We start from the raw sequence: 115,343 nt of genomic DNA on the forward strand, positions 1-115,343 counted from the left end.
GTTTCCATAGCGCGCAGGAAGCTCTCCACTGGCTATTGTGGTGTCACCATCCACCACCTCTACATATACCCCAGAGACTACCGCCACAGCAGGGAAAGAATCGAAGACATTAAAATCAGTTTCCTCAGATTTCGACCTAACTCGCGCAACCGCCTGCTCATAAGCCGGCCACGTTAGCTCTGCTATCGTTCCTGCATGCAGCGCTGTCACCAGGAGCTCGTCAGCGTTGTGGGAAAAGAGCTTTTCCACTCGTTCACCATAAACATTGTACGCTTTTGGCACCGCCAGAAAAGACCAATTATCAATAATCTCATTATTATTGACAATATCTCCTGATTTATTCGCCAGTTCATCTATTTTTTTACCTAGTATTATTCGCGCACCTTCATGGGAAAGGAAAACATCAAGATGTTCTTCAACTTCGAAGCTATAGATCCCCTCAATAAAATATTGATAAATATCTTTATCGCGTGCTGCATGCAGTAGAGGTCGGCGATTTTCAGCATGCTCATCCTCCAACCAATAGACCCAATCTACTTCCTCGTTGGCAATATCAACGCCTTTGGCATCCCATGCGACACCGTATTCACACAGCAAGTCAATAACATTAAGCGGCATCCACATAACTTCCTTGCGTACACGCAATCCACGAAGCGCATCACCACAATAGGCAAGCTCCCCCTCAAGCACCGCACTATAGTCACTTATTCCATCATCACCACTGTAGGAGTTAATAAAATCCACCAGCCACTGCGCGTAGCGCGCACGGTCGGTGTGCATAAACTCTAGTAGCCCCGCAGCATGCCATAAGCGGAGAAACTGCAGCGGCTTTGTTTTCCGAGGCTTCACGTCCCACAGTACCTCAAGTGCCTCTGGATACTGCTTCAACGTTTCGGCAAGCATCACGAACAGCTTGGTTGATGCCTTTTTGAACACAGGAAGCTTCAGCAGTCCGTTGACCAGCACGTCATCAACTTCAGTGGGGTCCATGCCAGCGTAACCCCCCAACTGCCGCAGCGCCGCAACCACGTCAGTTGATGGGCACACCCCAGCCCTAGCCTGCGCATGTACCAACCCCAACGCGTACGTAAATCCCTGTCGTACATCGCCACCACGATTACCGACCGCTCGACACTCCATCGCCAGTTCCGTTGCACTCACAACACCAGCGTGGGCAAACTCGACGAACGCAGCTTCGTGTCGCCCTACATCAATCGCAACGCCATGCGCACGTTCCACGGTTCTGGCTTTTCCAAAATACTGTTGCGCAGCCCGGCGGTTATCCGCGCCCACAAAGATCCGGGCCACTTCCTCCAAGAATGTGGGCATGAAATGCGGTGCGGAGGCTGCCAGCTGTGCAGTCACGGCGTCGATACGCGTTCTAGCCCGTCGAAGGCTGGGGCGGCGACGAATCTGTTCCAGCTCGGCGACCAGGTTTAATGCGTGGTGAGCGTTGTCTGGGTCGGTCATGATTGGCCAGGCGGGAAAGCCAACAGCGTGTTGGGTACTCTCACCTACTACCCGCTGCGCATCAGGGTGCAGGCCGAACAACCCCAGCATGGTTGTTTCGGCGGGAATAATGGGTTCAGAAACCAAGCGGACCACAGGCAATGGGTGGGCTGGTCCGCTGAAGCTCATTGCGATGAGGGGGTGTGTGCTTTCCATAATGGTGTAGTAGGTGAGATACTGTTGATTCCTTGGTTGAGGAAACCACACATCCATCCAGATAGCAAACAAGCAGCATAGCTTGACCAGGGGCAAGTCTTCCTACAGCGTAGTATCATGCACCTACCCCCAACTCACCCCCAGATGACAATGTTAGCCCTGACCGTCCTCAGCGTCACTGGCAGCATCACCCTCAGCGACAGCATCAGAAAAATACATGGATAGGTGCATCATGTAGGACTCTGCACTGTGATCGACGGCTTCCTGAAAATCTTCTGTCGCCTCAGGGTCGTTTTCAGTGCTGTGAAATTTGAAAATCGGCTGGTAGTCGGACTCGACATGGTTGGCTAGCAGTTCGAAGGGCCGAAGGATTTCCTCCACAAGATACCCCTGGTTTCCAGCCGGAGTGTAGCTTTCAGCGGGGCTACCCATGGAGACGGCAAGGCCCACCTTTTTGCCTTTGAAGGCTTCACCCCCTGATCCATACGCCCAGCCGTAGAGTAGTACTTCATCAAGCCATTGTTTCAACAATGGTGGACAGTTAAACCAGTACACCGGGAATTGGAAAACCACATTATCATGTGATTCTACGAGTTTCTGCTCGCGCTCAACATCAATTACTGCGTCTGGGTAAGTTGAATACAGGTGATGAACAGTAAAACGGTCCGGCTGTGTTTCTAGTTCCTCGACCCACCGCTTATTGATTTTTGAATCTTGATAGTTTGGATGGGTCACAATCACCAGAGTCTTAGTCATCTACTAAACTCCTCGCCATAGTGTCATGAGACGTGCAGTTCCGGCACTCGGAGCTACGCTGTACAGCGTATCACGGGTGTGACCTTAGCCCCGCACGGACGAACATACCATTTTATTTCCGCACGTCAACCGTGCCAAGATCCACAGACTGTCGGATCCAGCACTGTTGACACGACACCAAAAACGGGCATTCATTCCTCTCGAAACCCCCAGAATCAGATACCAATGTTGATAGCTGCTATCACCTTCTCACCGTCATAGTGCGCCTGCATCAACCCTTCATCGGAGTAAATTGTATCGGTCTTGTTGTAAGTATCACGCCCGGTGTGTTCGTTATAGGGAGAAACTTCCGCGTTGATAGTGTCATTCAGTGTGTCATCGAAAAACAGCTGCGTCGTTAAAACGGTATCGCGACTGATATGAACCTTGACATGAATATGCACTGTCCGTGATACATACCATCCCGGGTAAATTGACGTGAACCGCACAATTCCTTCCTACGGATCATCCAAGACGCGCAATGCCCACTTGGAGAACCGGAAGTTTAAGCAACAGAAAGTGTGTCTGGAAACCTGCAAGCTGTGCAGATCAACCAGTAGGAATAGGCCAACAATAAGTTCTCAACTCTTATTTCTATAGGTAATCCGTTAAACACCCACGCTTCCGTGGCAACTGATGTGCTACACGGTTTTGACGGTTAATTTTCCCAGCGACTATCAACTATCCACGATACGCACTGTGCACGGTGCTCATGAAAAACACAACAACTGCCGGTGACACGCCAGCGGACACATTTTTGCTACTTAGCCCGGAACATCAGTGCCCCAACCCTGCAGCAGCGTATTCAGTTCACACAATGACCACCGAGGCAGCCTCACGCAGTAAAAAATACATGTTAATACAGCTACACAGGAATACAAGTATCCCCTACTTTCAGACTTTGTGAAAGTAGGGGATACTTTTTAATTACGCCTGGCTCTTATTGCCCAGTAAGAGGTTGTAGAAATTGCGACAATACCAGTAAACACTACCAGTATAGTAACATTTTCATCCAACGCCACACCGAGCACCAGGGAAAGAACTACGGCAGCCCATGCGGCAATTATCGAAAATATCGCCAATCTCCTACTTGACATTTACAGACCTTTCCATTAGCAGAAGGTAGCAGCGCCAACAGCACCACCACTGACAGCTCCACCAATAGCGGTTCCGATGGTCCAGCCAGCAACCGTGCCTACCCCCGGGAACGCGCTACCAATGGTAGCCCCTGCAGCCCCGCCAGCGATCGCCCCAGTGCCCGCGCCGCCGCCGGTGCCCAGAGCACACTTAGCATTATCATCAAGCTCGTCAGTGACAGGTTCGCCAGGGGTCTGGCGTCCAGAATTCGTTGAAGCAGCAGCATCGATGACATTAATAGTCACGACACCATCTTCTTCTGCATACTTCAGATTGACTGCATTACCGTTCTTGTCGGTAGCTTCAGACGGAAGCTCCTGCTTGGTTCCATCACTAGAGATGAGTGCTGAACCGTCATCTGCCAGCCTGTCCCCATCGCTAAGCCTGAAAGCAAGGTTGGAGTCATCAACCTTTTTGATGTTCTTCTGGACTTTAGAGACCTGATCAAGCTTCTTCTTGTTGTTCAGATCTTTAGAGCCCCGATCATCTTTTGCCTGAGTCCGCTCCTGTGTAGAGGACGGTGAGGTCGTGTTTGCGAAGGCAGGCGAGCCAATGCCCCCTGCAAGCCCCAGGGCTAGAGTTGCTCCAACGAAGAAGGTAGCGGCCTTCTTAGAGATGCTCATAGTATCCATCATTGTTGCGTCCTTTCGTCCTACCAGAGTGGTAGTGATTGGTTGCTTACGATGCTTCCGTAAACTGACCCTACAAAGACGATCCAGTGAACGCAAGCATTGTTATGGTTCTGTTATCAGAATCTGCTAGATTTATTGAAAATTGATATAATAGTTACTGATTTGTGGCTAGCGCTTGCGCCAGGTTTTGGGGTACTCGGGGTCGGTCTTCCAGCGTTGGGTGGGCTGAAGGTTACCCAAGGTGATCACGTCCGCTGTACTTACTTTTCCGACTGCTCCAGGTCCCTACTCGCTTTGGTTTGCTGCTTGTGAGGCGTCTTCAAAGACTGAGTAGATACCGCTGACGCCGCATTTTCTACGAGTTTTCGGAGGACCCAGTCAAGCCCCCTAACATCCTGGCAGATGTGTGCCATGTCTGTTTGTCGACGTCGCAACGGTTTTAGTTACGGTGTTGTGTCCAGGTTGTTGTAGGTGGGCGCCTCACTGCTGCGATAGCGTTCCCAGGCATCAGTGAAGAGTTAGCGGTAAAGCGGATCATGGGGACTTCCGTCGATGACGGGTTGCTGTGCAATCTTCTTAACACAACCCCCTACCCCACATGTAGCGGATCTACTTGCACCCGTAGTGGCAGGTTGTCGCGTTGGAGGTAGAGTTTCACCAGCCCGGCGCGTAGTGCTTTGCCCAGTGCGTAGCGTCGGCTTTCAGCGAGCGGTACGCGTATGAGGTAGCGCTGGGGTGGTCCGTAGCGGCGTTCGTCGTATTCGCCGGGTAGTGTCACCCCGGGGGGCAGATCCACGGGGCCTAGTATTTCCGCGTTGGGTGGTAGTTCTACGAGTCCCAGGTATTTTTCTAGGGATGCGGCCGCCCCGTCGAGTGCCGCCATGTGCACGGTTGGTGGGAAGTCTACTTCGGCGCGTTGGTCGAGTTCTATGGCGGCGGCGCGTACCATGTCCCAGCGGATCAGGGCTTGGACGGGCATGAGTCCGGAGGGGGCGACAACCACTACTTCCCCTCCTTTGTGGTGTGGTGCCACCAGGCTGGAGGCGGCGGCCCATTTGTGCAAGGCGTCTTCGGTGGCCCGCAGGTCGGGTCGTCGAAGTAGTGCCCAGGTGTCTAGCAGGAGGAGTGCTCCGTAGCTGCCGTCTGTGACGGTGGGTTCCGCGCCGGGTGTGGCCACGATGATGCGGGCACCGTCGCTGACGGTGTCGAGTATTTTGTTGCCTCCGGAGAGTTCGATAGGCACTTTCGGGAAGGCACGTCCGAATTCTTCGGCGGTTCGGTCGGTTCCGAGGACGATGGCGCGGAGTTTGGTGGAGCCGCATTCGTTGCAGCGGTGTCGGGGGTCGGGGCGTCCGCACCAGCGGCAGGTTGGTACGGCGGCTTCGTCGGCGCTGCCTGCGGTGGGCAGGCCCAGGGGGCCGTTGCAGTGTCGGCATCGCGCAACGGCGACGCAGTTTCCGCAGGCCAGGACTGGTACGTATCCTTTGCGTGGTACTTGGATGAGTACGGGTTTGTCGGCGTCGAGGGCGCGTCGCACGGCTTCGAAGGCTATTTTTGGCAGGCGTGCGGTGCGGGCGTGGGGGTCGCGTTCCAGGGCGGTGTCGGTGTCGGCGACGGCGTGGATGCGGGGCATGCGCATGCGGATGGTATCGCGGGATCCAACTAGGTCATGCGCCCAGCCTTGTTGCACCATCAGCTGTACTTCGGGGGTGCGGGTGTGTCCCGCCATGATGAGAGAGCAGCCTTCGATGACGCTGCGGGTGGTCAGTACCTCCCGCGCGTGCACGTAGGGGGCTCGGGGGTCGACGAGGCTGTCGTCGCCGTCGTTGAGAATCACCGCAAGTTTCAGGTTGTTCATCGGCGCGAACGCGGCGCTTCGAGTGCCGATTACCAGCCGTCCCTGCCCGTGCAGCACTGACAGGAACCGCCGGTAACGCGCCTGCGGGCCGAGTGACGCGGTGAGCACAGTGATCTGTTTGGCTGACACGAGTTTCCGTAATGCCGCTTCCAGCTTGTCGACGTCCCGTTGGTCAGGCACCACGATCAGCGCACCGCCGTCACCCATTACTGTTTTCACAGCTAGGGCAGCCAGGGCGTCCGCCCAGGAGTCACCGGGGAGTATTTGCCACGCCGCTCGCGCGGTTGTGCCGCCAAGGACTGCATCGACAAAGGACTCTCCGTGCTGGTAGGCGGACCATGCAGACAGGTCGGGTTCCTCCACGTCCCCGAGTTCGTCCCAGGGTGTGGTGGTGTCTGATTCTTCGGCGCGGGCGTGCCTGCTGGGGATGGCGGCGCGGATGATGTCGCTGCGGATTCCTGCGTACCGGTCGCACAGGGCGTCGGTAAGCCGTCGCATCTGCGGGGGGTAGACCACTTCTGGTGAGATGACGTTTTTGATCCAGGCCAGTTCCCCGGGGTAGTCGGTGGTGTCGCCGCGGGCGATGATCAGGGCGTCGGTAAGCCTGCCGCTGAAGTAGACGCGGATGCGGGTGCCGGGTTGCGCTGCGTCGTCTTGGGTGGCGTCAACTTTGTAGTCGAAAAGCCGGTCGAGTGGGGAAAGCCCCAGTAATGGCAACACCCGCGCCACGGGCCTGGTGGGCGCTGGGACGCGGGCGGTGCTGGCTGACATGGCACTACATATTACAGGCCAGCCGCTGCTCGTAGTTCCTGCACGCGGTTGGTGTGCTCCCATGGGAGGTCCAGGTCGGTGCGCCCGAAATGCCCGTAGGCGGCGGTTTGGGCGTAGATGGGCCGCAGCAGGTCTAGGTCGCGGATAATGGCGGCGGGACGAAGGTCAAACACCTCGGACACGGCTGCCTGAATGGCCTCGTCGGTTAGTCCCTCGGCGGCGGTGCCGAAGGTTTCCACGTACAGCCCCACAGGCTTTGCCCGGCCGATGGCGTAAGCCACCTGCACTTCCACCCGATCAGCAAGTCCTGCCGCAACTACGTTTTTGGCCACCCAGCGCATGGCGTAGGCGGCGGAGCGGTCGACTTTGCTGGGGTCTTTACCGGAGAACGCGCCACCACCGTGGCGGGCCATGCCACCGTAAGTGTCCACGATGATTTTGCGGCCGGTCAGCCCGGCATCGCCCATGGGCCCTCCGAGGGTGAAGGAGCCGGAAGGATTGACCAGCAGAGTAAGCTCGTCGGTCACAAGGTCTTCCAGCTCGGCGTCAGCGATCACAGGCTGGAGCACGTGCGTGCGCAGCTGCTGCTCCAGCCATTCCTGAGTGACGTCGGGGTCATGCTGCGTGGAGATGACCACGGTATCCAGGTAGACGGGCTTGTTGTTCTCGTCGTAGGCGAAGGTCACCTGGGTTTTACCATCGGGGCGTATGTTCGGCACAATGCCTTTTTTCCGCACCTCAGTCAACCGTCGTGCCAGGCGGTGCGCCAGTGAAATGGGCAGCGGCATGTATTCGGGAGTTTCGTTGGTGGCGTAGCCGAACATCAGACCCTGGTCGCCGGCACCGTTGCGGTCGTTGTCTTCTACTTCCTGGCCAGAGCGCATCTCATGGGAGTTTTCCACACCGGCGCTGATTTCGTGGCTCTGCTCACCGATGGCGACGGTCACGCCGCAGGTAGTGCCGTCGAAACCTACCTCGGAGGAGGTGAAACCAATGTCGCGGAGGCGGTCACGCACCAGTTGCGGAATTTCGACGTAGCCAGAGCAGCGTACCTCCCCCACCACATGAACAAGCCCGGTAGTCACCACGGTTTCCACGGCAACGTGCGAGTGGGGGTCTTTGGCGAGCATGGCGTCCAGGATGGTGTCAGAGATGGCGTCGCAGATTTTATCTGGGTGGCCTTCCGTGACGGATTCGCTGGTGAAAAGGCGGAGCTGGCGGTGTGACGCCTCGGCCTGTGTCATTATGTGGGTCCTTATGCTGTTAAAGAGAAGGGTAAAGCATTAATCCCTACCAATATAGACTAAGCTGTCTAACTGGACAAGGGCGGCATTAGTTCCACAACCTCGTCCATGATCTGGGCTGCAACTTCCAGCTTGGAGCCGGGCAGCACATCCACCATCCGGCCGTCAGGAAACACTATCCACCCGGAGTTTGTGTCCTGGCCGAACACTTTGCCTGCACCTACCTCGTTGCACATGAGCAGATCGCAACCCTTGCGCTGAAGTTTCGCCACCGCATGGTCCAGGGGTGTTGCACCGTCGTCGCCGGTTTCCGCAGCAAACCCCACAATCACTGGGTTTTTCTCCCAAATCCCGGTGGACCGAATCTCGGTCAGGCCCGCCAGAATATCGGGGTTTTCCACCAATTCCAGCTGCCCCAGAGCCTGCGAATCGGCACCTTTTTTCAGCTTGACAGCAGCCTGATGAGCTGGCCGCACATCCGCCACGGCCGCGGCCATGATGATCACGTCCTGCTCCCCCGCAATCTCACCAACCTTGTCCGCCATATCCCTGGCAGAGAGCACACGGTGCACCACTGTTTCACCCGCGGGGTTCGGCAAATCATCCGTGTTCGCCGCCACCACCGTCACCTCCGCACCTCGGTGCGCCGCTATTTCCGCCAAGGCAAAGCCCTGCCGCCCTGATGAGCGGTTGCCAATAAACCGCACCGGGTCCAGGTTTTCTTGGGTACCACCGGCGGTGATCAGTACTTTCCTACCTTCAAGATCGCGGGGTATCTGTGCCCCCGCATACACCGCCAGTGCCGCCTCGCCGATCTGCCCTGGTTCCAGTAGCCTGCCTGGGCCGGAATCGGTACCGGTCAGCCTGCCGTGAGCGGGTTCGAGGACGGTGATTGCGCGGCGTCGTAACGTAGCCACGTTGTCCTGCGTGGCGGGGTTCCACCACATTTCTGTGTGCATCGCCGGTGCCACCACCACCGGGCAGGTAGCCACCAGACACGTGGCGGTGAGTAGGTCATCAGCGCGACCCGCAGCCATGCGAGCCATCAGGTCAGCCGTTGCCGGAGCAATCACTACAAGGTCAGCTGCCTGCCCCACCCGGACATGCTGCACCTGATCTACAGCATCAAACACTGACGTGGACACAGGGTTACCCGAGAGCGCCTCAAACGTCGCCGCCCCCACAAATTTCAACGCCGACTCCGTGGGAACCACCGTCACCGAATGACCCCGCTCGGTGAAAAACCGCACCAGGTGGCAAGCTTTATAGGCTGCAATGCCGCCAGCAACCCCCACTACAATATTCAACCCAGTCACATCAACATCCTTGAGATAAAAGAAAATCCCTGCACGCCCACAGTGTAAGCGCGCAGGGAAACACGATTATGGCAACAGGCCACTAGCCTTCTTCGTGATCCAACATTCCCTTGTTGATTTCACGCAGCGCGATGGACAGCGGCTTTTCCTGATTCTCCGGCTCAATAAGAGGACCGACGAACTCGAAAACACCCTCATCAGCCTGCTGGAAGTAGCTATTAATCTGGCGGGCGCGTTTCGCAGCGAAAATCACCAGAGCATACTTGGAGGACACTTTATCCAGCAGCTCATCAATGGGCGGGGCGGTGATACCAATGGGATCATCGAACACCGCTTCGGTGATGGCAATATCGTTGCTCACGCTGTTGACGTTGGTCACGTTGGTCACAAGCACCTTTTCGAAAGTTACGATAAATGATCAACCCAGGATTGTACCTGAGCACTCCCTGCGAAACATAACCAGCGCGCAGCTAGTCACGTCCCAACAGGATCTCAGTGATTTCAGCCACCGCACGATCAATGTCATCGTTGACAACGACCACATCGAATTCATCTTTGGCGGCGAGTTCAGCTTTTGCGGTTTTAAGACGCCTATCAATGACGTCTTGCGGCTCTGTGCCACGACCAACAAGACGGTCCACCAGGACCTCCCAGGACGGCGGGGCCAGAAACACCGTGTTCGCCTCGGGCATCATACGTGCCACGTTCCGGGCACCCACAATGTCAACCTCCACCAACACCGGTCGCCCCTCAGACAATGCATCACGCACAGGCCCAGCGGGAGTTCCGGATCGTTGCAGGCCACCATGAATGTCAGCCCATTCCAACATTTCCCCAGCGTCAATCTTCTCTTGGAATTCTTCGCGCGTGACGTAGAAATAGTCACGGCCGTCCACTTCACCGGGACGAGGATCCCTGGTCGTCATAGAGACGCTGAAATACAGTTGGGGAATTTCTTCACGAAGGCGATGAACCACCGTGGATTTTCCAACGGCAGACGGGCCAAGCAAAACCACTAAACGACCTTGGCCCTGTTCATTTTTAGGTTTATCGCCGGTCACGCTGATGTAGTCCTTAAGTTCCTAGTCCTCATCAGCGAAGCCGAAGCGCTCCAGCAGAGCGCGACGCTGACGGTCACCCAGGCCACGCAGGCGGCGAGTCTGAGCAATCTCCAGCTCATCCATGATTTCCTTCGCCTTCACCTTGCCCACCTTCGGCATTGCTTCCAAAATTGCGGAAACCTTGGTCTTGCCGATGGTCTCGTTGGACTCAGCCTGGTCCAAAACTTCCTTGAGGTTGGTGCCACCGCGCTTGAGCTTCTCTTTGAGCTCTGCACGCGCCTTGCGAGCCTCAGCAGCCTTTGCGAGGGCTTCCTTGCGCTGCTCATCAGTCAACTTGGGAAGTGCCACGGGGTTCCTCCGTAATTCAGATAAAGGGATGATTGCTATGTGGTATCGGTTGTACCATTTTTCGCCCGCAACATCGCGCAAATTTAACAAAAATTTCATCGATGTCGGCCGAGGGCTTCCGCTAGTCTAGCACTCTTACCGGAAAATCCAAGGTGGCTACTCCAAAAAGCCATGTCGCGGCCCTCCTGATTGCCGCGATCAGCCCGATACTTTCTCGCCGCTCACCTGGGAAAACCCGGATAGTCGGCCGCCGCCGCAGAAACCGCCTGAGAAAGTTCAAAAACCCCAGGTCCGTGTCGCAGAATGCCACGTGAGATATTCGGAAACACCCACGCACTCATTTTTTCCGCCAACGTATCGACGTCCGCCGCACTCGCGCCCTGCGCGCCCACACCGGGCATCAACACTGGACCATTCAGGTCCGTGAGGTCGGGCACGCTGTCAAGGGTTGCGCCAACAACAACCCCCACATCACCGAATTCACCCGCTTTTCTCCATGACGAGTTTTCCGCAGCCGCAGCGTCCACCATGAGCTGGTCCAGGCGCACGCCATCAGTATTGACGCAGTCTTGTACCTGGCGACCTTCCGGGTTAGAGGTGGCAGCCAGCACAAACACTCCCCTGCCGTGAGTGTGAGCCAGGTCCAACTCGGGGCGCAATGCCTCAAACCCCAGGTACGGGGAAACTGTCACAGCATCAGCACACAGCGGCGAGGAATCACTGAGCCACGCTTCAGCGTAGGCGGCCATGGTCGAGCCAATATCTCCACGTTTCGCATCCGCCACGACCAAGGCACCCTGTTCGCGCAGGTCACGGATAGTCTCTTCCAACACGGCGTAGCCCTGGGAACCAAACGCCTCATAGAAAGCAACCTGGGGTTTCACCAATGCCACTGATGGTCCGAACGCTTCCACACAGATCCTGGAAAACCGCCTAAGGCCGTCCGCAGTCACGCCTAGTCCCCACTGCTCCAGTAGCGCCGGATGGGGGTCTATTCCCACGCAGAGCCGCCCGCGCTCAAGCGAGACAGTCTGGAGTTTTTCACCGAAACTGCGCATCAGTCCTCCGTGTAGTCGAGTTCTTGCAGCGCACGCACCGAGAGCTCCCCGGCGCGGAGCGCTTCAATGCCTTGCACGGCGGCGGTCACGCCCTGGACCGTGGTGACCAGTGGGATTCCCACGTTAACGGCGGCGGCACGGATGTCGTAGCCGTCGTGGCGGGCACCTGCGGAGCCTGCCGGGGTGTTCAAAATCAGGTCAACCTCCCCGTTTTTGATGCGGTCCACGATGGAGACGCCGTCGGTTCCGGCTTTGATGTCGGAGTGTTTGAGCACGGTTTCGCAGGGGATGCCGTTGCGGCGGAGCATACCTGCGGTGCCTGCGGTGGCGAGCATGGTAAAGCCCAGGGAGGCCAGGCGTTGGATGGGGAAAATGAGTGTGCGTTTGTCGCGGTTGGCCACGGAGACGAACACGGTGCCGCTGGTGGGTAGTTCCCCGAACGCTCCTGCCTCGGCTTTCGCGTAGGCCGCGCCGAAGTTATCGGCCAAGCCCATCACTTCGCCGGTGGATTTCATCTCTGGGCTGAGCAGGGAGTCAAGCATGGAACCGTCGGGGCGTCGGAACCTGGTGAAGGGCAGGACGGCTTCTTTGACGGCGATGGGTGCGTCAAGGGGCAACGATCCACCGTCGTGGCTGGTGGGGATAATGCCTTCTTCTTGAAGTTCGGCAATGGTAGCACCGAGCATGATGCGGGAGGCGGCTTTGGCCAGCGGTACGCCAGTTGCCTTGGAGACAAAAGGCACGGTTCGGGAGGCGCGCGGGTTGGCTTCAATGACGTAGAGGATGTCATCTTTGAGGGCGAATTGGACGTTGATGAGTCCTCTGACACCGATGCCGTGCGCAAGCGCGGCGGTGGATTCCCGAACTTTGTTGATGTCTTCCGTGCCGAGCGTCATGGGCGGCAGCGCGCAGGCGGAGTCGCCGGAGTGGATGCCTGCTTCTTCGATGTGTTCCATCACGCCGGCGAGGTAGACGTCGGTGCCGTCGCAGAGGGCGTCAACGTCGATTTCGATGGCGTTGTCGAGGAAGCGGTCGACCAGGACGGGATGGTCGCTGGTGATTTCGGTGGCGCGTTCGATGTAGTTGCGGAGGGAGCGCTCGTCGTAGACGATTTCCATGCCGCGCCCGCCGAGCACGTAGGAGGGGCGAACCAGGACGGGGTAGCCGATTTTTTCTGCCACGTCGCGGGCCTGCTCGAACGAGGTCGCGGTGCCAAACGCCGGTGCGGGCAGTCCTGCCGTACGGAGTACTTCGCCGAATTCGCCGCGGTCTTCAGCCAGGTTGATGGCTTCGGGTGTGGTGCCCACAACGGGCACGCCTGCGTTGCGGAGCTTTTCTGCAAGTCCCAGCGGGGTTTGTCCGCCAAGTTGGACAATCACGCCTGCGACTGTGCCGGATTGGCTTTCGGCGTGGTAGACCTCCATGACGTCTTCAAAGGTAAGGGGTTCAAAGTAGAGGCGGTCGGCGGTGTCGTAATCGGTGGAGACGGTTTCAGGGTTGCAGTTGACCATCACCGTTTCGTAGCCGACGCGGGAGAGCTCCAGGGCGGCGTGGACGCAGGAGTAATCGAATTCGATGCCCTGCCCGATGCGGTTAGGTCCGGAACCGAGAATGATTACTTTTTCGCGTTCGGTTTGGCGCGTCACCTCTGATTCTGCGGCGGGGTCCAATTCGTAGGCCGAGTAGTGGTACGGGGTTTGTGCCTCAAACTCGGCGGCACAGGTGTCCACGGTTTTGAATACGGGGCGAATACCCAAGGACCAGCGCAGACGGCGTACGCCTTCCTCACCGGCAAATTCCGGGCGAAGTGCAGCGATTTGCCGGTCGGAAAGCCCGTTGTATTTGGCGGTGCGCAGGAGTTCCTCGGTGAGCACCGGGGCGTCGACAAGCTCGGCGCGGAAGTCCACCAGGGCTTTAAGCTCGGCGAGGAACCAGGGGTCAATGCCAGAGGCGGCGTATACCTCGTCCACAGTGGCGCCGAGCCGCAGTGCGAGTTCGGCGTCGTAGATGCGGCCCTCGGTGGGGCGTTTAAGATCCGCAAGCACGGCGCTCACGTCGGTGGCGCGGTCGCCCGCAAATGTCTCGTCGGGGACAGTCCAGAACCCTGCTTGTTTGTTTTCCAGGGACCGCATGACTTTGCCCAGCGCAGCAATGTAGTTGCGGCCGAGCGCCATGGCTTCACCAACGGATTTCATGGTGGTGGTGAGGGTGTCATCGGCACCGGTGAATTTTTCAAAGGCGAAGCGCGGGGCTTTGACCACCACATAATCCAACGTGGGTTCGAAGGCAGCTGGTGTAACGCCGGTGATGTCGTTGGTGATTTCGTCGAGAGTGTAGCCGATGGCGAGCTTCGCGGCGATTTTGGCGATGGGGAATCCCGTCGCCTTGGATGCCAACGCCGAGGACCTGGACACACGGGGGTTCATCTCGATGGTGATCAGGCGGCCGTCTCGGGGGTTGACGGCGAATTGGATGTTGCAGCCACCGGTGTCCACACCCACTTCACGCAGAATGGCGAAGCCTTGGTTGCGCATGATCTGGAACTCGCGGTCGGTCAGCGTCATGGCGGGTGCCACGGTCACGGAATCACCGGTGTGCACACCCAACGCATCCACATTTTCGATGGAACACACCACCACGCAGTTGTCGTTGGCATCGCGCATGAGTTCCAGCTCGTATTCTTTCCAGCCGAGAATGGACTCTTCGATGAGCACATTGGCTTCGGGTGATGCCGCAAGTCCGCCACCGGCGATGCGTTCCACATCTTCGTTGGTAAAGGCCAGGCCGGACCCCAGCCCCCCCATGGTGAACGACGGCCGAACCACAACGGGAAGACCCAGTTCAGTCACGGTTTCCCGGACTTCATCCATGGTGTGGCACACCCGGGAACGCGCGGATTCACCGCCGATTTTCGCCACAATGTCTTTGAATTTTTGGCGGTCTTCGCCTCGTTCAATGGCATCAATGTCGGCGCCGATGAGTTCGACGTTGTATTTGTCCAACGAGCCACGACGGTCCAGGGCGATGGCCGCGTTCAGCGCGGTCTGCCCTCCGAGAGTGGCCAGCACCGCATCGATGGGATGCCCTGCAGCGATTTCGGCTTCGAAGATTTTTTCAATGTACTCCGGCTGAATGGGTTCCACATAGGTGTGGTCAGCGAACTCCGGGTCGGTCATGATGGTGGCCGGGTTGGAGTTGATCAGGGTGACGCGTAGTCCTTCTTCTTTGAGCACGCGGCAGGCTTGGGTGCCGGAGTAGTCGAATTCGCAGGCCTGGCCGATGACGATGGGTCCGGAACCAATGACCAGCACATGGTTGATGTCGGTGCGCTGTGGCATTTACTTGTTACCTTCCTGGCGTGCTTCAAGGAGTTCGATGAACTGGTCAAACAGGGGGTTCGCATCGTGTGGGCCTGCGGCTGCTTCCGGGTGATATTGCACCGAGTAGGCAGTGCCGTCTAGCAGCGCCACGCCTTCCACTACGCCGTCGTTCAAGCAGGTGTGGGTGACTTTTGCCGGGCCGAACGGGGTGTCGAACACCTCGCCAGCTGTGCCTTCCAGGGCAAAACCGTGGTTTTGGGCTGTGATGTCGATGGTGCCGGTTTCGTGGTTAATCACGGGCACGTTGATGCCGCGGTGCCCGAACTTCAGTTTGTAGGTGTTCATTCCCAGTGCCCGGCCGAAGATTTGATTGCCGAAGCAGATGCCAAAGAACGGGATTTTGTTGGCCAGCACTTCGCGCACCACGGCGACCATCTCGTCGGCGGTGGCGGGGTCACCAGGACCGTTGGATACAAAAACCCCGTCTGGATTGTGGCGCATGATGTCTTCGTAGGAGGTGTTGGCGGGCACCACGATCGTGCGGATACCGCGTTGCACAAAGTTGCGGGGCGTGTTGGTTTTAATGCCCATGTCGTAGGCGACCACGGTAAAGCGCTGCTCCCCTTCCGGCTCCACCACATAGGTGTCGTCGGTGGAGACGTCGCCTGCCAAGTCCGACCCGGCCATACTAGGCTGCGCTTTTACTATTGCCAGCAGCTCCGCCTCCGGGCGCTGCGCATCTTCGCCGGAAAACAGGCCCGCCGCAATGGACCCATGGTTGCGCACGTGCCGCACCAGCGCCCGCGTATCGACGCCCCGGATTCCCACAATCCCCTGCGCCGTCATCTCGTCTTCCAAGCTGCGGGCGGCACGCCAGTTGGATGCTTGATGCGCCAGGTCACGGATCACTAAACCGGCTACCCAGATTTTGTCACCGTGGGATTCCCCGTCTTCATCGTTCCAACCAGTGTTGCCGATTTGCGGGGCCGTGGCCACCACAATCTGCCGGTGATAGGAAGGGTCGGTCATGGTTTCCTGGTAGCCGGTCATGGCGGTGGTAAAAACCGCTTCGCCCAGGGTGGTGCCGGTGGCTCCGAAACCGACACCGCGGAAGACGCGGCCGTCGGCAAGCACGAGTATTGCCGGAGGGGTGGAAGTCACAAGGATGCCTTTCGGTGTTATTTGTTGCTGTACTCTATGCCTGCGTATGTGGCTCGGCTGCGACGCCATCATTGCAGGTCACGCGCCCGCGCAGGATTGTATGTGTTACTTTCGTGTGGAATTCCATGCCCTCATAGGGGGTGTTGTCCGCTTTGGATGCCATATCCTCACCGTGCGCCACCCAGTGACAGTCAGGGTCAACAATGGTCAGGTTGGCGGGCTCCCCCACCGCAATAGGGCGGCCGTGGCCGGGTAGGCGCACAATTTCAGCAGGCTTTTCGCTCATGACCCGCGCCACCCAGCGCCAATCAGCCGCGCCGGTACGCACAAAGGTGTCCGCGATGATGGGCAACGAGGTCTCCAGCCCCAACATGCCGGGGCGGGCGTGCTCAAATTCGCAGCACTTGTCCTCGGAGCCGTGGGGTGCGTGATCAGTGGATACGCAGTCGATGATCCCGTCCAGAAGTGCTTGCCGCAGCGCCAGCGTGTCATGGTTTTCGCGCAGCGGCGGGTTGACCCGGTTTACTCCGTCGTAGGTGTCCAGGCGCTCGTCTGTGAGAATCAGGTGGTGCGGGGTGACTTCGGCAGTCAGCGGGATCCCCTTCTCCTTTGCCCAAGTCAACAGCTCCACAGTCCCCACTGTAGAGGCGTGGCAAATATGCACCCGGCCGCCATAATCCCTGGCCAGCAGCGCGTCACGGGCGACAATAGATTCCTCAGCTGCGCGGGGCCAGCCGCGCAAACCTAGACGGGCGGCATTCGGCCCTTCATGGGCTACCGCGCCTTCCGTCAGGCGTGGTTCCTCGCAGTGCTGGGCGAGAAGCACGTCCTGGCCACGTGAATACTCAATGGCACGGCGCATGATCAGGGGGTTGTCCACGCACTTGCCATCGTCAGAGAACATGCGGACCTTGGCGGCGGAGTGAGCCATCATGCCGAACTCGGTGAGTTCTTTACCTTCAAGGCCCTTGGTAATGGACCCCACCGGGTGCACATCGCACAGACCAATAGACTGACCTTTAAACCACACCGACTCCGCAATCACCGGCTGATCCATGACAGGCATGGTGTTGGCCATGGTGAACACGGCGGTAAAACCACCCTTGGCGGCAGCGGCCGAACCCGTGGCAATGGTTTCCGTATCCTCCCTGCCGGGTTCCCGCAGGTGAACGTGCAGGTCCACCAAACCAGGCAGCAAGACCGTGCCTTTCGCATCAATCACAGTGTCAGCATTGGCATCATCTGCAGCATCCATGTCGGCGATCAGACCATCTTCGATCAGGATGTTCACGGGTTCGCCTTCGCCATAAGGGCGGACGTTGCGGATCAGGACACTGCCACGCTCTACGGGGCCGAGGTCACCGGTTGCCGGATAGTTATTCTGAGACATCACATTCCCCTACTTTTAAGCGTTATCGGTTCCAACAAGCAGCGTGAACAACACCGCCATGCGCACGTGCACACCATTACTTACCTGCTGCAACACGGCGGTTTGCGGGGCGTCCGCAACCTCATAGTTAATTTCCATGCCGCGCAGCATCGGCCCTGGGTGCATCACTATCGCGTGTTCGGGGATGCGCGCTAACCGCTCCTTGGACATGCCGTACAGGGTTGCGTACTCCCGTTGCGTGGGGAAAAAGCCGCCGTGCATGCGTTCTTGTTGCACGCGCAGCATCATCACGGCGTCGGCATCCGCAATCTCGGAATCCATGGTGTAGGAAGTACGCACCGGCCAGTTCTCCACACCCGTGGGAAGCAACGTTGGCGGAGCGACCAGCACAACCTCGGCCCCCAGGGTGCTCAGCAGATCCACATTGGAGCGCACCACGCGGGAATGCAGGCAGTCCCCCACGATCACCACCTTGCGGCCCTCAATGGTGCCGAGGCGCTGGCGCATGGTCACGGCGTCGAGAAGCGCCTGCGTAGGGTGCTGATGCGCGCCGTCACCAGCATTAATCACGCTTGGGCCGTCCAGCCACCCAGCCACCTGCGCGGCGGCACCCGACGAGGGGTGACGCATGATAATCGCATCCGCCCCGATGGCCGTCAGAGTGGCGGCGGTGTCCTTCAGCGACTCCCCCTTCTTCACGCTTGACCCTGACGACGACACGTTAATCACATCGGCGCTCATCCACTTGCCGGCCGTTTCAAACGACGCCCGTGTGCGCGTGGAATTTTCATAAAACATGGTGAAAATCGTGCGACCACGCAGGGTAGGAAGCTTCTTCACCTCACGATCCAGTAGCGCCTCGCGGAAGCGGTCAGCCTCATCCATCAGGCCAACAATCTCATCTCGGCTTAAGTCAGCAATAGACAGCAAATGCTTCATGGTGGCGCTACTCCTCGCCCTGGGTGGTGGTATCGGTGATGGTGCGTGTCAGCGTCACCGCATCGCGGCCGTCGATCTCCGCAAACAGTACAGTGACGTCCTCGGCGCGAGACGTCGGCAAATTTTTACCCACATAATCAGCGCGAATGGGCAGCTGCCTGTGCCCACGGTCCACAAACACCGCCAACTGCACCTGCTCCGGGCGGCCAATATCGCGCAATGCATCCAGCGCAGCCCTGATGGTTCGGCCCGAATAGAGGACGTCATCAACGAGGATTACCGTGGCACCATCAATGCCAGACGTAGGAATAGTGGTGGGCAGAAGCGCACGATGAGGCTTACCCCGCAAATCGTCCCGATACAGCGTCACATCCAAAGCACCCGTCGGAACATCTGCCCCCGAAAATTCCTTGATGCTCGCCGCTAAACGCTCCGCCAGTGGCACCCCGCCCGAAGGAATACCAAGTAAAAGAATCTCTTGACCAGCAGTTTTCTCAATAATCTGGTGCGCGATGCGCGCGACAGTCCGATTCACATCATCCGCAGACAGCAATTCCGTGACATCGGCAGTGCCATTATCGCCCATCGTGACCTCCTTTCCCGCCTCACAGTGCGGTCCGTTAAAGGATGCCTTTTAGCCTTTGACTGCGTATCACCATAGCACCGGCATGTTCACGGGTGCCATGTGAGGGGTAAGCACGGGTGGAAGCAAAACCACTGCACAACAAGGTGGTTCTGCTTACTGCTTATCGACGTCGCGCGAGTCGCGTGGGTTGTAGCTGTAACTGTTCCCTCTTGCCCAAGCCTATCCCGAACTAGTAGATTTGAGGTATGGGAGACTGACACACCGCACAAAATCCGTATTACGTTCTCACTAGGATGCAGTGTGTCTATTATTTCTTTTTCCCACGTCACTTTTTCTTATCCCACCACCGATGTCCTCACAAATGTCTCATTCACATGCGGAACCGATGAACGCTTATGCGTTGTAGGACCAAACGGCTCAGGGAAAACAACCCTCCTCAAACTCGCCCTCGGCGAGCTCACACCACTTCGCGGGCATGTGGACACACCACTTTCATGGGACAACCATGCCCCACCCACAACTGTCGGCGACGTAATTGATGCTGCATGCCACCAGGTACTCAAGCTACGACACGAGTTTGACATGCTCAGCCACAAGCTTGCCTTTGATGTTTCAGCAGAAACTGCCCGCCGCTTTGATGAACTACTTGCCCGCATTACAGCCATGAATGGATGGGAGTTAGATACACAACTGGACAAGACTCTACGTAGCCTGGGGCTGGGTAACATTGCACGAGACCGCCCGCTGGATTCACTCTCACCTGGGCAAAAAGAACGATTACACCTCGCCGCCGTCCTGCTGCGGGGTTCTCCCGCGTTGGTGGTTGATGAACCAACCAATCACCTTGATACGACAGCCCGAGAATTTGTGATACAAACCCTGACAGGCTGGAACGGACCAGTGCTGTTTGCCAGCCACGATCGTGACTTTATTGACCGTGCCGCAACCGGCATCCTCGACTTAGACACCACATCATGGCACGCCATAGCCACCGCAGCAGGACAACCAACAACAAACGGCATATACCGCTGCAACGGAACCTATTCCGATTACGTGCAAGAAAAAGACACGGCCCGCAGCCGTCACTTACAGATACATGCCCACCAGCAACACGACAAACAGCAGTTGTTGCAGCACCGTTTTTCCTCTGAGACCATAGGTCACCGGAACGCCACCCCACGCAGCGAAGTACGCGCCTCGAAAAAGTACTATGCAGATCGAGCACAAACAGTATCAACCCGGCGGATCAATGATGATTCCCGCCGCCTGGACAGGCTTACAGAAGTCGAGGTTCGTAAACCCCGGTATGACGCAATCACTATTACTTTTCTAGATCCGACTGTGGTGTCTACAGGCATTGCGTGTTCAGTAAGAAACGTGCATATTCCTGGTCGGCTGGATCCTGTTAGTTTCGAGCTTGCTGGTGGTGAGCACATGATGATCACCGGGGTAAACGGTGCCGGGAAATCAACCCTACTGCGCTGGATTCATACCAGACAATGCCTGGCAGCAGAAGCCAGCGGCACCATAAGTGCTGCCGATTCGGTGTTTGTTCCGCAGGAACTCCCACGCAACAAAGACGAACTCATACCACCAGAGATATGGCATAACGGGATTGGTGACCTGGGTAAAGGCTTTCTTCACCCTAGACTATGGGCAACGCCACTAGAACAGTTATCAGATGGAAACAAACGTCGCGTTCAACTAGCCCTCGCGCTGGCACAGCAGCCGGAGTTTCTGATTATTGACGAGCCAACAAACTACCTTGATATCGATACCATCGAATCTCTTGAAGCGGCCATAATGAGCTGGCACGGAACACTAATCATTGCCACCCATGATCAATGGCTGATTGATGCATGGAATCAGACACCCGCCGATGGTGAATCGCACCGGCAGCACATCACTCTGACCACTAACGTCGCATCCAGTCAGTAAAATCACGCACTGCCTGCACATATCCCCCGCTATAGTCTTGGTCCAAAAGCCTGCGTTCTTTCCTCAAAAGCCATTGAACTATGGTGCCAATCTGATTGGGTTCCACTGTGATGCGCAACAGATCTAAAGGCATATTTACTTCGACTGGTGGTTCTGACGATTTGCTATCCCAATCCAAGTAAAGTCCGTTGCCGTGAGCTGCCATGGTCGTTGTTGATCGCAGGGTTGACACCACCGCTACCGGGCCGAACTGCAGCGTTGTCCACGAATGTTCGATCATGGAACTACCAGCGAACTCATCATCGATCATCCACGCGTTAAAGTCGTCCACGGCCTGCCTCCGGCCTCCTGGATAGCTTTCATCAACAACCTCACCCGCATATTTGCTGAAAATCAGTGAGGAAAGCTCGATGATGGTCTCTTGTGGCATGTGTTTTTTGAGATGCTGAAGCGGCTGCGTTAATGCAGAACCTTCTGTATAGCTAGTAAACGCAGGATCATAGACGTTGACGCTGGTTTCTACGACCCCAGGACGCCTAGTGGGATGACTTGGCTCAAGAATCACTCGGCCATATTGTAGGGCAGTCAGCCGGTAGGCAATCATGTGACCATCATAATCTTGTTTTGGTTTTCATCACGCATCTGGCTGAGCTATTGCTGTACCACAAAGACCATGATGACAACCATGTATGATGGCCACGGCATTTATTACCACACGCCTGGATTTTCCAATTACCGAGTTTGAACCAAAAAGTATTTACGGGAAAGTCCAAAAAAGAATTTCGGCAATATATTAATTACTGTTATTATGCTGTCGGCACAGTCGACAGCCGCGATTTAAAATCTGCCTACGTTTCAAATATAAAGTAGATTACCCTATCACATGCCGGACTTGTCTAACATGGTTGTTGTGATTCTTTTCCCACTATTGCACTTGATCAAGGTGACACACCCTGATCCGGTATACCCTTTATCGGTTGGGCGCTATCTGGAGTGATGATATCGGAGCAATCCTGAAGCTCTAAGCGCGGTGAGATCGCGTGTAATTCCTGGTGAAGCACTGTTGAGATAGAAGCAATTTCATGGTTGATGACCACTTGAATCATCGACGCGTACGCGAAAAATCTTACTTCACTTTTGCCCTTGATGAGGCTTGCACTGGCTAAAGTAGCGTCGACATCTCCCCAGTACCTAAATCAAGCTCCTTAATCTCATACTTGTGATATACGAACTTAATATCAAATTTTCATGCAGCCACAAAAGTAAAAATTCAGCGCTTAAAATTTTATAGGTTACCCCACGTGATGAAAGATTTACTTAAATTACCATTGTGCGACAAAAATATATTTTCAAACCTATACTCTATTCCCATTTGATCAATTTCTCTTACGTATCCAAATATTGCCCATTTTTCGAACGCCTTAGAGGCAAAATTTAAAGCAGATTCGTCTGTGACATTTGGATAAAATATACTTTTATATTCCTCGAGGATATCTTTAGGAATCTCTTCTTTCGCTATGACCAGTAGGCCTGACGGACAAGCCTCAATTTCAGGGTAGTATATAGAAAATAGTTTAGCAGGAGATATTGGGAAAGAAATTCTTATGACTGCAGAAGTTTTTGCAGGTTCCTCCCTAAAGGGAAGCAAATCATCAAGGAAACTAAAGTTTGATGGCGGTTGCTTAATTGTCTGTGACCAAATTACTTCAACTGAGTTATCTTTATCCCAAATTTTTAGCGCAGAATCAGGGCAGCCGTCAGCAAAAATGTAGCATTCTAGTTCGGGATTTTTGATGATATAATTAACTATGCAGCTGAAGGGGGTTAGTCTTTCCTCCTCAGAGGCGTCAACCTTAAATATGTCAAAATTTGTTTCGTTATTTTTTTCTTTGTATTTCAAAGTATATCCTCTGGTCTAGTGGTTATATTATCGGCGCACATCAAAGTATAGCTGTGTACATCATACCAGCAACATCATTACCGCATCCTATCAGCGGATTAGCATCTCCAATATTTCCAACTGTCTCCATCATTTCTTTAATAGAGTTATATAAGTCGGTGCATGCTTTAAGATATTTTCAAGGTGTTCATGAGGATGCCAGCCCGTCGGGCCGCTTTGAATATCTGCTCTTTTATTCTAGTAGTGACTTGAATAGGAATTTTATTGATTGGCTAGAGCTACAAAGTTCAAGTCATATAAAATTTCAAGAAGTGTTGATTTAATTTTTGTAATTAAGTCACTTATTAAAAATCTTTACACTGCTACCACTATTAGGGTGCATTGGTCGTGTAAGCCATCAAAGCCTGACACCAAAACTCACCTATCCTAGAACCATGACGTTCACCACCAGCCACATCTTGCCATTTGACCAAAAACTCGTGTGGGACTGGCATACCCGCCCAGGCGCGGTGAAGCGCCTAACCCCACCGTTTGTGCCCATGTCGGTAGAAGAGGAAGCAACCAGCCTCGCCGACGGCACAACCACGTTCCTACTTCCAGGAAAACTTCAGTGGGTGGCGCAACACCAGTCTTCTGGCTACATTCCCGAACGGCGCTTCACTGATGTCTGCGTGTCGCCAGTAGTAAAACGAGCCGGAGGGTGGCGTCACACGCACACTTTCGCTGACACCCCAGAGGGCACCACACTCATTACCGACTATGTAGATTCCCGCATCCCAATCTCACACAAAAAGCTCTGCAGCGTTTTTGCCTATCGGCAACACCAGCTCTACCACGATCTCGCGTTTTCATCGTCGCTAGCTCTTACTAGCCCATCTACCAAACCACTTACCATCGCGGTCACCGGAGCGTCGGGCCTTGTGGGCCGCGCCCTGACAGCACAGTTGACCACACTCGGCCACGCGGTCATTCCACTTGTACGCAAAGCCTCTCATCTCGCCTCCACCACCAAACATGCAGCACACCCCCACTCCCATCTTCCTCGTTTCTGGGACCCCGTTAACCCAGCGCCTGACCTTCTTGACGGCGTTGATGTGCTGGTTCATCTGGCTGGCGAGCCCATCCTTGGGCGGTTTAGCCAGAAGCATCAATCTCAGATCAGGGACTCACGCGTTATTCCCACGCTTGCCCTCGCCAAGCTTGTCAGCCAGTCATCATCGTGTTCGACCATGGTGTGTGCGTCGGCAATTGGCTTTTATGGTTTCACCACGATGAAACACAACACCACTCACGGTCTCACTGAAACTAGTACCCAAGGCGATGGTTTCCTTGCCGATGTTGTCGCCGAGTGGGAGTCCGCCTGCGCCTCGGCTCATCCAAAACGCGTTGTCAACGTGAGAACAGGCATCGTGCTCAGTGCACAAGGCGGTGTTCTCCCGCCGATGGCTGCTTTGTTTTTCGCTGGTTTGGGCGGTCGTCTTGGTTCTGGGAAGCAGTGGATGTCGTGGATCGCGCTAGACGATCTCACTGACATATATGTTCGCGCCATCGTTGATCCCACTCTCAACGGACCCATCAACGCCACCTCCCCAACACCGGTCCGCAACAGTGAGTTCACTACCACACTGGCACAACTTCTACACCGACCCTCCCTTATTCCCACTCCGGCATGGGCGCCTGGTTTGCTTGTGGGTAAGCAGGGCACGCAGGAACTGGTTCTTGCTGATCAGAAGGTTCTTCCCACCAAGATAACCAATCATGATCACACCTTCCGCTACCCCACTCTTCGGTCTGCTCTCGCGCACGAACTCGGCAAAGAATCCCTGTTCTAACCCAGTGCTCGGCGGCTGTTCCACAGCAAGCCGCTCAGACATGTCTATGCTGGAATAACAACACGTGTCCAGCCAGATGGGATTGTCAATGAGCTTTACCGCCAGCCATGTCCTACCGTTCGATCGGGAGTTTGTGTGGGATTGGCATACCCGCAAAGGAGCGGCTGCACGGCTGATCCCACCGTTTTTCCCCATGCACCCGGTCAAGGAGGCGAAACGGCTGTCGGATGGCACCACCACCTATTCCCTTCCGGCTGGTCTGCGCTGGGTCTCGCGTCACGACCTTTCAGCGTATCGTCGTGGCCACCGCTTTTCAGAGGTCTGCGTGTCGTCGCCGATTCGCTCCATTGCCGATTGGCGTCACACCCACAGTTTCGCTGACGTGGAGGGCGGCACCCTCATCACCGACGATATTCACACCCGCGCCCCCAGCGGCCCACTCAAAAGTTTTCTGGCTTACCGTCAACATCAGCTGCTGGGCGATTTATCGTTCCTGTCCCGCATAGCAGCGCTTGTCGACGCCCCGCCCCTCACCGTTGGTGTCACCGGTTCCCGAAGTCTGATTGGTCGCGCCGTGACAGCCCAGCTACGTACTGCGGGACACACGGTAGTACAGATCGTGCGGGAGAAAATGCGCCCTGGTAGGCGTTTGTGGGAGCCTTTTCATCCAGCACAAGACCTGTTGGACGGCATCGATGTGGTGGTGCATTTGGCGGGCGAGCCGATGCTCGGCAGGTTCAACGACGACCACAAGAAAGCCATCCGCGATTCCCGCATCGTTCCGACCCGTAAACTTGCGGAACTCGCGGCGTCATCACCGCAGTGCACGGCATTCATCTGCGCTTCAGCCATTGGGTTGTACGGCCCGCACACGGGCGAGGCGGCGGTGACCGAGGCGTCGGAACCCGGCGAGGGTTTCCTGGCGGAGGTTACCCAGGAGTGGGAGTCGGCCTGTGCCCCGGCCGTTGAGGCTGGCAAGCGTGTGGTGAACATTCGGACGGGCGTGGTACTCAGCGGGCGCGGCGGTGTGCTTCCGATCAAGCGCGTGCTGTTTTCTACTGGTCTGGGCGGAAATGTTGGCGGCGGAAGCCAGTGGGTGTCGTGGATTTCACTTGACGATCTCAGTGACATTTATGTTCGCGCAGTCGTTGACCCCACGCTATCTGGTCCGATCAACGCTGTTGCCCCCAATCCGGTGCAGAACCGCGACATCACAAAGGCGCTGTCGAAACAACTTAACCGCCCAGCTCTCATGCCTATTCCATCGTTGGGACCGAAGCTGTTGCGCGGTAAAGAAGGTGCAGCCGAGATTTCCCTTGCTGACCAACGCGTCTCCCCCGCTGTACTATCAAGCAAAGAACATGTGTTTCGTTTCCCCACGGTTGAGGAGGCGCTGGCGCATGAACTCGGCGGCGATGACTTGTTGCCCGACCCAACCAAGCACTAAGGAGCCTGGCCATTCCTGACACAGTGACCCCACTTACCATTGATCGTGTTGCCGAGATTTTCACCAACGAAGATTTGCAATATCGCATCGGCGACGAACCAAACATCCTGCTCAGCGGTTTCCCCAACACCGCCGTTGCCCTCATTATTGACGGCGACACTCTCAAATTTGAGGGCCGATGGCGTGGAGAACCCCCATCCACTGACGCCCCAACCATTTTGGCCGTGGTCAACGAATGGAACCTGACGCAGATCATGCCGGCACTTCACTTTGTGGAAACCACCCCTGGGACGTTGGCACTCATTGTGCACCGTGAACTGCTGACAGAAGGCGGCGTTTCCCACAACCAGCTCGGTGCCTTCATCACCTCCTCAATTCACAACACCCTGGCGTGCTTCAACTGGCTGGAAGAGCAATTCCCCACACTTGTCACCTGGGAGACCCCCGCAACAGAAGCAACCGAGACTGAAGGAGCAGCCGACGATGAGTGAACAAGTCACATCGGTCACCTTTGATGACGTTGTCAATGTTATGGGCGAGTTTGGGATTACCCTCACCCTCGCCGACGATGAACCCATCGGAAGCGCAAACCTCAACGGATATAACGTGACGTTCGCGCTGGTCAACAACACGGCAGTGATCGTGCGGGCAGACAAAACCACTGAGGAAAAAGTTGCCGATGGCAACCCCACCTTCTTCCTGGCCTGCAATCATTTCAATGCATATGTGCACAGCACCAAGGCGGCCGCCGTCAACCGCACAGAAATGGTGATCATTCGCACGGAATGCGAGTTCATTGTGGCCGCTGGCCTCACCCACGAGCAACTGAAGACATACCTGAAGAGTTCCGTGGACAATGTGCTGGCTGCGCAGGAGAACGTGGCGCAACTTGCCGCATCGTTGCAGGGCAACGGCAACACAGAATCGGAAGCAAAAGACACCGATAACTAAGCTGCGGTGAGCGTTGTTGGCCGGTGAATGTCGTGCTCTACCTGTAGCAGCGTGATAGAGCGCGGCAACAAAATGACCATTGAACAACGTTAGTGCAAACTTTGCATAAAAGTATGCTTATCTTCAAGCTTGAAAACAGGGAATTTTTGTACCTGAGTATAAGCACACTTGACGATGTAATGCCCTAGCGAACCTTAGGGCAGCCACCGCAGCCGCGCAACACGCGGTGCCTCCGCCTCGTCGTCACCCAACCCCGAACCCTCTTCAGCAGAGTCAAGCACCACAACGCTATCCGCGAGTTGTATGGCGGTGTTTTCGGCGCGGAGGTCGTCCACGGCACCCGCGATAGCATCAAGTGCTGCATTGATGTACGGCGCTGCCGCATCGGTGGAATATTCGCTGGCCAGTTCCACGCCCTCAACCACGGCAGTTTTAACGGGAACATCTGGGTTGAACAGTAGCTCCCAGGTGGCCACCCGCAGGATGGCACGGTCAACGGCAGGAAGACGTTCCAGCATCCAGTTGTCCAGGAGGTAACGCGAAATAACCTCGTCAACACGGTCAAGTTCCACGGCGACCCCGCCCACGATCTCTTGGGTGTAGGAGGCAACTGGTTTCACCGGCGGATCGGGCTGCTGGGATAACTCGATGCGATCGTCGACGATGGCCACGGGGTCAATGTCGCGCGCCTCGGCTTCGAAAATAATATCCACGGCGCGCCGACGGGCGCGGTAGCGCGACCCGTGGCGCCGGGACTTGTCTTGACGGGTGTTACTCACGGTCACCTTGTGGTTGAAACTTAGTTGTTGACGCGGGAGATGTAGGATCCGTCGCGGGTGTCCACTTTGAGCACGTTGCCGGTTTCAATGAACAGCGGAACCTGAATTTCAGCACCGGTTTCCAAAGTGGCGGGCTTGGTGCCGCCGGTGGAGCGATCGCCCTGCAAGCCGGGGTCGGTGTGTTCAACGCGCAGTTCTACGGATACGGGAAGTTCCACGAATAGTGGCTCTTCTTCGTGGAAGGAAACCTGCACAACACTGCCGTCGAGTAGGAACTTCGCACCCTCACCAACCAAGTGCGGTTCGAGTTCGAGTTGTTCATAGGTTTTAGCATCCATGAACACGTAGTTCGTGCCGTCGTTATACAGGTAGGTCATGTCACGGCGGTCAACGGTTGCGGTTTCTACTTTCACACCAGCGTTGAAGGTTTTGTCCACCACTTTGCCGGACACAACGTCCTTCAGCTTGGTGCGCACGAAAGCTGGGCCTTTACCCGGCTTGACGTGCTGGAACTCAATGATTTGCTGCAGTTTGTTATCAACCTTCAGCACAAGACCATTTTTGAAATCGGCGGTAGTTGCCACGCGTTTTCTCCCTTGAGTTTTATACGACTAGCTGTTTTAGCCTACACCACACGTAGTTCTTTACTTACTTTGGTGATGATTTCCGGCTCACCAGAGGTGACGATGAGCGTATCTTCAATGCGAACTCCGCCTTTACCTGGCACGTAGATGCCCGGCTCAATGGTCAGAGTCATGCCTTCGGCAAGTTCACCACTTCCGGTGGTGGCAGCGTAGGGCAGTTCGTGCACGTCCAAACCGATTCCGTGGCCTGTGGAGTGTACAAAATAGTCGCCGTATCCGGCTGCCTTGATGATGTCGCGGCAAGCACGGTCCACGTCGCGTAACGACGTCCCGGGAGTCGCCGCCTTCACACCCGCCAGCTGTGCCTGCAACACCGTGTCATAGACTTCTTTGGTGAAGTCGGTGGTGTGCTCCATGATGAGGGTGCGGGTCATGTCGGAGTTAAATCCGTTGGCGTAGGCACCGAAGTCGATGGTCACCAAGTCACCGGCTTTGATGACGCGATCGCCGGCACCGTGGTGCGGCTTGGCGGAGTTCGGCCCAGAGGCAACGATGGTGTCAAAGCTGGGGCGTTCAGCACCGAGTTTTCGCATGCGATATTCCAGGTCTGCGGCAATATCGCGCTCAGTACGACCCACGGCCACTTCCCCAGCGGCCAGCATGTCTTCAAACGCCTGAGAGGCAAGCGTGGCGATACTACGTAGGCCGTCCAGCTCTCCTGGATCTTTCACCAGCCGAGATTTTTCGATGATGCCCCGCACCGGCACCAGTTCAACGCCCTCGCCGCATGCTTGTTGCAAGCGCTCATACTCGGCAACGGTAAGGTAGTCAGCTTCGTAACCCACTCTGCGCGGACCAATAATCTCCTTCAGTACTGTATCCGCGCAGGGTCGTCCGAGGATGCAGTCAATATCGGGAACTTCCTCCGCGATTTGGGTGGTGTAGCGTCCGTCAGTGCTGATCCGCGCCGAATGGTCTTTGTTCAGTAACAGCGCCGCGTTCGAACCGGAAAACCCGGACAGGTATCGCACGTGGGTGAGGTGAGTTACCAGTACGGAGTCAACGTTCTGCGCGGCCAGTTCGGCAGCAACGGCGCGTCGCCGGTCGGGGTACTGAGTATCAGCCGTAGCCATGATGTGTCGTTCTTTCTTTTTGGTTTGATGTTCTTCTATCTAGATGAGCGAACCCCAGACAGGTCCAGCGAAATACTCCAAGGCCAGTTCGTAGCCTTTCACCCCAAGGCCCGCAATCACACCAATTGCAATGGGCGAGAGATAACTATGGTGCCGAAATTCTTCACGGGCGTGCACGTTGGAAATGTGCACCTCAATGAACCCTGCGCCATCGGCAATCTCCGCCAGCGCGTCCCGCAAGGCAACAGAGGTGTGGGTGAGCCCACCGGGGTTGATGATCACAGCCGCGCGGCGATCAGCAGCATCATGGACCCAGTCAATCAGTTCGGCTTCGGAATTGGACTGCTTAAAGTCCAGGTCAATTCCATAGTCTTTGGCGCGTTTCCGCAGCGTAGCCTCCACGTCGGCAAGTGTAGTTGTGCCGTACACGTCGGGTTGACGTTTACCCAAGCGGTTCAGGTTTGGCCCGTTCAGCACCACCACTGCTGTGTTATTCATGATTTCCCCTCTCACGGTTCAGAAATCGCCTGGTAGGCCGCCCGTAGTTCATCGTCACTGGTGTCTTCCAGTCGGGTGGTTTCCCCCACACCAGTCAATGCGACAAAACGGATATGCCCATCACGGTTCTTCTTATCCCGCCGCATGCCGGCGATGAGCTCATCGAAATGACCACCCTCATAGCTGGTTGGCAGGCCAACAGATGCCAGGATGCTGCGGTGACGCTGCACCAACGCGGCGTCGATAAGCCCCTTAAGGCGTGCTAGCTCGGCGACAAACATCATGCCCACAGCCACAGCGTTGCCGTGACGCCAGGTGAAATGCTCCCGCAGTTCCACGGCGTGACCAAACGTGTGACCATAGTTGAGGATTTCCCGTAGCCCCGCCTCCTGCAGATCTTCTGACACCACTCGCGCTTTCACCGCAACGGACCGGGCAACCAGCTCCGGCAAATGACCATCCACACGAAGGCACGCAGCCGAGTCGGATTCGTACAGGTCCAAAATCGCGGGGTCGGCAATAAACCCAGTCTTAATAATCTCCGCAGAGCCCGCCACCAGCTCATCCTCTGGCAGCGACCGCAACCGATCCAGATCAACAAACACGGCATACGGCTCGTGGAACGCCCCCACCAAGTTCTTCCCCGCCGCAGTGTTAATACCCGTCTTACCCCCCACAGCGGCATCCACCATGGCCAGCAACGTGGTGGGAACCTGAATAACCTTGATACCGCGCATCCAGGCCGCAGCGACAAAACCTGCAAGATCCGTGGCGGCGCCGCCACCAAGACCAATGACCACATCGCGGCGGCCAAAGTTCTTCTCCCCCAGCACATCCCAACAACGGCCTGCCACCTGCAAAGTCTTGCCATTTTCAGCGTCGGGCAGCTCAATCAGGGTCGTCTCCAGGCCCGCAGCAGAGACGGCATTGGCGAGGGAGGTCGCAGCGTCGATAAGTGCTGGCTGGTAGATAAGCGCAACCTGTGTCGCGCCGGGAGCTGCGGCGGCGGTGCGGGCGATGGTCTCGTCAAGCCCGTGGTCAATGACTACCTTATAGGGGTTCGGTCCGGTGACGTCGATGGTGGGCACGCGCCGTCCTTTCACAAAAGATGGAAAACTCAGCTGATGGTTTCAAGATATCGCAAAATATCAGCCACCACTTTCTGGGGTGTGCGGTGGTCGGTGCGAGCTTTGAACCCGGAAACCTCGCGGTATAAGGGTGCGCGTTCATCGACAAGCTGCTGGTAGCGCACCGCAGGATCGATTCCTGGCGCGCCTGTGACAACGGGCCTGGTGGGTGTTTGGTTGGTGCGTCGCACGCCTTCTTCAACGGAAACATCCACCCAGACGACTTCGTGGTTGGCCAGGAGCGCTCGCGTGGAGTCTGTGACCACGGCCCCGCCGCCAAGGCTGACCACGCCGTCATGTTGGAGTGCTTGGGCCACGTGCTGGGCTTCGAGTTCGCGGAATTGTTCTTCACCGAGGTCCGAGTAGACCTCGCCGCATGGTTTTCCTTGGTCTTGTTCGATGAGGGCGTCGGAGTCAACATGTGTGGTGTTGAGTGCGCGGGCTAGTCGACGCCCGATGGTGGTTTTTCCCGCCCCTGGGGGGCCGACGAGGACAACTCGGGGTTGAGACATCAACTGTTAAACTCCAAACGTTCTGTGACTTTTGCAAGGTAACTATTAATGTTTCGGCTAGTTTCTGAGATATTATCACCTGCGAACTTATTCAACACGGCGCGTGCAAGAACGAGGGTGACCATTGCTTCGGCAACAACGCCCGCTGCGGGGACCGCGCAGACGTCGGAGCGTTGGTGGATTGCCGAGGCAGGGTCTCCGGTAGCCATGTCGATAGTCTTCAGGGCACGGGGCACTGTGGAGATGGGTTTCATAGCTGCTCGCACGATGAGTGGTTGGCCGTTAGTCATGCCACCTTCAAGCCCACCGGCGCGGTTGCTGGTGCGTGTGATGGCACCAGTGTCGGTGCGAATGATTTCGTCGTGGGCTTGGGATCCGCGGCGTCGGGCTTCGGCGAAACCGTCGCCGATTTCGACGCCCTTGATGGCTTGGATACCCATAAGCGCTGCGGCAAGTTGGGCGTCGAGCCGGTCATCGCTGGAGACGTGCGAGCCCAGTCCGATGGGAAGACCATGGACGATGACTTCAACAACACCGCCGAGAGTGTCACCTGCTTTTTTAGCGGCTTCGATCTGGGTAATCATGTCCTGTTCGGCACCGCTATCATAGGCACGAACCGGGGAGGCATCGATGGCATCAAGATCGCTGAAGGTGGGAATGGGGCCTTGATACGACTCAGACTCGCCGATGGAGATGACGTGTGACAATACTTCCACGCCGAGTGTTTCGCGGAGGAAGTTGCGTGCAACGGTGGCGGCGGCCACCCTGGCTGCGGTTTCACGGGCGGATGCGCGTTCCAGGATGGGCCGGGCCTCGTCCATGTCGTATTTGAGCATTCCGGCGAAGTCGGCGTGCCCTGGGCGTGGCCTGGTGAGTTTTGCACCGCGGCCGGAGTTCATGGCAGCGGCGATGTCGGAGTCGCTGGTGTCGATGGGGTCGGCAGACATGATGGTGGTCCATTTGGGCCATTCGGTGTTGCCGATCATGATGGCGATGGGACCGCCAAGGGTCTGCCCATGTCGAACACCCGTCAGCATGGTGACCTCGTCGGCCTCGAATTTCATGCGCGCTCCCCTGCCATATCCGAGACGGCGGCGGGCTAGCTGCGTGGAAATGTCATCACTGGTGATGGGCACCCCTGCCGGCATGTGTTCGAGTAGCGCAATCAAAGCTTGACCGTGGGATTCACCTGCAGTTGTCCATCGAAGCATGCTAGTTATTGTGTCACGGAACCTGGGTCGGAGGAAAACATGCGCTGGTGTTACATCACCCCTGCGTAGTGGTGCCACAACACAACAAGCGCCGTCGCCCCGATCATTCCGGGGCCATGTGGCATGGCGTGTCGCTTGGTTATCAGCAAAAGGATGACGGTGCTAAGCGACGCCCCTCCTACCGCCACGAGCCACCCCCGCCACCCGCACATGGCAGCCAGAATCCCCAGGCTGGCAGCTAGTTTCACGTCACCGCTTCCGACTCCCCCACTGATGTACCCAGATGCTATATAGAGGGCGCTCCAGGCAACCCCGCCAAGTATCGCCAAGGGGTCACCAGCAGCGACGGCAACGACGATAGCCACCGCGAATCCCGTGTAGGTCAGCACATTAGGCAGCCGTGAAAAACACACATCCCAACCAACAAGAAGACTTGCCCACACCCCGAAAAAACTACACATGCACCCCACATGGGGCTTGATTGTAGCAGTTCTAGTGCAGGTCGTTGATCAGTGCCTGCCACATCGCCTCACGTGGCGCAGGAACTCCGGTGAACTGCTCGAATTGCCCATATGCCTGGTTGGCCAGCATCACGTGGCCGCCAACAGCCTTGTGTCCGTTGCGCTGGGTCTGCGTGACCAGCGGAGTCGGCCAGGGTTCATAGATCACGTCAAACACCGAGGTGTGCGCAAGATCCTGCACATGATCCTGGATTGCCGCAGAGGGAACGGTGGACACCAGCACAGCGGATTGCTCGGCCAGGTCACGCAGGGCTGCCTCGTAGCTCACAAAGGTACAACGTCCACCGTGGGCTTCCACGAGTGGCGCAAGTTCTTCAGACCGGTCGGTGCGGTTGACTACGGTCACCTGTGCCACGCCGAGGCTAGCCAGGGCCCACAGTACTGGCCGGGCGGTACCGCCACCACCGATGACAGTGGCGTGAGCGCCCATCAGACTAGCGCTGACATCCAGCTCAGCAAGAGCACCAAATACCCCATCCACATCGGTGTTGTCTGCCCGCCACCCGGCATGAACTCCCTCACCAATGCGGACCAGCGTATTGGCGGATCCAATGCGCTCAGCACGGTCGGTGCGTTCAGTGGCAAAGTCCAGCGCGGCGAACTTTGCCGGCATGGTCACAGAGAAACCCCGGTAGCTGTTATCCAAGGCATCGATGAGTTCTGGCAGTTGTTCAGCGATGCACTCAAATCGCCCATAGCTCCAGTGCTCCAGCCCTGCGGCGCGGTAACCGGTGTTATGCAGCAGCGGCGAGCGGGAATGCCCAATAGGGCTTCCCAACACTGCCGCGCGGTGCGTGATTGCTCTGTTCATATGCCTCACCTACCCTCCTTGCCCTGGAGCATTAGCGGTTACTATCCAGCACGCCGTTGCTGATGGCTTGTTGGGTGTCGCGCAGGTGGGCTTCGTAGGTGTCGTTGAATACGGTTGTACCCTTTTTGTCGATGGTCACAAAGAACAGCCAGTTGCCTTGTGCAGGGTTTTCCACGGCCTCAATGGCTTGGATAGACGGCGATGCAATCGGGGTATCAGGCAGTCCTTCCTTCGCGTAGGTGTTCCAGGGCGTAACCCGCTTGCGATCCTCGTCGGTGGTGGCCACTTCCTGGGAGGTAAGCCCGTAGTTGACGGTGGAGTCGAACTCCAGCTTCATGGGTGCCTTCAAGCGGTTCAGAATCACGCGCGCCACCTTGTCAAATTCACCTGCAGGTGCTTCGCGTTCCACAAGAGAGGCTGCGGTGATCAACTGGTAAGGACTCAGCCCCACGCCCTGGGCACGTTCGACAATGCCCGTATTGTTGTAGGCGGTTGCGGATTTTGTGATCAGTTCGGTGAGCACCGCGCGGGCGTCGTGCTCCGGGTTCACCATGTACTGTCCGGGAACAATGAGCCCTTCGAGACGTCGTGGGTCACCGTTGTGGGCGCGCACGGCGTCGAGAGCCCAATCGGGCACCCCCAGTTCCGCAGGGTCGGTGGTTGCGGCGATGTTTTGCAGGTCTTGGGCGTTGATACAGTTGCGGCTGCCTTCGTAACAGGTGACTTTGGAGATTTGAGAGTAGATGCCGTAGCGGGTTTGCCCACCCACCACATTGATATCCATGAGCGTGGCACCACCAACAATGTCGAGGGCCTCAACCTTATTTGCTGGGTTGACCAGTGCCGCGATAGCGGCGGCTGCGCTCATTTCCCCCTGAAGCCGATAGAACCCGGGCTCAATCGCGGAGGCTTTGGTACTGCTGTTTGCAGCGGTTTGAAAGGCGCTGTTGGATTTCACGATTCCACGGTTGACCAATTCCGGTCCGAGTTCAGAGACTGTGGAGCCTTCTTTGATTTCCACCATTTGCACAACGCCATTGCCATTTCCCTCGTAGTCGGTGGAGTTTCCGGTGGGGAATACACGCTGACTAGCCACGTAAATGATGGTAAAAATAATCAGAAGTAGTGAAGCAATAAGTACTGCAAGTCCGCGTTGGCGGCGTTTGACGTACACAGGTTCCATGCGGCGTGTTCTACGGGTACGGGACCGACGTCGATTGGAGTTGGAAGGCATCAGTAGTCACCTACTTCGTTAGCTGAGTCGCATGCTTGTAAGTAATTATTCCGTTCATCAAGCCAACTTTGCAGTATTTCCACCGCAGCGGCTTGATCGATAATGGTGCGTCCTGCTTTCGCTTTTACCCCGCTGGCACGTAATGCCTGCGTAGCGGTGACGGTGGTGAGCCGTTCATCTGCCATGCGCACGGGGATTAATTTTTCTTCACCAGCTAACCTGCGGCTAACCCTAGAAGCAATATCTGTGGCGTGTTTGACACTGGAAGAGCCTTTGCCTTTCAGCGTGCGAGGTAGGCCAATAACCACTTCTACCACGTCGTACTCATTGATCAAGCGCAGTATGCGGTCAATATCGGCTTTATCGTCGTCATCGAACATGGTTTCCCTGGATATGGTTTCCACCGGCGTTGCCAGGATACAGCCCCGGTCAGAGACTGCCACTCCGATACGCACAGTACCAACGTCCAGTGCCAGCCTTCGCCCCTGTCCCGGATCGTCCCTGCCTGGCTTGTCTGGGGTTGGCTGCATGTGGTTTCGATTCCTTTGCTGTTGGTGTGTCACGCAAATTTTATGCGCCCACAGTTGTTGTCACGACATCATTATGGCATCACGCTGACGAAGCCCGAATGTAGCAATAAAACTGCCCCTTGTAGTCGTAGTTCGTCGTTGTAGCCGCATACACCGTCTCCCTTAACCTAACCGTTATCTACTCCAGGTGTGGGAATACGCAAGGGGCGTGTCGGATGTCATATACCGCACGCCCCTGCATCAGGGTTATGGTGAGCAGATTGACTACAGCTTCTTCAGCCCATCTGCCACAGCAGCAAAAGCCTCAGAAGCACCGTCAATATTGGTGCCGGACCCTTGAGCCATGTCGGGTTTGCCGCCGCCGCGTCCTTCACAGTACTGGCCAACAAGGCCCACAAGCTGCCCAGCTTTCACGCCACGCTCAATAGCTTTCGGCGTCGCTGCGGCCAGGAACGGTACCTTGTTACCGTCATTGGCCACCAGCACCACCACACCGGCCTGATCACTCAAACGGTTCTTTAGGTCTGTACCGACGGTGCGCAGTTCACTGCCGCTAACCTGGCCGGGTAGCGTCATCGTGATCACCTTGAAGCCATTGACATCGTACGCTGCGGCAAAGAATTCCCCGCTGAGCGCCGCAAGTTGACGGCGGTTGAGTTCGGCGATTTCTTTTTCCGCCTGCTTAAGCTTGTCGGTCAGCTGTGCAATGCGGTCGGGAAGCTCCTCAGTGGGGGCTTTCAGCGAACTAGCAAGCCCCGCAGCGAGGGCGCGTTCACGGGACAGGTACTGGAAGGAATCGAGCCCCGAATAAGCTTCGATGCGGCGCGTTCCAGAACCAACGGAAGATTCGCCCAGTACCGCCACAGGCCCAATTTGCGAGGAGTGTTTCACGTGGGTGCCGCCGCACAGTTCCATGGAGAACGGTCCACCGATCTCCACAACACGCACGTTGTCGCCGTAGTTTTCACCGAACAGCGCCATCGCACCCATGGCTTTTGCCTCGTCCAGGGTGGTTTCAATGGTGTTCACGTCCCAGTCAGAATCCACTGCCTGATTGGTGATAGTCTCAATCTCCCGCAGCTGATCTGGTGTCAACGGGTCGGTGTAGTTGAAGTCAAACCGCAGGTAACCCGGCTTATTCATCGACCCTGCCTGCACAGCGGTCGGCCCCAGGACCTGCCGTAGTGCGGCATGGATCAGGTGCGTTGCTGAGTGCGCTTGCCGTGCCGCATGTCGCCATTGCTTATCGACGCTCGCGTGTACCTGATCCCCCACGGACACTCCACCATGCTCCACTACGGCCTTGTGAACCCACAGCTTCTTGCCGATCTTTTGCACATCGCCCACACGCAGCACCGAATTCCCGGCAGTGATTACACCGCGGTCGCCCAGCTGCCCACCCGATTCAGCGTACATGGGCGTGATGTCCACGATAACCTCAACGGACTCGCCTTCGTGGGCTTCAGTCCGCAGTTCACCGTCCACCACAAGCCCCAAAACCTTGGCATCACTCTCCAGCTCGTCAAAGCCGGTGAATGTGGTGGGGTGTTCGTCAACAAACTCACGGTAGATGGACAAATCCACATGACCGTGCTTCTTAGCTTTGTTGTCCGCCTTGGCCCGGGCGCGTTGCTCAGCCATCAACGCGTTAAAGCCTTCCTGGTCCACATCAAGCCCAGCCTCAGCAGCCATTTCCAAGGTGAGGTCAATGGGGAAACCATAGGTGTCGTGCAGCGTGAACGCTTGCGCGCCAGCCAACGTGGTGGAACCGCTGGCTTTGACTGAGGCTGCGGCCTCTTCAAACAGGCTGGTACCGGATTCGAGGGTACGAAGGAACGCCTTTTCCTCATTCACAGCAGTTTTGAGGATGCGCTCGCGGTTATCAGCAATCTCCGGATAAGACGGTGTCATCGTATCCATGATGGTGTCCATGAACACACTCATCGTCTCTCCCTGCGCGCCAAGCAGGCGTGCAGAGCGAATGATACGTCGCAGCAGGCGGCGCAGGATATAGCCACGCCCCTCGTTACCAGGGGTAACACCATCAAGAATGAGCATCATTCCGGTGCGGGAATGGTCAGCGATAACGCGGAACCGCACGTCGTCCTCGTGCTTTTTCCCATAGGTCGCGCCGCTGAGTTTTTCGGCAGCGTCAATTACTGGGCGCAGCAGGTCTGTTTCGTAAACGTTGTCCACGTCTTGGAGAAGGCAGGCCACGCGTTCCACACCAAGCCCGGTATCAATGTTCTTCTTTGGCAGGTCACCGACGATCTCAAAGTTGTCTTTACCAGTACCCTCGCCGCGTTCCTTCTCCATGAACACGAGGTTCCAGATCTCCATGTACCGGGAGTCGTCGACGACGGGGCCACCTTCCTTTCCGTACTCCGGGCCGCGGTCGTAGTAAATCTCCGAGGACGGACCACAGGGACCAGGAATGCCCATGGACCAGTAGTTATCGGCCATGCCTAAACGCTGGATTCGCTCAGCGGGCAGTCCGATTTTCTTTTCCCAAATGTCGGCAGCTTCGTCGTCTTCAAGGTAGACGGTGACCCATAGACGTTCAGGATCCAACCCGTAGCCACCATCCTCAACTGATGAGGTCAACAGCGACCAGGCGTTTTTAATTGCTCCTTCTTTGAAATACTGCCCAAAGGAGAAATTGCCCGCCATCTGGAAAAACGTGTTGTGGCGGGTAGTGATGCCCACTTCTTCAATGTCCAGGGTACGCACACATTTCTGAATCGACGTGGCCGTACCATTCGGAAATGGCGGGTTTTGCTGACCCAGAAAATACGGTTTAAAGGGCACCATGCCAGCATTGACAAACAGGAGGTTAGGATCATCCAGGATCAGCGACGCGCTGGGAACCTCAGTGTGTCCCTCGTTGACAAAGTGCTGAATAAAGCGGTCTCTGATCTCATGTGTCTGCACGGCAGAATTCCTCGCTATGAGTTGACGTTTTTCTAACAGCGGATTACTTTACCACGCTCGGCATTCTAGTTGTGACCTCGAATAATACGGCGTAGGCGACCAAGAAACTCGAACTGACGTTTTTCCGACCCATGCTCGGTGGGTTCGTAATACACGGCATCATCAAGATCCTCGGGAATGTAGCGCTGTTCCACCACTCCCCTCGGATCATCATGGGGATACTTATAGCCCACCGCGTGACCCAGCTCCTTGGCACCGGAATAGTGCCCGTCCCGTAGGTGCGCAGGTACCGCGCCGCCTTTACCTGCGGCAACATCGGCCATCGCAGCGTCGATAGCCTTACATACGGAGTTGGATTTTGGCGCCGTCGCAAGGTGGATGGTGGCTTGCGCCAGATTCAAACGAGCTTCGGGCATACCGATAAGCTGCACAGCCTGCGCGGCCGCAGTGGCTGTCTGCAACGCCGTAGGGTCCGCCATTCCAATGTCTTCGCTGGCGTGAATGACAAGACGACGAGCGATAAAACGAGGGTCTTCACCGGCCACAATCATGCGCGCCAGGTAATGCAGGGCCGCATCCACGTCGGAACCGCGAATGGACTTAATAAAAGCACTAGTGATGTCGTAATGCTGGTCACCATCCCGGTCGTAGCGAACCACAGCACGGTTGACATTATCCCTGATGGTGGCAACATCCAGCTCACCACTATCGACGACCGCCTCGGCTGCGGCCTCCAGGTATGTCAGCGCCCGGCGCGCATCCCCGCCTGCAAGGAGAACGAGTTGGTCGAGGGCCTCATCAGTGATGGTGATGCGGTTGTCTAAGCCACGTGGATCGGTGAGGGCGCGGGTGAGCACGGTGCGAATCGCGGCGTCGTCAAGCGAGTGGAGTTGAAGGAGCAGAGAGCGGGACAGCAGCGGCGACACGATGGAGAAGGAAGGGTTTTCTGTCGTGGCCGCAACGAGCAGGACGGTGCGATTTTCTACGGCAGAAAGTAGTGCGTCTTGCTGGGTTTTGGAAAAGCGGTGAACTTCGTCGATGAAGAGGACGGTGCGGATTCCGTGGATGAGGTCGCGCCGGGCTTGGTCGATAACGATGCGGACTTCTTTGACGCCGGAATTGAGCGCAGACAGTCCCACGAAGCGATGTCCTGTGGCGGAGCTTAGAAGTGAGGCGATGGTGGTTTTCCCGGTGCCGGGTGGCCCGTAGAGGATGACGGATGCTTCGCCGGAGCCTTCCACGAGCCGTCGTAGTGGTCGGCCTTCGCCGAGGAGGTGTTCTTGTCCCACCACGTCGTCAAGGCTGCGGGGCCGCATGCGGGCCGCCAGCGGCGCGTGATCACCGGGGTGGAAATAGTCGCTGGTGGGTTGGGGAGGTTCAGTGTGGGTGCTGGGGAACAGCGAGTCTTGGGATGACGTGTTGTTCATGGCCTGGCACCGCCTCCTTGATTTGTTTTTCCTGGTTTGTTTTCCCTGGTTTATTACTGCTCCATTGCTTGTAGGCGTTCTACCACTGAGTTGGCGAATGCCGCCACTTCGGGGAAGCGGGGATCGTCGCCACGTGAAGCGTAACGAGTGAGCGCTTCGAAAGTTTCCAGGAGGTCTTGGCGTGCGATGCTTCCTTCACCGACGATGGAACCGAGGCTTGGGTTGGAGAGCACGTCGTCGAACGGGTCTATGTTGGCAGTTGCCAGGGCTTCGGTGGCTGCGTCGGGTATATCGGAGTCGGAGTCTGGACGGTTTCCCAGCTCGGAGACCAGCTGGTTCATGGATCCGAAGTAGAGGTAGGAGATGCTTGCCAATGCCCAGCCGATGAGTGCGGTGACGATGCGCGCTTGAAGGCGAACACGGTTGTTGACGTTGGGCCAGATTCCGCTGACTTCCCGCACCCAGGATTCGATGAAGGCGTCTGCCTCTACATCCGTAATGGTGTGCGGGAACAGGAATTGTGGGAATCCGGCGACAACACAAGCGACATCGAAGGTGGAGTCCCGGAATCCGGCCCATTCGTAGTCGAGGAACTGCGTGCGCTCGGCATAGATGATGTTGTCGGGTGACAGGTCGAAGGGTGTAAAGGCTCGGTGTTGGCCGGACGCTAATCGACGCTGCGCGTCAGTGGCGAAGTCCCGAACAACGTGCGGTACCTGCACGTCAGCGTTGCTCAGTAGCTCGACGCCATTGTCAATAGAGACCAACAGAGAGGCGTCACGCATTTCGTGCAGTTCAGCGGTGTCTGGGTATCGGCTGAGCATGCGGGTAAGCAGAATGTCAAAGTGCCGCTCCCGGTCGGCCGTGCCTGCGTGCATGCGTCCGATGGACTGACCAAGGTTACGCAGGAGTTGCAGGCGCTGTTCAGGCCCTGAGTAGTTGAGCAGGTCGGCAAACGTCTCGCCTTCCCCAGAGTCGGAGATAACAAGCAGCCTGCTGTCAATGTCATAGGCCAAAAGGACGGGTCCCGGGCGGACGTCTTTGGGCAAAGATGTGGTGAATTGATAGGACACTACTTCCCTGATCAGGGCAGCGTCGTCCATGCTGTCATTGGTGGCGGGAGTGTATTTCAGCACCACGGAGCGTTGTTGAAGGAATGGTGAGGGGGCGACGCGGGCGCGGAGCACAATGGCGGTGCCGGATCCGCCGAGTTTTTCGATGTCCGTGAGTGACTGGGTTCCGCCGAATCGTTTGGATAGCAGTTCCTCGGCGACAGCCACGATCTCGTCGGTGCCACGCATCATCAACCCGTCTCCTTGTCAAAAATAAACGCAGTACATACCAGCTCAGGTGAACGCACCACTACCAGCCACTGTAGTGACAATACGACAGCAGCGTTATTTTGTATCAAAAATATGCATGAAAAGCCTGTGGTGTATGTCGCAGCAGCGATACACGCAGGACTGCGGGGGTGAGTGACTGTTCAGCGACCAGGCACAGTGAGTGGCGGCCCCGAAGTCCGTGCACTCCTGTGGGCCGCCATGCCTTTCACCACCTTTATGGTGTCCGTGTTGTGTTCAGCTTTTCTCGGCCTTTGGCTTTGGTTTCGCGTCTATCCCCGCCTCTTTGCGCTGTGCCGCAGTGATCGGAGCGGGGGCATCCGTCAACGGATCAACACCACCGCCTGACTTGGGGAAGGCAATCACGTCGCGGATGGACTCAAAGCCACCCAACAAGGAGACAATGCGGTCCCAGCCGAAGGCGATACCGCCGTGTGGCGGGGCACCGAAGGCGAAGGCATCAAGGAGGAATCCGAACTTCTCTTGGGCTTCCTCATCCGTGATACCCATGACGGCAAATACGCGTTCCTGCACGTCACGACGGTGAATACGAATGGAACCGCCGCCGATTTCGTTGCCGTTGCACACGATGTCATACGCATAGGCCAGAGCGGCACCGGGGTTGGTGTCAAAAGTATCCAGGCTTTCCGGTTTCGGTGAGGTGAAGGCGTGGTGCACTGCGGTCCAGGCAGAATGCCCCAGTGCTACATCACCGGATGCCTTTGCGTCGGCGGCAGGTTCAAACAGGGGTGCATCGACAATCCAGGTGAATGCCCACTCCCCTTCTTTGATCAGGCCAAGGCGCTGCGCGATCTCATCGCGGGCAGCGCCCAACAATGCGCGGGACGATTTCGCGTCACCTGCGGCGAAGAAAATGCAATCACCAGGTTTCGCACCCACGTGAGCGGCAATGCCAGCGCGTTCTTCCTCAGTAATGTTCTTAGCCACCGGGCCGGACAGTTCACCGTCTTCACCGACAAGGATGTAGGCCAGACCTTTTGCGCCGCGTTGCTTAGCCCAGTCCTGCCAGCCATCAAGCTGACGACGCGGCTGGGAGGCACCACCGTCCATGACCACGGCCCCCACATAGTCGTTCTGGAACACGCGGAAGGACGTGTTGGCAAAAAAGTCTGTGCATTCCACAATCTGGATGTCAAAACGCAGGTCGGGTTTGTCGGAACCATAGAGGCGCATGGCATCGGCGTAGGTCATGCGTGGGATAGGGGTGGAAATCTCGTATCCAATGAGCTTCCACAACGCCACCAAAATTTCCTCAGCCAGGGCGATCACATCGTCCTGGTCCACAAAACTCATTTCCACGTCCAGCTGGGTGAATTCCGGCTGGCGGTCGGCGCGGAAATCCTCATCACGGTAGCAGCGCGCAATCTGGTAGTAGCGTTCCATGCCTGCAACCATGAGCAACTGCTTAAACAGCTGCGGAGATTGCGGTAGCGCATAGAACGTACCAGGCTTCAGGCGCGCCGGAACCAGGAAGTCGCGGGCGCCCTCCGGGGTGGAGCGGGTGAGAGTGGGGGTTTCAATTTCCACAAAGTCATGGGAATCCAACACGGCTCGGGCGGCACGGTTGGCGGCAGACCGCAGGCGCAAAGCCTCCCCCTGGGTGGGGCGACGAAGATCCAAGTAGCGGTACTTCAAACGCGTTTCCTCACCGACTTCACCGGAGCTAGACGCGGCATCGTCTACCTGGAATGGTAGGGCGGCAGATTCGTTGAGGATGTCCAATTCGGTGACGTTGAGCTCTACATCGCCGGAGGCAAGGTTGGGGTTTTCGGAACCTTCGGGGCGTTGTTCCACCACGCCGGTGACACGAACACAGAATTCGCTGCGGAGATGGTGCGCACGTTCAGCGACATCGCTGTTGCGGAACACAACCTGGGCGATACCGGAACGGTCGCGCAGGTCGATAAAAATAACGCCGCCGTGGTCGCGTCGGCGAGAAACCCAGCCAGTTAAGGTGACTGTCTGACCTGCTGTTTCTTTACGCAGATCACCCGCGAGATGTGTGCGCAGCACGTGAATTGGTTCCTTCCCATCGGAATTGTAAAAAGTCTCTGCCGGGCGATTCTACCTGCCTTACTGCAGAGTGTAAGCATTTGCCCCCTTTGGTAAGTATGGCAAGATCAGCACTATGACGTTTCGTGGTGATCTACGCAAAACCTCCGACCGTGCCCAACGCACCGGGGGCGGTGGCGGCGGGACCATCGCCGTGGGCGGCGGCATAGGCACTCTTGTGTTGGTCGGGCTTTTCCTCCTGCTGGGCGGAAACCCCTCCGACATCGGCCAGATCATTGGTAATGAGCAGCAACAAAGCCAGCCCGCACTCCCTCAAGGTTCGCAACATCCCTGCGAAACGGGTGAAGATGCCAACAAGTACGTTGATTGCCGCGTGGAGTTGACCGGACAGTCTTTGGACCGCGTGTGGTCATCCATTCTGCCCCAACAAGCGGGGATTGCCTACACAAAACCCGGGCTTACGATGTTCACCAACTCCACGAACACGGGGTGCGGGCGCGCGTCCTCCAGCACTGGCCCCTTCTACTGTCCCAGCGACAAAACCGCGTATTTTGACGTATCGTTTTTTGAGCAGCTCACCTCACTGGGTGGTGCGAATGCCCCATTGGCCCAGGAATATATTGTCGCGCACGAATTCGGCCACCACATTCAGCAATTGGAAAGCACGCTGGGCCTGAGCAACTACAACGACCCGGGTGAGGATTCCAACGCCGTGAAAATTGAGTTGCAGGCCGACTGTTATGCCGGCATCTGGGCGCACCACGCACAAAAAGGCCCTGATGCTGACCTGGAGCCGATTACCGACCAGCAGGTGCAGGATGCCGTGGATACTGCCCGCGCGGTCGGCGACGACAACATCCAGCAGCGTTCCGGCGGCGGTGTCCGCCCCGATACCTGGACCCACGGCTCGTCTGATCAGCGCCAGCAAGCCTTCCTGGCGGGATACCGTGCGGGCACTATGAGCGCCTGCGACACGTTGGAACGTGGCGCTTACCAGGGGTAGTGCCCTTCTTTAACCGTTCTGAGCGAACCTTGCTCTTCGCTCCTCCACGCTTCGGTGTGTGCACCAATCGCAATTGTCGTTGCCCGTGGTGTGCCAATGGCAGCACGATGCCCGGAAAAACTGCGCCTCCTCAAACCATCCATAGGTGCTGAGCGGTCGCCCGTCACCAATTGCGTGCTCTAACAGGTCTTCTCCCACTGCCCCATGAAGGCCACAATGCTCGTGACGACGCCGCGCATTCCGCACAACCCCACCAACCGTTGCGGCTACATTGCCATGAAGGTTGGCACGCCCCACCCCAGTTCCGGCACGGAAGGCATCCACCAGCGGTTCCATAAGCGTGGATACGTGATGCATACACTTAGCGGCGCTGCCATGAACCGTGTGCCACGAGGCCACGTGCAGCTCGGTCGCACCGCCATGAGTTATCCGTAGCGCTGTCTCATCTGGCGCAAGTACTGGAACGTTACCCGTGAGCAGCCATGTGCCAACCACAATGCCAACAAGGCGGTGGGCACAGCGTTGAAAGCTTAAAGACCCGGCAAAGCGCAGCCGTGGAGTCCCGTAATGTGCATGGAAAACCTGAGCAACTTCTCGTGCTTTACCGGCATCAGCGAGGTCGGAAAGCAGTACCATCTCAGATTCGTCAGGCAGCTCACCCACATGGAGTTTGTATTGGAAAGACATGCCGCGCAGGTTGGCGACGAGCGTGGCTACATCTCCATTCCCATCACGTTCATTCATTATCAATGCCCAATCGTTGGCGCTCAGCCTTGATTACCGCTGCCGCGAGTTGCTGTTCGCTCACATCCACAGCATCGGCAACACCCGCAGATTCAGAAGGACGAGCGTAGTGCTCAAACAACTGCCGTTTTCCAGCGAGAAGTTCCAAGAGGCGTTCGTCCACCGTATCATCGCCGATCAAGCGGTGAACGTTGACTGCGGTGGTTTGTCCCATGCGGTGCGCCCGGGCGATCGCTTGGTCTTCAATCGTGGGTTTCAGCTGCGGTTCGGCAATAATCACCACGCTGGCGCTTTGAATGTTCAGCCCCACCCCACCAGCAGTTATCTGGGCGAGTAGCGTACTGCCAGCCGGTGCCTTACCCAGGGCATCAACGTAGTCTTGCCGCTTGTTTGGAGGAGTCGCCCCCGTAATGACCCCTGCGACCAACTCAGGGTCGAGTGCACCGGCGATAGCATCAAGTACTGTGCGAAAGTAGGAGAAGATGATGGCGCGATGGTTGTTGTCGCGGGCATCGTCAAGTATTTCCTTGATGCGGGTGATTTTGGCTGGCTCACCCGGCGCGAGAAAGGCAGCACGGCGAATGTCCATGAAGGAGCCTTGTTCCACGGCCGCGGTATACATGCGCTGGTCGGCGGGAGTGAGGGTGATCCAGTCGTCGTTGTTGATGCGCGCCGGGAGTTCGTCAAGGACATCTTCTTGATTCCTGCGCAAATAGGCTGGGGCGACGCGGCGTCGGAAATGTTCGGCGCTCATGGATTCCATTCCGCGTGTGATCAGTTCTGGCTGGACGTACCCCACCAAGGTGGCGAACTCGGACACGCGATTTTCCATTGGGGTACCGGTGAGCAGCAACGCATACTTGCATTGTGCGATCACTGACGCTACTGCTTGGGCGCGTTTGGATCGCGGGTTTTTCACTGCATGTGCTTCGTCCACAATGACCACGTCAGAGTCGGAAAGGTCCAGCACTCGTGCACCATCGAACGTGCATAGCAGTACTCCACCTGAATCAGCTGATGCCCAGGAGTTACGGTAGAACTCTTTACTAGGGCCGTGTGCGACGAAAACTTCCATAGTGCAGAAGGCGTTCAGTTCGCGTTTCCAGTTGACCATTACCGATGCCGGGCACACCACGACAATGCGTCGCAAACCGTTGGCGTACAGGTGCGCGGCAAAGGCGATGGCTTGAATGGTTTTGCCCAACCCCATCTCATCGCCCAAGATGGTTTTTTGCTGCACCACGGCGAAGCGCGCGCCATAGGACTGATAGCCGCGGAGGAAAAGATTTTTGACGTGGGTTGTGTCCAGCTCCAACGAACGGATGCGCTGGAGAGTCGCGGCATCCTGACGCTCATCTATCCCCTCGGCCTCAATTCGCAGCAGTGACCCCAATAAGCTCTGGTAGTGGGCGGGACGCTGCAAATAGTCCTGCCACACATCGTCGCCAGGATCCACCGGATAGCGCGGCTGGAACAGGCTGGGGTTAGCGATCATCCAGGCCATGTCGTCGTGTGCTTGCGCATAGGCGGTAGGGTCGGTGTACGCCACAAGCCATGGTTCGGTGGCAAAGGAAGGCGGAAGCTGCGTACACAGCTCCACTAAGCGGTCGCGCCGATCACGTTCCACCTCACCCAGAACGTCGGCGCATTGTTCGTAACGCGCTAATATTCGCACCAACGCCACGGCCGGGGGTGTCGGTGCGTCGCCGATCAGTGGTGTGGAGGTGCTCATAGCCTCATTCAGCAAGGTCTGCGCTGCGGCTTTCATGCGTATTGCCGTTTGTTCCCCTACCCCATTTGCTGCGGTTAGCGCGGCTGCGGAGGCACGTAGCACGTCCGCAACGGTGGTCACACCAATGCTGTGTAGGTTGCCAAATCGCAGGCGATCTTTTGTCACCGTTTTCAATGAATCTACGGGCATCTGCGCCATGAGCTCGTGGGCACGCCCCTCGTTCAACGCACGAACATGAGTGTCGGCTGTACGGCGTAGGTTAGGTTCAGAGTTAGGGTCATCGAGCAACGCACGAACCTGCGATTGCACCTGGAAGATCGCATATCCGTCGTAGGATTCCACCTGCGCACCTGGCATGTTCAAGGCCTGACCAATGGCCCGTGGCCCAGGCCCAGACAGCGGGTCGGTGGGCTGCGCATCGGCTGTGGAGGCAATACCAAGAAGCATGCGAACATCCGCATACCGCACGGGGTCACTGACTCGCTGCGCAAGAGCATTGGCATCCGCTATCGCACGGTTCACATCTACCCCACCGAACAAACGCCGCAAAAAACTGGCGGTGGCATCGGCGGCGCTGGCCCGCAGTTGTGGAACGGCAGCTGTGTCATCCATAAACCACCGCAACGTGTCATACGCGCCGGGCCGACTACTTAGTTCAGCGTGAGCATTAATGTGCTGCGGCCACCGCACCCGTGACGCTGGAAAAAACCGCTTATCGACGCCCTGCACATCCACGCCCTCCACGACAGCGTGCGCATCTAGTGTGCTCAGGAGGGAGTGTACGTGTTCCCGCAGCGCAATAAGCTCATCGGCGTGTCCGAGGACATCGTGGAGAGTGCGTTTATCCACATCCAGTTCCTTGCGTAGTGCCTCATCAAAACGGAGAGGCAACTATTAGTTATGATGGTGAAAACCCGCCCCACCTGTTCAGGAGTTGATCAGTCTCGTGCGTTCAGATGCCCTCGCCCGCCGCATTCGTATCATTGAGGCCGCGTGTGAGATCTTCCGCACCAGCACTGACATTGTTCCACTAGAGACCATCGCAGACAAAGCTGGCGTGGGCATTGCTACCCTCTACCGCAATTTTCCTGATCGTACCGCTCTGATTCACGCCTGCGCGGCCTACATGTTCGACAAAGTGATTGAGCTACAGCAATCGGTGTTGGAACGATTCGATTCCAACCCCGAGGCCGAGTGGTTTCGTTATGTGAAAACCCTGGTGGACTTGGGAATCGCACCGCTGGTGTCCGCGCTGGCACCGGATGATTTTCAGGACATTCCGGCAGAAATCACGCGCATCCGCGCGGTGGCATCTGGCCACGGCAGCCAGATCATGGCGAAGGCCCAAGAGCACGGACTTGTGGTGGAAGGAATTCGCCATGAGACCTTCATCATCGGCCTCATTACAGTTGCGCGTGCCCCGGCCCCTGGGGTCTCAGCAATTGATCCAGATATTGTGCACCGACTGGTTAGTCTGTATCTTTCGGGTTTGCATTATGGCCCGCTTGCCAACTGGAATGCCGCGTCATAAACGGCGGTTTGAGCAGCTAGCCCAACTCTTCCACAAGATACGGCACCACAGCGGCAAGATCCATATCAGTCTGTGTCTGCGCAGCAAGATCTTTCACTGCGATAGTGCCGTTTTCCAATTCGCGGTCACCCAGGATCAGTGCAAAACGCGCGTGGGCACGGTCGGCACCTTTCATGGCACCTTTGAGTCCACGGTCACCATAGGACATGTCACTGCTTACACCGTTGCTGCGCAGTTGGTTAATCAAAACGGCCATGGCGCGTTTCGCAGCCGAACCCATGGGCACTCCAAACACATCAACGCGCCGAGTGTCGACAGTCTCGGCCTGCTCAGCCTGGAGTGCCAAGAGTGTGCGGTCAATGCCCAACCCGAAGCCGATGCCAGAGAGTTCTTGGCCGCCGAGCTGAGCCATCAGGCCGTCGTAACGTCCACCGCCGCCGATACCGGACTGCGCACCCAGCCCATCGTGCACAAACTCGAAGCAAGTCTTGGTGTAATAGTCCAAGCCACGCACCATGCGGGGGTTGATCACGTAAGCCACGCCCATGTCGTCAAGTAGACCCGTGACGGTCTCGAAGTGCTCCCGGGTTTCCGGTGAAAGGTGATCCAGCATCAGCGGCGCGTCGGCGGTCATGTCCTGCACCTCAGGGCGCTTATCGTCCAACACACGCAGTGGGTTGATTTCCGCGCGGCGTCGGGTTTCCTCGTCCAGCGGCAGGGCAAACAGAAACTCCTGAAGCTTCTGTCGGTAGGCGGGTCTGCAGGTGCTGTCGCCCAGGCTGGTAATTTCCAGACGGTACCCGGTCAAGCCCACTGACTTGTAGCAGCGGTCCGCAAGTGCTACTACCTCGGCATCCAGGGCAGGATCATCCACGCCGATGGACTCCACACCCATCTGTTGCAGCTGACGGTAGCGGCCCGCCTGTGGTCGTTCGTAGCGGAAGCATGGGCCTGCGTACATTAGCTTCGTGGGAAGCTGACCACGATCCAGGCCATGCTCAATCACTGCGCGCATCACACCGGCGGTACCTTCAGGCCGGAGCGTCACGGACCGTTCACCGCGATCCTGGAACGTGTACATTTCTTTACTCACCACGTCGGTCGACTCACCGACTCCGCGGGCGAAAAGCGCAGTTTCCTCGAAGATTGGCAACTCAATGTATTCGTACCCGGCCACATGAGCCTGATGCAGGAATCCATTCCGTACACGCAGAAACTCGGTGGACGCAGGTGGCACATAGTCCGGCACGCCTTTGGGTGCGGAAAAGCGTTGAATCTTCTTGGAATTACTCACGGCTACTCAGTATAGCTGCCGCAGGAACGGGTTATTCATCCTCTCAGCACGCATTGTTGTGGCCGGACCATGGCCGGGAAGCACATGCAGATGGTCCGCCAAAGACAAGACTGGCCCCTTGAGTGTGGCCTCCATATCCTCTGGACTGGAATGCGGGAGATCCGTCCGACCAATAGAACCTTGGAATAGCACATCACCGCTGAACACCACATCGTCCCCCACCAGCAGCACCGATCCTGGTGAATGCCCCGGCGCGTGCACCACCCGAAACTCATGCCCCGCGAAGTCAAGGACCTGTCCTTCTTCTAGTGGCAGTGAGTTCGGGTAGGGCGTCATGTTCACGACGTCGAAAAGCAGCGATGTTTGAGACGACACAGCAATCGACGGATCCTCCAGCATGGGTGCATCCAGGGCATGAATATAGATATCAATGCCCCATCGTTTGGCCAGCTGCGCTGCGTCGCGAGTATGGTCCACATGCCCATGTGTCAGCACAATCTTGTCCACGGTCAGCCCCTGATCGGCCACGAGCTGCACAAGTTTGTCATGAGCGTGCATACCTGGATCGATGACCACGCAATGCCGCTCCCCTTCCGGTCCGTCACCGACCCACACGTAGCAGTTTGTCTTGAACGGGCCGGCAGCAAAACCATGTATCTCCATACCAACAAAGCCTAATCGGTTAGTTCCTTAAATCCCGCAACCGCTAGGATGGGACACCGTATAGAAGAAGCATCCTGATGCTTTTCATGCTTTCCGTCCCCGTCTAGGAAGAAAACAGTGGCTAAGAATACATCGACTAGGAACAAAGAACGCCGCGAAGAGGCACTTCGCGACTTGGACCGTGAGCTACGTGTCCGTGACCGCGCCGAAAAGTCCAAGCCGCTCGGCGTAGCCGCCGCCTCTGTCCTCGTCATCGTCGCCATCGTTGGTGGCATCTGGTGGGCTGCCAACCAAAACGGGGACGACAAAAACACCGACCAGCAGGCACAGAACAGCACCAGCGCCACCCCGGACCCGGCTGCCAACACTCAGCCCTTAGCGACGGCGCGAACCAACCCGCTGCCCGAGACCGTCAATTGCACCTACACTCCCGAAGGTCAAGCAGCGCGGGAGGTGTCCGTGCCACCTGCCGAGAACATTCCCGCCACCGGCACAGTCACCGTCACGCTCAATACCAATGCGGGTCCCATTGGCATGACTCTAGATCGTGCGGTATCTCCCTGCACGGTCAATGCGGTTCAGCACCTGGCAGCCAACAATTTCTACAACGACACGATCTGCCACCGCATGACCAGCGAAGGCATTCACGTGCTGCAGTGTGGTGACCCCAGCGGTTCCGGCTCCGGCGGACCTGGGTTCAAGTTCCCTAACGAGTACCCCACTGACGAGGCCGGTGGCAACGCGACCCAGCCCGTCAACTACAAGCGCGGTACCATCGCTATGGCTAACTCCGGCCCAGACACTAACGGTTCGCAGTTCTTCCTGAACTACGGCGACTCCCCGCTGGCTCCTCAATACACCTACTTTGGGCAGATCAACGAAGCCGGGCTGGCCACCTTGGACAGCATCGCGGGCAAAGGCATCAAAGACGGCGCGGGCGATGGCGCCCCCGCCGAGGAAGTCAAGATCGAGAGCGCTACCGTCTCTTAAACTCCTCACAGACTCCCCCACTTCAGAACCCTCATCCGTGGCGAAAACCCCGCACACAGATGGGGGTTCTGTCGGCAATATTAAAAAATTTTAAGATAGAGTCTATGAAGCAGGTTTATGCAACATCGCTGTTCAGAAACGTTTTTGCTGTATTTTTGTGGTGGAACCTGATTTTTTGACCCCTCAACCAGGTTGCATTTTCTGATTTTGCCGTTACGCTATAAACGGAATTACAAATTTTCCTTACTCTCTCTGAAAAGGAACGGCACTCCATGAAGCTGATCTCCCGTAAAGCCGCTATCGCTGCTATCACCGCAGCAGCAGTCACCGCCGGGACTATGACTGCTCCGGCAATGGCTGACAAAAAACCTGCTAATCCTCCTGCTAGCACCAGCCAGAGCGCTGCCCCCTCTTCCAGCAAAGCTCAAGGCTCTTCCAATGCAGTAGTTGGATCCTCCGAGCTTTTCTCCGGTTCCTCTGAGACCTCCGGCCTGTCCAGCTCCCGTGAGATCGACAAGGAGATCAAGGACCTGGATCCGAATGACAAGGATTACCAGTCCAAGAAAGAAGCTTTGGAGAAGAAAAAGAAGGACAGCCGTAAGGACACCATCGATAACCTCAAGGACATCCTGACGGTCCTGACCACTGTCGGTTCTCTGCTCGGTGCCCTGTACACCATCGGCAACAACCTTGATCGTTTGAACCGCAACCGCTAAATTTTATAGGCGTTGACGCCCACCGGCTGCTGTCCTTGATGGATGCAGCCGGTTTTTGCTGTTTGTGCGTGACGACGCCCGGGCACCACCACTCCACGCACCTTACGTCACCTACCCCCCAGAGGTGAGGCGGTACACGTCAAACACTCCCTCAATGTTGCGTAGCTGCGTCATCAGCGCGCCAAGCTGTTTGGTGTCTGACACCTCGAAGGTGAACTTGCAGACGGCCACATGGTCTTCAGAGGAATGGGAATTCATAGACACCACCGCGACGCGCTGTTCATTGATCACTCGAGTCAGCTCAAACAACAAACCACTGCGATCCAGTGCCTCCAGTTGCAGTGTTGCCGCGAACACCGCACCGGAGCCCTCAGACGCCCACTGCACGTCAACAATGCGCTGGGATTCCTCCCGCAGCTTCTCGGCGTTCGTGCAATCCGCACGGTGAACGGATACTCCACCGCCGCGGGTGACAAACCCGAAAATCTCATCACCTGGCACCGGTCGGCAGCATTTGGCCAGTTTCGCCATCACATCAGGGCTGCCTTCAACCAAGATACCCGTACCGTCACTCTTGGCGTGCGCTTTCTTACCCACCAGCTCACTGAATGGGGTGCGTGCTGCCAGTGCGTCTTCGGCATCGTCCTCGTTGCCAAAAATGGCCATGAGGCGGTTAGCCACATGCCCGGCGGAAACGCGCCCCTGACCTATGGCGGTGTACAGTGCATCCACGTCGCTGTAATGCAGTTCCGTAGCCACGGTTTTCATAGACTGCACTGTAAACAGGCGATGCATGGGAAGCCCGCCTCGTTGCACTTCTGCAGCCAAAGCGTCGCGGCCCAACTCCAAGGATTCCTCGCGGCGTTCCTTGGCAAACCACTGCCTGATCTTCGCTTTCGCCCGCGGCGAGACCACAAACTTTTGCCAGTCCTGGCTGGGACCAGCATCTGGGTCTTTTGAGGTGAATACCTCTACGCGGTCGCCCGACTTGAGTGTGGATTCTAGGGCGACGAGCTTGCCGTTCACCTTGGCGCCAATGCAGCGATGTCCCACCTCTGTGTGTACTGCATATGCCAAGTCCACGGGGGTCGCATCAACAGGCAGGCTCATCACGTCGCCTTTGGGGGTAAACACGAAGATCTGGCTGGTGGTGAGGTCGTAGCGCAGGTTGTCTAGGAATTCGTTGGGGTCTGCGGCTTCTTTCTGCCAATCCAGTAGTTGGCGCATCCACGCCATCTGGTCGACTTCCGCCTGTGAACCTTTATGGCTGCCCTTGGTTTCCTTGTACCGCCAGTGCGCCGCGATGCCGAATTCCGCATTGAAGTGCATGTCATGAGTGCGTACCTGCACTTCGAGGGGTTTGCCCCCCGGACCCATGACCGTGGTATGCAAGGACTGGTATACGCCAAACCGTGGGGCGGAAATGTAGTCTTTAAACCGCCCTGGCATGGCCGAATAGAGAGCATGAACGGCGCCAATGGCGGAGTAACAGTTGTTGGGGGTATCCACAAGAATGCGGATACCCACCAGATCGAAAATCTCGTCGAAGTCGCGGCCACGGACAATCATCTTTTGGTAGATGGACCAGTAGTGTTTCGGCCTACCCATGACCTCTGCGGGAATGTTGTTTTCCTTCATGGAGGCCGACACTTGGTCGATGATTTCCGTCAAGTAACGGTCACGTGAAGGGGCACGGTCGGCAACAAGCCGCACGATCTCCTCATATTTTTTGGGGTACAGGATGGCAAAAGACAGGTCTTCCAGTTCCCATTTCACTGATGCCATGCCTAGGCGATGCGCAAGCGGCGCAATGACTTCAAGGGTTTGACGTGCCTTCTTTGCCTGTTTCTGCGGCGGCAAAAAACGCATGGTCCGCATGTTGTGGAGGCGATCAGCCACCTTGATCACCAGGACCCTGGGGTCTTGGCTCATCGCTACAATCATCTTCCTGATTGTTTCGGCTTCCGCAGCCGCCCCAAGCGCTACTTTGTCGAGTTTGGTCACGCCGTCGACAAGGCGGGCGACTTCCGCACCGAAGTCGTGTTCCAGATCGTCGATGGAATAGTCGGTGTCTTCCACCGTGTCATGCAAAAGTGCCGCAACCAGCGTGGTGGTGTCCATGCCAATCTCGGCAGCGATGGTGGCCACAGCTAGTGGGTGTGAGATGTAGGGGTCACCTGATTTTCGGTATACCCCTTCGTGCAGTCGTTCAGCCTTGTTATAGGCGCGTTGCAACAGCGCCACATCGGCTTTTGGGTGGATTTCCCGATGGATGCTCACCAAGGGATCGAGCACCGGGTCTACTTTGACCCTGTTGCCGGTAAGGCTTCGGGCAAGACGAGCAGACATGCTCCGCATGCTGACCTGCTGTTTGACCGGCTTGTTGTCTGCGCTCACGAATCCGCCCCCTTGTTGTTCCCACCTTCCTCACCGTCTGCATTAACCACCGTCAACGGTGTATCTCCTAGTTTGTCGCGTCCACCAAGGCCAGCAACTTCCAACACCACCGCGTGCCCCACCACCGTTGCCCCACGTCGTTCTAGGAGGGATCGGGCCGCAACGAGCGTGCCTCCGGTGGCCAACACGTCGTCGATAAGCACTACCTTCTGACCAGCAAGCGGGATGCCTTCTGCAGGTATCTCCAATGCCGCCACGCCATATTCCAGCGCATATTCCTCGGTGAATACCGGTGGCGGCAGTTTACCCTTCTTACGGATAGCCACAATGCCCAACCCCAGTTTGTAGGCGACGGCCGAGCCGAGCAGGAATCCTCGCGCATCTAACCCACCAATCAGGTCAGCGTCGTAGCGTTCGGCTGCGGCGGCAAGCGCGTCGATCACCATGCGCAGACCGTCTTTGTTGGCTAACACAGGAGTGAGATCTTCAAATATCACACCCTCAGCTGGGAAATCTGGCACGAGTCGAATCAGGTCCGCGAGCGCTTCCCGTACAGTAGTGTACGTCATTTCTTTCTACTTTCTTGCCACCGATCCATGTTCCACCCGATGCCTGACAACGAGGTGTTTACTACAACGTTAGTTATTGTGCGATCAACCACAAAAGTGTGGGGCTGAGCTGCCAATGGAATCGTCGGCACGTCAACCCACAGGCGCTCCTCCCCCTGCCGCAAGGCTTCTACGTCACCTGATGTTGCATTGACATCACCGAACTGGCTATTCGGATCCATGGCCACCAGCACCGCATCCAGCTTGCGCGGGTCAAGCTGAGTGGTGCCATTGTCCTGCTTCCGATCCACCGCCAAATCCTGAATAGTCCCGGCATCACCGGAGGCATCAACAACATTCACACCGGCAGGCTGGCAGCTGGCGCGCATTTTCTCCACCATCGCCGCTTTGCGCGAATTCGGGGCGATGTAGCCCACACGAATCGTCTGCCCACGTAACATCTCTGCACGCGGAATATCCACCCCAAGATGCGCAGCGCCAATGTGCTCTGTTTGTTGATTAATTGGGTCATCAGCGGTGGTCAAACGCGTACCCATTGGTTTCACGTCCACACCAGAGGCGCGTGCAGACTCCTCAGCCACCGCCGCTATGTCAATACATGCGGCGAACGCCTGTCGGGCCTCTGGCGATGCCAATACACCCGCTTTGGCCAGCACCAACTGCTCATTCAAATCCCCCACTGCGTTACTGATGTTGAAGGGGTTTTTGGAATTGTTGCGGTCTACCCATGGAACATCTGCTTCACCGACAAGGTCCGCTACCTCAATGCTTTTGTCGGCAGCCTTAGCGGACAGGTCCGTTCCCTTCGGCCAGAGCGTCACCTTAGATAAAGCGGGTTGATCCCCCACATACTGCTCATTGGGAGTGAGGGTGACATGGCCGTCCTCCCCCACATCCGCAATCTTGAACGGACCCGCAGATACCTGCAGTTGTGCATCAAACGATCCCAGGTTGAAACCATCACTCCACACTTGGGCGATGGGCCGAAGAGTGTCAACATCCCCTTCATGCAGTTCGTCAACCAGTTGTTGCTCGTTTTTCCCAGTTTTGGATGCGATGACATGCGATGGCAGCACCGTCCCCGGGCCGAACAGGTACCGCCAGCGTGCACCCATATCACGTTTAAACACCACGGTGAATTGCTTTGATCCGGGTGTGCATTCCAGGTTTTCTACCTGCTCCATCAGTGGGATGCGGGAGTTAAAAAGTTCTGGCATGCTTCCAGCACGGAATGCCAGAAGGAAATCATTGCAGGTCACCGGCGCACCGTCGGAGTATTTTGCATTTTCAGAGATTGCGTATTCAACCCGCTGAGGCTCCCCCGGAATGGTTTTTGCAGTAGCCAGATCGCGGTTGGGAATCAACTGTCCCGACGGTCCCACCACAAACACCGGTGGATATAAGCGTCCAGCAAGCAGATCCGCCTGCGTTGATGCGCCTACATTGGTGCCCGCGTTTGTGGTGAACAGGGGCGTACTCAAACCGTAGCCGAAATGATCAATGTCGCGGTCGTTTCCTGAGGAGCAGGTCACCAGCGATGTCGCACATGCCACAATCGCACCCACCATCGCAGCAGCTTTCCTACCACCAGACCAGGGCCTGTGCCGCACCTTGTTGGTGAGAATGGAAGCAGACATTCAAACAACTCCTGACGGTATCTGGGCTTGAACTAGATAAGTATAAAACCCCAACCGCCATAACGCCCATCGGGGTAACAAAATACCGCCCTCCACCTGCGCTGGAAGACGGTATTTTGGATACGACTAAAGTGCGATCAGGCTAACGATCCCGGTCCGGACGCCAGCTGGCACCAAAGGACGTATTCTGCCGGGGTGCCGCCACCGTTTCAGTAGCGTGGGCCGAGCTTGCCGCAGCATCAACATCATCATCGACGTCCTGCGCATCAACGTCGCCCTCAGCCTCCTGGCGAGCACGGACACGGGCCACGGCCTTGTTGTGGGCACGGTACTTCTGCTGGCGGTTTTTCAAGCTCACAACGATTGGCGTGGCCAAGAACACCGATGAGAATGTACCTTCAATAACGCCAATCAACTGCACTAGCGACAAGTCCTTCAGCGTTCCCACACCCATCAGCCACACGGCGATCACCATTAGCGCCGCAATGGGCAGTGCGGAGATCACCGTCGTGGAGATAGAACGCATCACAGTCTGGTTCACGGCTAGGTTGGCCTGCTCGGCGTAGGTGCGCCTGCGGGAATCCAATAACCCGGCCGTGTTTTCCTTGACTTTGTCAAACACCACCACCGTGTCGTACAGAGAGAACGCCAACACCGTGAGCAAACCAATAATGGTTGCTGGACTGACCTCAAACCCGATCAGAGCGTAGGTACCGCCTATGACCACGGCGTCGACACCCAGAGCCGCAAGAGCAGCAATGGCCATATCGCGTTCGAAACGGAAGGCAATGTAGAGGAAGATCAGAATGAAGAACACACCCAACGCGATAAGCATGCGGTAAGTAATGGTCGAGCCCCAAGACTCGGATACTGTGGAATCACCCACCGCATCCGGGTTAGCCACGCCCGTCGCGTCCTTCGGTTGGAACCGCTCAAACAGCGCAGAGCGAGCTTTGTTGATCTGGTCATCTGTCAGACGCTCTGAGTTAATTTCCAGAATGCGGGAGTCACCAGAGCCAACCACCTGCACTAACTGCGGGGTCACACCAGTTGCCTGTGTAAACACTTCTTCCACCTGCGATGTTTCCGTGTCACCGGCAGGCATGTTCATCTTGGTACCGCCCTGGAAATCAATCCCTAGGGTAAAACCCCGGAAAATAATAGCCAGCAGACACACCAGAAGCAGCACACCAGTGATGCTGTACCACAACCGGCGACGGCCAACGAAGTCAAGTCCACCTTCACCTGTGTAAAGGCGTGAAAGAGTTCCAGCGTTAGTCATGGTTAGTTATCCTCTTTCTTTTCGTCATCCGAATCGCTCTGCTCAGCGGCTTGATCGGCAGGCAACACCTCACCAGCTGCGCGACGGTTCTTGGCGACCTGCATAACCTTGCCCAAACCATTGACGGCGGGCTTGGAGAACCATGGCACACGGGACGCCAGAATCACCATCGGAGCAGTCACCAGGAAGGTGATCACAAGGTCAAAGATAGTGGTCAAGCCCAATGTGAAGGCAAAGCCCTTCACATCACCCACAGCCAGCACGTAGAGCACAACAGCCGCAATCAGGGAGACGAAGTTACCTGACAAAATGGTGTGCTTTGCACGGTTCCACGCCCGCGGAACCGACGATCGGAACGTTCGTCCATCACGAACTTCATCCTTAATGCGTTCGTAGAACACCACAAAGGAGTCCGCTGTTGTACCAATACCAATGATCAAGCCCGCAATGCCGGCCAGATCCAACGAATAACCAATCCACCGACCCAACAAGACCAGTGAACCGTAGACCAGTGCGCCCGAGGCAAACAACGAGAACACAGCCAGCACACCAAACACGCGGTAATAAGCCAGCGCAAACAAGCTGACCAGTGCCAAGCCCACCAAACCAGCAATCAAACCTGCACGTAGTGATGCAAAGCCCAAGGTTGCGGGGATGGTTACCGACGTCCCGCCGCGCTCGCCGTTCTCACCCGCAAAGCTCAATGGTAGTGCGCCGTAACGCAGGTTATTGGCCAGATCGGTGGCCTCCTGCTCAGTGAAACGCCCTGTGATGGAAGTACCACTTCCTGGAGGAGTCGCAGACTGAATCACCGGTGCGGAAATAACCTGCGAATCAAGCGTCACAGCAACCTGACGCTGCAGGTTCTCCTGCGTCAAAGCTGCCCAGGTGGATCCACCCGGCTCATTATCATTTGACTTGAACGCAAAGTTGACTTCCATCTGCCCGTTCTGCGGGTTCAGACCACCCGTGATGGGGCGGCTGGTATCAATCTCGTTACCAGACAGACGTTTACCATGTTCCTGATCCGTCTCCCCCACAAGCAAAGGTGCGGGAGCGAGCACGTACTTTTGGCCCTGGCTTGGGTCACAGGCAACAAGGGGCTTAGCGGGGTCGTCGGTACCCGCAATCGGGTCCATGTCTTTACTTCCAGCTTCACACTGCAGCAGAGCGTACGCGGATAACTGAATGGCGGGATCAACAGACTGACGATCTTGCCGTAGCACCTCAGTAACCTTGCTTCGCTGCTCTGCGGCGGCAATGGAATTTGCGGGCTCCTTCGGTGCAGTTGCTGTGACCTTAGTGACCTCTAGGCGCTCGCCACCTTCCTGAACATTCTGGTTAATCAGGTTGGCTATGGCATCCATGGACTGATTAGCCTGATCAGGCGTGACAATGCCGTTTTCCACCCAGCGATTCGCCATCTCCGTCAAAACAGGACTAAACGCCGCCACTGATTCCGGGGTGGCCAGATTAGACACCGGACGGAAAAGCAACTGCGATGTTTGGCCAAGAGCTCGCGCCTGCGACGTATCATCACCCGGGACCGTAATCACCAACGTGTCACCATCAGTGACCACACTGGCGCCGGACACACCCATGCCGTTGACGCGGTTTTCCAGAATCGTCCGAGCCTGAGCAAGCTGCTCGGATGTGGGGCGCTCACCCTGCGGAACGAGGGTGACGCGGGTTCCGCCCTGCAGGTCAATACCCAACTTTGGGATCGGACTGCGATCAGGAAGGAAGAAGATGAGCGCGTAGACAATCGCCAAGAGCAGCACAAACAAAGCAAGCGCCTGTTTAGGCCACCGTGACTGTCCAATACGGGTTCTTCGGCCTTGGGAAGCCAATGGACTTTCTCCTTATATACAAAACAAAAAGATGCGCCTTAACGCTTCATTAACATGATTAGGTTACGCTGAATCATTTTCAGCGTTATCACCGGGTTGTGTATTGGAATTACTCACCGGTTCGGTTGGCGTCGCACGCCTCACAATGACCGCGCGCTCCCAGGTAAGCACCACACCTGGTGCCACCTCCAACTCAACCTCGGTGGGCCGCAGAGCTGTGATTGTCCCATGCACACCGGAACTTGTGACAACAGCATCGCCCACTGCCAGCCCTTCCTGCACAGTCTTGATGTCATTCAGCTGCCGCTGTTGACGACGCATCTGAAAGAACATTGGCGCAAGAAAAACCACAAGTATCAAACCAAGAAGCACTAGTTGGTTCACGTCCATAACGTCACAGTCTGCCAGATTTAACCTTGTCGGCGCACCCCAGCTATACCATGTACCGAGTTTTATTCATAGCCACCTATTGTCCCCTCGGGAGGTTCCAACCCTACATGCCGCCACGCGGCAGCAGTGGCAACCCGTCCACGACCAGTACGAGCGATCATGCCAGCGCGCACCAAATACGGCTCACACACTTCCTCAACTGTCGACGGTTCCTCCCCCACCGCAATAGCCAACGTACTGACTCCAACAGGACCACCGCCATGGCCTTTCACCAGAACATTCAGCACCGCACGATCAAGTCGATCCAACCCGCGTTCATCCACATCAAACAGCAATAGCGCCGCCTTCGCAGCCCCTAAATCCACGTGCCCATCCGAATACACTTCGGCAAAATCACGGACGCGACGAAGCAGGCGATTGGCTATGCGCGGTGTGCCTCGCGAGCGTGAAGCAATTTCCTCAGCCGCATCATGATTAATGCTCACATTCAAAATTTTTGCGGCACGTGTAACCACCCGCGTGAGATCGGGAACGTCGTAATATTCCATTTGGGCCGTAAACCCAAAGCGGTCACGCAGCGGGCCAGTCAGCATACCCGAACGCGTCGTTGCCCCCACCAGGGTAAACGGCGCGATCTCCAAGGGTATCGACGTCGCACCGGGCCCCTTACCCACAATCACGTCAATGCGGAAGTCTTCCATCGCCATGTACAGCATTTCTTCCGCTGGCCTGGCGATACGGTGAATCTCGTCAATAAAAAGAACGTCGCCCTCCATCAGGTTTGACAGCATGGCAGCCAAGTCCCCGGCTCGTTCCAGTGCAGGACCGGATGTCATGCGGAGACTGGTGCCTAACTCTTGAGCGATAATCATGGCCATCGTTGTTTTGCCCAGTCCGGGCGGCCCAGAAAGCAGCACGTGGTCGGGTGCAACACCACGGTTCCGGGCACCGGTCAGCACAAGGTCAAGCTGATTGCGAACCTTCGGCTGACCAATAAACTCTTCCAGGCTCTTCGGCCGCAAGTTTGTTTCCAGATCATTGTCACCGGCTTGGGCGTTGGCATCGATCGCGCTGTCAGTCGGCCTGCCGCCGGCGTGTGCGCCTCCCCTTCCAGGGCCCTTACCTGCGGGAAGGTTAAATTCTGTTTTTTCCACGTCCGCCATGGCTACAACCTACCTTGCTTTTTGAGTTGTTTGTCCTAGCTTGACAGCGTGGCTAGTGCTGCACGCAGCAGTGTGGAATTATCGGCCTCGGCGTGCGTCGCCAGGGTGCTTTCTACCGCAGCGGTGGCCTGTTTTTCGTTGAAGCCCAGACCCATGAGCGCTTCGACAACTTGTTCCGTCACCGCGCTGCCGTATGGCAAGGGCTCCGCGTTTGCTGTCGCGAGGTCCGCAGAACCATCACTGCCCTCAGCAGCGGCATCAACAAACGCGGATACCTTTTCTTTAAGTTCAACGATCATGCGCTCAGCACCACGCTTGCCCACGCCTGGAACGCGTTGGAGAGCTTTGGCATCGCCACGAGTCACAGCCTGTGCGAAGTCGGCGGTGTTAAACACGGACTGCACGGCAAGGGCAAGGCGCGGCCCAACCCCAGATACCCCGAGCAAGGTACTAAACAGATCCCTGCTTGCTGCATCTTTGAATCCGTAGAGGCTCATGGAGTCTTCGCGGACGATCAGCAGTGTCAACACGGTTGCTTCCTCACCTCGACTGAGTTCGGCGAGGGTTTGCGGGGTGGCACTGAAAAGGTATCCAACACCGCCGCATTCCACGACAGCACTATTGAGTCCGATATCAATAACGGGGCCGCGAAGGGATGAGATCATTGTTGAGGACTCCTTTGAGCTGGTGAGGTGGATTTCTTCGAGGCATTGAAATCAGCTTTAGCTTTTCCTAGCCGCCCTTGTTGATGACGGCGTTGAGCCTCCGCTTGCGCATATGTGTGTTCTTGGCGCAGCAGTAGTGGTGCTCGCCAACAGTGGCATACCGCTAGCGCAAGAGCATCGGCGGCATCGGCAGGTTTAGGCGCTTCGCTAAGACCGAGAATGCGGGTAATCATGGCGGTCATTTGTTTTTTGTCCGCACGACCATTGCCTGACACGGCTTTTTTCACTTCGCTGGGCGTGTACATGTGCACAGAAATACTGCGTTGCGCCGCTGCAAGCACCAGCACTCCCACAGCATGGGCGGTGTGCATGACGGTGGACACGTTGCCGCGTTCGAAGATGCGCTCGATCGCTACAACGTCAGGGGTATAATCATCCATCCATTCGTTCACAGCGTTGCTGAGCCGCAGCAATCGTTCTGTAAGGTCAGCGCTGGGCGGCGTGCGGACCACACCAACAGCGACGGGAAGCACCGCCCGACCTTGTCCTGCTTGCACGACCGACAATCCGCAGCGCGTCAGTCCTGGGTCGATGCCCATGACGCGCAGCCCCTCCAAGTTCACCGGCCGATCGTTCCTTTCCCGCTCAGTTCCACCCCATCAACTTAGCACACAATTGCGATTCCGCGGCCGAACGCGCCACAGATCAGCAGTGTTGCTTATCGACGCCCCGAGTACCCCACCGTTCCCGAGCCCGTACAGGGGTACTCATACAGGCGCTTTAGATGTCCAGCTGCGCGGCAACCTCATCGCTAATGTCCATGTTGGTGTACACGTTTTGCACGTCGTCGCTGTCTTCCAACGCATCAATGATTCGGAAAATCCTGCGCGCACCATCAGCTTCGAGCGGGACCTGAACGGATGCGCGGAAATCGGAATCCGCTTCATCCACATCGATCCCCGCTTCCGTCAACGCATTCTTTACCGCCAGCATGTCACCAGCTTCAGAGACAACCTCGAACTGTTCGCCTAAGTCGTTGACCTCTTCAGCCCCAGCGTCCAGCACAGCCATCAGGACGTCATCCTCGGTGAGCTCGCCTTTGGCCACCAACACCACGCCCTTGCGGGTGAACAAGTACGCCACTGAACCAGACTCGGCCATGTTTCCGCCGTTTTTCGTCATAGCGGTACGTACTTCCGTCGCCGCACGGTTGCGGTTATCGGTCAGGCATTCAATGAGTATTGCTACACCATTGGGGCCATAACCTTCGTACATAATGGTTTCCCAGTCGGCTCCGCCTGCTTCTTCACCAGAACCGCGTTTGCGGGCACGCTCGATATTGTCGTTGGGGACCGAAGCCTTCTTGGCCTTTTTGATCATGTCATCCAACGTTGGGTTGGCCGCTGGATCACCACCGCCGGTACGTGCCGCGACTTCGATGTTTTTAATCAGCTTGGCAAATTCCTTGCCCCGCTTAGCATCGTTCGCGGCCTTCTTATGCTTGGTGGTTGCCCATTTTGAGTGGCCGGACATCAAAAACCTTTCGTCGTCACTGTAAACAGTATTAGGGAATCTGCCCAATTATACTTCGTGCACATAGCCTGCCTCCGACACCATGGCAAGAAACATCTCATGTACGCGGGCGTCTCCGGTGCATTCGGGGTGAAATGACGTTGCCAGTACACGACCGCTACGCACCGCCACCACTGCGCCAGACGCAGGACCCGACGGCACTGTGGCTAGCACTTCAACCCCATCACCAACGCGCTCAACCCACGGGGCGCGGATAAACACCGCAGGAACCGGGGAGTCTATACCGTGGAAATCAAGGTCCGCTTCAAAAGAATCCACCTGACGCCCGAAAGCATTACGCCGAACAGTGATATCGAGCGCGCCGAGGCACCGCGCGTCGGGCCGGGTATCCAACACCTCTGATGCCAGCAGAATCATGCCGGCGCATGTGCCGTATGCAGGAAGGCCGGATGTCAAGGCGTCGATAAGCGGGCGCAGTAGACCACCAAGTTCAAGGAGTTTAGACATGGTGGTGGATTCGCCACCGGGGAGAATAATCCCAGAAAGTCCGTTGAGGTGCTCCACACGGCGCACCTGACGATGTTGAACCCCCAGCTCATCTAGAACAAGCTCATGCTCACGGACACCGCCTTGCACGGCCAAAATACCGATCACTGTTGTCTGCCTTTACGTCAAGGTGGTAAGAGGAATGGCTTTGGTGCCAGGTTTGAGACTACGCGCCAACCCCTCCTGCGTCACAACTGCCACCAAGTTTCCCTGCCGGTCAAAAATCTTGCCCTGAGTCAAGGCACGACCATTGTCCGCAGAAGGCGAGACCTGATCATACAGCAGCCAATCGTCGGCACGAAACGGACGAAGGAACCATAACGCGTGATCCAGCGACGCCTCCTGAACCTGAGCATCCTGGTGTGGAACCAGCGCCGATTGCAGCAGCGTCATATCGGACATGTACGTCAAAGTGCACACGTGAAAAGTATCATCGTCAGGCAGTTTCGCTTTCGAGCGGAACCATACCACCTGTTGGCTTGGCGTGTAGGGGTTGTGTTGAAACTGATCACTAGGAACAACCCGAATATCCCACTCGGACCATTCCTCCAACAGCGCCTTCGTGGTGTGGTGCATGCTGGAGGTATCCATAACTATTGATTCAGGATCTGGAACGGCGCGCATCCTATCCTGGTGTGAAATGCCCTGGTCACCCTTACGATGGAAACTGGCCTGCATCACAAAAATCGCTTGACCGTCCTGTACCGCCTTCACTTGGCGGGAACAAAAACTCCTGCCATCGCGGATGCGGTCCACCATAAAAACCGTGGGTTTGGTAGAGCGACCCGGGGCAACAAAATAGCCATGCAGCGAATGCACCTGATACTCATTGCCCACGGTTTTAGTCGCCGCAACAAGCGTCTGCGCGGCCACCTGACCGCCAAAAGTACGTTGCAGGTTCGACTCCACTACAGGACCGCGGAAAATATCGCGATCAATGTGCTCCACATTCAGAATGAATTCAATATCAGCCATGGCCAGAGGATACGGCACCATCAACAGAAGCCAACAAAAATGCCCCCTGAGGGGGCACATAGAGTGGCTAATGGAATTTACCAGCCGCGCTCTGCCAGGCGATGCGGAACAGGAATGTCATCAACATTGATGCCCACCATAGCCTCGCCCAGACCGCGAGAAACCTGCGAGATGGTCGCCGGGTCTTCATAGTTCTGGGTGGCCTGCACAATGGCGCGTGCGCGCTTTTCGGGGTCGCCGGACTTGAAAATACCGGATCCCACGAACACACCCTCGGCACCCAGTTGCATCATCATTGCGGCGTCGGCAGGCGTCGCAATACCACCAGCGGTAAACAGCACTACGGGAAGCTTGCCCGTTTCGGCTACCTCGCGAACCAGTTCGTAGGGTGCCTGCAGCTCCTTGGCCGCTACATACAGTTCGTCTTCGGCCATGGACTTCAACCGGTTGATCTCCGCACGGATGGTGCGCATATGCGTCACAGCATTGGAGACATCACCCGTGCCTGCCTCACCCTTAGAGCGAATCATGGCCGCGCCCTCGTTGATTCGGCGCAGTGCCTCACCCAGGTTGGTTGCTCCACAGACGAAGGGAACCGTGAAGTCGAATTTATCAATGTGATTGGAGTAGTCAGCCGGGGTCAGCACTTCGGATTCATCAATGAAATCCACTCCCAGCGACTGCAGCACCTGCGCCTCAACAAAATGCCCGATGCGCGCTTTGGCCATCACAGGAATGGATACTGCATTGATGATGCCCTCGATCATGTCCGGATCGGACATCCTGGACACACCGCCCTGTGCGCGAATATCAGCAGGCACACGCTCCAACGCCATCACGGCGGTGGCACCAGCGTCCTCGGCGATTTTCGCCTGTTCGGGGGTGACGACGTCCATAATCACGCCGCCCTTCAACATCTCAGCCAATCCTCGCTTGACGCGGGCAGTACCATGGGTGGGGTTGGTGCTCATTGTGGTGTTGATCTCCTACAGCTCACGGGTTATTTCAAGCCCAATGCTAGACGGACCTGTTCAGTCTAACCAAACGTGGCGTGGGACTCTAGCATTGGGCATACCTAGAACATAAAAATATATAAAGCGGGGTCTGCGCCGCAGTCACGCAAGGGCGCAGACCCCAATCACCCCCGCGGTAGCACGACCGGCCGCGTATTGAGGTCGCATCTACCGCAGGCCTTTCTAACTATTGCGCATAAGACGCATAGTAAACTCTCTTTACCCCAACAGGTGTGGGGGATGTTGTTGGCGTGTCATTAGTACCCATATCTCCAATTTGAGCAAACCAGACATCACCACGGACATCTATCCCATTGTCAAATGGTTCTGCCTGCGAAGCAATCACAAACATGGATCCAGCACCAGTCGCTGTCCCATTGTCACACCGATAGGTAGCCACCGGTCCATCTGGGCTGTTCCCACGCGCGCCGCCGCTGATGGCTACGCAGCTCTTACCGTCTTCCAAATCGATTCTCCACGGGCGCGTCGGCTCTTGTGCAAATTGCCGAAATTCACCTGTATAAGGCAACACGATCATGGTGGTATCCTTTGGGTCGCGTGAGCAGTACACAGAAGGCGTTTCTTGTGTAGCTGGCCCTTGGTAACACACAGGGAAATTATCGGCGTTGCTCCCACACTGCATAATGCCCTCTTTGTCAGAGTATGGGGAATCAACGCAGGAATTGGCGTTTATGGCGCCGCCTCCTGTTGAATTGGTATGTGTTCCAGCGAAGCCGGGCTTCATCTGACCATTGTAGTCAATAGGACGGAAGTACTCGAACTCAGTCACGGTAACTGTGCTCTGCTTCTGCGGTTTCTGCACCTCAGAGGGGGCATCAGAGCGCTTTTCAGAGGGCACTGCACCGGGCGTGGGTGATGCCGACTCAGAAGAACGTTGATCAGGCACAGTTGATGGTGTTGCAAGTTGGCTGGGTGCCGCGTTACTGGTTGGCGGAATAGCTGCCGTGTAGTTGGTTTCTTCCAGGGTATTGTCAGCGCTCACAGCAAAATCGCCAATGCCCTTGACTGAAATGTCATCGGCTTCCCAACTGCTGGTTATGGATTCCAATACCTGCGTTGGCGCCGTAACAAAATCTGACCATAGGGAAAGGTGATCCACTTCGGTGGTCAGTACGCGGCGGTCACTCGACAAGATGGAATTTACTGGTTTCCAGTGATGAGTTTTCTCATCGTAGTACACGAACGATGCGCTTGCCTCAGCCGGCAGTGGTTCTGGGTACGTGCGCGTCATTTTCACCTTGCCAGTAAGCGGTGACTGCGTAGATACCTCCATCGGCGTGGTGAATATCCCCTCGCCAAGGTACTCTTTTGCAGCATGTACGGCGGCGGGGTCAAGATCTTCCACCGACATAGAGACGGTGTTGTCTTGATCACCAACAAGTACAGCTGACCGATAACCCACGGAAATCCCTTGCGGTTTCTCAGCCTTTGAGGCCACAGGGTTGACGTAAAAATCGTCACCGCCGTCCCGCTGAGACACAAGCAGAAAACTACCCGCTCCCAGTATCACCACTGCGGCAACGACTGACACCACCCGGAAAGGAGACTTAGAACGCGATATTGCCATTCCGCTCTCCTTAATCCGTTGTCGTATCCGTACCATTCAACATGCTGATATATCCACAAAAGGTGCAGGTTCCCAGCCGGAACTATTTTATCCATAAATCGAACATTTAGAAGTCTTTGTTACAGCTGTGGCTGTTGTGACTTTTAATATGCTTATTCCCTGCTTAAATGATCCTCGCATCACCACCCGTTTTCTACCCCCGGCCCTGCTTTTCGACGCCCGTCCAAACCACCGCTCAGACATCCCCGGCGCTGTCGGCAAGCTCAAAATAGTTCGGTAGCTGCGCCGTTCCCCCCAAACGGAGGATCCGCACTAGTGGACGTGTTCGAAGTGCGCGAGTATCACTCACGGCGTCGTTATAAAAACGTCGAGCAAGCTGGACCCTGGTTGTCGAATCTGATAATAACGCCGCCGCCTGGGACGACAACTGCGATTCCAACGCACTAATGCGCTCGGTAAGGGATCGCTCCACCGAGGCTCGTGCGCGAAATGACGTACTGGTTAACGGGACACTTTCAGCGGCGCTTGCTAGCGCCGCTGCCTCGGGAAGGATCGCTGTCACCACTGCGGCTCGCCTATCCAACGCAGCTTGCAGGGATTGCAATGCAGAGTCGGTGCGAATGTGCAGGCGGTTAAGACGTTGTGCCGTGAAAAACGCCCACAGCATCAACGCCGTGAGCGACATAGTGAGCAAAATATAGACGATCATCATCGCATGTGCACTTTCGTTCCATCGGCCACCGTCTCATAGACGCGCATGACTTCCTCTGAAACTTTATCCCAGTCAAAAACCGCAGCCCGCTCTCGGCCACGTTGTTGAAGCACAGCGCGTTCAGCCGGGGCGTCGATAAGCTGTTGAAGTGAGCGCGCAAGATCAGCGCTATCACCATTGGCAAATAGTAATCCGGCGGGTTCGGCAGAATCGGCGTTGCACACCGTGCGGAACGCCTCAATGTCGCTTGCCACCACAGTGCAACCTGCGGCCATAGCCTCCACTAAGACGATGCCAAAGCTCTCGCCTCCTGTGTTGGGGGCGACATAGATGTCTGCTCGTCCCAAAATCTCTGCTTTCTCCTGGTCACTGACGCGACCAGCGTAGGTGACGTTGGGAACATGCCGGGGAGTGCCACCGCCAATCACTGTGCAATGAAAGGGGCGTTGCACTTGGGCCAGAGCTGCGAGCAAAATGTCTAGGCCTTTTCGCGGCTCATCAAGGCGTCCCAGAAAAACAATCTCTAGCGGGCGTTCATCATCCTCAGCACGAGGCGCCTGGGCCTTCCTAAACCGTGCTGTGTCCACACCGTTGGGAATCAGCACCGAGTCACCGCCCAGCTGTTCAACTTGCCAGCGCCTCGCCATTTCTGAGACTGCAATACCCCCGCGAATCTTCTCCAACAGGGGTCGGAGCGCAGGCAGAGCCGCCTTGAGCAGCAGCGAACCACTGCTTGAGGCATGGTACGTAGCCACGATGGGCCCTTCGACTAAACGCAACGTACGCATGGAATAGCTAGGCGAGTTGGGTTCATGGATATGCAACACGTCGAAATTGCCATTGGTGATAAAGCTGCGGATGTAGCGGTCCATATGTGGCCCCAACGCAAGTCGTGCCACGGAACCGTTGTAACGAATTGGTATGGAACGCCCGCCTTTCATGACGAAGGAGGGGACATCCGTGTTATCAGAACACGGCCCCAGCACCTCAACATGATGTCCCTGAGCTATAAAATGCTCAGCCAAGTCAAGGATATGTGCTTGAACTCCCCCTGGCTCGTCAAAAGAGTAAGGGCATACCATGCCAATTTTCATGTCAGATCCGCCAACCACTGGGGCTGAAGCATATGCCAATCAACGGGGTGCCGCGCAATATGCACTGCGAACTCATCGGCAATCCGCTGAACAGTTTCTTGCACCTCACCCACTGTAATTTCTTCGGAAATGCTAAAGCCCCACCCGTCACCATCAAAGAAACAATGTGCTACATGCAAGGCTGCTCCGGTTCGACGTGCCAGCTCTGCAGGGCCCGCTGGCATTTTTGTCAACTCGCCAAAAAACGACACGTCCACGCCACTGCGTTTGAGGTCACGCTCCCCCATCAAGCACACCACACCACCCTGATTCAACACCTCCATAAGACGCGAAAACGGTGGCTGTCCCCCAGTCAAGGCCAGAACCTCGAAACCCAAGGACTCACGATACTCCACAAACGCCTCGTACAGCACTTCTGGTTTCAAGCGTTCAGCTACAGTTGTGAACGTTCCGGCGTGGTGCACAAGCCACACGCCCGCCATATCCCAGTTTCCCGAGTGCGGAAGCGTCAGTATCACGCCCCTTCCCGATTCAATGGAACGATCCAGCCCACTAACTCCCTGCACACTACTATCAAGTTCCGCAAGCAGTGTCGTAGAAGAAGCCAATGATGGAAGCCGAAAAGCCTCCATCCAATAGCGCGCATAGGATCGCATGGCCGCCCGCACTAGGGAATCCGTCACGGTATCGACGCCCACAACTCGTCCCAAGTTCCTCCGCAACTGTTCCACCGACTGGCCACCACCCCGACCCCAGCAACATGCAAGGTCAGCCGCGACATTAAACACACAACGCGCCACAGGCTGTGGCAAAAACTTAACAATCCGCCACCCAGCAAGATACGCAGTGGCAGTAAGATCACGCGCCGCCACCTAGTTCATCTCCTCAACCGAGGTTGTTTCCGCCACTCCGGTCGGCGGCGCGCACAGATCATCAGAGCGCGGTGACTGTGCTGCCATGATGAGGCGCTGCCCAACCGTAAACACTGACCCTGCAGCCAGCAGCCATATAGCGACATCAATAGCGTACGGCACCCCCAGACCGGTCAAACCAATTCCCATTAACCCGACGATCAAGCGCTCTGGGCGTTCCACCAAGCCACCAACCATAGTGAACCCACTGGCTTCCCCACGTGCCTTCACATAGGAAATAACCTGCGAGGACACAAGCACCACAAACGACGCAACGATCAATGGCTGTCCAGCACCGTAGCCAAAAATCAACCACCAGGTGATGGCAGAAAACAGTGCACCATCCGTGATGCGATCACAACTCGCGTCCAACGTCGCGCCAAATTTTGTACCACCACCAGCGAGCCGCGCCATAGTGCCATCCAACATGTCAAATGCGGCAAACAAGCCAGACAACACAGCCGCCCACACCACATGCCCTGTTGGGATCAGGATCACCGCGATAGCGATGGTCACTACTGCCCCAGCAACAGTTACCACATTGGGACTCATGCCAAGCTTCAACAGGGCTTTCGCCACCGGTTCCATAACAACGGCGGCGGGCTTACGGCCATGGACACTAAGCATGGGCGGCCCCCGGGGCGTCGTCAAGCGCGATCCACCCTTCCGCCAACAGTCGGCGAGTTTCTCGCAGCACCTGCGGGAGTACTTTTGTGCCGTCAATGACCGTCATAAAGTTCGCGTCGCCCGACCAGCGCGGGACAATGTGCAAGTGCAGGTGATCCCCAACCGAACCGCCCGAGGCTCGCCCGAGGTTGCACCCCCAGTTAATGGCATCAGGATGAGATACCGTTTTCAGCACCCGAATGGCAGTCCGTGAGAATTCCATCAGCTCGCTTGATTCCACCAGTGTCAAATCCTCCAGATTTGCCACCTTGCGGTATGGAACAACCATCATATGCCCAGCATTATAGGGGTAAAGGTTCAGCACGCAGAAGACGTACTCGCCACGCGCAATGATCAGCCCGTCCTCGTCCGACATTTTCGGCACCTCGATAAAAGGATCACGCCCTACAGTGGCCGAGTGAGAGTCCTGCACACCCTTCGCGATGTAGCTCATGCGGTACGGTGCCCACAGACGCTGCAACCGGTCAGGCGTGCCGACGCCGTGGTCTACCACGGCATCATCCTGCGCGCCGTCAGCATCGTGATTATCGTCGGGAAGCAAAAGATTCCTCGCTTGGTTGATCATTGACACGCTCACGAACCCACGACTCAATGACATTCACCGCCTCGGCGATAGGCACACCATTAACCTGAGTGCCATCAAGGAAGCGGAAACTCACGGCATTGTTCTCTGCGTCACGAGCACCAGCAAGCAGCATAAACGGAACCTTGCCAGTCGTGTGGTTCCTGATCTTTTTCTGCATACGATCATCCGAGGTATCCACAGCTGCGCGAATACCCCGCTCGCGTAACTGCGCGCACACGTTTTCCAGATACGGCACGAACTCCTCTGCGACGGGGATGCCCACCACCTGATGTGGAGCAAGCCATGCCGGGAATGCGCCGGCATAGTGTTCTAACAGCACCCCAAAGAATCGCTCAATCGACCCAAACAGGGCGCGGTGGATCATGATTGGGCGCTTCTTCGAGCCGTCAGGGGCCGTATATTCCAGGTTGAACCGTTCTGGCAAGTTGAAGTCCAACTGCACCGTAGACATTTGCCAGGTGCGGCCAATCGCATCGCGCGCCTGCACTGAAATCTTCGGACCGTAGAATGCTGCCCCACCTGGGTCAGGAACCAAATCAAGTCCAGAATTATCGGCAACGCGTTGCAGAATCGCTGTCGATTTTTCCCAAATCTCGTCCAGACCAACAAACTTATTGGGATCTTTGGTGGACAGCTCCAGGTAAAAATCATCAAGGCCGTAATCCCGAAGTAGTGAAATGATGAACTCCAGAACTGTTGTCAGTTCTTCTTCCAGCTGGTCTTCGGTGCAGTAAATGTGCGCATCATCCTGGGTGAAGCCGCGAGCACGCGTCAATCCCTGGATCACACCCGACTTTTCGTAGCGGTATACCGTCCCGAACTCAAACAACCGCAACGGCAACTCGCGGTAAGAACGACCGCGTGAAGCAAAGATCAAATTGTGCATCGGGCAGTTCATCGGCTTGGCGTAGTAATCTTGCGCCTGCTTTGTCACATTGCCATCAGCGTCGGTTTCCCCATCCAGCTGCATGGGTGGAAACATGCCATCTGCATAAAAGTCCAGATGACCAGACTTTTCAAACAAGTCACCTTTGGTCAAGTGCGGAGTGTTGACAAAGGAGTATCCAGATGCGATATGCCGACGGCGGGAATGCTCCTCCATCTCCAACCGCACGATGCCACCGTTCGGATGGAACACGGGGAAACCAGATCCAATCTCATCGGGGAAGCTAAATAAATCCAGCTCTGCCCCCAACCTGCGGTGGTCGCGTTTTTCCGCTTCGGCGAGCATCGTCTGATACTCCTCAAGCGCTTCCTTGGATTCCCATGCCGTGCCGTAGATACGCTGCAATCCCGCATTAGATTGGTCGCCGCGCCAGTAAGCAGCAGAGGATCTGGTCAGCGCAAATGCGGGAATATATCGCGTCGTCGGCACGTGCGGTCCACGGCAGAGGTCGTACCACTCCACCTCACCTGTTCGGGGGTTGACGTTGTAGTAACCGGTCAGTTCACCAGCCCCCACTTCGGTGGCCTCGTCCGAGTCGGGATCCACATTGCCTTTATCTTCAATCAGCTCCAGCTTGTAGGGTTCGTTCTTCAGAGCCTCCCGCGCATCTTCCAGCGATTCATACACGCGGCGCTCAAACTTCTGGCCTGACTTGATGATTTTCTTCATGCGCTTTTCAATGCGCTTCAAATCCTCTGGGGTGAACGGCTCTTCCACGTCAAAGTCGTAATAGAAACCGTTATCAATAGCTGGACCAATACCCAGCTTCGTCCCTGGGAACTCTGCCTGCACGGCCTGTGCTAGCACATGCGTTGCCGAATGCCGAATCACTGCGCGCCCGTCGGGACTGTGCGCTGGGACCGGCGTGAACTCAGTAGTCTCCTCTGGAATAAAAGAAAGGTCTTTGAGGTTGCCGTTGTTATCGCGAACGCACACGATGGCGCTTTCACCTTTATTCGGCAACTCCAGATCCCTCATCGCAGCCCCCACTGCAGTACCGGCTGGGACAGAAAATGACGGGAAACTGCTGCTCTTTACAGACACATTATTCACGGAACTACCGTGCTCCTTCTTGTGCTCAGGCGAGTGCGGCATACCTGGCCGCCCCCGCAATGGATGCACAGTTGACCTACCTCAATCCAGAAATGCCAACTGCATGTGCACATCCTACCCCGAGGCCGAAGCCACACTCTAGTTGGCATCAACGAGCCGATATCTCGCCCCGGCTCATGTTTACGCCGCGTCGAACAGCCCAGCACCCCAATATTTGCCACGATCTCCCCCAGCCTCATCTACCCCAGGCGGGCAGAAAAACACAGCCGAACCGATATGCGTGGTCCATTGGTTGATCCGGTCGCCTTCATCCAACCGTTCCTGGATGGGAATGAACTGCTCTCGGGGATCCTTCTGGAAGCAAATAAATACCAACCCTGAATTCGAGCTTTGCTCGCTTCCTGGCTGGGGCGGAAGGTCATAGTTGTAGGCGCGTCGGGCGATCTTCTGCCCAGGCTTATCCACCGGGTTAGTGGAGCGCGCCATGTGGCTCATGCGATCAATGAGCGGAATACCGTAGTTATCCACTGCGGAATAGTCGGGGGTGTCAAACTCCCAGTCACCGGTCAATGGGGCACCGCTGTCAAGCTTCCGCCCGAAAGCAATCTCCCTGGATCCCCGGTCAAGGATCTCCCAGGTATCCATGTTCATGGAAATACGTCTGACAATCATGCAGGTACCTCCCTGCACCCAGCTGGGCCCCTGATCAATCCACACGATGTCATCAAAATCGGCATCAGACCTGGGGTTCACGGTTCCGTCTTTCAACCCGAATAGGTTTCGTGGTGTTTCACCAGCACTGTGCGCCCCATGGGCGGAAAGGAACCCTTGTTGCATCCACCGGGTCGCCACGTAATCCACGCCGGCCCGAATCATGTGTCGGGTGGCATGCGCAAGTGTTGTGGGATCATCCGCACACAGCTGCAACACGATGTCCGCTTCACCCCAGGCATCATCAAGTTTGTCCCTAGAAAACGCAGGTAAGGGTGCCAACCATTCAGGACGCAGGTCAGGGTTACCAATCAGATCAAAGAACTTACTACCAAAGCCACAGGTGATGGTCATGTTGGCTGGCACTGTAACCATTTCCGGTTCCAGATCCCCTAGTGGAGTGTGGCCTGCACATAGTCGCCGGGCATCATCGGTCCAGAGCTTCAGTAGTCGTCGAATCCCCTCCCGGTCAACGTCCGCGCGAACAGTAAACGCCACAAGGTTCAACAGCGCTTGCCCAGGCGTTGCGATCCCCGCCTGGTGCGGGCCATCAAACTCGACCACCGATGCCACGAGTTCCGGTTCAGCGGAAGCCATGGCATCGCTTATCGACGCCCCGCCTCCCTCCTGTCCCGCGCACGCCGACGCTGCAGACACCGCAGCCCCAGCAGAGGCGACGGTAAAACCCGTGAGAAAACTCCTCCGGTTGAGCTTCTTCGGCTGGTCGGACATGAGAACATACGTCCTTTACTGTTGTGGACTGTGCGGGAGGGCGGGCGTCGGCAAGTGACTAGTGGTTGTGATCGTGATCGTGATCATGCTCAGCATCGGGTGACGGTGCTTCCGACATGCCGTTGTTCCCTTCCACGCCGCCATCGGAGCCGTAGTTTTCTTCGCCCGATGCAATGGTACGGACAGGAATGTCTGGAACTTCAACAGTGGTGCCGTTGGAGAACATCAGTTTGACATCCACATCTTCACCAGCCTGAATAGGCTTGTCGTAGTTCATCACCATCAGGTGATCAGCACCGGGCTTAAGCTCATGAGACCCGCCTGCGGGAATCGTAATACCGCCCTCTTTCTTCTGCATCTTGCCAGCGACAACCTCGTGGATTTCAAATGAAGCACCATCAATATCAGCTTCAAAACCTGTGAGCGTAACCTCCTCTTTGGTTTCATTCTTGATGGTGCCGAAAATCCCGGTCATAGATTTGTCTGCAGGTTTAGCCTTCACGTATGCATCAGCAAACTGAAGCTCAGAACTCGTAGCAGCCGTGGACGAGCTTGTCTGAGTCGTGGAGCTGGACACCGCAGCAGAGGTTGCCGTGTCGGTACGACTATCGGAGTCACGCTGACCGTTCGAGCAACCGGCCAAGACCAAGCTTGCCGCTGCAACAGCCACCACAGAGTAACGAATACGATTGGACATGTGTTTTACTTCCTTGTCTTTTAGCTTGACCTGTTTATTTGGTTCGGTTCTTCAACAATGCTCCGACCACCGCTATTACCGCAAGAAGTCCGATGACCCCGATACCCCAAATAAACAGTGGCGTATGAGATGACTCCGAGGCAGCACCTGCGGACGGAGACGTGGTGGGGGCAGTAGATGTCGCCGGTGATGCAACGGATGTTGCGTCCCCCGCTACAGTAAATGTCGTTTTACCGCGGGTAGCATGACCGTCTGACGATGTGATCTGGAAACCGACCATGTAGTCGCCGGGACCAGGTTGAACATCTTCTGGAACAGTCACAGACACCACCGGACCGTTTGTCTCCGGCTGCGCTGTAAACAACACCGCGGATGTTGCAGAATCACTGACCGCCACAGTGTTAAACGATTTCTGCGGAACACCTGAAAACTCCAAGGAAATTTCACGCGGAAAAACATCCACCGTGGACCCGTCGGCTGGAGTGGATGCCAACACAACATCATGCGCCTGGGCAGGAGGAGTGGCACTCACCGCGCAAAAAGACAATGCCACACAGAGCCCACACACACGAGCAGCCCCGTGAAACATGGTTAGCGCGCCTTGCTTCACTGTTATACTCACACCCCTTCACATGACATCATCAGACATGTCGACACTCGCAGACGACACCAACTAGTCGTACCACATGCCATTTCAGTTCCAGAGACTAATCGCAGAACCATCTTTAGTACACCCTCATTAGGGTAGTCCATGCGTGGAAGATGTGTGCTGCAACATCACAAAACCCCCAACCGCGAGTGATGCGGTTGGGGGTATACAGTGGTCCTAGCTGGGATCGAACCAGCGACCTTTCCGGTGTGAACGGAACGCTCTTCCACTGAGCCATAGGACCGCAATCCATACAGGATTGGTTGCGGCTTACAAGGTAGCACGGGCTGTGCGAAGTATCCTAATCCGCAGGTCGTAGCACGCACGTAGTCATCAGCACCTCCCCGGACGTCCCTGCATATATGCAGTGTTTGTCTGAAGCCTGTCTACTGACCTGCTGATTTGTGTTGGCAGCCAGTTTCGGGCTAATGTTTGTTCTCGCACCACAGAATTATTGTTAATTAATGGTTTGGTGCATGCGGATGTAGCGCAGTTGGTAGCGCATCACCTTGCCAAGGTGAGGGTCGCGAGTTCGAGTCTCGTCATCCGCTCTCGTTTCTTTTTTGAGACGATTATGCGCGTTTAGCTCAGCGGGAGAGCGCTTCCCTGACACGGAAGAGGTCACTGGTTCAATCCCAGTATCGCGCACCAAGAGATACGCACATCTCTATAATCATAGTGCATGCGGATGTAGCGCAGTTGGTAGCGCATCACCTTGCCAAGGTGAGGGTCGCGAGTTCGAGTCTCGTCATCCGCTCTGGTAGCCTGAAGGGCACCTGAGGCGGCAACGCCACGGTGGAATGGCCGAGTGGTGAGGCAACGGTCTGCAAAACCGTGCACACGGGTTCGATTCCCGTTTCCACCTCGCTGTTATGCGCGTTTAGCTCAGCGGGAGAGCGCTTCCCTGACACGGAAGAGGTCACTGGTTCAATCCCAGTATCGCGCACCAAGAGATACGCACATCTCTATAATCATAGTGCATGCGGATGTAGCGCAGTTGGTAGCGCATCACCTTGCCAAGGTGAGGGTCGCGAGTTCGAGTCTCGTCATCCGCTCTGGTAGCTCTGCCATCGCCATCGCGCGTGGTGGAGCTTTTTGCATGTCCGCAGGCCTGATAGACACCACGATGATGCACTAGCAAAAAGCCCTGCGCGGCAATGATGGTAAAATATCCCCTGCCAATTCTGGGCATACTGCTTCAGATTTTATGCTCCTGTGATCCCTAGCATACGTAGATAGGTAATACGGTGAACTCTACCCTCAACACCCGATTGCGCACATTGTGGGTGAGCCCCGAACCTGCGGCTACCGAACCTTTTCCGTCTCGTGTACGAACTACTGCGTGGGATCACATTGGTAATTCAATTCTGTGGCCTTTAGCAATGATTCTGGTCGCACACAGACTAATCATTTTGTCCATTAACGGTGATGTCACTGACGATTTCTCTACCGTGTACTATGCGTTGCGCAGGTTCATTGAGGGTGTCCCTGTCTACAACGAAAATTATCACCACGTAGACCCGCACTACCTCTACTCCCCTGGTGCCACACTATTACTATCGCCTCTAGGGTTTTTAGGGCATTTTGGCCTGGCACGGCTGGGATTCATTGGCGTTAATGCACTCGCCATCATCCTCGCTGTTGGACTGCTGACGCGCATGTTTGGTTTTTCGCTGCGGTCGTTTGTCTGGCCGCTGTCGATTTCTCTCGCTTTTCTTACCGAGTCGGTACGCAGCACCCTGATTTTCTCCAACATCAACGGCATTCTGCTACTTGCATTATGCGGGTATTTTTTCCTGCTACTACGCGACAAGCAGTGGTGGGCTGGCGTGGTTATCGGCGTGGCTATTCTGATTAAGCCGCTCTTCCTCCCCTTGTTGTTCTTGCCTTTAGTGAAGCTACAGTGGCGGGCCATCGTGGTGGGCCTTGTTGTGCCTGTACTGTTTAATCTCGCAGCTCTGCCGCTGATTAAAGATGTCAACGACTATTCGGAGCGGCTTCTCCCCTACCTAAGCCAGACTCGTGACTACTTTAATAGTTCGCTTCCTGGCATCGCTTTGTACTACGGAATGCCTACCGCACTGAAGCTTATGCTTTTTGCCGTGTTCGCAACTGCGGTAGCCGTTGGCGTAATAATGCTGCTTCGGTGGCGCTATAGTGATCCGCTGTTCTGGATGACTACTACCTCAACATTGCTGCTTAGTGGCGTGTTTTTCCTGTCTTCCCTGGGACAGATGTACTACTCAATGATGTTTTTCCCCATGATGTTCACCGTTGTACTGCGCAAATCAGTGCTGCATTCCTGGGTGGCATGGGTGGCTGTGTATTGTTTCTTCTCCCCCGATTCGTGGGTGTCGCACCGCTGGTATGCGATCAGCCGATGGACAGCTTTTACGCTACCGACAGTCGGCTGGGGTTTGCTTATCCTGGTCATTGCCACGGCTGCGACGACCTGGTGGTGGAATGAACGCCGGAGCGAAGGATAAACGGGAATAGTTGCGGCGTCGATACGCGTTGTGTAGTGCACAAGCTCCCATGCGATAGAAAGGCCTGGTGTCGTGACTGATTTTAAACTTCTCACTGATGATGAGTGGCGCAAACGCCTCACCAACATGGAATTTCATGTTTTAAGGGAGGCGGGTACAGAACCACCGTTTGTCGGCGAATACACTGACACCACGGCAAGCGGCGTGTACTCGTGCCGCGCATGCGGAGAAGAATTGTTTCGGTCCACTGAAAAGTTCAGCTCACACTGCGGCTGGCCATCCTTTTTCTCACCATTGGCCCAAGACCGCATCATACAGCGTGCGGACGATTCCCACGGAATGCGTCGCACCGAGGTGCTGTGCGCCAACTGCGGTTCCCACCTCGGGCATGTTTTTGAAGGTGAGGGATACGACACCCCCACCGACCTGCGCTACTGCATCAACTCCATCTCGCTGACCTTCGAGGAAGGCCAACAACAGTAGGTGATACAGCTAGGGCAGCACTTCGATGATCTCGCTGACGTCCGCTACTCGACGCCCAGTGAAAAACGGCGTTTCCTCACGCACATGCAGGCGCGCCTCGGTGTAGCGCATCTTGTGCATCAGGTCAACGATTCTGCCTAGATCCGGCCCTTCAAAAGCGAGGATCCACTCGTAATCCCCCAGCGAAAATGACGGGACCGTGTTGGCGCGAACATCAGGAAAATCTCGCCCTGAACGCCCATGTTCAGCAAGGATGCGGCGACGGTCCTTATCGTCCATGAGGTACCAATCATAGGACCGAACAAAGGGGTACACGGTGATCCACGCACCCGGGTCTTCCCCCATGATGAAGGATGGAAGGTGGGATTTGTTGAATTCGGCGGGGCGGTGTACAGCCGTACCTGTCCAGAAAACCTCTGAGACTTGCCCGAGCACTGTCGTACGGCGGAAGTCGTTGTACGCCTTCTGGATATCCTCGATGTTCTCGGCATGCCACCAGATCATGTAGTCCGCTTCTGCGCGGATACTGGAAATATCGTATATTCCGCGCACTACAACGGTTCCTGTGGACTCTAGTTGGGCAAAAAAGTCCTGGGTTTGAGAGATAATGTCGGCACGTTCGACGCCCAATCCACCTGGAATGATGCGGAATACAGCCCACTGCGTGTAACGCTGCACACTGTTGAGAGCAGCATAATCCAGACGACGTGATTCGGTCATTCGGGACATCCTTTCGATGATGCACATAGATTATTCAGACATTGTAGGGATACTGCGGCACATGCTGTGGGTGGGTTACTCAATCCCACTACACGGCAGGTCCGTATCCATCATAAGTATGATTCCAAAAACTCTCCCCTCAAACCCCCTTTTTCGGCGCGCCTCCCGCTGTGGCTTCAGTTGTGGGATAGCTTTGTGCGTGTGACCGACTCTGAAGCTACAGTGCATGCCTCCGCAGCCGCCGACGCAGCTCCGCAGTTCTTTGCCGACGCTGTGGAATCCCTCTACCAGGCACAGCTTCGGCCCGAGATCTCAGTGGGTACAATTCGCCCGCCGCAGCGCTTGGCACCGTACAGCCACGCCATTGGTTTGGAAGTCATGCACCCTGAAACCGATATTGTTACGCCTGATTCCGAAGGCGACGCTTTTGGGCGTTTGATTATCCTCCATGATCCGCAAGGCGAAGAAACCTGGAACGGGCAGCTCCGCCTCGTAGCCTATATTCAGGCTGACATGGACGATGCCGTTGCAGGCGACCCGCTTCTCCCCGATGTTGCGTGGGAATGGCTGCGTGAAGGACTTGGGGACTCCACTGCGACGTTTACCAACCTAGGTGGCACCGTCACGTCAACCACATCAGTACGTTTCGGTGACATTGGTGGCCCACCTCGCGCCTACCAACTAGAGCTGCGAGCATCATGGACAGCTGAAGACAATAACCTCGCTCCGCATGTGGCGGCTTTTGCCACCGTGCTGGCAAGCGTTGCAGGACTTCCCCCAGAGGGCGTGCGGATGATCCGCTAGTACGTCCCAGACGATAGCCTCGCTGGTCGCTACTGTTTTATCGCATCGCCCACAGCATCAACCATGGTGTTGAGTGTGGTGAGGCCAATACCCGTCTGATACCACTCAGCAGCGTTTAAGTACACAATGTGTCGGTGCTGCGCAGCCCTGCTTTTTCTCACCACCTTGCTGCCTAGTATGTCCTCTTCTTCCTCAGCGGCGGTGGATGTTGCACTCTGATCATGCGTGTCAATCAGGGTGTCTCGATTGATCACAAACAAAAACTCCGGGTCTGCCTTCGCGATGTCCTCTGCAGAGTATTTCACGGGTTCACCTCCATGAAGTCCGTCAATGCCTATGAAGCCGAGATCGTACACTAGCGAAAACCGGCTATGTACGCCGTACGCTGTGGTTTTTCCTTTGCTATTTACAACAACCAGCGCTGTGGCTCCAAGCGCAGCCACCTGTTCACGAACGGTCACTACTTTTTCATCCAAGGCGGCTAGCTCCGCTTCAACGTCCGCATCCACGCCAAAAATTCGCCCCATCTGTCGCGCGTTGGCAGCATTGTTCCCCAGTACATCCGTTCCAGCGTCAGCAAGTTCCACAGTTGGCGCGACGGCTGCGAGCTTCTCATAGGTCACTGCCGTACCGCTGCTCGTTAGTATGAGGTCAGGCTTCAGCTCGGCTATGCGCTTCAGATCTGGCTTACCCAACGGTCCGACCTCGTCAGTACCACCATAGTTTTCTGCGCTAGGTGGGACTATCCTGCCAGCAGGAATTCCCACAATTGCGGAACCGAACCCCATGCTGTCCACATAATCCAGGGCTCCATAGTCCAGAACAACTATCCGCTGCGGGCGTTTGTCCAGCACGGTTTCTCCCTGTTTGTGAGAAATAGTCACGGGATAGTGTGCTGCATTTTCTGCCGATGTGGTGGTGCTAGTACTCGTCGCTGAGGAGTCAACATCATCTGACGGCGAACCGCACCCCGCTACGGCCAACATGACGATCATGACAGCTGCGGCAGCAGGGTCAATGATGACGCGCGGCCTCAACCAGTTCACAACCAACTCACCTCATTCCATGTCCGTCCTGTGGCTATAGCGGCTACACTATTAAAACATGTCAATCCCCCTTGTGGAGCCGCGTGATGGGCTGCCGCCGTTATGCGAATCCCCTGACCAGTTTCACGAGGCGCTTGCACGCTTGGAGGCCGGAAATGGCCCACTTGCCATTGACACAGAACGAGCCTCCGGCATCCGGTACGGGAACCGCGCCTTCCTAGTGCAGATACGTCGAGCAGGTTGTGGAACAGTCCTCTTTGATGCCGAGCAGCATCGTACCGAACTCGGAGAGATCCTGAAACCCCTGCTCAATAGCACTACATGGGTACTGCATGCAGCGGTGTCTGATCTGCCAAGTCTGCAGAACTTTGGGTGGTTTCCTATTCGGTTATTCGACACAGAGGTAGCGGGCCGTCTAGCGGGGTTCGATCGGGTGAATCTTGCAGCCATGGTGGAAAAAGTCCTGGGCCTGCACCTTGCCAAAGGGCTAGCACAGTCGGACTGGTCCAGGCGTCCCATCCCTGCTGCATGGTTAACCTATGCGGCGCTGGATGTGGAGGTGCTACTGGAACTCGCGGACTCCATGGCTGCCATCTTGACCGCCGATGGAAAAACTGCGTGGGCCGAGCAGGAGTTTGAGCACATCAGGCTTCAAGCTCGTCAGCCGCAGGCTGAATCAACATGGCAAGATATGAAAGGCATCAGCGTTTTGACACGACCCCCGCAACTCGCTGTCGCCCAAGCACTGTGGACCACGCGGGAGGCCATTGCACTCCGCAAAGACCTGTCACCCGGACGGGTATTGCGCAACCGTGTGCTTCTCGACGTCGCGCGCACGCTCCCCACATCCCCTGTTGAGTTGGCAAAGATCCCTGGCTTTCCCAAAAACAAGGGTGCTGCGTACCGTTGGTTCAGGGTGGTATCACAGGCCCTTCACACCCCTCGCGAGCAGTGGCCGCAGCCATCACCACAGGTCTTTGACCCTCAGAGCCGCTCATGGACAAAGCACGATAAAGCGGCTGCCGCTGCTCTATCAGATGCTAAAAATATTGTCGCCGAGATCGCATCCCGTTACCACGTGCCTGAGTCGTATGTCCTTCCCACAGCCATTATCAAAAAGGCAGTGTGGAGCACCCGTGTAGCCAAGAACATCACGTCCAAGGAACAATTGCAGGACTTGTTGGCACAACAAGCGGTCCGACCTTGGCAACGTGGGCTAGTGCTGGAACCGCTAGCTGCGGTCCTGCTGTAACCAGTCCAGAATGCGCTGCGCGACACCTTCTGCATCCAGCTTCTGGTCATGGAGAATCTCACTGCGAGACGCATGATCAAGGAACTCCTCCGGTACCGCAAGGTGACGTAGAGGAGTATCAATACCTGCAGCACTGAGTGCTTCACTAAGAAGCGAGCCAACGCCTCCGTGGATAACGCCATCTTCAAGAGTGACCACCATGTCATGCTCAGATGCGGTTTGCACAATCGATTCCGCAACGGGAACAACCCACCGTGGGTCAACCACGGTCACGGCGTAGCCTGCAGCATCAAGGGATGTGGCAGCCGCTAATGCTGTCTCGACGAAGGCACCCACCGAGACAAGCGCAACACGGACAGCAGTGTCGGACGGCGCTTCAGAACGGAATAGCACCTCGACACCATCGTCATAAGTCTCTACCGCTTGGTGGACAGGGGGCAGCGAGCCTTTAGGGAAACGGACGGCAGTTGGGCCGTCGTTAATGGCAAGTGCTTCACGAAAAAGCATCCGCAACTGTTCACCGTCGCGGGGTGCGGCAACACGCATGCCAGGGATGATGGAGAGAATCGAAAGATCCCAGACGCCGTTGTGGCTAGCGCCGTCGGAACCCGTGATACCGGCACGGTCAAGAACGAGGGTGAGTGGGAGCCGCAGTAACGCGACATCCATGAGCAACTGGTCAAAGGCACGGTTGAGGAAGGTAGAGTACACAGCAACAACTGGGTGCACGCCCCCCAGCGCGAGACCTGCCGCAGAGGTGATGGCGTGCTGCTCGGCAATGCCAACATCGAAGAAACGATCAGGGAACTCCGCGCCGAACTTATCAAGGCCAGTGGGCCCCGCCATGGCGGCTGTGATAGCCACAATGTCGTTACGTTCGCGTCCGGCCTTGAGCAGTTCTTTAGAAAACACCGAAGTCCAGCCCGGTTGTGCCTCGAACACCGGCTTCCCTGTCACAGGATCGATAATGCCTGTGGAATGCATTAGATCAGCTTCGTCATTTTCCGCAGGGGCGTAGCCGCGACCTTTTTCCGTCACTACATGGATGATCAGCGGGCCGTCGTAATCCCGCGCATAGCGGAAGGCATGCTCCAGCTGTTTCAGGTTATGTCCATCCACCGGGCCGATGTACTTCATTCCCAGTTCAGGGAACATTTCAGTGCGGATAACGGTGTATTTCACCCCCTCTTTCAGCGCATGCATCACATCAAAGGTGCGTTTACCCACCCAACCCATCGAATTGAGCGTACTTTTACCCTGTTCCATCACCTTGTCGTAGAAGGGCTGCATCCGCAGGTCCGCGAGGTTATCCGCGAAACCACCGATGGTCGGTGAGTAACTGCGACCGTTATCATTTACGATGATAACGACGTTACGGTCTTTACCTGCGGCAATGTTATTCAGCGCCTCCCAGCACATGCCGCCAGTGAGGGCGCCATCCCCCACGATGGCAACCACATTACGGTCAGCCTGCCCGGTAAGTTCAAATGCTTTAGCCATGCCGTCGGCGTAGGACAACGCAGCGGACGCGTGGCTCGATTCCGTCCAGTCATGTTCACTTTCAGCACGAGACGTGTACCCAGACAGGCCGTCCTTCTGCCGCAATGTATCAAACAAATTAGCTCGCCCAGTCACAATCTTGTGCACATAGCTTTGGTGGCTGGTATCAAAAATGATGGCGTCACGTGGAGAGTCAAACACTCGGTGAAGCGCCAAAGTCAGCTCCACCACCCCCAAATTGGGGCCTAGATGCCCGCCTGTCGCCGACACTTTTGCGACAAGAAACTCACGTACCTCCGTGGCCAGCTGCGTCAACTCGTCCGTTGACAACGCCTTGAGATCCTCAGGCGACGAAATGCGATTCAGAATACTCATTGGCGTGAGCTAAAAACCTTTGCTGTTAGAAAACGGCTTACCACAAATCAACTGTGAAAATCTGCGGCTGCCCTGCCACGATCAGGGTGCAGAACAGCCACAGTATGCTGATTATCTTACCCCCTGCCCGCAGGCGATGTGGGCGTAAATAGCCCAAAAGTCTCACAGTGGTGTGTACCTGGAAACGCGTTAAACACACGTAACCTGCGTAATCGATAACCATGTTCCACCCAACTTCGGGTATCCCGGGCGAACGTAGCGGCGTCACACCCTATGTGCACAACGACACCAGGATGCCTCGCAGCTACATCAGCAATCACCTGATCACCAGCACCCTGCCGCGGGGGATCCAACACCACAACCGCAGGATCAGGCAACTGCGCCAGGCGACGCTCCACCTTCCCAGTCACAAAACTCACCCGAGCATCACCTGACAACGCTGCCACCCCACTGTCGTGCGCGTAAGGCGACACCTCCACCGAATACACCTCAGCAGCATCACCACACGCGCGCAGTAATGACGGCACAAACAACCCCACCCCGCCGTACAAATCCCACGCAACCACCCTGCCTGGCTGCTTATCGACGCTCTCTCCTGCCGCACATTCCCGACGCACCCACTCCTCCACAGTGTCCGCGTATACCTCGGGAGCGCGCCTATGAGCCTGCCAAAAACCAGTGGCAGGAAACTCAAACGTCGTGTTGCGCACAGTCTCTTGCACCGTGCCAGTCCCCTCCAGCACAGATGTCACCTGCTCAACGCGTTGGCCTCGTCCTACCTTCCGGGTCTCCACCACATGTCGATGACCAGTGCTGTCAATCGCAACGACCAACTCCGCGCCGGGACGAAACGTTCTTGCCCCTGGCCCAACGATGCCGTCTAGCAAACCAGGAACAGCCTGCGTGCACTGCGCATCCGCAACCACGTCACGCGACCTTCCCGCGCGTAGCCCAGCGCGACCATGGGGGTCCACCCCCAGTCGCATGCGGGTGCGCCATCCCGTCGGTGTATCAAAGTCCACGAGTTCAGGTTCAGGAACATCGTTGAGCTGACCGAGACGTCGTAGCTGTTCAACAACGGTCGCAGCCTTGACGGTGAGTTCATGGTCAGGGACGAGCTCCCCCAAGTCACAGCAGCCCGCGCCAACTGCGGCTGCGGGACAGCGCTGGTGAGTTCGCTGCGGTGACGGGGTAAGTACTCGAGCCACTGTTGCCCGCGCAAAGTTCTTTTTCTCCTGGGTGAAAGTTATTTCTACAGTGTCTCCAGGGATGGCACCGCGAACAAAGACGACTCGGCCGTCGACATGCGCAATACCTTCACCACCGTGAGCAAAACTTTCAATGTCAACAGTTGCCACTGGTGGCTTATTCATTCATATCCTCGGATTCTTGTGGGCGGGGTGTTGGTTCTTCCCCGTCTGCTTGTTTGATGGCTGCGTTGGCTCGGCGAACTGCCCACACAGACACGAGCATCATAACGCCAGTCAGTGGCCATCCAGTCAGAATTTTTGCCACGGCCAAGGAGTTCGTGGCATCGGCATCGTAGAAGAATTTTTGGATGAGGAACCTAATGAGAAACACCAAGCCCCAACCGATGGTGGCGATGTCGTAGGTATAGCGGGCTTTCTTGTTGGCGCGCCACGACATTCCGTCGCCGTTGATGCCCTTCCACACCACGCCAACCGCAGGCCAGCGGATTATCACTGAGATGAAGAAAATGGCGGCGTAAAGCAGCGACATCCATATGCCGTACAGGAAAAATCCTTTAGCGTCGCCAGTAAACCAGGCGATCGCCGCACCAATGCCCACACCAATGAGTCCCGAAAATGCCGGCTGCAGGTTTTCCCTGCGGATGATGCGCCAAAGGAACACTCCACAGGCCACCCCCATCGCGGCCATTAGTGCGGGCATAAGTCCCCACCGCGCGTTAACAGGAATAAGGATGAGGATGGGCAGTGTGGAGGAGATAAGTCCACTCACTCCACCCATCTGTTCCATGATGGTGGGGGCTTCTTTTTTCTCTTGACTTTCGTCCACTAGCGCTCCGACCGCATCTGTTGTAGCGCCGACCCCTCAGCACCCATGCGTGAGGCATCACGACGCCCCATGCGACCGCTCCGCTCCGATGATTCCGCACTCGGACTTTCGCCTCGGCGCGAAACTTGATCTTCTCCGCTGGTGGTGACGGAGGCGTTTTCGGCACCAAGCGCGTGCCGACCACGACGGCTTTCCTGACGATCCCCATCCAACACAGTTGCAGAGCGGTTACGAGTACTGGTGGCCGTTGCCGTGGCGGTACTTCCCAGCGAGGCCGAAACGGAACTCATTGGCGCAACAGTTCGTGCGCGGCGTTTCCCACCCTGAGAACGCGCCGTCGGTGCTGAAGTAGGCGATGCTGCCGGCGCTGATGAAGGTTGCCGCAGGTTTGAGGAGTTCCCCTGATGCGAATTACTGTGTATTTCACGATGCGCTTCGCGCTGAGGCTTGCCAGTTTGTCGCGGCATCATCTGTGTTATGTCGGTGGCTGGGGTTGGCGGCGTCGGCTGCAGCGGCGTGGCCTGTGGGCGCGCAGATTCAGAATAGGCATGCCGGGACCGCTCTTGCTGGTTCTCACGCAACTCGTGGCGGTGTTCACGTCGAAGCTGTTCCTGATGCTGCTGTTGCTCGCGTTGTGCGTGGTCATGATGGGTTTGACCACTATGTTCCCGACTGCGGTGTGACTGCTCACGCGTGCGTTCTTGCACTGGTTCTTGTTGCGGAGGTGTCTCAGCAGCCGCTGCTGGCGTAGCAACTTCCGCAGCTTTATCGGGCGAAGTTTCTGCGGCGTTGTTTTTATCCTTCTGGCGCTTTTCCATCGCTTGCTGAACTTTTTTGGCGAGCTTATCAGGCAGCGACACTGGGAGGGGCTGACCGGCAAAAATGGGTTCATCACCGCGGTAGACAAAGGTCCTGGCCACCACGTCACGTCCAAGCTCAGTCATTTGATCAGCGGTTGCATTCGGGGCGGCAATTGTCATGCGTAGCATCCAGCGCGGGCCATCCGCACCGATAATGCGGATGGTAGCTTCAGGGGCCAGGCCTACGATTTCACGGCCCCATGGACCATGTTCGATGTGCACAATCAGCCCATCGTTGCGCATACCTTCCGCCAGTTCCTTGGTGGTCTGCCGCCATTGCCCCTCAGACCGAGGCGCAGCAAAAGCAACAGGTGTAATGCGCCCATAGGGAGTCACAATGTGCAGCATGCGGGGACCGTTGCCGTCCATCTCCACCTGGACTTCAGAGTGCAATGGGAGGGGAATTTTCAATGACCCAAGGCTGAGCGTCCCACGTGAAAAGTCAGAGAAATCGAAGTCTTCAAAAGGAACCGTATCACCATCGAAGGGTCCAACGTCACCCTCATCAACCTCGTAATCTACGTCGTCTTCGTCCGAATAATCATCCTCCGAATAATCATCTTCTGAATAATCATCGTCCGCGTAGCTTTCATCTGGATAGTCATCGTCTGAGTAGTCATCGGAATACTCATCGTCAATATAATCCTCGTCGGCAGGGACGTCATCGTCATCTATGTAGTCGTCGTCTATCCAGACGTCGTCGTCCGATCGAACGTCGGTCGCTGAGTAACCCGACTGATCTTTTTTATTTTTGGAAAAAGGCCATAATGACATGTCTTAGTTCCTTAACGTCCATGCAAGTCTAGCGAGCACCCTATCAGTTCAGTTCGTTGTCGTTATATTCCTGAAGAGCCGTACCCCTGTTCGCCACGCTCAGTGGTGTCCAACTCGTCCACTTCCTCAAAGTCCACAAGCTCTACTTTTTGGACCACAAGCTGGGCGATTCGATCACCACGTTTGATAACAAAAGGTTCACTAGGGTCAAGGTTAATCAAACATACTTTGATCTCACCACGGTAGTCTGCGTCGATTGTGCCTGGGGCGTTGACAATGCTCAACCCATGCCGCGCAGCTAACCCCGAACGCGGATGTACTAACCCCACCATTCCTAGTGGCAGCGCAATGGCAATACCGGTGCCTACCAGCAACCGCTCGCCCGGATGGATGATGACATCAGTGGTGGCAGACAAATCTACCCCCGCATCCCCTCGATGGGCGCGCTGCGGGACAGGGATGTCAGGATCCAGCCGACGTAGCTTAATGGTGGCGGGGTAATGACTATCGTTGTTAACGCTCACGCCTAATACGATACGCACGAAACCACCCATATTCACAGCTTCACAACCACTAACGCCAGCACAGCCGTCGCGTCAAGTAAACTATTAACCCGTGACTGACGCGATCTCCGACGCCACTAAGGTCTTGTACCGCGAAAAGCAGTGGGTTCCATGGTATTGGTGGTTCCTTGCCGCGTTTATCGTGGCACTAACCACAGCGCAGCTGGCACATAATCGCAGCATATTGTGGATCTACATCCCTGCCGCCATACTCACTGCGGCGGCGGCATGGGTGTTGCTGTCCTTATCTTCCACAGTAGTCACTGTGGAAGAGGATTCTGACGGAGTACGTTGGCTTGGAACGCGCAACGCGATTCTGCCCCACACCGTGGTCTCGCGCTGCCTGGCTGTACCCACGACAGCAAAGCGGAACGCAATGGGACGTCAGCTTGACCCCGCAGCCTTTGTGGTCTCGCATGGATGGGTCCCCGAAATGGCGATGTTTGTGCTCGATGATCCAGACGACCCCACGCCCTACTGGCTGATCAGCACACGCAATCCTGAAAACCTTCTCAAGGCTTTTGTACCAGCGTTACTACAGGGCGACAGTTCAGCTGATACGTAGAACGCATACGTAAAGCCGCAGATTGTTGTTACCCCCGCAACACGCAATCTGCGGCTTTATTGGTGGAACCCGGCCTAAGCGCAGTCAAGGCAAATGATGGAGCCGTCTTCCTCAATGTGAGAAATACGATTGCGGCGTTGCACGAGGAAGCAGCTGGAGCATGTGAATTCGTCTTCGCGGCGAGGCACAACTGTCACATTCAGCTCCTCGCCAGACAAATCGACCGAGGGAAGGTCAAACGGCTCGACGATTTCACCATCGTCGTCCATGCCGTTTGAGGCGTTTTCAGCAGCCTTAAGACCTTCAAGAGAGTCAGTTTCCAACTCATCTTCGGCGCGACGGCGGGGGGCGTCGTAATCAGTAGCCATACCTGTTATGTCCTTCCGCTATGTTGGGTGTTCCGGTGCATCATACACGCACCGGGCTAGGCAACGTATCGACGCGCATATTAAGCCACATTTCACTCGTTGTCATATCTACACAGAAAAAAATTTGTTTCCGCAGTTCGGCGTGTCGCGATTCAGTGAGCCAACGGCTTCAGTGCGCCTATTGACTGCAGCAGTGCGTACATCTCTTCGGCCACCTCTGGAGCAGCGACAACAATGATCTCACCAGCGCTGCCCGGCATGGATGGCGACGGGGCCCACACTTTTGCACCAGCCTCTTGGGCGATGAGCAGACCAGCCGCAAAATCCCAGGCGTTCAACCCATGCTCGTAGTACGCGTCAACTCGCCCAGCAGCAACCGCACACAGGTCGAGGGCCGCACTGCCGAAACGTCGAATGTCACGTATATGAGGCAGGATATTATCCAGCAACGATGCTTGCACGGCGCGTCGAGAAGCGTCATAGCCGAAACCTGTTGCGACAAGGGCGGTGTGGAGTTCGCTTTTCGACGTCACCCGCAACCGCTGCTTCTGACCAGCCTGCTGCAGCCACGCTCCCTCATCGTGTGCAGCGTGAAAAAGTTCCCCTGTCTGCACATTCACGACCGCACCTGCGATAATCTCTCCTCCGTATTCGGCGGCAATGGAGACCGCATACTGCGGAATGCCGTAGAGAAAATTGACGGTCCCATCAATCGGGTCCACAATCCAGGTGACGCCGGACTTTGAGGAACGGTTACCACCCTCCTCCCCCAGCAACCCGTCCTCTGGACGTAACTGCGCCAGCTGATCAGCAATGTAGTCTTCAGCAGACTTATCCACGATGGTGACTGGATCAACATCGGAGCTTTTCGTTGTGGTGACCTCGTCCAAGCTGACAATCTCGGCGCGCTGGCGCGTGATGAGTTCCGCCGCGCCAACCGCGATCGTAGTAGCTGTTTCCATTAAAGAAGTAGGATTGACCATGGGTTCCATTGTGTACCCACCCATGCATCTTTTCCATATCATTTCTGCCAACAATGTGGCTACAATGAGTGCATGAGCAAAATTGGTTTTGGCATTGACGTGGGCGGATCGGGCATCAAAGGGGCCCGAGTAGATCTAGAAACCGGCGAATTTGTCGGTGATCGCATCAAGATTCTTACCCCTAAACCCGCCACTACTGACGCCGTCGCAGAAACCATCGTTGCCATCCTGAACCAGGCTGGGTGGGATGGTCCCGTGGGCATCACCCTCCCCTCCGTGGTGAAGAACCAGCACGCACACACCGCCGCAAACATTGATCCAAGCTGGGTCAACACTGATCTCACCGAGCTTTTTTCCTGGCACCTTCCAGAACGTCGAGTCCATGTACTCAATGATGCCGATGCCGCCGGTCTTGCCGAGGTTAAGTTCGGCCACCCTGATGCTTCCCATGGCTCCGTCATCATGCTGACCTTTGGCACCGGCATCGGCTCAGCCTTCTTCCAAGATGGTGTCTTATTCCCTAACACCGAGTTGGGGCATCTCGCTTTCAAGAACTCTGAGGTGGAAAAATATGCCTCATCTGCCGTTAAAGATAACGAGGAACTTTCCTACACCCAATGGGCTAAACGAGTCTCAAAGGTTCTCACTGAGTTTGAGCGCCTGTTCTGGCCCTCGCTGTTCATCGCCGGTGGCGGTATTTCCCGCAAATCAGAAAAATGGATACCTAAACTGACATCCACAACGCCAGTCGTCGCTGCAGAACTACGCAATCGCGCAGGTATTGTTGGTGCAGCAATGGCTGTTGAACAGGGCCTCCTGCCCTAACCCAAAGGCCGGGCAACCTCAAAGAGAGTGGTTCTTATCACTCCCTTTGATGACGTGCGGTTTTTCCCACGAGGCCCCCTTATTTCAACCTCTATGGGAATGTTGCTATATACTGGTGTGTTGACCGTGGACAACAGTTGACCGTCGTTTCAGATTCGCCCCCGCCTTTTATGAGGCATTCAACCAGCATATTGGGTAGAAACACCGACGCGCTTAACTATTTCTCCCATCAGCATTGCCTACGCAATGCGTGGACATCGCGCCACGCGGGACGCAGGTGATGCCATATTGACGAGCAATTGAAGCGAAAGGGCGTACGTGGCAGCCACTGATCGTTCAGACTTGGCACAATCCGAGGGTGCAGCAAACTCCGCTCAAGGCACAGCTGTCAAAAAGACAGCTGCCAAAAAGTCAGCGGTAAAGAAAACTGCCCGCAAATCCGCGCGTAAGGCTTCACCCCGTGCGGCTCGTTCTGCTGCCGCAGACTCGGTGTCAACCCCAGAAACCACCGCCGATGCCGCTGAGGGAGCGGCCCCAGCGAAAAAGGCGGCAGTGAAAAAGACAGCCAAGAAGGCAGCAAAGAAAACTGCCAAAAAAACGGCGAAAAAGACAACCCGCAAATCCGCAGCGAAAAAGACAGCCGTCAAGAAAACCTCTCCCAAGAAGGTTGCGGCCAAAAAAGCTGATGACGCTGTTGTTGATGAAATTGTGGATAGTACAACACTTGACGCCTCCGCTGACAGCATGGGTGACGAGCAAGACTTCGACGGCGCCATTGATAATGATGGCATTGATACGGACAGCATCGACGATGACGACGATGCTGACTTCCTGGGTAACCCCCTGCCCGCCGACGATGATCACGAAGATATTGACGACGATCTTGATGACATGGGCGACCGCTCGGCAACTGAGGACAGCGACTCTGAAGACGAGGATGACGACGGATCCTCAGTGTGGGACGAGGATGAGTCCGCCGCGCTACGTCAAGCCCGAAAAGATGCGGAACTGACAGCCTCGGCCGACTCTGTGCGCGCCTATCTCAAGCAGATAGGTAAAGTGGCGCTGCTCAACGCTGAGCAGGAAGTATCACTGGCTAAGCGCATTGAGGCTGGTCTCTACGCCACCTACCGCATGGAACAGATGGAGGAGGCGTACGCCGCTGGCGACAAAGATGCCAAGCTTACCCCTGCAGTGAAACGCGATCTGCGCGCCATCGCACGCGACGGCCGTAAAGCCAAAAACCATCTGTTGGAGGCAAACCTCCGTCTGGTGGTGAGCCTGGCTAAGCGCTACACCGGTCGTGGCATGGCCTTCCTGGACCTGATTCAAGAAGGAAACCTGGGTCTGATCCGCGCCGTCGAAAAATTCGATTACACAAAGGGCTACAAATTCTCGACGTACGCCACGTGGTGGATTCGGCAGGCCATTACTCGTGCGATGGCTGACCAGGCACGCACGATCCGCATTCCGGTACACATGGTGGAAGTCATTAACAAACTTGGCCGCATCCAGCGTGAACTTCTTCAGGATTTAGGCCGCGAACCGACCCCCTACGAGCTGTCCAAAGAAATGGACATCACAGAGGAGAAGGTTCTGGAAATCCAACAGTACGCACGTGAACCCATCTCGCTTGATCAGACCATTGGCGATGAAGGAGATAGCCAGCTGGGCGACTTCATTGAAGACTCCGAAGCGGTTGTCGCCGTGGATGCGGTGTCGTTCACCCTTCTGCAGGATCAACTGCAGGACGTGTTGCACACGCTGTCGGACCGCGAAGCCGGCGTGGTGAAGCTCCGCTTCGGACTTACCGATGGCATGCCTCGCACCTTGGACGAAATCGGCCAGGTCTACGGTGTGACCCGCGAACGTATCCGCCAGATCGAATCAAAGACAATGTCTAAGCTACGCCACCCATCACGCTCCCAGGTACTGCGTGACTACCTAGAGTGACGCTCCTTGCTTGCGCAACAGAACCCGCCACCTGCTTTACGATTGAGGGTGGCGGGTTCTGTTATCCAAAGAAGACTCACGTAGCTAGCGATCAACTGGCGGTTGAAAATGCCCCGGCCGTGGTGCAGGCGTTGATGGCCCATCATGATGGGAGGCGTAGGGCTGCACATGCAGGGGCTGCATCGGTGCAATCAGACCTCCTGGATACTGGCTGTACAATCCATTTTTGCCATAAGACAACCGCCGATGCACCGCTTCAAAGGGGCCAGGTTTACCGAGAAGTTCCATGATCCACGCTGCGAAAAGGGTCACGAGCCAGACGCCGATAGCGATAATTGTGCTAAAAAACGCTCCTCTATCATGTCCATAGTTCAGTATAAATGGTGCCGTGATGATGAAGAAGACAATACTTTGCAGCAGATAGCCAGTCATTGAACGCTTACCCAAAGCACATATCATGCGAACAAACAACGGAATCTTCGGTGTTTCCCCCTGTTGGCCTCCGGCGTTAATTCGACGCTGTAGTGGAAGCGTAGCAAGCGCAGCCATGGCAACAAAACCGGGTCCAGTATAAATTCCAATCATGGTATTCATCAGCGCAAAGGAAGAATTCACTTTATTGGAAAAAACACCAATATCACTAAAACCAAGAGGCATACCAATACCTATGATAATAAAACCCGATACAAAAGCAGCAATAAGAAGTTGCTTTTTAAATTCCTCAACGCGGCCAAGAACATTATGCCTCGCTGCAACGAACCCTAGAATCATCACCGGGATAAGAGGTGCCACAACCAGAAAAAAGATGATCGCTTGAGCCAGCAAAGCAAGAGCACCTGTCTGCAAAACCTCAGGATACGTGTTAGCTATTCCTGATTGAGTTTGGGCAAGAAATGAGTTTTGCGAGTTGCTGTTAGAAATATTAGTGATGCTATCAGAGAAGATCGCTACCAGTATAGCACCCGCCACGGCAAAAACCACCCAAAAGGCAGCAACGCCTCCAGCTATCCACAACATTACCTTGTCTGACACCCCGATCATCAGCCCCAATAAAATGCCTACACAACCATAGAGAAACATGATGTCACCAAAAAATATGAACACCATATGAAACGCCCCGAAAAGGGCGAGGAATCCGTAGCGTCGTGCAAGCACGCCTCGCGCTTTTCCGATGGGATATTGCTTGCGATATAAGCTCATGGCAATCATCCCAACGCCATACCCCATCAGCGTTGCAAACATGGGCAATCCACGAACATGGACGAACATATTTTCCAGAACAATAGTCACTTTATCCCACACACTATTATTCAAGATCCCGCCTGACGATGCGCCAGGCAGCGGTGCTCGAGGCGACAACCATGCAGTTGTAACGTTCGCCATCGCAATGCCCAGCAACGTTAATCCACGAGCGAAATCAGGTGCTATTAGTCGTGTTGCTGGTTCAGTACCTTGTTGCGTGGGTAATACTGACATTTCATTCCTCTAATTTTGCTTTTATGGCAACGCACAGTCAAGGATACTCTTCCACCTAAGCAACTCAAGAGCAACTGATGGAAGAAAAACTGCACGCACCCAACATTAAAGCGATTGGGCACGTGCAGCCATGTCCACTGCTATGCGCAATAATTATACGAGCCAGCTAAATACTAGCCACCTAAGGCGTCTTGTACGGCATCATTAATGCACTGCTGCTGCGCCGATGAGTTAGTAGGGTAATCATTTTGGCATTTCTGGATTGCTTCGCCAGAATTTGCCATTAAAATAGAGAAGCCAATGATCCCTATAACAAAAAGTGCTGTTGTAAGGCCAGAGATGATCAAAGATGCAACGGACATGCCCATGCGACGATAGGGACCTTGAATTTTCTTGGCCCTCAGAACCGCAATAATACTAAGAATTAAGCCGACGAGCGCGGGTAGCCATGCTATGATTAGGCCAATGATGCTGATAGCAAATACAATTGCGGCAATGGACAGTCCCAGCGCCCACGGCGCTAGCGTATTTCTTTCCTGAATTTCAACACCGCCATACGCAGGTGCACTGGGATATCCCCCGGCACCATATGAGCCAGAAGTATTTTCTGCACCCGGGTAACTGGGGTACCCAGTGCCCGCTGGTTGTGCACTTGGCTGACCAAAATCTTGTTGACCGTATCCCTGCTGGCCGGATGTTGCTTGGCTGTACTCTGGCCCAGAACTACCTTGGCCAAATTCCTGGCCGTAGTTTTGCTGTCCAGCCTGGTAGCCACCATTGGCAGCGCCGGTGTTCTGGGGATCGTTGGAGCCATAAGGCTGCCCAGTGGATCCGTACGGGTTATCTGGTGTGCTCATACATATCCTTTCGGGATGTGGTTCAAATAAAACTGTTCGACAATTTTCGCGAGGAATGTGGCCAACAGCACTTGAACCTTCGTGCACGCACCACTCTACCAATTGTTAGGGTATGATCCTACCAACTGCGTAGATAGGCGATTCTGTCTCGGAGCTGTTGTGCGGTGCACATAGCTGTTGGAGGGCCGCCGCAGTTGCGGCGTGCCTCGTTATGAATAGCCCCATGTGGCCGTCCGGTACGCGAGGACATAATCGATACTATTGCGTTGAGTTCTTTGCGTAGTTTCGGAATTTCATCACTCGCCACAGCAGATTCCGTCTCGGCAGTAGCTGGTGTTGACGCGGCTTGTTTTTGTTGTTCTTCACGTTTTTTCCGTTCCTCATCGGCCCGAGCTTCCACTTGATCAGCTTGGCGCTGTTTGAGCAGGGCACGCATTTGCTCGGCGTCGAGAAGCCCGGGTAACCCTAGGTAGTCTGCTTCTTCTTCCGAGTTGACCATCGCACCTGTGCCGTAGGTGGAGCCGTCGTAAATGAGTGAATCGAGTTCCGCTTCAGCGCCAAGGGATTCGTAGGTGGGTGTGTCGTCCGGTTCGTTTTCTTCTTTGTTTGCCTGGACAAGGAGTTCGTCGTCCCAGCCCTCTTTGATGCGATCAGGCTTTCCAAGGACGTGATCGCGCGATGTTTCCAGACGCGCTGCCAGATCCAACAGAACCGGGACGGATGGTAGGAACACAGATGCAGTCTCGCCGGGCATTCTGGATCGAACAAAGCGACCAATGGCTTGTGCGAAAAACAGCGGGGTAGACGCAGAGGTGGCGTAGACACCGACGGCAAGTCGGGGAACGTCGACACCTTCGGAGACCATGCGCACGGCGACCATCCATTCGTGGGTAGAGTTGGAGAACTCTTCAATCCTGTCTGACGCTCCTTCCTCGTCGGAAAGGATTACCGCCACTGGCGTGGACGACAATTTTTCCAGGATTTTGGCGTAGGCACGTGCGGTGGTTTTATCAGTTGCTATCACCAATCCACCCGCATCAGGCATATGTTTGCGCAGTTGGAGAAGTCGCGTATGAGCGGCCTGCAAAACTGCGGGAATCCAGTCGCCACGCGGGTCGAGGGCGGTTTTCCACGCGCGGGCCGTTTGCTCGGCGTTGAGGGGTTCACCAAGGCGCGCGGCGTACTCCTCCCCCGCACTGGTACGCCAGCGGGCTTCACCTGAGTAGGCGAGGAAGACAACGGGGCGCACCACGCCGTCGGCAAGCGCGTCGGAGTACCCGTAGGTGTGGTCGGCTTTGGATTTCAGGTAGCCTTCGCCGTCATCTTCGTAGCGGACAAACGGAATGGCCGCGTCGTCGGAACGGAAGGGCGTTCCCGTGAGGGCTAGCCTGCGTTCCACGTCCGCGTAGGCGGTGCGAATGCCATCGCCCCAGCTTTTTGCGTCTCCACCGTGGTGAATTTCGTCCAGGATCACCAAGGTACGTCGCGCGGTGGCCACAGCATAGTGCTTATAGGGGTGCATGGCTACTTGGGCGTAGGTGACCACAATGCCGTCATATTGCGGGTTGACCACGCCGTTGGCATTGGTGAAATGCGGGTCCAACGCCAGCCCCGCCCGTGCCGCAGCGTGGGACCACTGTATTTTCAGGTGCTCTGTGGGCACCACGACAATCACACGGTCAACGGTCCTGTTGTTTTTCAGCTCGGTAGCCACTCGCAGCGCAAAAGTGGTTTTACCGGCACCTGGGGTCGCCACCGCAAGGAAATCCTTGGGGCGGTTCATCAAGTATTTTGTTAGCGCTGCGCGCTGCCAAGCGCGTAGATTACCACTCACTTCTTGCGCAGACCTCGGTAAATGCGTTCACAGTCGGGGCACACAGGCGAACCTGGTTTCGCTTGCTTGGTGACGGGAAATGTCTCACCGCAGAGGGCTACGACCATGTTTCCAGTCACTGCAGATTCGACGATTTGATTCTTTTTAACGTAGTGAAAAAACTTTGGGGTGTCATCGCTTGTGGCGTTGTCTTCCCTGACATCTGGGCGCTCGATGGTCTGCGTTGTCGTACTCACCTAAACCATAATGCCCCAACACCCACCCCTGTGGCACCCTGAGACGAGCATAAGGGATAAAGTTGGGAGTGCGGCGGGTGGTGTACCTGCGCTTTCCGCCCTTATTGAGTCCCTCGATCCACCCAGGTTTAGGCATATTCACCTCATGTTTTCTCACCTGTTTCACCTGCTTCGCAGCCGCACACGCCACCGTGCGGGACGTCGCAATCAGGTAGAACTCATTACCGACGCTCGTCAGTCCCCACTGGAGAACTGGCAGTACCGTCGCACCATGTACAACTGGCTGCAGGGGTCACGCATCCCTATTTTGCTTACCGCTGGCGCGGTGTACTGGTTGTGGGAAAATTGGGTAATCACGGGCATATTGTTCCTCATTTCCGTGCCACTGCCTTGGATCGCTGTGGTGATTGCTAATGGCGTGGGGCAACCCCGCGACCCGCGACGTCCACAGGTATATAAGCCTCAGATGGCTCGTGAACAGGCTCGACAGGCGGCACATGCGGCGCTAGAGTCTGAGAAGCAAAAAGAACTACCGGGGGTTGTTGACCACAACACTGATGGCAACGCTGCTGAGCACTAGACTCGGGGGTTGTGCGTACTGTTTTAACCTCCGCCGCCACCCAGCTTGTTGAACTGTTTCGTTCACACAACTTCACCGCATCAGCTATCGCTCATCGCCTCGGAACAGGCGCGCACGCTGCGCTTTTTCGCGGCGAGCCTGCCGCAGTCCGACGCGTAGCCAGTGACGACACGGCGTTCGATTTTTTCGTCCGCTCTTTTCTCCTTCATGACATGGCCCCCACCAGTGAGTGGGTCCGGTGGCTTGGTCAGCCGCTTGTCGACGCCCTGACTACCGCATGCTCGCTGGAACCGTACGGCACCAGCGACGACGCATTAGATCCGACGCTGCGCTGCGTGATCGACATTCGCCCACATGTCATCGCTGGACATGATCGGTGGATATTCTCTGATGCTGATGCCACCATGGCTGGACACATTCCAGGTAAAGATCATGTGCTTGGTGTTGGGTTGGCGTCGTTGTCACTGGCTCAGTCCGTGCCTTCATCACCAGTGAAGTCTTTACTTGATGTAGGGACCGGCTGCGGAATTCAGCTGCTGGCACAATCAGACGCGGCAGCCCAGTTAACTGGGACAGATATTCATCCACGTGCCCTCGATTACGCTGAGGCGACATGCACGGCTGCGGGCCTCCCACATGCCGATTTGCTGGAGGGAGCGTGGTTTGAGCCGGTGAGAGGGCGTCGATACGAACGGATCGTGTCAAACCCACCGTTTGTCGTCGGATTGCCTGAGGTGGGGCATGTGTACCGAGACTCGGGATTGAGCCTTGACGGTGCGAGTCAGCTGATGATCTCCCAAGCCCCAGAACACCTGACTGTTGGCGGGACAGCACATCTTGTTGCTGCATGGGTACATAAAGAGGGGGAATCCTGGCAACAACGTGTGGCATCGTGGCTACCTGACCATGGTGTGGTGGCGTGGATATTGCAGCGTGATGTTGTTGATCCTGAGCTGTATGTAGGCACGTGGCTTCGTGACGAGTCCCTGGATCCGCGTGATCCTATCGTCGCGGAGCAAGCAACCGCCTGGCTGAACTTTTTCCACGAGCAGTCGGTTACAGGCATCGGATTTGGTTATGTGGCGATCCAGCGGGTGGGTTCTCTTGATGACGGCTCACAGCCATCAGAGGTTGTCGCCGAGGAGCTTCACCACGATTTTTCCGATCCGCTGGGTCCAGAGGTTGAGGATTACTTTGTTCGGAGTGCCTGGTTGCGAAACACAACCATGGACGATATTGCACATAGCCAGCTGGCAGTTCGTCCTGGTGTGGCCATTGAACATGTTGATGTCACTAGCGACATCAACTCCGGTTTCTCCCCTGCGGTAGTGCGCGTCACGCGAACAGATGGGCCGCGTTGGTCTCACGATATTGATGAGCATCTTGCAGCCATACTCGCAGGGCTTAACCCCCATGGGCTAAACCTAGAGGAAACGGCATCGCTCTATTTTCTTAGCCAGGGAATTGATGTTTCACCAGTGCTGATGAACGATGTGATAGCCGCCATTGTGGATCTTTTACGTCACGGAATAGTGCTGCCATCAGACCTGCTTGAACTTGACACAGCACCCCATGGAAAGTCCGAAGCATGAGGGCCGTGTTGACGCGCGTTAGTTCTGCACAGGTGACAGTAGACGGTGTTGTGGTTGGTGCAATTGACTGCCCCGAGACCTGCGGGATCTTGGCGCTTATCGGTGTCACCCATGACGACGGTCCAGATGCTTGCGACACGATGGTGCGTAAAATCGCCGAACTGCGTATTTTGCCGGACGAAAAGTCAGTCACCGACGTGGGTGCACCAGTACTGGTGGTCAGCCAGTTCACCTTGTACGGAAGGACAGCGAAAGGTCGGCGCCCGTCGTGGTCAGATGCAGCGCCTGGCAATGTTGCTGAACCACTGGTTGATCGCATTATTCGGGGATTACAGACACGAGGTATTGCAGTGTCTACAGGCGTGTTCGGAGCGATGATACAGGTCACTTCGACAAACGAAGGGCCTTTTACTGTGATAGTTGAGTGTTAAAAAAAAATTTTTTCCGCTGTGGGAACAAACTTCCTGTCCTGTCCGTTAAACGCACTGAGACCGACGATCAGCAGGAGGCATAGCATGACTTTACCGTCCACACAGGATTTTGATGCTGAGGAGATCGACCGCGGCAGTCGCCAAGGGCAAACAAATGATAACCCTTCCGCTGACTTAGTGCGTGTTTACCTGAACGGGATCGGCAAAACTGCGCTCCTGACTGCGGAGGATGAAGTGCAGCTGGCGCAAACCATTGAGGTTGGTTTGTATGCAGAGCACTTGTTGGAAAATTCGGAGGACCCCCTTACTCGCGCCATGAAACGCGACCTTAAGGTTCTGGCTCGCCAAGGGAAGCACGCCCGTTCACACCTGTTGGAGGCAAATCTTCGCCTTGTAGTCAGCCTAGCCAAACGCTACACCGGTCGTGGAATGCCATTGCTTGACCTTATTCAGGAAGGCAATCTTGGTTTGATTAGGGCGATGGAGAAGTTCGACTACACCAAAGGTTTCAAGTTCTCTACGTATGCAACCTGGTGGATCCGACAAGCCATCACCCGTGGGATGGCCGATCAGTCCCGCACTATTCGCCTTCCTGTGCATTTGGTGGAGCAGGTAAACAAGCTGTCCCGCATCAAGCGGGAGCTTTACCAAAACCTCGGGCGTGAGGCGACTAATGAAGAACTAGCTGAAGAGTCTGGCATTGATGAATCCAAGATTGAGCTTCTGCTCCGCCAGTCTCGTGATCCGGTGAGCTTGGACATGCCGGTGGGAGCCGATGAGGAAGCGCCGCTGGGTGATTTTATTGAAGATTCTGAGGCAACGGATGCGGAGGCAGCCGTTGTGGCATCTCTGCGGCATTCGGATATCCGCTCAGTGCTAGCCTCCCTGGAGGTGCGTGAGCAGGAGGTTATTAGTCTACGCTACGGGCTTGACGACGGCGTGCCACGCACCCTGGATCAGATCGGACGGAAGTTCGGATTGTCTCGCGAGCGTGTTCGCCAAATCGAACGCGAAGTGATGAGCAAATTGCGCGATGGTGAGCGTGCAGAGAAACTGCGAGAGTACGCAACGTAGTTTTTCTTGCCCATTATGGCTGGCCTCCCCTATTTTTAGGCGAGGCTAGCCATTCCTTATTGTTTTACTGCGTTACACACCCTGATTATTGCTATCTTTGCAGCTCACAGCATCGCTGCTGGACCACTTGGGTCGGCGTTGGATGTTTAGTTTTGCGACACATAGAGATTGGCTCTTTTACATAACCGTCCAGACACGGCACGCCGTTCTGGTTTGCCTACACGACTTTTCCATTAATGTATAGATTAAGTAGTGATTGAGTTCCACAAGAAGGGTCTAGTTCCGTGAAAGACTTAGTAGACACCACCGAGATGTACCTCCGCACCATCTACGAGCTGGAGGAAGAAGGCGTCACACCACTGCGGGCACGCATTGCGGAACGGCTTGAACAGTCTGGACCAACCGTCAGTCAGACCGTCGCCCGTATGGAACGTGATGGCTTAGTGGTGGTCGCTCCCGACCGTAGCCTGCAGATGACTGATAAAGGTCGCAGGCTGGCAACCGCCGTGATGCGCAAGCACCGTCTTGCCGAGCTGCTGCTGACTGACATCATTGGCTTGGATATTCACCGCGTCCACGCCGAAGCGTGCCGCTGGGAACATGTGATGAGCGACGAGGTGGAACAATGCCTTGTATCCAAGCTGGATAATATCGAGCGTTCTCCTTTTGGCAACCCGATCCCAGGCTTAAGTGACCTCGGTATTGAATCCCCAGACATTCTGCCTGGAAAGCGCATCATTGACCTCCCCGAAGACACCCCGATCAAGGCTCGCGTGGTTCAAATCAACGAGATCTTGCAGGTTGATGATAAGCAGTTCAATGCCTTATCCTCCGCAGGCATCATGGTTGGCTCCGATATTGAGGTCAGCCACCACAATGGTGTGGTGCAACTTCTTCATAAGGACAACGCCGTTGAACTCGACGAGGACTTAAGCCACGCCATTCGCATCGAAGAGCGATAACCGGTCACCTTTTGCTTATCACGCCGCCCCCTCTGCGCGCTGCGCAGGGTGGGTGTATTTTTCACGCAACGTCACGCTTCCGGCAAGGCAGGCTTTGAGCATCTGATCACACAGCCCCGCGTAAAATCCTTTCATAAGCAGGTCAGCTAGGCCGTGGTCACTTTTCGCCTCCAATGCGCACCGCACTGCCGGAACTGTGCGTACCCGGTATCCGCATTGCGACGCCGCGAGAGCATAACTACACAGGGCATTGGCCCGCAGTTCACCAGTAAAACACCGCCCAACTGCCAATGCCAGTTCCATAAAAGCCCGGGTGGTTCCTGGAGCTATTGAGTCGTTAACGCTGCGGTCTGCGGCAACTAAAGCGACGTCGCGAAGCAACGGATGAGCAAAGAACACAGCACCGTTGATGAGTAGTTCGGTGTCTGCCGCAATGGCTTCTGCAAGGTCGCAGTTGGCAATTACTTCGGCATCGCAGTCGTTGATCGTGTCCCGCACGGCAGCGAGGACTTCCCACAGTTCATCCATTGCCGCAGCAAATGTCCCTGAGCTTTCCGGGGTATGGGCCTCGGCGAGGTCGGCGAGCGATTGCGCCATTTCCGTAATCTGTTTTTGCACAACATGGGCTTCAATGTCGTCGTCAAAGGCGTGGATTGGTTGAAAATGGTCTAGCATGTCGGTTCGAGTAATGTCGGGCAGCATGCCCTTGCTAAGAAGATCCCGCGTTGATGCAGCACTGGCCACTGGTGCGATACATCCGGCATCCCAGTTGTCACGTCCGGTTGTTGCAGGTCCCACGTCATGTTGTGTGAGGCCGAAAACCCTGCGATAAGGCTCACCAGTGTAGAGCGACGGAGTTGCCCACACAGCAGCGAGTGGAGCGTCATGGTCGCGAGCGATGGCGCAGAGGCTACGAACGTAATCCTGAGCGCATGGTGCAGAGTTGGAATCACTGTAGATCCCATTGTCAATGATGAAACCAAAGATCAGGTCCGTGCTCATGGTGAGATTGCGGAGAATGTCTGCGATGGCGTCCGTCCGGTTGCTGTCTGTGCGAAATAGCGGTCCGAGAACATATTTTCCCGGCTGCTGTGTGGACTCACTTCTGTGAAACCCTGCGAGGACAATGGATTTCTCGGGGTAGAACCCGAGTATCCCTGGCAGGTTGGCAAACATATCTGCTGGCGTGCAAAGTGTAGAAGTCATGCTTCCACTGTGACGTAGTGCGTTTGGTTGCTGCTGTGGCTTCTGTTCTTCCTGTGGATAACATCGTCTTCTTCTGAGTTATCCACAACGCGTGATCCGATCGGACTGCACGGTGCGGGTAGGCTGGTGGTGCGGCCGTGTATGCGTAGCGTCCGATGACGTTCAGACAAGGCATCATAAAATGTGCGTTGCAGGGAATCTTTCGGCGGTGTGGAAAGTTGTGTTAATTATGGGCACATTTATGTAACACCATGTAAGACCGTGTAACACCGAAGGAGGATCATCATGTCACAGGAACAACCACGTATGTACGAACTGGAATATCCATCCCCAGATATGTCGGCCAGCGACACTGAGGGTCCAACCCTCATTGTTGCTTTACAAGGCTACGCCGATGCCGGACAGGCCATTGATGCCAGTGCGCAACACATTCTGGCTGCCCTGGAACATGGTCTAGTGGCATCGTTTAATAACGATGAGTTAGTGGACTACCGTTCCAGGCGCCCTACCGTCGTGCTGGATCATAACCGCATCGCTGACGTGGATCCATTAGAGATCGGGCTTCATGTTGTCCGAGATAACGCTGGGAAGCCATTTTTGCTGTTGACTGGACCCGAGCCAGATATGCGCTGGTCGGCTTTTACTAAAGCAGTGGCTGATCTTGCTGAGCGTTTCGGCGTGTCTCAGACGTTGTGCCTGTATTCCGCGCCGATGGCCGTACCACATACTCGGCCGTTAGTGGTTACTGCTCATGGAAATATCCCTGAGCTCACTGGTAAGCATTTCACCTTGGATTCTAGGATCCACATTCCCGGCGCGGCATCGTTAATGTTGGAGCGCACTTTAGATGAGCGCGGCAAGAATGTTGGTGGGCTCACGGCTCATGTGCCGCATTATTTGGCCGCGTCGGACTATCCGTTGGCTACTCTACGGTTATTGGAATCGCTGAGTGACGATGCCGGGCTTTCTATTCCTTTGGGCACGTTGCAGGCAGACGCTGATCGCGTCATGCAGCAGTTGAGTTCGCAGATTGACGACGCCCCGGAAATTCACCAGGTAGTGCGGGCGCTGGAGCAGCAGTACGACCGTGAGCTGGAGCGTTATGAAGCGTCCCAAGAGTCAGCCGCCTTGGACTTTGAAGCGATTCCTTCTGGTGAAGCACTCGGCGAAGCGTTTGAGCAGTTCTTGGCCACCTTTGATCCACCAAACGATTCGGACAGCTTGGAAAACGGCGATAGCGATAAGTAGCTATTCACGGTTAATTGCTGCAATCCCGACGGCGATGCCCACTCCGGCGAGGGTTACTGCGGAGAGCACACCGTAAAGTATGGCCTGGTCGCTAGTGAGTCCTTGATCAAGCAGTATGCGCAGGGCTTGGACGAGCCAGTTGGCCGGGTTGACGGTAGCCGCGGTGCGCATCCACTGTGGCCCATAATCAAGTGGGATGAGCAGTCCGGACAGTATCAGCAGGGGGAAGATCAGGGTTTGTTGGACTCCCCAGAACAGCCAGTCGTGGTTTTTGCTGGCCAGCGCTAGCGCGTAGGAGAGAGCACCGAGTCCCACACCAAAGATGGCCAAGAGAATGACGCCGAGAATAAAACCGGATACGGTGACGTGGTAGCCGAATGGTAGTGCAACCAGCACAATAATGAGGGCCTGCACCGCGGTGGGCAGTAGTTCCTTGCATGCCCGCCCGATCAAGAGCGACGATCGGGAAAGCGGCGCGACGAGGGTGCGTTCGTGGGCACCGCTCATCATGTCGTAGAGCAGGTTTGATCCAGTGGCACCACTGCCGAAGAGCACAATCATGACCAGGACTCCTGGGACGAACCAACGTAACGTCTCCCCCGCTGGCTGCCCAGATTGTCCCACGAGTAGTGGGCCAAATATCCCGAGGAAAACCAGGGGTTGGACGAGACTGAAGATGAGGCTGAAAGGGTCTCTAAGTAATGGTCTGAGTTCTCGTACACAAACGTTCCAGGTGTCTTTCATGAGTGGTCTCCTGATTCGCGAAGTGACGTTCCGGTAAGTGCTAGGAACACGTCGTCAAGGGTGGGTGGCACAGCGGTGACGCGTCGAACGGGAATGTCCGCAGCGTCGAAAAGCGCCAGTAGTTGTGGTAGGGCCTGACACCCATGAACTGCGGTGAGTGTGATGGTGGTGGTATCCACAGTGAGGCTGGAGGAATCGGGTACGACTTGCTTGACGATGCCTACCGCACGCTGGATGTCTGCAAGGTTCATCAGGTCAAGGGTCAGGATGTCGCCCGCATAGCGTTGTTTCAACATGGTGGCGGGGGCGTCGGCAATGATGTGCCCCTTGTCCATGACCATGATGCGTTCAGCGTACTGGTCTGCCTCTTCCAGATAGTGCGTGGTGACGAAAACGGTGGTGCCGTAATGTTCGCGCAGATTGGTGATGTGTTTCCACAGGTTGGCGCGGCTTTGCGGGTCGAGGCCGGTGGAGGGTTCGTCAAGGAAGATGAGCTGTGGGGAATGCATGAGACCCAGAGCTATGTCGAGTCGCCGCCGTTGACCACCAGAGAGGCGTTGGACGGTGGTGCGCACGCAGGATTCGAGTCCCAGCGTTGTGATCAAGTCATCCGCACGTGTCCTGGCTGCGGCCGTGGACATCCCGTAAAAGGCACCTTGACTGACCAGTTCGTCGCGGACGCGTTGTGGCAGGCTGCCGCTGCTGTTCTGGCCCACATAGCCGATGTGTGCGCGTACCTTGTGTGGCTGGGTCCGTGTGTTGTAACCACACACGATTGCCTCACCGCTGGAGGGCGCGATCAGGGTGGTGAGCATGCGTATCGACGTCGTTTTGCCCGCGCCGTTCGGCCCGAGGAACGCCACCATTTCACCCTGCTGTACCGCAAAGTTCAGGTCTGTAACCGAATTGGTTGTAGCTTTGGCGAAACGCTTGGTCAGATTATGCGTTTCAATGATGGATTCTGACATGCCCCGCACGCTAACAACCCATGCGGTCATTTCTTGTCCGCATGGCGTGCAACACTAGCATCATGACTGATGTGACGTCCCGTATTCTCCGCCTACTCACCCTGCTGCAATCGCATCGGCACTGGTCAGGGCCTGAACTAGCCACCACACTCAATGTGACAGAAAGAACAATTCGCCGTGATGTTGATCGATTGCGTGAGCTTGGGTACAGGATTGACTCGCTCGCAGGAAGTGATGGCGGCTACCGCCTAGAGTCCGGAACTGGCATGCCTCCACTGCTGCTCACTGACGACGAAGCCGTCGCCATGGCCATTGGCCTGCGCATTACTGCATCCCAGCAGCTCATCACCGAAGTTGATGCCACAATCACAGCGTTGACCAAGCTGGAACGCATGCTCCCGGCGCGGCTGCGGCGGCGAGTATCTGCTCTCAACGCAGCAATCAATAAGGCAACATCATTTCAGCAGGATACTGGGGTATCTGCAGAGACTCTGGGGTTGCTCGCTGTGGCGTGCCGTACCCATGAGCGGGTGCGTTTTAGGTACACCTCTGCATCAGGCGAGGTGACACATCGCCTGGCGGATCCGTATGTCTTAGTACCTAAGGTTCAGCGCTGGTATGTGCTCTGCTGGGATGAAGGGCGTGATGATTGGCGGACGTTTCGTGTTGATCGGCTTTCTGGGCTGGAGCTGACTGGAGTGCGGTGCGAGCCGCGCGAGCTGGATGCGCGAGACGTCGAAAAGCGACTGATGTTTCCTGCAAGAAAGCAGCGACGCAGGCATGAAGTGCAGGTAACTGTGGCACTGTCTGCGGAGGAAGCACAGGCGAAGTTCGGTCGATGGGTGCCGGAGATTGAGAAAGTTGGTGAAAACCAGTCGCGGTGGTGCGTGCAAGTTGTGGATACCTATGAGCTTGTACACGCATTGTGGTGGATGCCCACTGGGGTTGATTACACGGTTGAGGTAGCCGAACCACTACGTTCAGCGTTTCAGGACGCCTTGGAAAGGATGACACAGGCGGCTGGCGGTGGACAGCTGTCGGCGTAGCTGGGCAGCGGCTGCATACAATGCTCCGCTGAAAGCTATTGAAAACTAATGAAAATAGTTTCCATTGATCTTTGGTTGCCATACTGATAACCTGGCCGGAGTTCTAATGAGTAATCACTTTCAATAGAGTATGCGTCAACAAATCTAAGATCTCAGGACGTTATCCCCGGCTCAGCAACGAAGAAGGGTGGTCACTATGTCACCTATGGATAACACCGGTGGTGTTCTCACCATCAATGACTGCACCATATCGTTTGACGGAACCCCTGTCCTCCGTATCGACGCCCTTCACATTGACGACACTCCGCGCACCATAGCAGTACTTGGGGTATCAGGGTCTGGAAAATCTACGCTCGCCGCGCTCATTGGCGACTATCTCAGCCCCGCGGCCGCTGTCACCGGCACATGCACGCGCAACGGCACGGTCAGCATGGTGGCGCAGGATGCGTTCGGTGCACTCAATCCCTTGATGCCTGTGATCAAGCAAATCGCGCTCACCGCTGGAAGTATCGACGCTGCGACGAACCTTCTGGAGTCCGTTGGCCTTAAGCAAGAGCTACACCAGCGATTTCCGCTGCAACTTTCCGGCGGCCAACGTCAGCGTGCCGCACTGGCCTTTGCCCTAGGGCCCTGCCCGCGCCTTATTCTCGCTGACGAAGTCACGTCCGCGTTGGACCCTGTTGCGACCGCCGATGTTGTGAGCACCCTGCGGTCCGTGCGCGACAACAACGACGCAACACTGCTGTTTATCACTCACGACCGCGGGGCAGCGGCCGCGCTGTGCGATCAGGCCATCATCATGATCCCCAACCAGGACGGTAGCCACCGTGCCCACCTGTGCACCGACGACGAATGGGCAGAGCTACGCTCACTCTTCGGTGCGGGACAACGCATCACTGACAGTTCTTTTGCCATGACTTCTTTTGCGATGACTGCCACAGCCGAGACGGGAGCTGAGAGCATGTCCGAGGTTTCAGCCCTGTGAATGATCACTTAGCCATTCAAATGGAGGATATCTCATACGAGCCAATCCTTCACAACATATCCATCAGCATCGCACCGAGTGAAAAAGTCGCGATCATTGGGCAATCCGGCGCCGGGAAAACCACACTTCTTCGCCTGCTCACTGGGGCGTACTGCCCCACCAGCGGCAGCGTCACTGAGGTAACACGCGGGCGATTCACCTACATCCCACAAGATCTCGACGCGAGCTTAAACCCGGCACTGTCAGTGGCGACTATTGTGACAGAACCAGTCGCTATTGCGCATGGGCGCGCTGCTGCGAGGAAAGCCAAGACTCGTGCGCAAGAACTTCTTGCCCAACTGGGTCTGGGTGCCGAGTTCCTGACACGTAAACCTGCGCATTTGTCTGGCGGCCAGCGCCAACGCGTCGGCATTGCCCGTGCTCTGATCACTGACCCGGAGATCATCTTTGCAGATGAAGCCCTCAGCGCTCTCGATGCCGACACACGGGAAATCGTCACAACTATGTTTGGTGACAACGATGCGACACTGATTTTGATCACGCATGACCTCGCCGCAGCAACACTGTTGTGCGATAGGTGGGTCTTGCTGGATAACGGCACCATCGCCGAGGAAGGCACCATTCAATCCTTGTGGGACACTACTCCCCCGGTTTCCCCGGCGCGGCAGGCGTTCCTTGATGCTGACCGCATCCTCCATCCCACTCTCTGGCACGACGACCACCGCATTGGATATTCCGCGAGTGAGCGACTGGCGGCAGACGTGCTGTCCGGCGAGGATGAAGTATGAGCGTGCTCCACGATGCCTCTCGTTTCCTCCGACTACCGCTGTTGGTGCAGTTGCTGTTGGTGACCCAGATGTTGTTCAACGTCGGTTTCTATTTGGTCGTTCCCTTCCTGGCCACATATATGACGGACAACCTGGCAGCCAGCGGCGCCATGATCGGCTTTATCCTGGGTTTACGTACCTTTAGTCAGCAGGGGCTGTTTTTCATTGGCGGTGGGTTGACGGATCGTTGCGGAATTAAACCGGTGCTTCTCTTCGGTATTGCCATCCGCGTTCTGGGCTTCGTAGTGACAGGAACTGCGCACTCGACCTTTCACATCATGGTGGGCGTTGTGCTCATTGGTTTCGCCGCCGCGTTGTTCTCACCAGCTGCGGAAACAGCCTTGGCAGTGTCTGGACGAGACGTGGAAAAAGCCAGAGTGATGACCCGCTCTGAACTTTTCGGCATGGACGCGTTCTTTTCCCGCGTTGGCGCACTCACTGGCCCTCTACTTGGCGCCGAACTCATCGATGCAGGTTTTCACTTGACCTGTTTCGTGGCGGCCGGAATTTTCGCCTTCCTTTTTGTGAGCCACCTGCTGCTTATTCCAAGCGTACACACGGAATCAAGCAGCTCAATGCTGACTGGTTTTTCGTCAGTGCTGCGAAACCGTAGGTTCTTGGTCTTTGCGCTTGCATATTCGACGGGACTTGTGGCCTACAACCAGCAGTACTTGTCCCTGCCAGTGGAACTGACCCGGGAAACAGGGCATGCTGACGCCCTAGGGTGGATGTTCGTATTTTCCAGCGTGTTTGTACTGACACTGCAAATGCCGCTCACACGACTGTCACGCTTGACCTCCTCTCACCGCGCTATCTGCCTCGGTTTTGCCTTGATGGCCTTAGGTTTTGCTGTAGTTGCGCTTGCTGCACCGCTTGCACCACTTCCTGGGCTGTGGGCGCTGGCACCGGCTGTGGCGATGCTTGTCCTGCTGCATGCCGGACAGATGATCGCCATCCCATTGTCCCGTGACCTGGTGGGCACCATTGGCGGTGAAAAGAACCTGGGCAGCTACTACGGATTCCTCAACTCCTTCGGTGGGGTCATGGTCCTGCTTAGTTCCCTGGTTGTGGGTCTGCTGCTTGACGACGCCGCAACAGTCGGTCCCCACGCATCATTCCCGTGGCTGCTGCTTACTGTGCTTCTCGGAGCGTCGGCAGTTGTGATGCCTCGACTGGCGCGACATACACCACAAGCGCAGGTCAGCGCCGTACAACACTAGAAATGGAGAAATAATGATGATACGGACAACACTGAAACAAGGACGTCGCTCTGCGTGCGCCTTCATCGCAGCGGTGGGCATCAGCGTGGCAGCAGCCGCCTGCACCACGCCTGAGGGCGGACAGAGCCAAGATAGTTCCAGCCTTGCCATATCGCTGCCATTCAAACCTGTGGCATCCCTGTCGCCGTTTTCCGATGACGCGGTACTGAACACTCGCATGGGGATCGCCGAAACCCTGGTCACACTAGACGCTGACGGCAAACCACAACCGAAGCTCGCTGAATCATGGACAACCCCTGACCCCAACAAGGTGGTCTTCACCCTGCGCGACGGGATAAAATTTCACGACGGCACTCCAGTGAATGCAGAGAGCATAGTGACCTCCTTACACCACGCCTGGGATGCGCCAAGCCGCCCCAAAGGCTTAGGGAAAAAGGCTCTCACATTCGAAGCTACGGGCGATCGCGAAGTCACCGTCACCTCGGAGGTAGCCGACCCGATCCTCCCCCAACGTTTCGCCGACCCAGGAACCGTGATCCTCTCCCAAGACGCGTACACAGGTGATACCCCCACAGTCAAAGGACATGGTACTGGACCTTTCCAGCTGTCAGAGGTGGATTCCACTTCAGCAACCGCTACCAAGTACGCAGACTACTGGGACGGAGCTCCAAAACTTGAACGCCTCACTGTGCGATTCATTGAAGACAGTAACGCCCGCGCAAATGCCATTCGCGCAGGCGAAGTCTCTATGGCCCAAGCAGTACCGATTGCCCAACTCGGTGAACTGCGCGACCTCACCATTGACTCAACCCCGCTTCCCCGCGGCGTGTACTTGCATCTGAACACCAGCAAAGGGGAATTCGCTGATCCTGCTATTCGTGCCGCAGCCGCACAAGCAGTTCGCCCTGATGCCATAGTAGACAGCATCTACGAAGGTCACGCTGGCAAAACGCATGGCAGCCTGTTTAACGAAAAAGCCGAATGGGCCTCCCATGTTGACTCCCACAACAACACTGACAACGCAGCAGACGCACACGGCAAGGCCATCACGCTAGTGACGTGGAAAGAACGTCCTGAGCTTGGTGAGGTAGCCTCCGTTGTTGCTGATCAACTCCGCGAAGCCGGATTCGAGGTAAACGTGGTGGTGCGTGACTATAAGTCCATGGAACCAGCGCTGCTGGGTGGTGAATATGATGCCGTGATTGGCTCCCGCAACTACCAGTCCGGGGCAGCGGACCCTGTGTCCTTCCTGGCATCTGACTACACATGCGAAGGCTCCTACAACCTGTCGCGGTACTGCAACCCTGAGATAGATGAGGCCATCGCTAAGGCCGATGGCACCACCGACAATGAAGAACGGTACACGCAGGCAGCAGAGGTTGGAGCAAAGATCGTGGGCGACAATGCCGTCATCCCGCTTGCACATGAGTACTCCATCAACGCTTACAACACTGTCTCCAATCTAAACTTTGATCCCTTTGAGCGCCTGCTCGTCACCAAAGACACTGCCCACTCCTAACTGACTATGCCTGCGTGATATGCCTACTCGACCTTTCACCCGTTTCAGTGGCGCACTTACCTCACTGCTGCTTGTGGCATCATCGCTCCTGATCACGGCACTTCTGCCGTGGTTAGGAAACCGCGATCTTGCCCTCGCCGTGTTTCGGGCACGTGAAGCTGAACGTGATCCCGACCCGGAGATACTGGAAGCGATTCGAACCGAACTCGACCTACCCACCAATCCTGCTGAAGGTGTGATGGAATGGTTGCGCGGCGCGATCACTGGGGATTTTGGCGTTAGCTGGGTTGACCCCAGCCGAAACGCGGCCGACGTGGCACTGGGAGGATTCGGTGTCTCTTTCACCCTCGCGGCGCTATCTACTGGAACCGCTGTCATACTGTCCTGGTTCTTGGTGTGGCCCCGGCTGCGCAGCATTGTTCGCGGCACCGCTACACGTTCCTCAGACATCATGGGAATGGCGTTACTAGGCACCATCCCAGAGTTTGTCCTAGCCGTTGTGCTGCTTGTATTGTTTGCCCTGCGGCTCAGGATCTTTCCAGTGAGCGGTTTTTCCAGCTACACACATATGGTCTTGCCCACTCTCGCATTGGCACTTCCTTCGGCAGGGTTGCTCGGGCGAGTATTGCTGATCACCATTGATGGCATTGGCCGGGAAGAATGGGTGCGGGTATGGCGACGAGGCGGGGTTTCGCCACGCCAGCTCTATCGCGCGATATCGATCCGCGCGGCGGGAACCATCGCCCCGCAAGTGGTGCTGTTTTTGGCAGGAACACTCGCTTCCACAGCCTTAGTGGAACAAACATTTAACATTGCGGGCCTCGGGCGGAGTGCGGTGACAGCCGCACTGGATCAAGATGTACCCGTACTTCAAGTCATCGTGCTGACAATGGTGATCGTCGGTATTGTCGCTGGTTCCGCAGCGCACTGGCTGCGCATGTGGATTCTCGGCCCGCTACTCAAAGCTCAAGGAAACTATGCCTCCTACTCGGTGGTGACCGCTCGGCCACATGGCACAATCCCCTTTCTTGTAGTCTGCATTCCTTTCCTTTCAGTATTGCTCGCCATGGTGCTGACTCGTCCAACCTTGGATGTTGAGGCACGACTGCAGGCACCTTCCGCGCAGCATTGGCTAGGCACCGACCAACTGGGCCGCGACCTGCTGGCGCGCTTAGCTGACGGCATGGTCTACACCATCGGGGCGTCGATACTTGTGACCGCCATCTGTGCCCTCCTCGGGTTTGGAGCAGGGTTATCGGGGCGATGGGCCGCACGGCTGGGCGACACCCTCAATGCACTACCCATCATCCTTGTGGGCCTAGTACTCGCAGGCGTGTTCGGCAGATCGATCATGACCGCCGCCATCGCAGTGATTGTCGTCGGCTGGATCCCCTTAGCCGCACACACCTCCACAGTAGCTGCCGAAATCCGTAAATCCGGTTACTACACTTGGGCACAACTACAAGGGGCGTCGCGCACACGACTCGTGTGGTGGCATCTTGTGCCCAACGTTTTACCAGCCGTTGTGCGTCACGCCGCCAGCCGTGTTGCACACAATGCGCTTGCGCTGGCGGGTCTTGGATTCCTTGGTCTCGGTGCCCCACACGACTCACCAGAATGGGGCGTGGTCCTCTCCGAATCCATCCGATACGCTGAACGCGCACCATGGATGATGGCAGCACCTACCGTCATGCTCATGCTCTTAGGTGTCGCCGCAGCGTTAGCCACCGACACAACCATCAGGTTACGCTGGAAAACGTGAACCTGACCCAGATGCTGCCTGACCTGTCCGAGGTCCCCGAATCCCTGCTTGATGAGTCCATTTTCGATTCATTCCTCGCTTGGACACGGGACCACGGGATCA

104 protein-coding genes, 7 tRNA genes and 1 pseudogene (2 of these 112 cut by a window edge) are annotated in these 115,343 nt (G+C 56.2%); 35 read left to right on the forward strand and 77 right to left on the reverse strand.

Features of this window, described 5'->3' with window-relative positions:
• The 16 genes from CDUR_RS06960 to pyrR all read right to left on the reverse strand — a co-directional run.
• On the reverse strand, positions 1-1,761 hold the 5' portion of the coding sequence (locus tag CDUR_RS06960) for a hypothetical protein (protein ID WP_290206983.1). Its footprint begins 2,775 nt before the window's first position; only the first 1,761 of its 4,536 coding nucleotides appear in the window; it begins with the start codon at positions 1,759-1,761; the stop codon falls past the left edge of the window.
• Positions 1,762-1,818: 57 nt separating this feature from the next.
• On the reverse strand, positions 1,819-2,421 hold the full coding sequence (locus tag CDUR_RS06965; protein ID WP_179417652.1) for an NAD(P)H-dependent oxidoreductase: 603 nt from the start codon (positions 2,419-2,421) through the stop codon (positions 1,819-1,821).
• Between the two features lie 215 nt (positions 2,422-2,636).
• Positions 2,637-2,909 carry a peptidase associated/transthyretin-like domain-containing protein gene (locus CDUR_RS06970; RefSeq protein WP_343883782.1) on the reverse strand — a complete coding sequence of 91 codons (273 nt, stop codon included), beginning with the start codon at positions 2,907-2,909 and terminating at the stop codon, positions 2,637-2,639.
• Positions 2,910-3,572: 663 nt separating this feature from the next.
• Entirely contained in the window at positions 3,573-4,220 is a 648-nt protein-coding gene (locus tag CDUR_RS06975) for a hypothetical protein (protein WP_290206986.1), read from the reverse strand.
• 598 nt (positions 4,221-4,818) lie between these two features.
• Positions 4,819-6,858, reverse strand: coding sequence for a primosomal protein N' (locus CDUR_RS06980; protein WP_179417654.1), 2,040 nt, complete (start codon positions 6,856-6,858; stop codon positions 4,819-4,821).
• An 11-nt stretch (positions 6,859-6,869) separates the two neighbouring features.
• Positions 6,870-8,102: a methionine adenosyltransferase gene (metK, locus tag CDUR_RS06985; protein ID WP_179417655.1), complete on the reverse strand. Its 1,233-nt coding sequence runs from the start codon at positions 8,100-8,102 to the stop codon at positions 6,870-6,872.
• A gap of 68 nt (positions 8,103-8,170) precedes the next feature.
• On the reverse strand, positions 8,171-9,418 hold the full coding sequence (gene coaBC / locus CDUR_RS06990; RefSeq protein WP_179417656.1) for a bifunctional phosphopantothenoylcysteine decarboxylase/phosphopantothenate--cysteine ligase CoaBC: 1,248 nt from the start codon (positions 9,416-9,418) through the stop codon (positions 8,171-8,173).
• An 82-nt stretch (positions 9,419-9,500) separates the two neighbouring features.
• Positions 9,501-9,806, reverse strand: a complete 306-nt coding sequence (gene rpoZ, locus CDUR_RS06995; protein ID WP_179417657.1) for a DNA-directed RNA polymerase subunit omega — start codon at positions 9,804-9,806, stop codon at positions 9,501-9,503.
• Positions 9,807-9,888: 82 nt separating this feature from the next.
• A complete protein-coding gene (gmk, locus tag CDUR_RS07000; RefSeq protein WP_179417658.1) occupies positions 9,889-10,479 on the reverse strand; it encodes a guanylate kinase in 591 nt (196 codons plus the stop codon).
• 21 nt (positions 10,480-10,500) lie between these two features.
• The gene (gene mihF / locus CDUR_RS07005) at positions 10,501-10,827 is read right to left on the reverse strand and encodes an integration host factor, actinobacterial type (RefSeq protein ID WP_040359947.1); all 327 of its coding nucleotides are present in this window, start codon (positions 10,825-10,827) and stop codon (positions 10,501-10,503) included.
• Between the two features lie 221 nt (positions 10,828-11,048).
• The gene (gene pyrF / locus CDUR_RS07010) at positions 11,049-11,888 is read right to left on the reverse strand and encodes an orotidine-5'-phosphate decarboxylase (protein ID WP_179419062.1); all 840 of its coding nucleotides are present in this window, start codon (positions 11,886-11,888) and stop codon (positions 11,049-11,051) included.
• On the reverse strand, positions 11,885-15,223 hold the full coding sequence (carB, locus tag CDUR_RS07015; protein ID WP_179417659.1) for a carbamoyl-phosphate synthase large subunit: 3,339 nt from the start codon (positions 15,221-15,223) through the stop codon (positions 11,885-11,887). Before carB ends, pyrF begins: the two co-directional genes overlap by 4 nt.
• A complete protein-coding gene (carA, locus tag CDUR_RS07020) occupies positions 15,224-16,438 on the reverse strand; it encodes a glutamine-hydrolyzing carbamoyl-phosphate synthase small subunit (protein ID WP_218865418.1) in 1,215 nt (404 codons plus the stop codon).
• Complete coding sequence (locus tag CDUR_RS07025) at positions 16,401-17,756, reverse strand: dihydroorotase (protein WP_179417660.1); 1,356 nt, start codon at positions 17,754-17,756, stop codon at positions 16,401-16,403. The genes carA and CDUR_RS07025 overlap by 38 nt, the downstream gene beginning before the upstream one ends.
• Before the next feature lie 15 nt (positions 17,757-17,771).
• Positions 17,772-18,695 carry an aspartate carbamoyltransferase catalytic subunit gene (locus CDUR_RS07030; RefSeq protein WP_179417661.1) on the reverse strand — a complete coding sequence of 308 codons (924 nt, stop codon included), beginning with the start codon at positions 18,693-18,695 and terminating at the stop codon, positions 17,772-17,774.
• A gap of 7 nt (positions 18,696-18,702) precedes the next feature.
• A complete protein-coding gene (gene pyrR / locus CDUR_RS07035; RefSeq protein ID WP_179417662.1) occupies positions 18,703-19,281 on the reverse strand; it encodes a bifunctional pyr operon transcriptional regulator/uracil phosphoribosyltransferase PyrR in 579 nt (192 codons plus the stop codon).
• A gap of 300 nt (positions 19,282-19,581) precedes the next feature.
• Between pyrR and CDUR_RS07040 the strand changes: the two genes are divergently transcribed.
• Entirely contained in the window at positions 19,582-21,219 is a 1,638-nt protein-coding gene (locus tag CDUR_RS07040) for an ABC-F family ATP-binding cassette domain-containing protein (protein WP_179417663.1), read from the forward strand.
• Here the strand turns inward: CDUR_RS07040 and CDUR_RS07045 are convergent.
• Together CDUR_RS07045 and CDUR_RS07050 are read right to left on the reverse strand one after the other, a co-directional pair.
• The gene (locus CDUR_RS07045; RefSeq protein ID WP_179417664.1) at positions 21,197-21,823 is read right to left on the reverse strand and encodes a hypothetical protein; all 627 of its coding nucleotides are present in this window, start codon (positions 21,821-21,823) and stop codon (positions 21,197-21,199) included. The genes CDUR_RS07040 and CDUR_RS07045 overlap by 23 nt on opposite strands.
• 681 nt (positions 21,824-22,504) lie before the next feature.
• Entirely contained in the window at positions 22,505-23,119 is a 615-nt protein-coding gene (locus CDUR_RS07050; protein WP_179417665.1) for a hypothetical protein, read from the reverse strand.
• A gap of 434 nt (positions 23,120-23,553) precedes the next feature.
• On the opposite strand from CDUR_RS07050, the gene CDUR_RS07055 reads away from it, so the two are divergent.
• The 4 genes from CDUR_RS07055 to CDUR_RS07070 all read left to right on the forward strand — a co-directional run bounded on the left by CDUR_RS07055 (position 23,554) and on the right by CDUR_RS07070 (position 27,349).
• Positions 23,554-24,951 (forward strand): TIGR01777 family oxidoreductase, encoded by a 1,398-nt coding sequence (locus tag CDUR_RS07055; RefSeq protein WP_179417666.1) that lies wholly within the window; start codon positions 23,554-23,556, stop codon positions 24,949-24,951.
• An 88-nt stretch (positions 24,952-25,039) separates the two neighbouring features.
• Positions 25,040-26,398 (forward strand): TIGR01777 family oxidoreductase, encoded by a 1,359-nt coding sequence (locus CDUR_RS07060; protein WP_233453021.1) that lies wholly within the window; start codon positions 25,040-25,042, stop codon positions 26,396-26,398.
• 23 nt (positions 26,399-26,421) lie between these two features.
• Positions 26,422-26,889, forward strand: coding sequence for a YbjN domain-containing protein (locus tag CDUR_RS07065; protein WP_179417667.1), 468 nt, complete (start codon positions 26,422-26,424; stop codon positions 26,887-26,889).
• Positions 26,882-27,349, forward strand: a complete 468-nt coding sequence (locus tag CDUR_RS07070) for a type III secretion system chaperone family protein (RefSeq protein ID WP_006063502.1) — start codon at positions 26,882-26,884, stop codon at positions 27,347-27,349. The genes CDUR_RS07065 and CDUR_RS07070 overlap by 8 nt, the downstream gene beginning before the upstream one ends.
• A 194-nt stretch (positions 27,350-27,543) precedes the next feature.
• On the opposite strand, the gene nusB is transcribed toward CDUR_RS07070, so the two are convergent.
• From nusB to aspS, 15 genes are all read right to left on the reverse strand, one after another.
• On the reverse strand, positions 27,544-28,128 hold the full coding sequence (gene nusB / locus CDUR_RS07075; RefSeq protein WP_290207005.1) for a transcription antitermination factor NusB: 585 nt from the start codon (positions 28,126-28,128) through the stop codon (positions 27,544-27,546).
• A 20-nt stretch (positions 28,129-28,148) separates the two neighbouring features.
• On the reverse strand, positions 28,149-28,712 hold the full coding sequence (efp, locus tag CDUR_RS07080) for an elongation factor P (protein ID WP_006063504.1): 564 nt from the start codon (positions 28,710-28,712) through the stop codon (positions 28,149-28,151).
• 41 nt (positions 28,713-28,753) lie between these two features.
• A complete protein-coding gene (locus CDUR_RS07085) occupies positions 28,754-29,845 on the reverse strand; it encodes a M24 family metallopeptidase (RefSeq protein WP_179417668.1) in 1,092 nt (363 codons plus the stop codon).
• Between the two features lie 39 nt (positions 29,846-29,884).
• On the reverse strand, positions 29,885-30,343 hold the full coding sequence (gene aroQ / locus CDUR_RS07090; RefSeq protein ID WP_179417669.1) for a type II 3-dehydroquinate dehydratase: 459 nt from the start codon (positions 30,341-30,343) through the stop codon (positions 29,885-29,887).
• A gap of 11 nt (positions 30,344-30,354) precedes the next feature.
• Entirely contained in the window at positions 30,355-31,431 is a 1,077-nt protein-coding gene (gene aroB, locus CDUR_RS07095; RefSeq protein WP_179417670.1) for a 3-dehydroquinate synthase, read from the reverse strand.
• A gap of 29 nt (positions 31,432-31,460) precedes the next feature.
• Positions 31,461-31,982, reverse strand: coding sequence for a shikimate kinase (locus CDUR_RS07100; protein ID WP_006063508.1), 522 nt, complete (start codon positions 31,980-31,982; stop codon positions 31,461-31,463).
• Positions 31,982-33,193 carry a chorismate synthase gene (gene aroC, locus CDUR_RS07105; protein WP_179417671.1) on the reverse strand — a complete coding sequence of 404 codons (1,212 nt, stop codon included), beginning with the start codon at positions 33,191-33,193 and terminating at the stop codon, positions 31,982-31,984. The genes CDUR_RS07100 and aroC overlap by 1 nt, the downstream gene beginning before the upstream one ends.
• Before the next feature lie 50 nt (positions 33,194-33,243).
• On the reverse strand, positions 33,244-33,654 hold the full coding sequence (locus CDUR_RS07110) for a prepilin peptidase (RefSeq protein ID WP_179417672.1): 411 nt from the start codon (positions 33,652-33,654) through the stop codon (positions 33,244-33,246).
• A 31-nt stretch (positions 33,655-33,685) separates the two neighbouring features.
• Complete coding sequence (locus CDUR_RS07115; RefSeq protein ID WP_179417673.1) at positions 33,686-34,525, reverse strand: shikimate dehydrogenase; 840 nt, start codon at positions 34,523-34,525, stop codon at positions 33,686-33,688.
• Positions 34,526-34,556: 31 nt separating this feature from the next.
• On the reverse strand, positions 34,557-35,708 hold the full coding sequence (gene mltG / locus CDUR_RS07120; RefSeq protein WP_179419066.1) for an endolytic transglycosylase MltG: 1,152 nt from the start codon (positions 35,706-35,708) through the stop codon (positions 34,557-34,559).
• Positions 35,709-35,758: 50 nt separating this feature from the next.
• The gene (gene ruvX, locus CDUR_RS07125; protein WP_179417674.1) at positions 35,759-36,289 is read right to left on the reverse strand and encodes a Holliday junction resolvase RuvX; all 531 of its coding nucleotides are present in this window, start codon (positions 36,287-36,289) and stop codon (positions 35,759-35,761) included.
• 264 nt (positions 36,290-36,553) lie between these two features.
• Positions 36,554-39,220, reverse strand: coding sequence for an alanine--tRNA ligase (gene alaS / locus CDUR_RS07130; RefSeq protein ID WP_179417675.1), 2,667 nt, complete (start codon positions 39,218-39,220; stop codon positions 36,554-36,556).
• Positions 39,221-39,285: 65 nt separating this feature from the next.
• A complete protein-coding gene (locus CDUR_RS07135; protein WP_179417676.1) occupies positions 39,286-40,647 on the reverse strand; it encodes a replication-associated recombination protein A in 1,362 nt (453 codons plus the stop codon).
• A gap of 53 nt (positions 40,648-40,700) precedes the next feature.
• Positions 40,701-41,948 carry a phosphotransferase gene (locus tag CDUR_RS07140; protein WP_179419067.1) on the reverse strand — a complete coding sequence of 416 codons (1,248 nt, stop codon included), beginning with the start codon at positions 41,946-41,948 and terminating at the stop codon, positions 40,701-40,703.
• Positions 41,949-42,224: 276 nt separating this feature from the next.
• Entirely contained in the window at positions 42,225-44,021 is a 1,797-nt protein-coding gene (aspS, locus tag CDUR_RS07145) for an aspartate--tRNA ligase (protein WP_179417677.1), read from the reverse strand.
• 115 nt (positions 44,022-44,136) lie between these two features.
• Between aspS and ypfJ the strand changes: the two genes are divergently transcribed.
• Positions 44,137-45,024, forward strand: coding sequence for a KPN_02809 family neutral zinc metallopeptidase (ypfJ, locus tag CDUR_RS07150; RefSeq protein ID WP_179417678.1), 888 nt, complete (start codon positions 44,137-44,139; stop codon positions 45,022-45,024).
• A 9-nt stretch (positions 45,025-45,033) separates the two neighbouring features.
• On the opposite strand, the gene CDUR_RS07155 is transcribed toward ypfJ, so the two are convergent.
• Together CDUR_RS07155 and CDUR_RS07160 are read right to left on the reverse strand one after the other, a co-directional pair.
• Positions 45,034-45,768, reverse strand: coding sequence for a hypothetical protein (locus CDUR_RS07155; RefSeq protein WP_179417679.1), 735 nt, complete (start codon positions 45,766-45,768; stop codon positions 45,034-45,036).
• Complete coding sequence (locus CDUR_RS07160; RefSeq protein ID WP_179417680.1) at positions 45,761-48,391, reverse strand: DEAD/DEAH box helicase; 2,631 nt, start codon at positions 48,389-48,391, stop codon at positions 45,761-45,763. The genes CDUR_RS07155 and CDUR_RS07160 overlap by 8 nt, the downstream gene beginning before the upstream one ends.
• 55 nt (positions 48,392-48,446) lie before the next feature.
• Here CDUR_RS07160 and CDUR_RS07165 point away from each other — a divergent pair, with 55 nt between their 5' ends.
• Positions 48,447-49,031, forward strand: coding sequence for a TetR/AcrR family transcriptional regulator (locus CDUR_RS07165; protein WP_179417681.1), 585 nt, complete (start codon positions 48,447-48,449; stop codon positions 49,029-49,031).
• A gap of 16 nt (positions 49,032-49,047) precedes the next feature.
• Here the strand turns inward: CDUR_RS07165 and hisS are convergent, their stop codons facing one another.
• Positions 49,048-50,325: a histidine--tRNA ligase gene (gene hisS, locus CDUR_RS07170; RefSeq protein ID WP_179417682.1), complete on the reverse strand. Its 1,278-nt coding sequence runs from the start codon at positions 50,323-50,325 to the stop codon at positions 49,048-49,050.
• A gap of 6 nt (positions 50,326-50,331) precedes the next feature.
• A complete protein-coding gene (locus tag CDUR_RS07175; protein WP_179417683.1) occupies positions 50,332-50,988 on the reverse strand; it encodes an MBL fold metallo-hydrolase in 657 nt (218 codons plus the stop codon).
• 117 nt (positions 50,989-51,105) lie between these two features.
• On the opposite strand from CDUR_RS07175, the gene CDUR_RS07180 reads away from it, so the two are divergent.
• Together CDUR_RS07180 and CDUR_RS07185 are read left to right on the forward strand one after the other, a co-directional pair.
• Positions 51,106-51,978: a peptidylprolyl isomerase gene (locus CDUR_RS07180; protein WP_006063526.1), complete on the forward strand. Its 873-nt coding sequence runs from the start codon at positions 51,106-51,108 to the stop codon at positions 51,976-51,978.
• A gap of 272 nt (positions 51,979-52,250) precedes the next feature.
• Positions 52,251-52,694, forward strand: a complete 444-nt coding sequence (locus CDUR_RS07185; RefSeq protein WP_179417684.1) for a hypothetical protein — start codon at positions 52,251-52,253, stop codon at positions 52,692-52,694.
• A gap of 111 nt (positions 52,695-52,805) precedes the next feature.
• On the opposite strand, the gene CDUR_RS07190 is transcribed toward CDUR_RS07185, so the two are convergent.
• From CDUR_RS07190 to CDUR_RS07305, 24 genes are all read right to left on the reverse strand, one after another.
• Positions 52,806-55,052 carry a RelA/SpoT family protein gene (locus CDUR_RS07190; protein ID WP_155862241.1) on the reverse strand — a complete coding sequence of 749 codons (2,247 nt, stop codon included), beginning with the start codon at positions 55,050-55,052 and terminating at the stop codon, positions 52,806-52,808.
• A 35-nt stretch (positions 55,053-55,087) separates the two neighbouring features.
• Positions 55,088-55,660 carry an adenine phosphoribosyltransferase gene (locus CDUR_RS07195; protein ID WP_290207028.1) on the reverse strand — a complete coding sequence of 191 codons (573 nt, stop codon included), beginning with the start codon at positions 55,658-55,660 and terminating at the stop codon, positions 55,088-55,090.
• Positions 55,657-57,297: an ABC transporter substrate-binding protein gene (locus CDUR_RS07200; protein ID WP_179417686.1), complete on the reverse strand. Its 1,641-nt coding sequence runs from the start codon at positions 57,295-57,297 to the stop codon at positions 55,657-55,659. The genes CDUR_RS07195 and CDUR_RS07200 overlap by 4 nt, the downstream gene beginning before the upstream one ends.
• A 142-nt stretch (positions 57,298-57,439) precedes the next feature.
• Positions 57,440-58,579, reverse strand: a complete 1,140-nt coding sequence (secF, locus tag CDUR_RS07205; RefSeq protein WP_179417687.1) for a protein translocase subunit SecF — start codon at positions 58,577-58,579, stop codon at positions 57,440-57,442.
• Positions 58,580-58,581: 2 nt separating this feature from the next.
• Positions 58,582-60,429, reverse strand: a complete 1,848-nt coding sequence (gene secD, locus CDUR_RS07210; RefSeq protein ID WP_081598665.1) for a protein translocase subunit SecD — start codon at positions 60,427-60,429, stop codon at positions 58,582-58,584.
• Positions 60,430-60,492: 63 nt separating this feature from the next.
• The gene (yajC, locus tag CDUR_RS07215) at positions 60,493-60,819 is read right to left on the reverse strand and encodes a preprotein translocase subunit YajC (RefSeq protein WP_006063533.1); all 327 of its coding nucleotides are present in this window, start codon (positions 60,817-60,819) and stop codon (positions 60,493-60,495) included.
• A gap of 62 nt (positions 60,820-60,881) precedes the next feature.
• Entirely contained in the window at positions 60,882-61,982 is a 1,101-nt protein-coding gene (ruvB, locus tag CDUR_RS07220; protein ID WP_006063534.1) for a Holliday junction branch migration DNA helicase RuvB, read from the reverse strand.
• Positions 61,983-62,017: 35 nt separating this feature from the next.
• Positions 62,018-62,647: a Holliday junction branch migration protein RuvA gene (gene ruvA, locus CDUR_RS07225; protein ID WP_006063535.1), complete on the reverse strand. Its 630-nt coding sequence runs from the start codon at positions 62,645-62,647 to the stop codon at positions 62,018-62,020.
• Positions 62,644-63,270: a crossover junction endodeoxyribonuclease RuvC gene (gene ruvC, locus CDUR_RS07230; RefSeq protein WP_179417688.1), complete on the reverse strand. Its 627-nt coding sequence runs from the start codon at positions 63,268-63,270 to the stop codon at positions 62,644-62,646. The genes ruvA and ruvC overlap by 4 nt, the downstream gene beginning before the upstream one ends.
• A 157-nt stretch (positions 63,271-63,427) precedes the next feature.
• Positions 63,428-64,180: a YebC/PmpR family DNA-binding transcriptional regulator gene (locus CDUR_RS07235; RefSeq protein ID WP_179417689.1), complete on the reverse strand. Its 753-nt coding sequence runs from the start codon at positions 64,178-64,180 to the stop codon at positions 63,428-63,430.
• A gap of 48 nt (positions 64,181-64,228) precedes the next feature.
• Entirely contained in the window at positions 64,229-64,834 is a 606-nt protein-coding gene (gene pdxT / locus CDUR_RS07240; protein ID WP_006063538.1) for a pyridoxal 5'-phosphate synthase glutaminase subunit PdxT, read from the reverse strand.
• Between the two features lie 12 nt (positions 64,835-64,846).
• The gene (locus CDUR_RS07245) at positions 64,847-65,701 is read right to left on the reverse strand and encodes an acyl-CoA thioesterase (protein WP_233452915.1); all 855 of its coding nucleotides are present in this window, start codon (positions 65,699-65,701) and stop codon (positions 64,847-64,849) included.
• Positions 65,702-65,778: 77 nt separating this feature from the next.
• Positions 65,779-66,672: a pyridoxal 5'-phosphate synthase lyase subunit PdxS gene (gene pdxS / locus CDUR_RS07250; RefSeq protein WP_179417691.1), complete on the reverse strand. Its 894-nt coding sequence runs from the start codon at positions 66,670-66,672 to the stop codon at positions 65,779-65,781.
• A gap of 229 nt (positions 66,673-66,901) precedes the next feature.
• Positions 66,902-68,302, reverse strand: a complete 1,401-nt coding sequence (locus tag CDUR_RS07255; protein WP_179417692.1) for a hypothetical protein — start codon at positions 68,300-68,302, stop codon at positions 66,902-66,904.
• Positions 68,303-68,537: 235 nt separating this feature from the next.
• Positions 68,538-69,014 carry a hypothetical protein gene (locus CDUR_RS07260; RefSeq protein ID WP_179417693.1) on the reverse strand — a complete coding sequence of 159 codons (477 nt, stop codon included), beginning with the start codon at positions 69,012-69,014 and terminating at the stop codon, positions 68,538-68,540.
• Positions 69,011-70,108 (reverse strand): glycosyltransferase family 4 protein, encoded by a 1,098-nt coding sequence (locus CDUR_RS07265; protein ID WP_179417694.1) that lies wholly within the window; start codon positions 70,106-70,108, stop codon positions 69,011-69,013. Before CDUR_RS07265 ends, CDUR_RS07260 begins: the two co-directional genes overlap by 4 nt.
• Positions 70,105-70,980 (reverse strand): phosphatidylinositol mannoside acyltransferase, encoded by an 876-nt coding sequence (locus tag CDUR_RS07270; protein ID WP_179417695.1) that lies wholly within the window; start codon positions 70,978-70,980, stop codon positions 70,105-70,107. The genes CDUR_RS07265 and CDUR_RS07270 overlap by 4 nt, the downstream gene beginning before the upstream one ends.
• Positions 70,981-71,646 carry a phosphatidylinositol phosphate synthase gene (gene pgsA, locus CDUR_RS07275; RefSeq protein WP_179417696.1) on the reverse strand — a complete coding sequence of 222 codons (666 nt, stop codon included), beginning with the start codon at positions 71,644-71,646 and terminating at the stop codon, positions 70,981-70,983.
• Entirely contained in the window at positions 71,639-72,271 is a 633-nt protein-coding gene (locus tag CDUR_RS07280) for an ATP adenylyltransferase (RefSeq protein ID WP_006063546.1), read from the reverse strand. Before CDUR_RS07280 ends, pgsA begins: the two co-directional genes overlap by 8 nt.
• Positions 72,231-74,216, reverse strand: a complete 1,986-nt coding sequence (gene thrS, locus CDUR_RS07285; protein ID WP_233453025.1) for a threonine--tRNA ligase — start codon at positions 74,214-74,216, stop codon at positions 72,231-72,233. Before thrS ends, CDUR_RS07280 begins: the two co-directional genes overlap by 41 nt.
• A 255-nt stretch (positions 74,217-74,471) precedes the next feature.
• On the reverse strand, positions 74,472-75,734 hold the full coding sequence (locus CDUR_RS07290; protein WP_179417698.1) for a Dyp-type peroxidase: 1,263 nt from the start codon (positions 75,732-75,734) through the stop codon (positions 74,472-74,474).
• 58 nt (positions 75,735-75,792) lie between these two features.
• Positions 75,793-76,431 (reverse strand): copper chaperone PCu(A)C, encoded by a 639-nt coding sequence (locus CDUR_RS07295; RefSeq protein ID WP_006063549.1) that lies wholly within the window; start codon positions 76,429-76,431, stop codon positions 75,793-75,795.
• Positions 76,432-76,465: 34 nt separating this feature from the next.
• A complete protein-coding gene (locus CDUR_RS07300) occupies positions 76,466-76,963 on the reverse strand; it encodes a copper resistance CopC family protein (protein ID WP_273112720.1) in 498 nt (165 codons plus the stop codon).
• A 289-nt stretch (positions 76,964-77,252) separates the two neighbouring features.
• Positions 77,253-77,324 (reverse strand) — tRNA-Val (locus CDUR_RS07305).
• A gap of 234 nt (positions 77,325-77,558) precedes the next feature.
• On the opposite strand from CDUR_RS07305, the gene CDUR_RS07310 reads away from it, so the two are divergent.
• The 8 genes from CDUR_RS07310 (at position 77,559) to msrB (ending at position 80,049) form a co-directional block, all read left to right on the forward strand.
• A tRNA-Gly gene (locus tag CDUR_RS07310) sits at positions 77,559-77,631 on the forward strand.
• Between the two features lie 25 nt (positions 77,632-77,656).
• Positions 77,657-77,731 (forward strand) — tRNA-Val (locus CDUR_RS07315).
• 33 nt (positions 77,732-77,764) lie between these two features.
• Positions 77,765-77,837 (forward strand) — tRNA-Gly (locus tag CDUR_RS07320).
• Positions 77,838-77,874: 37 nt separating this feature from the next.
• Positions 77,875-77,945 (forward strand) — tRNA-Cys (locus tag CDUR_RS07325).
• A gap of 9 nt (positions 77,946-77,954) precedes the next feature.
• A tRNA-Val gene (locus CDUR_RS07330) sits at positions 77,955-78,029 on the forward strand.
• Positions 78,030-78,062: 33 nt separating this feature from the next.
• Positions 78,063-78,135, forward strand: a tRNA-Gly gene (locus tag CDUR_RS07335).
• Positions 78,136-78,492: 357 nt separating this feature from the next.
• A complete protein-coding gene (locus tag CDUR_RS07340; RefSeq protein ID WP_290207035.1) occupies positions 78,493-79,566 on the forward strand; it encodes a glycosyltransferase family 87 protein in 1,074 nt (357 codons plus the stop codon).
• 72 nt (positions 79,567-79,638) lie between these two features.
• Complete coding sequence (gene msrB / locus CDUR_RS07345; protein WP_179417699.1) at positions 79,639-80,049, forward strand: peptide-methionine (R)-S-oxide reductase MsrB; 411 nt, start codon at positions 79,639-79,641, stop codon at positions 80,047-80,049.
• 9 nt (positions 80,050-80,058) lie between these two features.
• Here msrB and hemQ read toward each other — a convergent pair whose 3' ends face one another.
• On the reverse strand, positions 80,059-80,769 hold the full coding sequence (hemQ, locus tag CDUR_RS07350) for a hydrogen peroxide-dependent heme synthase (protein WP_325064659.1): 711 nt from the start codon (positions 80,767-80,769) through the stop codon (positions 80,059-80,061).
• A gap of 201 nt (positions 80,770-80,970) precedes the next feature.
• Here hemQ and CDUR_RS07355 point away from each other — a divergent pair, with 201 nt between their 5' ends.
• On the forward strand, positions 80,971-81,573 hold the full coding sequence (locus CDUR_RS07355; protein ID WP_040360316.1) for a DUF3000 domain-containing protein: 603 nt from the start codon (positions 80,971-80,973) through the stop codon (positions 81,571-81,573).
• A gap of 29 nt (positions 81,574-81,602) precedes the next feature.
• Here the strand turns inward: CDUR_RS07355 and CDUR_RS07360 are convergent, their stop codons facing one another.
• Positions 81,603-82,619 (reverse strand): ABC transporter substrate-binding protein, encoded by a 1,017-nt coding sequence (locus tag CDUR_RS07360; protein ID WP_179417701.1) that lies wholly within the window; start codon positions 82,617-82,619, stop codon positions 81,603-81,605.
• 58 nt (positions 82,620-82,677) lie between these two features.
• Here CDUR_RS07360 and CDUR_RS07365 point away from each other — a divergent pair, with 58 nt between their 5' ends.
• On the forward strand, positions 82,678-83,871 hold the full coding sequence (locus CDUR_RS07365) for an HRDC domain-containing protein (RefSeq protein ID WP_179417702.1): 1,194 nt from the start codon (positions 82,678-82,680) through the stop codon (positions 83,869-83,871).
• Here CDUR_RS07365 and dxs read toward each other — a convergent pair.
• From dxs to dut, 5 genes and pseudogenes are all read right to left on the reverse strand, one after another.
• A complete protein-coding gene (gene dxs / locus CDUR_RS07370) occupies positions 83,851-85,746 on the reverse strand; it encodes a 1-deoxy-D-xylulose-5-phosphate synthase (protein ID WP_179417703.1) in 1,896 nt (631 codons plus the stop codon). The two genes, CDUR_RS07365 and dxs, sit on opposite strands and share 21 nt — an antisense overlap.
• 116 nt (positions 85,747-85,862) lie before the next feature.
• Positions 85,863-87,119: a class I SAM-dependent RNA methyltransferase gene (locus tag CDUR_RS07375; protein ID WP_179417704.1), complete on the reverse strand. Its 1,257-nt coding sequence runs from the start codon at positions 87,117-87,119 to the stop codon at positions 85,863-85,865.
• A complete protein-coding gene (locus CDUR_RS07380) occupies positions 87,112-87,744 on the reverse strand; it encodes a DUF3159 domain-containing protein (protein ID WP_051034000.1) in 633 nt (210 codons plus the stop codon). Before CDUR_RS07380 ends, CDUR_RS07375 begins: the two co-directional genes overlap by 8 nt.
• A gap of 794 nt (positions 87,745-88,538) precedes the next feature.
• A pseudogene (locus CDUR_RS07385) lies at positions 88,539-89,417 on the reverse strand (DUF3710 domain-containing protein); the annotation flags it as partial.
• Between the two features lie 62 nt (positions 89,418-89,479).
• Entirely contained in the window at positions 89,480-89,971 is a 492-nt protein-coding gene (dut, locus tag CDUR_RS07390; RefSeq protein ID WP_006063561.1) for a dUTP diphosphatase, read from the reverse strand.
• Positions 89,972-90,032: 61 nt separating this feature from the next.
• On the opposite strand from dut, the gene CDUR_RS07395 reads away from it, so the two are divergent.
• Positions 90,033-90,545 (forward strand): DUF3093 domain-containing protein, encoded by a 513-nt coding sequence (locus CDUR_RS07395; protein WP_179417706.1) that lies wholly within the window; start codon positions 90,033-90,035, stop codon positions 90,543-90,545.
• A 74-nt stretch (positions 90,546-90,619) separates the two neighbouring features.
• Here the strand turns inward: CDUR_RS07395 and CDUR_RS07400 are convergent, their stop codons facing one another.
• Complete coding sequence (locus CDUR_RS07400; RefSeq protein ID WP_006063563.1) at positions 90,620-90,913, reverse strand: DUF4193 domain-containing protein; 294 nt, start codon at positions 90,911-90,913, stop codon at positions 90,620-90,622.
• Positions 90,914-91,065: 152 nt separating this feature from the next.
• Complete coding sequence (locus tag CDUR_RS07405; RefSeq protein WP_233452917.1) at positions 91,066-91,896, reverse strand: inositol monophosphatase family protein; 831 nt, start codon at positions 91,894-91,896, stop codon at positions 91,066-91,068.
• 72 nt (positions 91,897-91,968) lie between these two features.
• Between CDUR_RS07405 and ppgK the strand changes: the two genes are divergently transcribed.
• The gene (gene ppgK / locus CDUR_RS07410) at positions 91,969-92,721 is read left to right on the forward strand and encodes a polyphosphate--glucose phosphotransferase (RefSeq protein WP_179417708.1); all 753 of its coding nucleotides are present in this window, start codon (positions 91,969-91,971) and stop codon (positions 92,719-92,721) included.
• Between the two features lie 318 nt (positions 92,722-93,039).
• Complete coding sequence (locus CDUR_RS07415) at positions 93,040-94,674, forward strand: RNA polymerase sigma factor (protein ID WP_179417709.1); 1,635 nt, start codon at positions 93,040-93,042, stop codon at positions 94,672-94,674.
• Positions 94,675-94,758: 84 nt separating this feature from the next.
• On the opposite strand, the gene CDUR_RS07420 is transcribed toward CDUR_RS07415, so the two are convergent.
• The 4 genes from CDUR_RS07420 to CDUR_RS07435 form a co-directional block, all read right to left on the reverse strand.
• A complete protein-coding gene (locus CDUR_RS07420) occupies positions 94,759-96,150 on the reverse strand; it encodes a DUF418 domain-containing protein (protein WP_179417710.1) in 1,392 nt (463 codons plus the stop codon).
• Positions 96,151-96,323: 173 nt separating this feature from the next.
• Complete coding sequence (locus tag CDUR_RS07425; protein WP_179417711.1) at positions 96,324-97,007, reverse strand: DUF4190 domain-containing protein; 684 nt, start codon at positions 97,005-97,007, stop codon at positions 96,324-96,326.
• A gap of 118 nt (positions 97,008-97,125) precedes the next feature.
• Positions 97,126-98,841, reverse strand: a complete 1,716-nt coding sequence (locus CDUR_RS07430) for a DEAD/DEAH box helicase (protein WP_179417712.1) — start codon at positions 98,839-98,841, stop codon at positions 97,126-97,128.
• Positions 98,838-99,077: a DUF3039 domain-containing protein gene (locus tag CDUR_RS07435; protein ID WP_006063571.1), complete on the reverse strand. Its 240-nt coding sequence runs from the start codon at positions 99,075-99,077 to the stop codon at positions 98,838-98,840. Before CDUR_RS07435 ends, CDUR_RS07430 begins: the two co-directional genes overlap by 4 nt.
• Positions 99,078-99,222: 145 nt before the next feature.
• Here CDUR_RS07435 and CDUR_RS07440 point away from each other — a divergent pair, with 145 nt between their 5' ends.
• The 5 genes from CDUR_RS07440 to CDUR_RS07460 all read left to right on the forward strand — a co-directional run bounded on the left by CDUR_RS07440 (position 99,223) and on the right by CDUR_RS07460 (position 103,716).
• Positions 99,223-99,657, forward strand: coding sequence for a DUF3099 domain-containing protein (locus tag CDUR_RS07440; protein WP_179417713.1), 435 nt, complete (start codon positions 99,223-99,225; stop codon positions 99,655-99,657).
• An 11-nt stretch (positions 99,658-99,668) separates the two neighbouring features.
• Positions 99,669-101,249, forward strand: a complete 1,581-nt coding sequence (locus tag CDUR_RS07445) for a DUF7782 domain-containing protein (RefSeq protein ID WP_179417714.1) — start codon at positions 99,669-99,671, stop codon at positions 101,247-101,249.
• Positions 101,246-101,680, forward strand: coding sequence for a D-aminoacyl-tRNA deacylase (gene dtd, locus CDUR_RS07450; RefSeq protein ID WP_179417715.1), 435 nt, complete (start codon positions 101,246-101,248; stop codon positions 101,678-101,680). The genes CDUR_RS07445 and dtd overlap by 4 nt, the downstream gene beginning before the upstream one ends.
• An 84-nt stretch (positions 101,681-101,764) precedes the next feature.
• Positions 101,765-102,754, forward strand: a complete 990-nt coding sequence (locus tag CDUR_RS07455) for a sigma-70 family RNA polymerase sigma factor (RefSeq protein WP_179417716.1) — start codon at positions 101,765-101,767, stop codon at positions 102,752-102,754.
• Positions 102,755-103,038: 284 nt separating this feature from the next.
• Positions 103,039-103,716 carry a metal-dependent transcriptional regulator gene (locus CDUR_RS07460; RefSeq protein ID WP_006063576.1) on the forward strand — a complete coding sequence of 226 codons (678 nt, stop codon included), beginning with the start codon at positions 103,039-103,041 and terminating at the stop codon, positions 103,714-103,716.
• Positions 103,717-103,734: 18 nt separating this feature from the next.
• Here the strand turns inward: CDUR_RS07460 and CDUR_RS07465 are convergent, their stop codons facing one another.
• Entirely contained in the window at positions 103,735-104,922 is a 1,188-nt protein-coding gene (locus CDUR_RS07465) for a DUF4192 domain-containing protein (RefSeq protein WP_179417717.1), read from the reverse strand.
• Positions 104,923-105,207: 285 nt separating this feature from the next.
• Here CDUR_RS07465 and CDUR_RS07470 point away from each other — a divergent pair, with 285 nt between their 5' ends.
• Positions 105,208-106,170, forward strand: coding sequence for a PAC2 family protein (locus CDUR_RS07470; RefSeq protein ID WP_233452918.1), 963 nt, complete (start codon positions 105,208-105,210; stop codon positions 106,168-106,170).
• Here CDUR_RS07470 and CDUR_RS07475 read toward each other — a convergent pair whose 3' ends face one another.
• Complete coding sequence (locus CDUR_RS07475) at positions 106,171-106,914, reverse strand: ABC transporter permease (RefSeq protein ID WP_006063580.1); 744 nt, start codon at positions 106,912-106,914, stop codon at positions 106,171-106,173.
• Entirely contained in the window at positions 106,911-107,882 is a 972-nt protein-coding gene (locus CDUR_RS07480; protein WP_179417718.1) for an ABC transporter ATP-binding protein, read from the reverse strand. The genes CDUR_RS07475 and CDUR_RS07480 overlap by 4 nt, the downstream gene beginning before the upstream one ends.
• 62 nt (positions 107,883-107,944) lie before the next feature.
• Here CDUR_RS07480 and CDUR_RS07485 point away from each other — a divergent pair, with 62 nt between their 5' ends.
• From CDUR_RS07485 to CDUR_RS07515, 7 genes are all read left to right on the forward strand, one after another.
• Complete coding sequence (locus CDUR_RS07485) at positions 107,945-108,928, forward strand: helix-turn-helix transcriptional regulator (RefSeq protein WP_179417719.1); 984 nt, start codon at positions 107,945-107,947, stop codon at positions 108,926-108,928.
• 205 nt (positions 108,929-109,133) lie between these two features.
• Positions 109,134-109,913, forward strand: a complete 780-nt coding sequence (locus tag CDUR_RS07490) for an ATP-binding cassette domain-containing protein (RefSeq protein ID WP_179417720.1) — start codon at positions 109,134-109,136, stop codon at positions 109,911-109,913.
• Positions 109,910-110,701 (forward strand): ABC transporter ATP-binding protein, encoded by a 792-nt coding sequence (locus tag CDUR_RS07495; protein ID WP_290207062.1) that lies wholly within the window; start codon positions 109,910-109,912, stop codon positions 110,699-110,701. Before CDUR_RS07490 ends, CDUR_RS07495 begins: the two co-directional genes overlap by 4 nt.
• Positions 110,698-111,960 carry an MFS transporter gene (locus CDUR_RS07500; protein WP_179417721.1) on the forward strand — a complete coding sequence of 421 codons (1,263 nt, stop codon included), beginning with the start codon at positions 110,698-110,700 and terminating at the stop codon, positions 111,958-111,960. The genes CDUR_RS07495 and CDUR_RS07500 overlap by 4 nt, the downstream gene beginning before the upstream one ends.
• Before the next feature lie 13 nt (positions 111,961-111,973).
• The gene (locus CDUR_RS07505) at positions 111,974-113,479 is read left to right on the forward strand and encodes an ABC transporter substrate-binding protein (RefSeq protein ID WP_179417722.1); all 1,506 of its coding nucleotides are present in this window, start codon (positions 111,974-111,976) and stop codon (positions 113,477-113,479) included.
• Between the two features lie 19 nt (positions 113,480-113,498).
• Positions 113,499-115,241, forward strand: a complete 1,743-nt coding sequence (locus tag CDUR_RS07510; protein ID WP_218865422.1) for an ABC transporter permease subunit — start codon at positions 113,499-113,501, stop codon at positions 115,239-115,241.
• A protein-coding gene (locus tag CDUR_RS07515) for a DEAD/DEAH box helicase (RefSeq protein ID WP_179417723.1) crosses the window boundary here: on the forward strand, positions 115,238-115,343 show its 5' portion. Its footprint extends 2,435 nt past the window's final position; the window shows 106 of its 2,541 coding nt (coding positions 1-106); it begins with the start codon at positions 115,238-115,240; the stop codon falls past the right edge of the window. Before CDUR_RS07510 ends, CDUR_RS07515 begins: the two co-directional genes overlap by 4 nt.

The sequence above is a fragment of the Corynebacterium durum genome (assembly GCF_030408675.1).
In the GTDB taxonomy this organism is placed as follows: Bacteria; Actinomycetota; Actinomycetes; order Mycobacteriales; family Mycobacteriaceae; genus Corynebacterium; species Corynebacterium durum.

Bases quoted from the DNA above. Each gene is read 5' to 3' on its own strand.
- CDUR_RS07045 (WP_179417664.1), bottom strand. From the start codon at position 21,823: ATGATTGCCTACCGGCTGACTGCCCTACAATATGGCCGAGTGATTCTT.
- CDUR_RS07265 (WP_179417694.1), bottom strand. From the start codon at position 70,108: ATGAAAATTGGCATGGTATGCCCTTACTCTTTTGACGAGCCAGGGGGA.
- ruvX (WP_179417674.1), bottom strand. From the start codon at position 36,289: ATGCAGCCAACCCCAGACAAGCCAGGCAGGGACGATCCGGGACAGGGG.
- thrS (WP_233453025.1), bottom strand. From the start codon at position 74,216: ATGAGGGATCTGGAGTTGCCGAATAAAGGTGAAAGCGCCATCGTGTGC.
- CDUR_RS07490 (WP_179417720.1), top strand. From the start codon at position 109,134: ATGGATAACACCGGTGGTGTTCTCACCATCAATGACTGCACCATATCG.
- CDUR_RS07070 (WP_006063502.1), top strand. From the start codon at position 26,882: ATGAGTGAACAAGTCACATCGGTCACCTTTGATGACGTTGTCAATGTT.
- CDUR_RS07135 (WP_179417676.1), bottom strand. From the start codon at position 40,647: ATGAACAACACGTCATCCCAAGACTCGCTGTTCCCCAGCACCCACACT.
- CDUR_RS07060 (WP_233453021.1), top strand. From the start codon at position 25,040: ATGAGCTTTACCGCCAGCCATGTCCTACCGTTCGATCGGGAGTTTGTG.
- CDUR_RS07055 (WP_179417666.1), top strand. From the start codon at position 23,554: ATGACGTTCACCACCAGCCACATCTTGCCATTTGACCAAAAACTCGTG.
- CDUR_RS06980 (WP_179417654.1), bottom strand. From the start codon at position 6,858: ATGTCAGCCAGCACCGCCCGCGTCCCAGCGCCCACCAGGCCCGTGGCG.
- CDUR_RS07200 (WP_179417686.1), bottom strand. From the start codon at position 57,297: ATGTCTGCTTCCATTCTCACCAACAAGGTGCGGCACAGGCCCTGGTCT.
- pdxS (WP_179417691.1), bottom strand. From the start codon at position 66,672: ATGAGCACCAACCCCACCCATGGTACTGCCCGCGTCAAGCGAGGATTG.
- CDUR_RS07480 (WP_179417718.1), bottom strand. From the start codon at position 107,882: ATGTCAGAATCCATCATTGAAACGCATAATCTGACCAAGCGTTTCGCC.
- CDUR_RS07140 (WP_179419067.1), bottom strand. From the start codon at position 41,948: ATGCGTGGCACCGACGAGATCGTGGCTGTCGCCGAGGAACTGCTATCC.
- ppgK (WP_179417708.1), top strand. From the start codon at position 91,969: ATGAGCAAAATTGGTTTTGGCATTGACGTGGGCGGATCGGGCATCAAA.
- pgsA (WP_179417696.1), bottom strand. From the start codon at position 71,646: ATGCTTAGTGTCCATGGCCGTAAGCCCGCCGCCGTTGTTATGGAACCG.
- aroC (WP_179417671.1), bottom strand. From the start codon at position 33,193: ATGCTTCGATGGACAACTGCAGGTGAATCCCACGGTCAAGCTTTGATT.
- pyrR (WP_179417662.1), bottom strand. From the start codon at position 19,281: ATGGGCGATAATGGCACTGCCGATGTCACGGAATTGCTGTCTGCGGAT.
- secF (WP_179417687.1), bottom strand. From the start codon at position 58,579: ATGACTAACGCTGGAACTCTTTCACGCCTTTACACAGGTGAAGGTGGA.
- CDUR_RS07295 (WP_006063549.1), bottom strand. From the start codon at position 76,431: ATGTCCAATCGTATTCGTTACTCTGTGGTGGCTGTTGCAGCGGCAAGC.
- hemQ (WP_325064659.1), bottom strand. From the start codon at position 80,769: ATGACCGAATCACGTCGTCTGGATTATGCTGCTCTCAACAGTGTGCAG.
- CDUR_RS07280 (WP_006063546.1), bottom strand. From the start codon at position 72,271: ATGATCAACCAAGCGAGGAATCTTTTGCTTCCCGACGATAATCACGAT.
- CDUR_RS06965 (WP_179417652.1), bottom strand. From the start codon at position 2,421: ATGACTAAGACTCTGGTGATTGTGACCCATCCAAACTATCAAGATTCA.
- CDUR_RS07085 (WP_179417668.1), bottom strand. From the start codon at position 29,845: ATGGCTACGGCTGATACTCAGTACCCCGACCGGCGACGCGCCGTTGCT.
- CDUR_RS07030 (WP_179417661.1), bottom strand. From the start codon at position 18,695: ATGAAGCATTTGCTGTCTATTGCTGACTTAAGCCGAGATGAGATTGTT.
- ruvB (WP_006063534.1), bottom strand. From the start codon at position 61,982: ATGGCGGACGTGGAAAAAACAGAATTTAACCTTCCCGCAGGTAAGGGC.
- CDUR_RS07425 (WP_179417711.1), bottom strand. From the start codon at position 97,007: ATGAGCACACCAGATAACCCGTACGGATCCACTGGGCAGCCTTATGGC.
- CDUR_RS07380 (WP_051034000.1), bottom strand. From the start codon at position 87,744: ATGGAACAGATGGGTGGAGTGAGTGGACTTATCTCCTCCACACTGCCC.
- CDUR_RS07260 (WP_179417693.1), bottom strand. From the start codon at position 69,014: ATGATGATCGTCTATATTTTGCTCACTATGTCGCTCACGGCGTTGATG.
- CDUR_RS07455 (WP_179417716.1), top strand. From the start codon at position 101,765: ATGACTTTACCGTCCACACAGGATTTTGATGCTGAGGAGATCGACCGC.
- CDUR_RS07185 (WP_179417684.1), top strand. From the start codon at position 52,251: ATGAAGCTGATCTCCCGTAAAGCCGCTATCGCTGCTATCACCGCAGCA.
- CDUR_RS07245 (WP_233452915.1), bottom strand. From the start codon at position 65,701: ATGGCTGATATTGAATTCATTCTGAATGTGGAGCACATTGATCGCGAT.
- CDUR_RS07255 (WP_179417692.1), bottom strand. From the start codon at position 68,302: ATGGCAATATCGCGTTCTAAGTCTCCTTTCCGGGTGGTGTCAGTCGTT.
- CDUR_RS07405 (WP_233452917.1), bottom strand. From the start codon at position 91,896: ATGGTCAATCCTACTTCTTTAATGGAAACAGCTACTACGATCGCGGTT.
- CDUR_RS07110 (WP_179417672.1), bottom strand. From the start codon at position 33,654: ATGTGTAGTTTTTTCGGGGTGTGGGCAAGTCTTCTTGTTGGTTGGGAT.
- ypfJ (WP_179417678.1), top strand. From the start codon at position 44,137: ATGACGTTTCGTGGTGATCTACGCAAAACCTCCGACCGTGCCCAACGC.
- dtd (WP_179417715.1), top strand. From the start codon at position 101,246: ATGAGGGCCGTGTTGACGCGCGTTAGTTCTGCACAGGTGACAGTAGAC.
- CDUR_RS07375 (WP_179417704.1), bottom strand. From the start codon at position 87,119: ATGAATAAGCCACCAGTGGCAACTGTTGACATTGAAAGTTTTGCTCAC.
- CDUR_RS07290 (WP_179417698.1), bottom strand. From the start codon at position 75,734: ATGTCCGACCAGCCGAAGAAGCTCAACCGGAGGAGTTTTCTCACGGGT.
- CDUR_RS07190 (WP_155862241.1), bottom strand. From the start codon at position 55,052: ATGCGGAGCATGTCTGCTCGTCTTGCCCGAAGCCTTACCGGCAACAGG.
- metK (WP_179417655.1), bottom strand. From the start codon at position 8,102: ATGACACAGGCCGAGGCGTCACACCGCCAGCTCCGCCTTTTCACCAGC.
- CDUR_RS07440 (WP_179417713.1), top strand. From the start codon at position 99,223: ATGTTTTCTCACCTGTTTCACCTGCTTCGCAGCCGCACACGCCACCGT.
- mltG (WP_179419066.1), bottom strand. From the start codon at position 35,708: ATGGAACCTGTGTACGTCAAACGCCGCCAACGCGGACTTGCAGTACTT.
- ruvA (WP_006063535.1), bottom strand. From the start codon at position 62,647: ATGATCTCATCCCTTCGCGGCCCCGTTATTGATATCGGACTCAATAGT.
- CDUR_RS07115 (WP_179417673.1), bottom strand. From the start codon at position 34,525: ATGAACAGAGCAATCACGCACCGCGCGGCAGTGTTGGGAAGCCCTATT.
- CDUR_RS07475 (WP_006063580.1), bottom strand. From the start codon at position 106,914: ATGAAAGACACCTGGAACGTTTGTGTACGAGAACTCAGACCATTACTT.
- CDUR_RS07195 (WP_290207028.1), bottom strand. From the start codon at position 55,660: ATGACGTACACTACTGTACGGGAAGCGCTCGCGGACCTGATTCGACTC.
- CDUR_RS07235 (WP_179417689.1), bottom strand. From the start codon at position 64,180: ATGTCCGGCCACTCAAAATGGGCAACCACCAAGCATAAGAAGGCCGCG.
- CDUR_RS07505 (WP_179417722.1), top strand. From the start codon at position 111,974: ATGATGATACGGACAACACTGAAACAAGGACGTCGCTCTGCGTGCGCC.
- yajC (WP_006063533.1), bottom strand. From the start codon at position 60,819: ATGGACGTGAACCAACTAGTGCTTCTTGGTTTGATACTTGTGGTTTTT.
- CDUR_RS07420 (WP_179417710.1), bottom strand. From the start codon at position 96,150: ATGTCAGTATTACCCACGCAACAAGGTACTGAACCAGCAACACGACTA.
- dxs (WP_179417703.1), bottom strand. From the start codon at position 85,746: ATGAGTATTCTGAATCGCATTTCGTCGCCTGAGGATCTCAAGGCGTTG.
- CDUR_RS07465 (WP_179417717.1), bottom strand. From the start codon at position 104,922: ATGACTTCTACACTTTGCACGCCAGCAGATATGTTTGCCAACCTGCCA.
- CDUR_RS07510 (WP_218865422.1), top strand. From the start codon at position 113,499: ATGCCTACTCGACCTTTCACCCGTTTCAGTGGCGCACTTACCTCACTG.
- carB (WP_179417659.1), bottom strand. From the start codon at position 15,223: ATGCCACAGCGCACCGACATCAACCATGTGCTGGTCATTGGTTCCGGA.
- CDUR_RS07155 (WP_179417679.1), bottom strand. From the start codon at position 45,768: ATGAATGAACGTGATGGGAATGGAGATGTAGCCACGCTCGTCGCCAAC.
- CDUR_RS07500 (WP_179417721.1), top strand. From the start codon at position 110,698: ATGAGCGTGCTCCACGATGCCTCTCGTTTCCTCCGACTACCGCTGTTG.
- CDUR_RS07365 (WP_179417702.1), top strand. From the start codon at position 82,678: ATGTCAATCCCCCTTGTGGAGCCGCGTGATGGGCTGCCGCCGTTATGC.
- dut (WP_006063561.1), bottom strand. From the start codon at position 89,971: ATGGGTGGTTTCGTGCGTATCGTATTAGGCGTGAGCGTTAACAACGAT.
- CDUR_RS07400 (WP_006063563.1), bottom strand. From the start codon at position 90,913: ATGGCTACTGATTACGACGCCCCCCGCCGTCGCGCCGAAGATGAGTTG.
- CDUR_RS07100 (WP_006063508.1), bottom strand. From the start codon at position 31,982: ATGTCTCAACCCCGAGTTGTCCTCGTCGGCCCCCCAGGGGCGGGAAAA.
- carA (WP_218865418.1), bottom strand. From the start codon at position 16,438: ATGATGGCGTCGCAGCCGAGCCACATACGCAGGCATAGAGTACAGCAA.
- CDUR_RS07470 (WP_233452918.1), top strand. From the start codon at position 105,208: ATGTCACAGGAACAACCACGTATGTACGAACTGGAATATCCATCCCCA.
- CDUR_RS07175 (WP_179417683.1), bottom strand. From the start codon at position 50,988: ATGGAGATACATGGTTTTGCTGCCGGCCCGTTCAAGACAAACTGCTAC.
- aroQ (WP_179417669.1), bottom strand. From the start codon at position 30,343: ATGAATAACACAGCAGTGGTGGTGCTGAACGGGCCAAACCTGAACCGC.
- CDUR_RS06975 (WP_290206986.1), bottom strand. From the start codon at position 4,220: ATGAGCATCTCTAAGAAGGCCGCTACCTTCTTCGTTGGAGCAACTCTA.
- CDUR_RS07485 (WP_179417719.1), top strand. From the start codon at position 107,945: ATGACTGATGTGACGTCCCGTATTCTCCGCCTACTCACCCTGCTGCAA.
- CDUR_RS07025 (WP_179417660.1), bottom strand. From the start codon at position 17,756: ATGTCTCAGAATAACTATCCGGCAACCGGTGACCTCGGCCCCGTAGAG.